The following is an 89313-nucleotide window of genomic DNA, read 5'->3' on the forward strand; positions in this document are numbered from 1 at the left end:
CCACGGCCTCGACGAGGAAGATCCCGAACTCTTCTACCTCTGCCCGAGCACTCGACTCCGCGACGTCACAGCCACCGGAGGTTAAACAACAAGCTGGGTGAGTGTTTTCATTCCTCAACGCAGGTCAGTGGGTGCCCATGATGGTCATGGTCACGCCCGCAGACATGCCGACCGCGACGCCGCCCGCGAAGTCCTGTGGCATCTTCGCCTGCCCCAACCGCAGTTGACTCACGTCTGGGCTGGCTCCGGCTACGGCGGGCGGCTCGTCGAATGGGCCGAGGGCTTCCTCGACCTGACCCTGGAGGCCGTCTCCCGCCCCAAGGGCGCCAAGGGCTCCGTGGTTCTCCCGTTGCGCTGGTGCGTCGAGCCTACCTTCGGGTGGGTGATGAAGGCCCGGCGCGATGTCCGGGCCTACGAAAGGCTTCCGCAGGTCAGCGAGGCGCACCTGACCTGGTCCCTGGTCACCTTGATGAGCCGGCGCATCGCCTAGTGTCAGGGCCAGGTCCGCTGGACTGACGCACGGCCAGCTGGTCATGGACGTGACTTCTGCGTCTCCGCCGAGAGCATCGCCAAGTTCCACCAGAGCTTCCCCACTGAAGGTCCGATCCGCGGGACCAGCCGCGTCGGGCTCAGGAAGACCGTCAAGTCGTCCGTTGCGGAGATCGAGTATCGGCTCGGCCGTCCCGAGGGCATAGCCACACTCGTCACCAGCATGGCTGGTACGCCTTGACACCTTGCAATTGTCAAGGCGTACTTGCCTCATGGCTCTTCCGGACCTGGACGATCTCATCGCGGAAGTCGATCGGAGATGTGACAACGCGCACCGCCCCGGCGGACAGGACCAGCCTGACTGGCTCGCCCTTCTCACAGTCGCTGCCCAACTCGCGGGCCAACTACAGGCCCTGGCAGACGATCTGGTTGAGGACTACGTCGAGCACTGCCGGATGCACGGCAACTCATGGACGGACATCGGCACAGCCCTGGGCGTGACCCGGCAAGCGGCCCAGCAACGCTTCCACGCCCCGCACAAGCGCTACAGCCCCGAGGTCATGACGGATGACCTCCGCGAGGCCATGGTCCACGTCAAGCAGGCGGCGGTGCACCACCGCAACAACTACATCGGCACCGAGCACCTGCTCTGGGGACTGACCGTGCAGAGCAACAGCGCCACCCGACTCCTGCAGACGGTCGGCGTCCCACCGGAAACGGTCCACCAATCCGTCGGCACCCGGCTGAGCATGGGCGCCTCCCAAGCGGCCGAACGGATCGCCTGGACACCCTACTCCCGCAAGGCCATCGCCATCGCCGAGGCACGTTCGGAGCAGAACGGCTTCGACCGCATCGACTGCGACGACCTGTTGATCGGACTCGTTCAGGTCGGCCGCGGGGTCGCCGCCGACGTCCTGACCGAGGCCGGCTTCGACCCGGCCGCCCTCGACGCCACACCTGTCGACGTCTGAACCCATCAGGCCCACGGTGCTCACCACTCTCCTTGAACTGCGAGGGCACGGCTCCCTGCCCGGACTTGATTGAGGCCCACCGACGAGTCCCGTCTCACTCGAGTCCGGGGGCACCGCAGGTCAGCGCAACACGATGCCCGGACTTATTCGAGTCGGGACACCCCGGGCGCATCACCTGTGGCACCCTTTCTACCGTGCCGGAATCACCCCTCGCCCCGAGCCCTGTTCCAAGAGACGCACATCGCACCCTAGGGCTGTGGCCTATTCGCCGAGCTTTGACAATTTCCGTAATAGCTGCGATCTTATTGCTGGCCTCCAGCTGGCTCTTTATAACTTGGTATCTCGGGTCCCCGCCCAGAGCAGACCCGAAGGCGCTGGATGTTGCAGCTCAGCTGGACCTTTTGAAACTTGTATTCGCTACGGTCGCTGGCGTAGGTGCTCTTGTCGCGTTGGTCACCGCCTATCGCCGTCAGCGACTTGACGAAATCGCCAGTGAGCGCGCAGAGCGAGTTCAGGCACATTCGAAGGAGGTGGCTGACGCAAATATTCATGACGCAACCGAACGCAGGGTCACAGAACTCTACAGTCACGCCGTGGAGCAACTGGGGCACGAGAAGGCAATGGTTCGACTGGGCGGGCTTTACGCTCTTGAGCGGCTGGCCCAGCAAAACCCGGAGCACCGCCAGGTCGTCACTGAAGTAATTTGCGCCTACCTTCGAATGCCGTATGCCCCGCTCTCCGAGGATGCCGTGGCATGCCCAGGAGCATCAGCCCAGGAGCATCAGCTCTTGATTCTGATGCTCTGCAGGAACGGCAGGTCCGTCGAGCGGCGCAGGAGATTTTAGCTAAGCACCTGCGTAAGGCGCCGCCCGGCAGTCGACTCCAGGAGGGCGCACCGGGCCCGTCCGAGGGATGGCCCGCTTACTGGCCGGGAGTCACGCTGAATCTGCGCACTGCCGTACCGCTCGAAGTGGACTTCTCTGAGTGTCATTTCACTGAATGTGAATTCAGTGGAGCCAGGTTTGTCGGGCAGGCGCGCTTTTCCGGGGCAGTCTTCCGTCGTACGGCGAGTTTCACCCATGTCGAGTTCGAAGGCGGAGCCGCATTTGACGGCGTAGAATTCTTCGGTCACCTGTTTTCTCATGATGCGAAGTATGGGGGTGTGGCAGATTTCAGGGGTAGTGAATTCCATCGGCAGTTCCAATTGGTGCGCGAGGAATTCACCGGCCAGGTATGGTTTACGGACTCCGTATTTCACGCGGACGCTCGATTCGTCAATCCAGCGCACCCAAGGAGCCATCCTAGATTTCACGCAGGAATAGACCTTTCCGGTGCCAGGGTTCTGAATACCTCAGAAGTTGTTATGCTGCCTCCCGGATGGGTCACCGAAGAGGACGGCGCGGGGCGCGCTATCGTGAGTGAAGGCGGTGATCAATTTCGAGATGCTGGAGGCAATTACCGCCCCCCGTACCCGAGGCAGGGGCAGAGGCCGGATCCTCGTTGGGCGGGTTAAGCCGGTGCCCTATGTGGTGATGGCTCATTGGTCCGCTCATGGGGCGGGTATGTTTGAGTTGGATTGTTCCGGACGGGCTGTGGGAGATCGCCGAGCCGTTGGCCCCATCGTCGAAGGGGAAGTACACCGCCCCGGCCGCCACGTCGGCCCGGGCGGTGATCTGCGAGATGGACGCGCCGCCGTAGCCGCTCGATGATCACCTCAGCGGCCGCGGTCAGGATGGTGCGCCGTGTGGCCACTGCCCGGCCCTGCACGACGCCCTCCTGGGTAAGGCGGCCGCTTCAGTTGAAAGCCAGAAAACACTCGTCTGCTCGGCCAGCAGCGACAGCTCCACCGGCGTCCGGGTCGGGGGCCGTCCGCACACAGCAGCGCGTCGCCCAGCTCGAAGAACGCATCCGCCCGCGCGGACAGACACCCGTAGAAAGCCGTCGGAAGCGCGACAGTTCCGCACTACGAGCGGCTTCCGCAGGTCAGTGAGGCCCACCTGACCTGGGCTCTGGTCACCTTGATGAGCCGGCGCCTGACCAGCAAAGGCCCCCCGCACGGACTGGACGAAGAAGCCGCAGCCCACCGTCTGACCTCCGGTGGGCCGCCACTGAACCTAATCCGTCACCGGCATCACCGGCGCCGAGCGGCGCATTCAGCTAAAACCCACAAAGCCGCTACAGAGCAGCCAAGACGGCGCGCCGGGGCGTGGAGGAGTCGCGGCGGCATGACGGTCCCTGGGAGTGCCCTGAACACGGAGTGGGAAGTCAGAGAGGGCGCCAAGGGCCGGTGCGCACACGTCGCTTGTCCCGGCCCCGAGACACCTTGCCGATAGGAGCACAATCATGGCCGTCATCGCCACGTTCTTCGCCCCCGGTACCGGGTCGGAACTCTACGACAGCTACATCGAGCGCCTCACCGACGGAAAGGGCTTTACCAACGTCGCTGACCTGCCTGTTCCCGGCCTCCTTTCGCACGCTGCGGGCCCAGCCGACGGCGGCTGGCGGATCACCGACGTCTGGGAGTCCGCCGAAGCCTACGAGGCGTTCGCGAAGGTGCTCGGCCCGATCCTCGCTGACCTCGGGTACGGCGACCTCCAACCGGAGGTCGGCCCGGCCCACAACGTCGTCACCCGCTGAGCCACTGTTCCTCAGCTCCGGTCGAGGCGGCACATCCTTGGGGCCCGCTCCCCAGGACCCGTTCGCCAGCGTCATCGAAAAGTCGCGGACGCGGTCGAATGGTAAAGCAAGGCTTGCCACAACTGGCTCACCAACACCAGGGCTTCCGTTCGGGGAGCGGTCGCAGTGACCGCTCCCCGAATGCGTTTACGCGGCCGGCTTTCCCGGATCAGCCCGCCGGCTGCGGCGATTGGGGTTTAGGGACGGGCACTCAGGACCACGAGAAGGACGGACCACCTGTCCGGCAATCACTCCGGAGAGTCACCGAACGACCAGACCCGTGGTGAAGGAACAAGCTGACCGGCGGTCGCCGTGCCGTCTGGCTACCGCAGGGGCCGTTCCGCCGGTCCGTGGACGGGTCAGCGCAGGGTGTAGCCGCCGTCGGGGTAGAGGGTGGAACCGGTCGTGAAGCCATTGGTGAACAGGAACATCACAGCGTGGGCGATGTCGTCCTCGGTGCCCAGCCGGTGCAGGACCGTATCCCTGCGGTACTGCGCGAAGGCGTTTTCACGGTCTGCGGCCGGACGCTGTGCCCAGAGGTTGCCGTCGACGGTGCCGGGCGAGACGACGTTGACGCGCACTGGTGCGAGTTCGAGGGCCAGCCCCCGTCCGAGCCCTTCGATCGCAGCGTTGCACGCGGCGTAGGCGGGTGCGGGTGCCGGGGGCCGCGCCCCTGCGGCACCGGACATCAGTACCACGGACCCATCCGCCGCCAGCTTGGGCGCGGCACGTCGCACGGCGTGGTACTGGCCCCAGAATTTAGAGACGAACGGGCTTGCCGCCTCCTCGTCGCTCAGCTCCAGCATCGGGCCCACCTGGTAGGAGGCGGCGGAGGTGAACAGGTGGTCCACGCGGTCGAGTTCCGCGAAGAACGCCGCGAGGGAGGCGCCGTCTGTGATGTCTACGGTCCGCCAGGTCGCCGAGTCACCCACCCGCTGCGCCGCGGCGGCCAGGCGCGGGGGTGCGGCCTCCCAGTACGACGCGGGCGCCGGCTGCGGCCGCACGATGCGCGACCCGCAGGCCGATACCCGAGCCACCGTCGATCAGGACGACCGTGCGCCCTGTGAGGCGCCCGTCGTGGTGGGTTTCAGCGTCAAGGGGCAGGGGGCTCATGGCGGTTCCTCATCGCGTCGCACATACATGATCAATATTCAGCAACCCGCCGACGAAGGGCGCTATTCCGCCCCACCGTCCTGGCGGCGAGCAGCGGTGCCACCCCGATGCCCCGGAGAACAGCTACCGGGACCTGAGCAGGGAGAAGACGGCCGCCCGGATCAGGCAGCGCTCGTCGCTCGAAGCCCCGGCCACGCGGAGCGCGCGCCGACGTCTTCGTGGGCGAGTTCGGTGTCCGGTCCGGGCCACAGTGTTGCTCCGACCGGGGCGCAACCTACGGTCCTGCCCAGTGAGGGCGCAGTCGTCCGGGGCGGCAGCCCGGCCCGCTCGGCACGGGCTCGACGCAGGGCCGCAGCCTCGGTCGCCGTGGCCTGGCGGTGTCGCTCGGCACGGATCTGCTCAATCGGGGCCGGCGCGTCGTCGGGGACGACGGCCGGCTCGGGGAACGCGCGGCGGCTCAGCTCACGCATCGCGGCAGTCTGCCGCTCCACCGTCTCCGCGATGCCCGGGTCTGCCCGACGCGGCGGCGCGACCGCCCGGTGCGCGGCGGTATCCGCTTGAGGCGGTGTCCCGGGTACGCGGCGGCCCGGCGGCCGCAGGCTACGGGTCGACGTCGGCCAGCAGCTCGGGCACCGGCACCGTGCCGGGCGCCAGGATCCGCAGGATGCGTACGACGGTCCGGCCCGCCGACTGGTTGGCGGCCGCGACGGCCGGCGGCGGTGGCGCCCCTCCGTCTGGCTGGGCGGGCTGCTGTACGGGACTGGTGTCAGGGGCGGTCCGGCATCGTCGGGCGCTGTCAGCTCCTCTCCAGCAGCGGCTCGCTTGGCGGGTGCCGGGGTTGTCAGGCGGTGGTGTGGTGCTGTCGCGCCACGGGACTGTGAGATCCGGTGCTGTGGACGGGTCGGGGGTGACGGTGATGGAGGGATCTGCTCGGTGGCGAAGCCGCGGTGCATGTCGTCGGTCTTGCTGTGGTGCCACTGGTGCGGGTGCGGGCGGCCGCCACACCGGATCGGTGCGGCGGCCGTGGGTGGGACCGGCTCGTGGTCCGCGTCAGTCAGCACAGTGGCGGATCGCCCCGGCGTCACTGCCCCTCTGGCACGGCGAACCACTCCTCCAGCGCCTCCGCCAGCCCGGCCGTCGACGTACGCGCCTGCGCCCCCGCGTCGGCCGCCCAGGCCGTGAAGCCGTCCGGACGGACGAGGACCGCCGCCAGTTCCGGGCGGGACGGGCAGCCGGCCGTCAGGGTGCCGACGCGGCCGGCATACCCCGCAGCCAGAGCCCGCAGCTCCGGATCGTCGGCGAGGTCCATACAGGAGCGCCCGGCCGCCGTGGAGGTGGTCCGCGAGGCGGCCACCGTCGGTGAGGGCGAGATCCGGGGCGCTGCGGCCGGTCAGCGGGTGCTCGCCCGGCAGCTCGTAGCGCACCCCGCCACCGTTGAGCCGCGCGGTGAGGTACGTGGTACCCGCGACCGCCCCCGCCAGGCCGCTGACGATCTCACGCAGGGCCCGGGACTGCGGATCCGGGCGCATGGCCGCGACCTGGGACCGGGTCCGGTCCAGGATCCCCGCGCCGGCCGGGCGCCGTTCGGCGGTGCAGGTCTCCAGCAGCCCTTCCGGCGCCCGGCCGCCGGTCACCGCGGCGAGCTTCCAGCCGAGGTTCATCGCGTCCCCGAGCCCCCGGCTCAGCCCCTGACTGCCGAACGCGCAGTGCACGTGCGCCGCGTCGCCCGCCAGCAGCACCCGGCCTCTGCGGTAGTCGGTGACCGGGCGGGCGTGGTCGGTCAAACGGGTCGCGGTCCGCACCCCGGTGATCGTGACGTCCACGCCAAAGACGCGGCGCAGCCGCGCCTGGAGGTCCTCGGCGGTGACCGGCGCGTCCCGGTCAGCCGGCGGACCGTCGAACTCCACGGTGACGACGCGGCCCGGCACCGGCCCGTAGGCGTACACCCCGGTGTCCGTGGCGGTCCAGCCGATCTTCAGGTCCTCGGCGCCGGTCATCTCCACGACCGCCTGATGACAGGTGACCTCCGGGTCCGTACCGGGAAATGCGAACCCCGCGAGCCTGCGGACCGTGCTGCGGCCGCCGTCGCAGCCCACGAGCCAGCCGGCCCGTACGGCCCCGTGACTGGTCCGCACCGTGACACCCCCGACGTCCGCATCGAAGCCGGCCAGCTCCACACCCCGGCGCACATCGACACCGAGCACGCCCGCCCGAGCAACCGCTCGATGTCCTGCTGCGCCACGAAAGGGCCCGCGCCCTGTTCTTCCGCCTGCGCCTGGCCCATCCGGAGGTGACGGTCGCCTGGCGAATTCCGCCTGCGCCGGCGAACTCGTCCGCTGGGCGGAGTCCTTCCTCGTCATTACCCCCCACCCCGTCCCGCGCCGCAATGACCAGGACAGCTTCGCCGTCCTCGCCAAGCGATGGCGGTGGAACGTGCCTTCTCCTGGGTCATGAGAGCCCGCAGAACCGTCCGGGACTACGAGCGCACGATCTCGCACAGCGAGGCCCACCTCACCTGGACCACGATCACCCTCATGGTCCGCCGCCTCACCCGGCCCCATGACCGCCCCGCACCACGTCTCATCCCGTCGAAGCCACGACGGCCACCGCACCCGAACGCATACGCCTCCGGCTGCAGCAGCCGCGCACCATCCGCTCGGCCTCCGCCGCCCTGAGCTAGAGGCCCGCTGACGCCTTCCCCATACGCGGAACAATGAGGCGGACCGAGCGTGCGCGTCACGACGATGCGGTCACAGGCGCAGGGCGTCGCAGCAAGCGGCCTTCGGCATCCGCAGGGTGCTATGGGCAGGAGGTCTCCGCGTCGTCCACGCAGTTCTCGACAGCCCTGGCGGCATGCAGGGTGACAACGGCCCCCTTCTCGCTGAACTCCTTGGCATGGTTTCACCGAGAGGAGTGGTTTTGCTGCTTATGCCTCTTGTGTCGTTGGGGTGCTGGGCAGGTTCACGGGAGAGCGACAGCTTCGACGGGGCGAACCACGTGGAACCGTCAGCGTGATCGGGCTCGGGAGGAGAGCTGCTGTGCAGAGACAACCGTCGGACGGATCTGGTCGCCATCCCCAACGCGATACCACCAGCAGCACGCCAGGGCCCGGGACGGTCGACACCCGGCTGGCCGGTGCCCGCTATGACCGAGACACCATGTGCGCCACGAGCGAGGGGACCTTCGCTCTGATGGACGAGACATGGGACATCCTCCCGGGGGTGTTCTTGCCCGCCCTGACCTACGGCACCGTCTTCTTCTCCCAGAAGCTGCCGTACCCGAGCGGCGGCAAGTTCCTCGAAGTGGGCTGCGGCGCGGGCGTGACGGCCGTGTCCGCGGCTCGGGCCGGCTGCGCCGACGTGCTCGCTGTGGACATCGATCCGCAGGCGGTAGCCACCACCTTGCGCAACGCGGCACGGCACCAGGTGTCTCAGGTCCGCGGCAGGGTCGGCGACGTCTTCACCCCGCTCGGTCCCGCGGACGGGCCTTTCGACCTCATCTTCTGGGCCCTGCCGTACGAGAACGTCTCGGCCGGTTCACCGGAGATCTCGGCCGGGACCCGGTGCGTGCTCGATGTCGACCACTACTGCTGCCGCACCTACCTCGCCGGCGCCCGCCAGCACCTGTCCGCCGACGGGCGCCTGTTCCTGGGGCTCGGCGACATCTCCGACACGGACACTCTCCACGCTCTCGCCGCCGAACACGGCTTCGCGGTGCGTCTTGCTGCCCACGGCCGGGGAAAGCCGGGTGAGGACATCGACGACGAAGTCGAGCACTGCCTGTACGAACTGCTGCCCAACGACACCGCGGCCTCGCCCCGCTGGTGAACGGACCTGTCAGACACCGCAGCCAGCCCCTGTTCAGCGGATATGACACAGCTTCTCAGCTTGTTCCTTAACCACGGAGCTGGTCGTTCGGTGACTCTCCGGAGTGATTGCCGGGTAGGTGGTTCGTCCTCCTCGTGGCCCTGGACCCTGTCTCCAGGTACGGGAGGTCGGGACGGAGGCCGTGGGGATGAGTGGGCTGGTGCGGGCTGGCGGACGGGTGGAGCTCGCGGAACTGTCGCGTTTCCGGACGGCTTTCTACGGATGTCTGTCCGCGCGGGCCGATGCGTTCTTCGAGCTGACCGACGCGCTGCTGTGTGCGGACGGCCCGACCCGGACGCCGGTGGAGCTGTCGCTGCTGGCCGAGCACCAGCGCGGTTACGGCTCGCTGTACGGCGCCCTCAATCACGGCCGGCTGGACACCGAGGCCCTGCGTGACCTGCTGGCATCGCTGCCGATGCCGCGCTTCGAGGGACGGATCGTGCTCGCCGTGGACGTCTCCGACTGGCTGCGTTCGGACGCGGTCTGTTCGCCGGAGCGGCTGTTCTGCCACGTCCACGGCCGCTCCCGGGAGACCGCGCAGATCATCCCGGGCTGGCCGTACTCGTTCGTCGCCGCGCTCACCCCGGACCGCACCTCGTGGACGCAGGTCCTGGACGCGGTCCGGCTGGGGCCCGCCGACGACGCCGCGGCCGTCACCGCCGGCCAGCTCCGGGCCGTGCTCACGCGGCTGACCGCGGCCGGCCAGTGGCAGCACGGCGACCGCAACATCCTGGTCGTGATGGATGTGGGCTACGACGTGATGCGCCTGGCCTGGGTGCTGCGCGACCTCCCCGTCGAGCTGGTCGGACGCCTGCGCTCGGACCGCGTCCTGCGGCTGCCCAAGCCGCCACGCGTCTACGACCCTCGCGGCGGCCGGCCGCCTCGGCACGGCAAGGAGTTCAGCCTGGCCAGGCCCGAGTCGTGGCCGGAGCCGTCCGTGACGACCCTCAACGACACGCCCCGCTACGGCAAGGCCGAAGCCCATGCCTGGGACCGCCTCCACCCCAGGCTCCAGCAGCGGTCCGCATGGATCGACCACTACAGCGAACTGCCCGTCATCGAGGGCACACTGATCCGGCTCAACGTCGACCACCTGCCCGGCGACCGCGCCGCCCCGCCGGTCTGGCTGTGGTCCTCCGCCACCGGTGCCACCCCGGACGACGTCGACTTCGCCTGGTCCTGCTACCTGCGCCGATTCGACCTGGAGCACACCTTCCGCCTGTTCAAGCAGTCTCTTGGTTGGGCTCGCCCACGGTTAGACGCTCCCGCCGGCCCGTGTCCGGCGCGGGTTCCGGCACCTCCGCCCCCAACCCGCCCCACCGGCCCGTGCGCCGAAACCCAGCCACCCCGGCCCCGGACGCCCGCCAGGCTCCAGTAACCGCCACCCCGCCACCCACTACGACGTCGGCAAGACCCTCAAGCGCCCCGCCAGCATCACAGAACGTGACGAAAGAGGATAAGGAACAAGATAAGAAGCTGTGTCAGAACCGCTGATCTGTGAGTCAACGCTTCGGGCGGGAATTTCTGGCCGCCGGCTCTCGGGCGCCGCCGGCGAAGCGGCGCCGGGCGCTGATTCTGGCAGCAGGGGCGGGAGGCGGGGCGGTGGCTGGTGCGGTCATCGAAATGCTGAGGCGGTGGACGCCGGGGAAGCCTGGAAGGAGGTACGGCTGAAGGCGGTGAGGGAGGCCGGCGTCGGCTGGTTGGGCCCGCAGGGGTTCGGGTGGCCGGCGGCCAGGACGTAGAGGGGAATGTTCCCGGCGTTGTCCAGGCCGCATTGCTCGGCGAGCAGGGCATCGTTGAAGGCGCCGGTCCGGGCGGGGACCGGGCCCAGTGCGGTGGCAGTCAGAGCGAAGGTCTGGCCCAAGTGGCCGACGTTGAGCAGGCAGACGCGGTAACAGCGGGGCGCGCGGTACTTCACGCTCATGCGTTCCAGCTGGGCGACGAGGACCAGCAGGAAGGCGGCCTGGCCGGCCCAGTCCTGTCGGCGCACAGATGCGCGGCCGTTTCGCGGGAGAGCCCTTCGGCGCGCAGTTCCAGGCAGGGTTCCAGACCGTTGTGGTGGTACCAGCCCGGGGCGGGTTTCCTCGGTCTCGCCACCATTCCGTCCTGCTGCAAGCGATTCGCCTGTCTCACCACGCAGGACGATGTCGTGAGGTACGGCTCCGCCGACGACGCCGTCTCATGACTCGTCCTGAGCGGCGAGTGCCTGGTCCACCCAGTGGTGGAAGTAGGCGATGACATGTTCGCGAGGGGGATACACCGGCGTGAAGTGCTTGGAGCGCGCTCCGAGTTGGCATCGCTCGCTGGCCTGGAAGTCTTGTTGGTTGGTGAGGTCCAGCAGTTTCACGGCGTCGCACGGGTCGAAGTCAGGGGCAGCGGTCGCGTCGGGATGGAACAGCCAGTCCGCGGTCACCTGGGTGCGATCGGCGGCTACGGGTTCCAGACGTAAGCAGACGACATGGTCCGGGAGCAGAATCAGGACAGCATTGGGCCACAGGTTCACGGAATGGAACGTCCGCTCGTTCTCGGTGCGCAGGGCCGGCAGGGCCGGCAGGGCCGGCAGGGCGGGGGCGGCGGCCCGGCCGGACATCGAGAATCCGGCCATGTGGCCGGCGAAACGTGCGCCTTGCCGGACGGGACCGCTGATGGTGCCGTAGCCCGTGCGGAAGGAAGGAAGTACGGCGCTCAGTTCCGGGTGCAGCGTGGGGCAGTGGTAGCACTCGCAGAAATTCTCCAGAATCAGTTTCCAGTTGGCGCGCACTTCGTAGGTCTTGGTCAAGGCGGTGGTCAGCTTGTCCATCGTGTACTGGGTGAGAAGGTCGGCGCGCCCGAAGCGCCGGTCCAGTTGGGGCTCCATCTGCTCGGTCAGCGGAGGTGAGGACGATGACAGGTTCAACCAGATGTACCCCAGCCACTCCGTGGTCCGGACGGGAAAGAGGTTCCGATTCTCGGCGGGGTCCTTCGGCAGGTCATGGGCGTAGGGAGCGCTGACGAAGTTCCCGTCGAGTCCGTAGGACCAGCCGTGATACATGCAGCGGATCGTCTTCCCCAGGGTGCCTCGCCGATCGGTGCACAACCGAGCTCCACGGTGGCGGCAGAGATTCAGCAGCCCGCGCAGTGTGCCGTACCGGTCCCGGACCAGCAATACGCTCTCCGTGCCGATTTCGGCGCGATGGAAGGACCCGGGAGCTTGGACCGTCTCGGCGCGCGCCACACACATCCAGCAACGCTCAAAAATTCTACTGGATTCCTGCGCGAAGATTTCGGGGCTGGTGTAACGGGTTCCGTCCCAGGAGGATGTCATCGTTGCACCTTCTTTTCGTACGGTCAGTGGGGAGGGTGCACGTTGCTTCCGGAACGCCTGGGTGATCTCCGTAGGCCCAGCGCGACGCCCGCGATGATGAGAGCCGCGCTGAGGGCCTGTTCGGGGGCGATCGGCTCACCCAGTATCCATGCGCTCAGAAGCGCTGTGAAGACGGGAAGAAAGTAGTAGAGGAGGCCGGCCCTGGTGGCTCCCACTCCTTCGACAGCGCGGTTCCAGCAGGAATACGCGGCAGCGGACGACAGGGCTCCGACGTAGCAGATCGAGGCGAGGACGGGGACGGTGACCTTGAAACCGCCGACGAGCGCGAGTTCCAACAGGTAGCAGGGCAGCAGCAGGACGAGCGCGATCAAGAAGGTGGTCAGCAGCACCGTGGCGCTGCTCATGGCGGGCGGTGCCCTGCGTACCAGCAGCGAGTAGTAGGCGAAGATCAGCGTCGCCCCCAGTATCCACAGGTCGCCCGGGCGCGGCTGGACAGCGCTCAACGTCCCTCGGGTGACAAGGGCTGCGACACCGGCGAGCGCCAAGACCGTCCCGGCTGAGCGGCACCAGCCCAACCGCTGCCCGTGCAGGGCCCGAGCGAGCAGCAAGATGAAGGCGGGTGCCGTCACGGCCAGCAATGACATGTTGGTCGCGGCAGTGGTGTGGGCGGCGATGTACACCATGATGGTGAAGACAGCGATCCCCGAAAGCCCGAGAAAAGCCAGCAATTTGAGGTGGGAACGGACGAGCTGAATCTCTGCGGATATTCTTCCCAGTCCCCACGGGGCCATGACGAGGGTGGCGACAAGGCAGCGCCAGAAGGCCAGCGAAACGGGTGGGACGTTATCCTTCAAACCGCGGGCCGCTATCAGGTTCCCGGACCAGATGAGCGTCGCGAGGAGCGCGAGAAGGTAACTGCCGTAACCGTGCGCGAGACGCCTCGGCGCCATCACCGGACCAGCATGAAACCGGGCCGACCTGCCTCCGTTCATCTGCTCACCTGGGGTGTGTGCAGGAGTGGAGAGATGCTGACGCCGTCTTGTCCTGGCGGTGCGCGGTCTTGTGCCGATGGTGCGAAGCCTTGCGCATTCCTGCTTCCCCTCGTGTTGAACCTCGCGACAGCACAGAGGGCTGCTGGCGCCCCGTGGGCCGGGGTGCGGGCGGCGCAGGTCAGATGGTGGAGCCCTCGGTCGGCCCGCACAAGATGATGCTTGTCCGAGACTTGTCCGGGGTTCAGCCGGGCAGGTCGGCCGGGACACACGGTACCGGGCCGGACGGACGCCGATCAGCAGACCCGTCGGTGGCCTGTCGAGGCCAGGCTTCCACCGGTGTTCGGGCGGTGCAGGAGGCAGTTGAGAGGTCTTCCGGCGCGGCGCGCGCCGTGCTGCAATGAGGCGGATGAGCGGGAACCACCCCAATACCGGATCACAGCCGAGGGGAGTGCTCAGCCGTGACATCCACCCTGGCGTCACCCCGTGTCACAAGCGTGCTGAACCGATTGTTCGACGCGGGGAGAAGGCAGGACGAGAAGGCCCCGGCAGCCTACCGCGATCATCTGGGCAGCCGATCTCTGGAAGAGCTCTTCGAGCACCGGGACCGTGCGGAGTTGACCGACGAGCTCAAAGACATCTATATGCCCGTCACCCGCGAAGCAGGCGAGGCACTCTACCTGCTGACGCGTATGCGGAGGGCGACCCGGGTCGTCGAGTTCGGGACCTCGTACGCCATCTCCACCATTTATCTTGCCGCTGCTGTGCGGGACAACGGTGGCGGCACGATCGTCACCACCGAAATGCAGGCGGACAAAGCTCGCGCGGCCGGCGAGAACCTCGCTGCTGCCGGGTTGGACGATCTGGTGGAGATACGGGTCGGTGACGCACTCGACACCCTTCGCGACCTGGACGGCCCGGTGGATCTCGTGCTGCTCGACGGCTGGGAAGACCTCTATCTTCCTGTCCTGCGCCTTGTCGAGTCCCGCCTGACAGCGGGGTCGGTCGTCATTGCTGATGATGTGAGCTTCTTCCCGGATACGTTCCGCCCCTACCTGGACCACCTCAGCACCGGATATTGCTCGCCCACGGTGCCAGTCGGCAACGGCCTCGAAATCTCCCTTCGGCTGTGAATCGCCGTGATGACCGGCAACTGCGAGAAATCGCCGTGCGGGTGCGGGTGCGTGGGTCCGTGACGCAGCCCGGCCCGCGGAGTACGGGCCGGGCCCCGTCCTACGGGAGACCTCTGTCGATGGCCTTCATCAAGGTGCCCGTCGGGGTGTCGCCGGACATCTCCCAGATCATGGCGCCCAGGAGCCCTTTGGACTTGACCCAGTCCGTCTTCTTTCCGATCGACCAGGTGTCGTCGAAGGACCACCACTGACCGCTCGCGCCGGTGTACCCGTACGTCGAGATGGACTGTTCGTCGTGGTGGACGGTCATGTTGGGGACGTTGCTGAGCATGTTCTGGTAGCCGCGGATGCCTGCCTCCTCGGGGAACTGGCCGGGAGCCGCGCCGTCCGCCGACTGCCACTCACCGTGCGCCCCGCCGTCCGCGACGGACTTCCAGCCACGGCCGTAGAACGGGAAACCGATGGTCAGCTTGCGTGGGCTGACCCCCGCGTCCGTGTACGCCTTGACGGCGCTCTCGACGCTGAAGTGGAAGGCGTACGGATCCTGCGTGTCGCGGTGGAGATTGGCCTGGTGGCCGGTGCGCTGGGGCTCCCAGGAGTTGTCGCTGCCCGAGCCGTGGAAGTCGTACCCCTGGACGTTGGCGTAGTCGAGCGAGGAGAAGATCGTGGACAGGTCCCAGCCCTGCTGGATCTTGACGGGGTCGGCGGGGGTGAAGGCGGTCAGCAGCTTGTGCGGGCCGCCCAGCGCGTCCAACTGCCGGCGGAACTCCTTGATCAGCAGCGCGAGGTTGGCCTTGTCGTCCGGACTGTAGTGATTGCCGGGGTGGCCTTCGGCGCCCGGCCACTCCCAGTCCAGGTCGATCCCGTCGAAGACGCCCGCTCCGGTCCCGGGGCCGCCCGCGCCGTTGTAGACGGGCAGATTGCCCTTGATCCACACGTCGATGCAGGAGGCGACGAACTTCTTGCGGGAAGCGTCGGTGGCCGCCGCGTCGGAGAAGAACTTCGAGTACGTCCAGCCGCCGAGGGACATCACCACCTTCAGGTGCGGGTGCTTGGCCTTCAGCTTCTTGAGCTGGTTGAGGTTGCCGCGCAGCTTGCCCCAGCCGTCGTCGGCCACCCCGTCCACCGACTGCGCGGCGGGGAAGGCGCGCCCGTAGTCGGCGTCCGCGTCACCCGCGCCGGTGCCCTCGTCAGGGTCCTGCGGATTGCCGGAGACGCCCTTGGTCACACCGGCCAGACAGGTGAGGTTCTTGGGGTCGATGTTGGCGAAGGCGTAGTTGATGACGTCCAGGTCGGCGGCGGCACCCGAGGTGTCCAGGTTCTTGACGAAGTACTGGCGGCCGTAGATGCCCCACTGCGCGAAGTAGCCGACCTTCAAGTACTTGCCGGGCCCGGCCACGTCGTCCGTGGTGACGGTCAGGGCGCCGGAGGCGGGCGAGGCGTTCTCGGCGGCGTCGCGCGCGGTGACGGAGAAGCGGTACGTGGTGGCGGGCGTCAGACCGTCGACCGTGGCGGCGGTGGTGCTGCCGGGAACCGTGGTGACCAGGTCTGCGTCCCGGTAGACGTCGTACGCGACCACGCCGACGTTGTCGGTGGCCCGGTCCCAGGCCAGGGAGACGCTGGAGGCGGTGACCGCGGTGCTGCGCAGAGCGCGGGGCGCGGTTGGCGGGACCGGGTCGCTCGCCGGGTCCACGGTGTCCGCGGTCACCGGCGCGCTCGACGGTCCGGTGTTGCCGCGCTTGTCCTTGGCCCGGACGGTGAAGGTGTACCGGGTGGCCGGGGTCAGGCCGGTGACGGTCGCGGTGGTACCGGTGACGGTGGCGACCGGGCGGCCCTCGGCGAGTACCTCGTAGGAGGTGACCGGGTGGTCGCCGGGGGAGGCGGCCGGCCAGCTCAGGGCGACGCTGCGCGTGGTGGTACCGGTCACCTGGGGTGTGCCGGGCGCGGATGGCGGCACGTCCGGGCTGCCGTCGCACTTGTCCCCGTTGACGGTGCAGGCCGTGGGGGTGCCGACGGGGCCGTTGGCGATGAACCAGTAGCTGAACGGTTCGGTGCTGCCGCCGGCCGGTACGGTCGCGTTGTAGTGGGCGTTCTTGACCGTCACATGGCGCCCGTCCACGGTGGCGTCGCCGTAGTAGTGCCCGCTGACGGTGACACCGGCCGGCAGGTCGAACTCCAGGGTCCAGCCGGTGACGGCGGCGGACCCGCTGTTGCGGACGACGTAGGTGCCCTTCCACCAGGAACCGTTGTCCTGGGTGGAGAAGGCCGCGGTGAGGGTTCCCGCGGCCTGGGCGGGGGCCGCCGGGCCGGTCAGCACGGCGGCCACGGACAGGACGATCGTGGTGAGCAGGGCCGCGGCTCTGCTGCGGAATCTGCGCCGGTCTTTCATGGGCACCCCTGTGAGTGTGGGTGGTACAGGGTGTGAGAGCCGAAAGTGCGCATACCCGGCCGCGCGCCAGGTGGCGGAACCGGTGCCGCCGGGTTCCGTATGGCAGTCGCACCATAAAAGGTCTGGACCAACCCGTCAACGGATGGGGCAGCGGCGGCCGTTGAGGGAGCGGGGGTGTACGGGGATCTTCGAGAGACGGCTGTCGGGGTGCCCGGGAGGCGAAGACGAGCCACTTTGCGTGACCGGTCCCGGCGGTCGGCTCCCGGTCGCGCCGGCAGTGCGCCGGTGGCTGGATTTCGCCGTCGGCGTGGTCCGGGCAGGGTCCTCGCACAGTCGGATCCTCCCCCTTTACCACGCATGAGGGTTCGGGGCTGCGGCCTTCGGAATCGTTGGCTGTGAAGCGTCGTCGGCTCCGATCTCCGTCGGCGAGAGTCGGCGGTTCGTACGGGGCGAACGGCTCGCCGGGGCGGCGGCCGGTGCCTCGACGGGGTGGGGGAGGGGGCGAGGGGCACGGTGTGCGCCTAACGGCTGCCGAGAGCGGTCGGCCACGTCGACGGGGCTGTCCGGTCATGCGGTGGCCCTCGACCTGATGGCCCGTCAAAGTGCTGGCTTCGGTGCCCGCAGCAGGTAGGGCCGTGTCGAGGTGGGCGGCTGTGCCCCGCGTTCAAGAGGGAGAACGCGCCGTCTGGAAGCCGGCCGCCATCGGAGTCCGCCTCGCTGGTGGCCGAGGCTGTGAGCAGGTAATCCAACGGGCTCAAGGCCAGGGGTCGCTTGGTGTGGCCGGCGGGCGGAGAGGCGTGTGGCCCCGCAGGAGGTCATGAGCTGCCCGGTCACCGGTCAGGGTGCGGAGCGTGCCGGCCGTCCCCCGCGAACACCCGCCACACGGTCGGTTGCGGGCCTCTCGGCGGAGCGCGTCCCGGTGACGGCCTCGACGGAGCCAGGCAGGGGCGGGGCGCGGACGGACCGGACGTACGTCACCGGGGCGCCGGAGTGCCCGGGCGGCGCGCGTGTCTCGGCGGCGGTGGATCCGCCCGGAGCGGGCACGTCGACGGGAAGCTGGCGCGGTCTGCCGCGTGCCGTTCGGGACGCCTCGCCGGGCCCCTGGGCACGTCATCGCCAAGGGCAGTTGTTTGAGGCATATTCGGTCAGCGGGTTGGCTCGAAATGCGCCAAACTGTGGCGTCCGGTTCAGCGACGCCGTACCGTGACTGTCGTCCGCTCCAGCGGAGGGAGCAATTCCCTGGCGGAGATCGAGAAGGGCGACGCATGAGCGACAGCGAGGTGGCGCGTTCCGAGGGCCGCCACCGGTTATCGCGGGAGCCCGCCTTGGCGGTCACTCCGCTTCCGGACGGGGCGCCGATGAGCGCCCCGCCGACGCACGCCCCTTCGCCGACGGATCTTTCCGGCGTACCGTTCCGCTTCGACGGACGCCGGGCCGCCTGGTGTCCGCCCGGCGCCCGGATGTCCGACGGACGCGGCGCCGCCCGTGGTCCGCACGGTCCCAGGATGCTCGGCCCGTCGTGCGGACCACGCTGCGAAGTAACGTTTACCCGCTCCCTGCTCCTCCCGCGCCGTGGGCTGTCCGGCGACACCGCCCCCGCGGCCGGCGCGCAAGCACCGGCAGCGGAGCTGCGACGCACGGTCTACTGGGGCAGCTCTCCGGACGCGCTGCGGGGACCTCCGCGCTGACGTCTCCCGGCCTCGCGCCACACACCCCCGCCGGACCTCGACCGGGCCGGGCGGGTCCGCATCGTGCTACCAGCCGTCGGAGCACGGGGCAGCGCGCGCAGGAACGCGCTGCCCCTCACAGAAGAAATGGCAGTTCTCCCACATGCTGTACGGGTACTCCACATTGCGCCGGCGGTGCCGGTCGAAACTGACCGACATCACGTTGCCGACCCCCTTTTCCGTCGAGGAATTCTGCCGGAACATTTCCGAGCAGCGACAGCGTCCGCTGCATCTGCACGCCCTGCCCACGCACATCGCGAGAATGGCGGCGTGCGGCCTGTGGCTGGCCACCGACACGGACGACCACATCTTCTTCGAGGCCCGTACCGCGCCGCTGCACCAGGAACACATCGTGCTGCACGAGATCGGGCACCTGCTCTTCGACCACCAGATGCTGGCGGACGGGAATCACGCCGGTATCAGTACGGTCCTGGCCGACCTCAGTCCCCGCCTCATCCAGCGGATGCTCGCCCGCACCAACTACTCGACGCGTCAGGAGCAGGAGGCGGAGATGCTGGCGAGCCTGATCAGGACGCATGCCACGGGCCCGGGCCGGGGGCCGCAACGGTGCGCCACCACGGACCGGGCCGACCGGGCCCTGGGCATCACCCATGACTGACCGGGGGCCGCACGGCCTGTTCGAACAACTGGAGTGGCTGGGCCTCGCGTTGATGTGGGTCGTCACCCTGCTGCGGGCGCCCGTCGCGGTCCGGACGCCGCAGCAGCGGCCCCTGTGGCTCGCGGTGGGCCTGGCCTCGGTGGCGATGACCCTCCAGTTGCCGCAGGTCTCGTCCCTCGCGATGGCGGCGCTGGACCCGCACACCGTGTTCCTGGCCAAGGAGATCGTCGGACTCCTGGCGGCCACCGCCGTGTTCGCGTTCATCTCGGCGATCGTCGGCCTGCGGCGGACCCAGCTGGCCATCCTGGCCGCCGCGGTCCTGACCCTGACCGCGCTCGTCACGCTGTGCGTCGTCTCGCCGCCGCACACCCGGCACGTGGTCCCCAGCGGACCCGGCCAGGAGGAGAGCCCGGACACGTACTACTGGGTCGTACTGCTCGGCTACCACCTGGTGGCGAACACGGCCTGCGTCGCCGCGTGCTGGGTGTGCGGGCGGCAGGTGAAGAACACGTCCACCCGGGCGGGACTGCTGCTGTTCGGAACCGGGATCGCCCTGTCCGCGGTGCTCATGGCGCTCTCACTGGTCCACGTGCTCAGCCGCGATGCCACGATTCCGCACCTGTTCCCCGCCATCTCCGGGGCGGAGGCGGCCTTCATGGGGGCGGGCGCGGCTCTGCCGCTGCTGCGCGGGCCGTGGCGCACCGCGCGGGACATGACGGTCATGTACCGGCTCCATCCACTGTGGCGGACGCTCGTGCGCGTCACCCCGGAAGTCACACTCACCGACCCGCGTTCGCGTGCCGTGGACCTGCTGAGCGCGGTCCGTCACTCGGACCTGCGGCTGTACCGGCGCGCCATCGAGATCCGGGACGGCCTGCTCGCGCTGGAGGACTACTCCCCGGAGGGCACCCTCGCCCGGGCCCGCGAGCACGTGCGCGCCGCGCGGATCGCGGATGCCTCGGTGGAGGCGGCGGTGACGGCGTGCTGGGCCGGCACGGCAGTGGCGAACAAACGCTCGGGTACCGCCGCTTCGGGGCGGCCGTCCGGGCTGCCGCAGAGCGGTGGCGGCGACATGGCCGAGGAACTGGATTTCCTCCTGCACCTGGCGCGCTTCTTCCGTTCCACCCTGGCCGCCTCGTTCCTGAGCGCCGAGGAGCAGCGGCACCGGGCGGCCCCTACCGGTCAGGCGTCATGACGGCGCCTCGTACAGACGGACGGTGACATGGAAACCGATGAGTGCCCTTCGCGCCGCGAGGGCTTCATGCCCCGCGAGAGCCTTTCGCGCCGCGCCGCCCTCGGCCTGACAGCGGCCGGAGTCCTCGGCGTGACGGCCACGGCATGCGGCGGGAGCGGCGCGGCGAAGGCCCCGGAACGGGCGGCGGCCACGAGCGGGGTGCCGGCCCCGAGCGGGGCGCCGGCCACGGCCGGTGCTCGCACCGAGCAGCCCGAGACGGCACGGCTGCTGGGCATGCGGGCGCATCCCGAGGGCGGCTGGTACAAGGAGACCTGGCGCAGCGGGACGTCCCTGCGGGTCGAGGAGTACGCCGGGAACCGGCCCACCGCCTCCGCGATCTACTTCCTGCTGTCGGCGGGGGAGGAGTCGAGCTGGCACACCGTGCGCTCTCCGGAGCTGTGGTTCTGGCACCGGGGCGGTCCGTTGCGCCTCCAGCTCGGGGGTACGGGCGAGCGGCCCGCCGCCCGCCCCACGGACGTGTTCCTGGGCCCCGACCTGGCGGGCGGGCAGCGGCCCCAGGTGTTGGTGCCGGCGGGCTCCTGGCAGCGCGCCCGCTCGGTCACCGACGAAGAAGTGCTGGTGAGTTGTGTGGTCTCACCGGGCTTCCAGTTCGAGGACTTCCACCTGCTGCCGGAGGCGGCGGCCCGCTGACGGCGCGACCGCGCGTCGCCGGCGGGCTCTTGAGGCAGGGCCGTGGCCCGCGTCCCGGCGAGAGGCGCGGGCCATCGGCTTCAGAAGAATTCGTCCAGCAGTTGGTAGTAGGCCGTCTTCCCGGCGTCGACGCGCTCGGCGCCGTACCGCTCGACGAAGCGCTCCACGCAGTGCGGCCCGAACCACGGGTCTTCCTCGCGGGACAGTTCGCGCATCGCGAGGGCCAGGTCGGCGTGCCGGTCGGCGCGGCCGAGGCGGCCCACGTCGATCACTCCGGTCAGCCGGCGGGTCTCCGGGTCGAGCAGCACGTTGTTGGGGCACAGGTCGCCGTGGCAGACGACCAGGTCCTCCCGGGGCGGGCGGGTGCCTTCGAGTTCGGCGCGAAGTCGACCTTCCGACCAGCCCGCCCGCTCCTCCTCCAGGTCGTCCATGTCGACCAGGCCCGCTTCGAGGTGGCGCAGGGCCTGCGGGATCATCACGTCCAGGCTCGCGTCGAACGGGCAGTCGGCGACGGGGAGCCCGTGCAGCCGCCGGGCGACGTCGGCCAGCACCTCCGCCACCTCGGCGCGTTGCGCCGACGGCCACTCCTCGGCCGCGGAGACACCCGGTACGGCCTCGGTGACCAGCCAGGACACGGTGTCCCCGGAGCCGAGGTCGACGACGCGGGACACCGGGACGCCCTGCTTGGCGAGCCATTCCAGGCGGTCGGCCTCGGCCTTGAGGTCGAGACCGGTGTCCGGCTGGGCGGGGACGAGTTTGGCGTACAGCTCGCTGGGGCCGGTGAGGTGGTGGACGAAGGCGCCGGAGTCGCCGTCGGTGACCGGAGTCCAGGTGTGGTGGGGGTAAAGCTTTTGTACTTCTTCGTTCATGGCCGACATCTTTGCCGACGTCCGGCCCCGGTCGTACGGGTCGCACGGTCCGGGGGCGGGAATGAGCCGTTCCCGTGCGGTCACGGCGCGGCGGCGGGCGGTTCTTCCGTGCCGTCGACGCCGGCTTCCGGGGGTGCCAGGTTCTGCACCTTGCGGGCCTCGTCGACAATGGTCAGCAGGGCGTCCAGCGCGGCCGGCGACAGCCCCTCGGCGCGTAGCGCCAGGTTGCGCACCCGGGTGTCGCGCAGGGCCACGGCCAGCCGGAGCTGGGAGTTGACCCGTTCGGCCACGTCCTCGCTGAGGAAGTATTCGGGGGGCACGCCGAAGTACTCGGCGAGCACGTCCAGTTGCTCCAGGGTCACGTTGCGCTTCTTGCCGGTGGCCAGCTCCCAGAGGTACGTACCGGAGATGGCGCCGCCCGTGGTCTCGCGGATCTCCTTGGCGAGCCGGGCGTATCCGGGGCGTTTGCGTTCGTCGGGGTGCAGAGCGGCGATCAGCTCGTTGAGGCGCTGCCCGAACGCGCGCAGCAGCGGGCGGCCCTCCTGGTCGGTTGCCGATGTGCGGTCACTCATGCGCCTTTTCCTGCCTGCGGTGATTCGGCCGGACGGGCGTCGTTGCCCGCCAGGGCGGACGACTCTATCGCGTTCGCGTGCGTACTTGTTCGCTCTTGTTGGCGCCTGGCCGATTAGTTGGCGTACGCTCGCTGCCTATTCTATCCGCTAGAGCTGATGAAGCTGGCGGGGCCGCGCGCGGTTCCGCGGGTTCGGAGGTCCAGCACGATGAGATCGACGTCATTGACCCCGCATGTCTTCCGCCGCCGGCTGACCTGGTCGGCCGGTGTCCTGGCCGTCGCCGTGACGGCCGCCACCGTCGTCTCCGCCACGGCCGACGCCGGTGCCGGCCACCGCCCCCGCACGGCGAAGAATGTCATCCTGCTGATCGGTGACGGCATGGGGGATGCGGAGATCACCCTGGCCCGCGACTACACGGTCGGCGCGGGCGGCCGGCTGCACATGGACGGCTTCCCGCAGACCGGTACGTACACCACCTACTCGGTCGACAGCCACGGACGGCCGGACTACGTCACCGACTCCGCCGCGAGCGCCACCGCCTGGTCCACCGGCCACAAGACCGTCAACTACCGCATATCCAAGACACCCGACACCGACCGTCCGATGCCCACCGTCCTCGAACTGGCCCGCCGCCAGGGCCTGGCCACCGGGTCGGTCACCACCGCGGAACTCACCGACGCCACCCCCGCCGCGATGGCCGCGCACGTCGGCGACCGCGACTGCCAGGGGCCGGCCGACATGGAAGGGTGCCCCCGCGACACGATCGGCCGGGGCGGTCTCGGGTCGATCGCCGAACAGTCCGTACGGCTGCGGCCCGACGTCCTGCTCGGCGGTGGCCGGCAGCGCTTCGACCAGAAGATCACCGAGGGGCCTCACCAGGGCCTCACCGTGGCCCAGCAGGCCGAGAAGCTGGGCTACCGCATCGTGAGCGACGCGCGCGGCCTGCGCGCGGCCGGTCCGGAGCGCCCGGTGCTCGGCCTGTTCGCGCCCGGGGCCGTACCCGTGGAGTGGACGGGCCGGCCCGCGGCCCGCGGCGGCACCGAGGCGCAGCGCTGCGTCACCGCCAACCCCCGCCGGCCGGCCGGAACTCCCACGCTGGAGGCGCAGACCCGCAAGGCCGTCGAGCTGCTGGAGGCCAGGGCGCGGGCCGGCCGGGGCTTCTTCCTCCAGGTGGAGGGCGCCTCGATCGACAAGCAGAACCACGAGGCGGACCCCTGCGGCCAGATCGGTGAGACCGCCGCGTTCGACCGCGCCGTCAAGGTGGCCCGCGACTACGCCGAGCGCCACCCCGACACCCTCGTGATCACCACCGCCGACCACGGGCACAGCAGCCAGATCGTGCCGGTCGACGCGGAACCGATGGGCCTGTCGGCCACGCTCGTCACCGACGAGGGCGGCCGGATCAAGGTCGGTTACGCCACGACCACCACGCCCGAGGACGGGCAGGAGCACACCGGCACCCAGGTCCGTATCGCGGCCCAGGGCCCGTTCGCCGAACGGGTCAGGGGCGTCACCGACCAGACCGAGCTGTTCACGACGATCACCCGCGCGCTCGGCCTGCGCTGAGCGCAGCGGCGCATCGGTGCGACGACAGGGCCTGAGGCGCTGGCCGCTGCCCCGGCATCCGGGACAGCGGCCCACGCCGCGCTGACGCCGTCCGTTACCGGACCGCTGTGGAGGGAACCACGGCCGACGGGCCGCCGAGGAACACCGGATGCGTCTCGTCGATCTTCGACCGGATGTCGGCGCGCAGCCGTCCGCCGACCGCCGCCACGGCCCGCTCCAGCGCCGCCTCCGCGGCGGAGTCGTACCCGTACGGCACCACTTCCAGATCCTCCACCAGCGGCCCGAGCAGGTCCGCCGCCTCCAGCACGACGGCGTGGCGGTGCGCCAGGTACTGCTTGCGGCGACGGTGGGCCTTGGGCGCGCGCAGTGCCGCCCGGGCGAGTTCCGCCGCGTCGGCCGCGGTGGCCACCAGGTGCGGTGCGTGCCGCAGTACCAGCGCGGTCAGTGCGCCGCCCGGCCCGTCCTGGCGCAGTGCGGCCCGCAGCGGTTCCCGCAGGTCGGCGCGGGGCAGTACGGCCGTGGCCAGGATGTTCGCCCACTTCGCCGTGGGGCGGGCGGCGAGGACGGCGAGGGCCTCCCGGGGGTGGTGCGCGGCCAGGAACAAGGCCGTCTGCTGCGTCCGGTGGACCAGCGTCGTCCAGGCGGCCGGAGCGGCCTCCTCCCGCAACCCCTCGATCAGCGCGTCGAGTTGAGAGACCGCCGCACCGGGGCTCTCGTCGGCCAGGCGCAGCACCGTCTCCCGGGTCCAGGTGTCGGTGCACAGCATGCCCATCGAGAGTGCCAGGGGCAGCGTCTCCAGGGTCTCGTACTGTGCCGAGTCGTCGTAGTGCGTGCGGTACTCCACCAGGGACGCGAAGACGGCCGCCCAGCGTGCGGAGGCGAAGGCGTCCGTCAGGTGGGCGACTTCCTTGACGGGTACGTACGAGAAGTCGTACGAGCCGTCGAACAGCGTCCGCAGCAGCCCCAGGACGAGCCGCATCCTGGGCAGGTCGAAGTGCTCCCGTCCGGTCGGGCGGGCCTCGATGCGCAGGGTCCACGTCCCGGCCGCCAGCAGCCGTTCGGAACGGAACTCCACACCGGGGAACCAGTCGCCGAACCGGGCGAGCAGCACCTCGAAGGCGGCGAGCCGGCCGGTCTCCTCCTCGGTGACGTCCGGCTGCTCGCTCCACTCGGCCTCGATCCTGCCGGGCGTGAACAGCAGGCTCGCCTTGTGCAGCGACAGGGGGACGTCCAGCTCGAAGGAGTCCCGGGTCAGCCGCAGCAGCTTGTTGCCGCCCCGGCAGAACCGGTCCGCTATCGCGTGCAGCCCGGCGACGCCGCTGGGGGCCCGCTCGGCCGGATAGCGTTCCGTCGTCGCCAGCAGCCACTGGTGGAGGGCGTTGTGCAGCCGGTGTGCGTTGGCCGGCGCCGGGGGCGGCGTGGCGGCGTCGGCGGCGCTCTCCAGCAGCCGCCGCCACGAGGCGCCCTCCTCGATGGTGTGGTCCTCGGCGGGCGGCCCGGCTCGCCACTGTTCGATCCACGCCCGGAACACTTCGACGGCCCGCGCCTCGCGGGCCGTGGGGCCGAAGGCCTCGGCCAGCTCCAGCCAGCCCAGCATGACGCCCAGATAGCCCTGGTGGAGCACCGGGCCGGGGCGGTCCACCAGCTTCAGGAGCAGGTCCTTGAGCGCCGCGTCGTAGGTCTCGATCAGATCGCAGCGGACCAGGTTCAGCAGGACCCGGCCGTCCCCCTCCAGCAGCGGACCGCGGGCGAACGCGCGGTAGGCGGCGGCCAGTTCGCGGGCGCGGCGGGGCGCGGCGGCGGGGTCGGAGGCGGACAGGGCCACCCGGCAGCGCTCCAGCGCCAGATGGCGCGCGGCGAAGTCCGGGTCGGCCGCGGCGGTGGCCACCAGGCGGGAGGTCTCGCCGGGCGGCAGGGACGAGCGCCGGGCCAGCCGGCACAGTTCCCCGGCTGCCGCCGGGTCCTCCAGCGGCAGGGCGTCGAGCAGGCGGACGAGAATGTCGTCGCGCTCGTGGTGCGCGTGGATGTCCAGGGCGTCCATGGCGTCGGCCAGGGACTCGACCGCCAGCAGCGGGTCCAGGGCCGCGTCCGCCCCGCCGTCGGCGTCCGCCAGGGCGAGGACCGGCGGCAGGAGGCGCCGCAGGACGGTGTCGGACAGTGCCTCGCGGCTGTCGAGCCGGGCCAGGGTGGCCGCCGGCCGTACGTCCGGCCCGCCGATGGCCGCCGCCAGGCGCTGCGGGCCCACGAGGCGGGCGCAGCGTGGCAGTACGGCCGCGACGTGGCCGGAGGCACGGGCGGCCACCAGGCCGCGTACGTATCCGGTGGCCTCGTGCGGCACGGCGTCCGGCAACCGCGCCGGATCGGCGCCCAGTCCGAGCGCGGCCGCGGCCGCCTGGGCCACGAAGGCGGGGGAGGCCACCGACCTGCCGTCCCGGTGGTGGCATTCGGGGTCGGGCAGGAAGCTGCGCGCGACCAGGCGTTCGCGCGCCGCGGGGGAGAGGTGGGCCGCGGTCCGCAGTTCCTCGTACCCCGGCATCGCCCCGGGTCCGGGCTGCCGCCCGTCCGCCAGGGTCTCGGCCGCCCGTCCGCAGGACCGCTCGTCGAACAGCAGCCGGCAGCCGGACGGGACGGCGGCGACCCGGCGCGGCACGGTACGGGCCCGGGGCGGGTGGCCGGTGCCGAAGTAACAGCGTTCCGCCCACGGGTCGGCCAGGACGTAGGACGCCGACTCCGGCACGTCCTCCGTCCGGCACCGCAGCACGGCCACGCCGTACTGGCGGAACATCACGGCGGCGTGTTCGGCCGGGCTGCCGCGCTCGACCAGGACGTGCCCGGTGGCGGCCCGCTGCTCAGGGTCCAGCCGCAGGTACTGCGTCCAGGCGTCGTCCAGCCGGGCGGCGGCCAGGAACGCGGTGGCGGCCACCTGCCGCGGGGGGACCAGCAGGTCCACCGGGCGCCCGGTATGGGCGTCCTCCCAGACCGCGCGGTCCTCGTCGGTCAGCACCTGCACCGTCGGCGCCGGGTCGAACGCGACGGCGGGCCGGACCTGGACCAGGTGCGCGGCCCGCACCTGCACGGACCGCAGGACCTCACCGCGCCACAGCGGCGTCCGGCCGTCGCCGGGCAGCCACACGACGCTGTTGTCGGTGCCGTCCAGCCGCTGCGCGGACGCGAAACCGAAACCGAGGGAGAGCTGCCCGACGACACCGCTGCCCTCATCGCACTCGGTGAGGCTGGTGACGGACACGGTGCCCGCGTCGGTCTCCAGGACCCACTCGCAGTCCAGGCGCGCCATGCCGAAGTGGTCGTGCAGGGCGGCCAGCAGGCGGGCGGTCCGGTCGGTCTCCGGGCGGCCGATCCGCGGGGTCTCGTGCGGCGCGGGCGGCGGCCCGGAGGCGGTGGAGGAGCCGCCTCCATAGATGAGCGGCTGTACGAACGCCGCGATCGGCGCGGGGCGGAAGTCCGGGTCGGCCAGGCGCTGCTGGGCCACGGCGTGTGCGCCGTAACCGCTGAAGACCACGGCCGCGACGACGGTGGGCAGCTCCTCGGGCCCGGCGCAGACCAGGCTGTCGTAGCCGCCCGCGTTGATGTTGTCCTCCTGGTCCTCGGCGCCCGAACTGCGCACGATCCAGGGGGCGGGGCCACAGGCACGGGCGATCTCGTCGGCCAGCCCGGGCCACTGCCGGCGCAGGAATTGCGTGTATCCGGTGACGAGTTGCCCGGCAGTGTCCTGCGAGGACGTTTCGCGGGTGTCCCCGGTGGTGTTCTGCGGGGGCGTCTCGCTGGTTTCTCCGGGAGCGTCCTGCGGAGGCACTCCGCCGGTTTCCCCGCCCGCGTCCCGGACGCTGTTCAGGAATTCCCGGGCCGTCTCGTCCGCCAGCGGGAAAACGGGCAGGGCGACGGAGGCGAACCGGGGATGGGTGGAAAGTTCCAGGAGGCGGGCACATTTGGCGCCGTACGCGCTTTCCGGGTCTGCCGGCCTGGGATTCGACGGTCTGTCCATGGGAATGGTGCTTGCCCTTTCGTGTCCGGGGGTGCGAGCGGCGCGTGCGGTCAGTCGTCCAGGAACCGGTCGACCCACTCCCGGGTCTCCCGCGCGTCGCGCTCGGCCTCGCGCAGCCCGTCCATGACGCTCCAGGCGGCCAGGTAACGGGCCTCCTCGCCGACCGGTCCGGCCGCGGCGAACGGGGCGAGCCGGTCGCAGACACGGCTGAACCGCGCCCGCGCGTCGTCCAGGACGCCGGGGCCGAAGGCCGCGGAGACGGCCTGGTTGTCGCCCCGGTAGAACAGCAGCCCCTCCTCCTCCGTCGCCTTGTAGAAGGCCTTCTTGACCTCGCGGGTGGCGGGCACGAACTGGAAGAAGGTGCCGTTGCCCGCCACTTCCAGGGGCAGTGACGCCGCGGCGAGCGCGGAGCGGGCGTGCTCCACGAAGAGGTCGCCCGTCTCCCGTACGGTGCGCTGCGGCTCGCCGGTGGCCACCCGGGCCAGGGTCCGCTCGGCGGCGGCCAGCACGGTGGGCTCGAAGAAGGAGGTGTACGACACCTCGCGCAGCGGCTTGAGCAGGGTCCGCGACCCGCCGACCGCGGCCGTCGGGAAGCCGTTGGCCACGCCCTTGGCCGTCACCCACACGTCCGCGTCCAGCAGCCCCGCGGTGGACAGGCCGGGACCGTAGCGCAGCCCGACCTTCACCTCGTCGACGATCAGCGGGACCGCCGCCTCGGCGAGCAGCGCGCGGGCCCGCTCGTACCAGCGCGGCGACAGGTGCATGTGGTCGGGGGAGACGACCACGGCGGCCACCCGGTCGCGGTCGTCGCGCAGCAGCCCGGCCAGGACGTCGAGGTCGAAGAAGAAGTCGACGACGCCGTCCGCGTTGGGCTCGAACGGCGCCTTCGCCGGGTACCACATCGGGTCGTAGCCGTGGTAGCCGGAGCTGAGCACCAGGGGGGCGCCGACCGCCTCCCGCACCGCGAGCACCGCCGCGCGCACGGCCGAGGTGCCGGTACGGAAGAGGCCGACGACCTCGCCGCCGCACAGCTCCAGCAGCCGGGAGGTGACCGTGTCCAGCAGCGGGCTCCAGCCGGTGGCGGTGCCCAGCGCCCCGGTGGCCGCGCGGCCGACGGCCTCGGCGACCTCCGGGTCACCGTGGCCCAGCAGGACCGATCCCCGGGTGTTGTCGAAGTCGATCCAGCGTTTTCCCGCATCGTCGGTCACATAGGCGCCCGCAGCCGAGACGAATACGCGAGGATTGCCCTCCGCATTCCGCGGGCAGGTGGGAATTTCGGCCAGGGCCGCAAAATTTTGAGTCATCGTCAGCCTTTTTCTCGATGAACTGTTGAACGTGGATCGACGACGCGTCCACAGTCATTCCCTGTCGGTCGTGGAAAAAGATCGGACCAGGGTCGGACAGGAAACCGGACGGCAGGAGGAAAAACGTGGAAACGGCGAATGCGCGGACGGCAGAGGTGATTTCCGGTGAAAACCCCGGAGCCCATACGGGACAGTCGGGCGAACGATCCGGCGGTGTCGCGACCCCGGGCCGGCCGCAGTCCCCGGCCACGGGAGCACCGGCCGGGCCGCCCCCGCTGCGCCGCGCCGCCGTGGCCTCCGCGGTCCGGCTCGGCAGCGCCGAGGCCCGCTACGCGTGCGCCTGCTCCATCGAGCAGCTCCTCGCCGACACCGCCGCGTGCCCCACCGCGCCCGCGTCCGCCCGCGCCCTGCTGGACGAGGTCAGGCAGGCGTGCCAGGACCTCGCGCGGGCCGTCGCCGCCGGTCCCGGGGGGCGGTTCGCGCCACCGGCGCCCGGACCGGGCTTCCTGGAACGCGCCATGGCACGGACCGCCGCGTACACCGCGGGCCTGTGGCAGGCCGGCGCGGCACGCGGCGACGCGGCGGCCGAGGCGCTGCTGCGGCACGCCACCGACTGGAAGACGCCGGAGTGCTACGCGTACGACCTCGCCGACGTGGCGCTGGTCCACGGCCAGGCCGCCGCGTGGCTGGCGGCCACCGAGGAGCGGACCCCGGTGTTCGTGGTGGGCGTCCGTACGGGTGGCTCCTACCTCGCGCCCCTGTGGGCGGCGGCCGTGGCGGCCGCCGGGCGCACGGCCGCCCCCTGGACCTCGCTGCGCCCGCTGCGCACCGCGGGCCGGATCTCGCTCGTCCCGGCCGAGACCGGCCGGCTGCCCGCCGCCCTGCCGCAGGGCACGGTCGTCGTCGCCGTCGACGACCAGCCGGACACCGGCGGCACCGCACGGGCGGTCCGCGACGCGCTGGCCCGGCGCTACCCCGGGGCGCGCGACATCGTGTGCGCCTCGCCGGGCCGGACGTACGCCGTGGACGCAACCGGGGTACGGCCGCTGACCAGGACCTCCGCCGTACGCGAGGACGCCGGGCGGCTGTGGCAACTGCTCGCCCCCGCCGACGCGGACCGCCTGACGGCCCGTGCCAGAGCCGGGGGAGCGGTTCCCGCCGGCACCACCGCGTACCGGGTGACGCCGTTCCGCGGCCCGTTCCTCGCTGCGTACGGGCCGCGCGCCACGGACACCGACACCTCCCCGGCCGGTGCGAGGCCGACCGGCCAGGTCGACGGCACCGGTCCCGCCACGACCACACCCCCGGAGACCGGGGTGCTCCGCATCAGCCCCCGCAACACCCCCTTCTCGCTCGTCGCGGACGGACCCGCCACCGGAACCCCCGGCGCGCCGGACCCCCGCCCCCGCGCCTATCACTTCCGCTTCGTCGGCACCGGACCGCACGGCGCACAGGGCGCCGAGGCCGTCGAGGCGCTGGGCGAGTTCCTGCCACCCGTCCGCCACCACCTGGACGGCTACCTGGTGACCGGGCACGAGGACGGTCTGCGCCCGCTGGGCGCCGAACTGCCCCGGATGACCGAGAAGCACCGCCGCCAGGCCCTCGAAGCCGTGGCCCGCTACTGGCACGCGCTCGACCACCTCGGCGGCCTGGGACCGGTGGACCCCACCGTCACCTACGCGCCGCGCGAACGGCTCGCCACGGCCCTGGAACGGCTGCGCGCCCGGCTGGCCTGCCCGCTCCCCGTGGACGGTGCCTGGCTCGACCGCCACCTGCCGCGCCGCGCCGCTTTCGGCGGCACCCGCGCCCGGGTCTTCCGCACCTCGCTGCCGTACTCGCACCAGAGCTGGCACTGGCAGGTCGGCGCGCCCCCGGCGCCGGACGCGCCGCCCGTCGTCCGCCGGTTCGGGCTCGACTGGATCTGGGGCGGGACCGGCCCCCTGGAGGCGGAGATCTCCTCCTTCGTCGTCGAACACCGCCTGGCCCCGGCGGACCTGGCCGTACTGCGGACGTCCGTCGGCGACGACCGCGCCTTCGACACCGCCCTGGAACTGGCGGGCGACGCCCTGTGGTGGAATGTCAAGAGCTGGCTGCGCCGCTGCCCCGCACCCGCCGCGGACACCGCCCGCAGGATCGCGGACGACCTCGGCGAACTGGCCCGGTACGTGACCGGGTTGCGCTGACCGGGCCGCCGCGCGGGACGGCCGGTAGCGGCTCATCCGGCCCGGCCGGCCGCGGACGGCGACGGCGCCCACACCCGCTCCACGTGGGTGCCGTCCCCGGGACCGGCCGCCGCACGGGCGTACCCGGTCACCTCCTGGACGCACTCGTCGTCGGTCTGGCAGCCGTAGATGTACATGCCGCGCACCTTGTCCTGGAGGACGGACCCGATGCCGGTGACGGCGTACAGGGACAGCCCCTCCGCGCCCAGCGCCTTCTCCGTGGCGGCGCGCGGATGGTGCGCGGCGTAGGGCAGGTCCTCGTAGTACAGCCGCCGCACGCCGTCACCGGCCGACCGCCGTACGGCCTCGTGCACCAGCCGGTGGTCCACGTGCCCGCCCACGGCCGCCGGGGCGAGCACCAGGGTGGGGCGCAGCTCGGCCACCGCCACCGCCACGGCCTCGGCGATCCGGTCGCGCAGCGGGTCGGCGGCCGGGTCCGCCGTCAGCTCCGTGTCGTCGTCGTAGCCGCGCAGGCTCGCGTCGTCGAAGTCCAGCGGTACGTATCGCGCCAGGCCGCGTGCCCGGCAGTAACGCCGCTCCTCCTCCGCACGGCGGGCGCTGATCACCCCGGGGCCCGCGGCCCGCAGCCGCTTGGGCAGCGCCCACGCGGACCGGGTGAAGACGGTCAGCAGCAGCCCCGGCGCGGAACCCGCGCACGCGGCCAGCACACCGCCGCAGGAGTAGGCCACGTCGTCGGGGTGGGGCGAGATCCACAGCGTGGTGTGGTCCCGGAGTTCCTCGATCAGACCGGTCACGGCCTCACACCCCCGACGCCGGCGCGCGGCGCGGTGCGGCGATGAGCGTCGCGTACCGGTGGGCGACCTCGCGCCAGCCGGTCCACGGACGCCGCGCCGGACGGACCGACTCGCCGCGCGCGACGACCGCGTCCATCAGCTCCGCCACCGTCTCCGCCCGCAGCGACGCGAAGCCGGCCAGGGCCCCGCAGTCGCCGAGTGTGGCGACCGGCAGGCCGAGCTGGAGCGCTTCCGCCGCCGCGAAGTTGAACGTCTCGTGGAAGACGGAGGGCAGCACGAACAGCCGCGCCCCCGCGTACACCCGCTTCCACTCGGTGCGGATGTCGTAGGAGTCCAGCACCTCGACCGTGCCGGACGCGGCGTACGGCGCGACCAGTTCGCGCGCGGCCCGCCCCTCCTTCGACCAGGTCGCGAACACCACGCGGACCGGCAGCCCGGCGCCGGTGAGCCGATCCAGGCACACCCGGGCCTGGTCCACGGAGGTCTTGCCGAGCTGGAGCAGCACCGGGCCGAACGGGTCGCGCAGATCCGCCGGCGGCAGATGGTCGACGGCCCACGGAATGTACGTACGGGAGCCGAAACAGCGGGTCCACGGCAGGTCGCGCAGGAACACCTCCCGCGCCGGGCCGTCGGGGAACACTCCCGCCGCCGTGCAGACCCCGCCGGACGGGGCGGCCGCGCCGGGCCTGTGCACCGGGCAGGGCGCCGGGGTGGCCAGGCCGGGCGACAGGCGGCTCACGTCGTGCCAGATGCGCACCACGCGACGCCGCAGCTCCCGCACGTCCGGCCGCTCCTCGTCCGCCGCCGCGCCGGCCCCGTCCCCGGTGCCCGCTCCGCCCGCGAACAACGGGCTCTCCACCAGCGGAAACACCGCGTCCACCCGTTCCCGCACCACCCGCCCGGCCAGCGCGCCGAGGTCGGCGCCCTCCGTGGAGCGGTAGAACTCCGCCTCGACACCGTGCTCCCGCAGCCCTTCGGCCAGGTGCCACAGGGCGGTCTCCACCCCGCCCCAGGTGTCGCAGGTGAAACCCTCGTCGTAGATCTCCAGCAGCGCGCGGAGCGGACCCGGCGGGTCCAGCGGCGCGTCCAGGGCTGCGGCCGGCGGCTCAGACATGGACCGCCTCCAAGGGCAGCAGGCCGAGCCGGGCGCACAGGTCGTCCACGACGAGCCGCCGGTTGCCGCCGGCCAGCAGGTCCAGCGAACAGTCGAAGTACGACTCCAGCCGGTTGACGATGTTGGCGTAGTCGCGGTCGCCCACGTCGAGGTGGCCACGGGCGACGATCGCGTCGGCGTCCTCACCGGTCTCGTCGCTGAGGCACTTGACCACCAGCAACCGGACGCGGTCCCCGGCCGCGCCGGCGAGCGGGGCGCCCGTCACGCCGTGCGGGCCAGGTGGCTCTTCGAGTTGGCCACCACCAGGGAACTGCATGGCTCCTCCGTTCCGTCCAGGGTTCGGTCCACGATGAAGACGCCGGTGTTGCTGACCTTGAAGCGGGCCGAGCGCAGCATCCCGTCGCCGAGGTCCAGCAGTTCCATCAGCAGCGCCTGGATCGTCTCGGCGTGCGAGACGAGCACGAAGCCCGCCGCCGGCGGGCCGGACAGGCACTCGCGCAGGAACTCCCGGGCGCGGGCGCGCTGCGCCGCCCAGCTCTCCACCCCGGCGAACTCCCGCTCCGGGTGCCGCAGCCGCTCCTCCAGCAGGGCGTCCCACTCCCGCACCGCCAGCGGGCGCGGGAACCTGCGCGGCGCCCGCACCTCGGCCAGCCGCGCGTCGCTGACGGCCGTCAGCCCCAGCGCACCGGCCAGCGCCTCCGCGGTGCGCACGGCCCGCCGCAGCGGGCTGGTGCGGAGCCGGTAACCGCCCGGCCCGGCCGGGCCCGGCCAGGACGCGCGGTCCCCGGCCAGGTGCCCGGCCAGCGCCCGCGCCTGTTCCCGCCCGAGCGGCGTGAGGTCCGCGTCGGGGTCGTACCCCGCCATCAGGTCGTCGTCCGCCAGGACGTTGACCTCGGCCTGGGCGTGCCGTACGAGCAGGAACCGCCGGGTGACGGGCGTACCGGTGCCGCCCGTCATACGAGGGGCAGCGGGATGCGGCCCTCGGGCGCCAGCATGCGCGGCCGGGAGCTGTTGAACTCCTGGTTGGCGATGCAGGTGCCGCACGGCCAGTTGTCGAACTCCCGGACGGGGCCGAAGTCGTGGTACAGGTGCTTTGGCACCGAGTAGCAGTCGCACTTGACCATCTGGATCTTGTCGTCGGCCACCGAGTAGTTGTAGCCGTTGGTGATCTGGTCGCAGACCGCGTCGCGCTTGCCCGTCTCGAAGATGTGGTTCCAGCGCCGGAAGTACTCCGGCGGGGCGAGGAACTCCGCCGGGTGCAGGTCCTCGTAGCGCAGGTTGACCTCCAGCGGCTGCCCCTTGAAGGCGAGCAGCGGCATGAAGTGCAGCAGGCCCTTGTAGCCGCGGGCGGACAGCAGGTCGATGAAGGCGTTCACCTCGTCGATGGTCTGGTCGTGGTAGACCGCCTGGAGTTCGGCGTCCAGCTCCACCGCCGTGTCGATGATGCGGTCCACCTGTTCCTGGCTCAGGCCGCGCTTGTCGTTCATCCGGGCGGTGTGGCCGTCGACGGAGAAGACCCACATCAGGTTCTCCCGGCCCGCCAGGCACCGCGGCAGGCGGGTGCCGTTGCTCAGCACCTCGATCTGCCAGCCCTCGGCGGCGCGCTGCTGGAGGTGGTCCAGGATCTTCGGGTAGAGGCAGATCTCACCGTTGGACTCCACCCGGAACAGCACGTTGTCCTGTTCGTACTCGGCGAAGATCCGGTCAAGCGAGGCGTTGGTGGCCGGCTGGTCGACCTTGATCGCCTTGACTTCGCAGTAGGTGCAGCGCAGGTTGCAGGCGCCGTCGATGACGATGTTGCGGTAGGCGCGGACGCGCCGGGTACGCGGCGGCCATTGCACGGTGGTCATGATCGGGGTGTCCTCTCGTACGGTTCACACATGGGCGGCGCGCGGTGCCGCCAGCTCGGAAGCGACGGCCTTGCTGGTGCGCAGGGCGTGGGCCTGGATGGTCAGAGTGGGGTTGAGGCCGCCGGGGTACGGCATGAAGCTGCCGTCGACGACGTAGACGTTGTCCGCCGAGTGCACCCGGCCCCAGCCGTCCACCACCGAACGGGCCGGGTCGTCACCGGCCCGGCAGGTGCCGTGCAGATGGGAGCTGCCCTGCGCGAAACCGGTGGCCTTGCGGCGGATGCCGCCCGCCCCGGCGGCGCGCAGCAGCCGCTCGCAGCGTCCGGTCATGTAGCGCAGCCGGGCCTGGTCGCGCGGGTCGGTGCGGTAGTCGAGGACGACGGCGGGCAGGCCGTCCTCGTCGACGTGGCGGGACAGTCCGACGCGGTTGTCCAGGTTGGGGTGGTCGGACAGGATCGTCTCGATCCGCAGTTCCAGCGCGTCCCGGACGAGCTTGGGCGCCCGGTCCCGCTTGGACTCGTAGATCAGGCCGCCCACCCCCGTGGGGCAGTCCTCGTCCAGGTAGTGGTCCAGGAACGCCACGGTGGAGAACGGGCCCTTGTGGACGTCCGGGTCCGCCAGGACCTCCGGCGCGGCCCGCACGACACCGCTGACGTACTCGCTCAGCTTGACGCACAGGCCCCGCCCCACCATGCCGGAGTGGTTGCCGACACCGGTGGGGGAGTACGTCGTACGGGACCGCAGCAGCAGGGCCGCCGTCTGGATCGCGTTGCACGCCAGGACGAACGCGCGGGCGCGCACCCCCCTCGACTGCCCGCTCACCCGGTCCAGGCAGCGCAGCGCGGAGACCTCCCCGGTGCGGTCCTGCTCCAGGCGCACGGCGCGGACGCCGGTGCGCAGCGTGAAGTTGGGGTGGGCGGCCAGCGGCGCCAGGAAGACCGCGACGACATCACCCTTGGCGCCGGTGGGGCACGCGTGGCTGACGCACAGCGAGACCCGGTCGCATCCGGCGCGGCCCTGGTACGGGTCACGGTTGATGGCCAGCGGCGTGGGGAAGGGCCGGTAGCCCAGCGACTCACCGGCCGTGTACAGCACCCGCGCGGCGGCGGACGGCTCGTGGGCGGGGCCGCGGCTGTGCCGCGCGCCGTTCGCGCCCTCGGCCGGCGGGCCGCCGCACACCCCCAGGCGCCGCTCCAGCACCTCGTAGTAGGGCGCCAGTTCCGCGAGGGTGTACGGCCAGCGCACTTCGGTGGTGCCGGTGTCGATGCGGGTGCCCGGGTCGAAGTCGAAGGGCTGGTAGCGGAACGAGGCACCGCCGTAGAAGACGGTGCCGCCGCCGAGGTTGGAGGTGGTCCACGGCCAGCCCTCGTCGGTCCAGTTGCCCTCGTCGTCACGGGCGACGGCCTGCCGGCACAGGGTCTCGGCCTCGTCGAGGTCCACGTGCTCGGCGAGCCGGAAGCCCTCCTCGACCATCAGGACGTCGAGCCCCTGACGGACCAGCCGGTCCGCGGCGACGGCCCCGCTCGCCCCGCTGCCGATGACGCAGACGTCCCACACGCGGTCCGCGGCCTCGTCGCCGAAACCGTCGCGGTGCGCGGGCCCCAGGAGTTCCGGGTGCCGGGCGCCGGGATTCGCCAGCGGCGAGGGTCCCCGTAGGTGCTCCATGGCGTGCTTGCCTTTCGGTCGGTGATGGGCGGCGGTCGGTGATCGGCGGCGGTCAGTGGTGCGCGGGGTGGTGGGTGCGCCCGTCGGTCGCGGACAGCCAGCCGCGGTACAGGCCCGCGAACGGCCCGTCGCCCGCCGCCAGTACGGCCGGCGGCCCGTCCTCCACGACCACGCCGTTCTCCAGGACCAGCACCCGGTCGGCGATGGCGGCCGTGGTCAGGCTGTGGGCGATGATCAGGGCGGTGCGGCCGGCCAGCACCCGGTGCAGGGCCGTGTGCACGGCCCGCTCGGTGGGGGCGTCCATGCTGGAGGTGGCCTCGTCGAGGATCAGGACGCGGGGCGCGGCCAGCATCACCCGGGCCAGCGCGACGAGTTGCCGCTGGCCGGCCGACAGACCGGCGCCGCGCTTGTGGACGTCGCTGTCGTACCCCTCCGGCAGCGCGCTGACGAAACCGTGCGCGCCGACGGCCTCGGCCGCCGCGACGATGTCCTCGCGGGTGGCGTCCGGCCGGCCCAGGGCGATGTTGTCCGCCACGGAACCGGAGAAGAGGAACGGTTCCTGGGTGACCATGCAGACGGCGGAGCGCAGTTCGGCGTCGGCCACCTCGCGCAGGTCGGCCCCGTCCAGGGTGATCCGGCCGCCCGTCGGGTCGTACAGCCGCGCCAGCAGCTTGGCCAGCGTCGACTTGCCCGCCCCGGTCGTGCCGACCAGGGCCACGGTCTCCGCGGGCGCGAGGTCCAGGTCCAGCCCGGCCAGTACGTGCGGGGAGGCGGCGCCGTAGCGGAAGCGCACGTCCTCGAAGCGGACGCGGCCGGGGGCGGACACCGCGGGCAGCGGCCTGGGGTCGGCGGGCTCGGGCAGCGCGTCGGGCGCGTGGAAGAGGACGCCGATCCGCTCCAGTCCGGCCGAGGCGGCGGAGAACGCGTTGGCGAACGAGGCGAGTTCGTCGATCGGGTCGTACAGCCGGTGCACGTAGAGCAGGAACGCGGTCAGCGCGCCCGCTTCGAGATGGCCGCTCGCGATACGGAACGCGCCGAGGGCCAGCAGCAGGGCCAGCGAGAGGTTGCCGATCAGCTTGACGCCGCCGCTGAAGCAGGCACTGACCCGTCCCGAGGCGGCCCGCGCCGTGGCGTAGGCGGCGTCCGTCTCCCGCAGCCGCGCGGTGTTCTCGTCCTCCTTGCGGAACGCCTGCACGGCGCGGATGCCGTTGTACGTCTCGCCGGTGTGCTGCACGATCCGCTCGGTGGCGCCCCGGGTGCGCCGGTAGGCGCGGCGCGAGCGGTCCCGGAACCAGCGGGTGAGCAGGTACAGCGGGACGAACAGGGCGAGCACGACGGCGGCCATCGGCAGGTCGAGCCAGAGCATCACGGCCACCGTCCCGACCATCGAGAACAGGGCGGAGAACAGGCCGTCCAGGCCCATCTCCAGCACCTCCTCGACCGACTCCACGTCGCTGGAGAGCCGGGCGACGACGCTGCCCGAGGGCGCGGACTCGTGGTAGGACAGCGGCAGCCGCACGGCGTGCGCGAAGGTGCGGCAGCGCAGCCGGAACAGCAGGGTCTGCGCGATGTTCCCGGAGTAGCGCAGGAAGCCGTACCGCAGGGTGGCGGTGGCCGTCCCGGCCGTCAGCGCGAGAGCCGCGTAGGCGGTCAGCGGACCCCAGCGGCCGTCCGCCGCCGCGGGCACGCCCCGGTCGATGGCGGCGGCGATCAGCAGCGGGGTGACGAGCGCGCAGACGTTCTCCAGCAGCGCCAGGGCGACGGCGCGGGTCAGCCGGCGTCGCTCGGGCGCGAGCAGGGTGCGCAGCAACTGGTTGCGGCGCTCCCGCAGCCGCCGGTCGTCCGGCCTGCCGTCGGCCTCGTCCGCCGCGCGGTCCACGTCCGGCCCGGGGGCGCCCGACAGCGGGGCGGCCGGGTCGTTCTCCTGCCGGTCCTCGGGCATCAGGCGCGTACCTTCCGTGCGGGGTCCGGGGACGGCGGGCCCTGCGGCCCGTCCGGCACCAGGTCGTTGACCGGGGACCGCAGCAGGTGGCGGTAGCGCCGGTCGGTGGCCATGAGTTCGTCGTGGGTGCCGGTCGCGGCCACCCGCCCGTCGGCGATCAGCGCGACCCGGTCCGCCGCGCGCAGGGTGGCCGGACGGTGGGCGACGAGGACGGTGGTGACGTTCGCCATCACGGTGCGCAACGCCGCCTCCACCTCCCGCTCGGTGTGCACGTCGAGCGCGGACAGCGCGTTGTCCAGGACCAGGACGGCGGGGCGGGGCAGTACGGCGCGGGCGAGCGCCAGCCGCTGCCGCTGCCCGCCGGACAGGCCCACCCCCTCCTCGCCGACCCGGGTGGCGAGCTGGTCGGGCAGGGCCGCGACGAAGTCGGCGGCGTGCGCCAGCCGCAGTGCCTCCCAGATCCGGGCGTCGTCGCGCTCCTCGGGGGGCAGGCCGAGGGCGACGTTGTCCCGTACGGTCCCCGAGAACAGCACGGGATCGTCGAACGCGCAGGTCACCACCGAACGCAGCGCGTCCAGGGAGAGATCGCGCAGATCGGTGCCGTCCAGCGTGATCCGGCCGTGGGTGGGGTCGTCCAGCCGGGACAGCAGCGAGACGAGGGTGGACTTGCCCGAGCCGGTGGCACCGACGAGGGCGAGGGTGGTGCCGGGGCGCACCGTGAGGTCGATGCCGCGCAGTACCGCTTCGCCGGCGTCCGGCAGCCGGTAGTGCACGTCCTCGACGCGCAGCTCGCCGCGCACCGGACTCGCCAGCGGGCGGGGGGCGGCCGGTTCGCGCACGGCGAGCGGGACGTCCCGTAGCTGCCAGTACCGGTCGGCGGCGGACGCCGCGGTGCTGGCGTCGGCGATCAGCCAGCCCAGTGTGTCGGCGGGCCAGCGCAGGTAGGTGGCGACGGTGATCGCCGCCATCAGGGTGCCCAGGGTCAGACTGCCGGTGGCGGTGCCGTAGCCGCCGAATCCCATCAGGGCGACGATGCCCACCTCGGGCAGGGCGGTGATCAGCCACCACAGGGCGGCGGTCAGGGAGATCTTGCGCAGTTCGGTACGGCGCAGCGCGCGGGCCTGCGCGGTGTAGCGGCGTACGGTCTCCGGGCCGCGGCCGAACGCCTTCAGCACGCGGATGCCCAGCACCGACTCCTCCACGGTGGTGGTGAGATCACCGCTCTGGTCCTGCGCGGAGCGGGCCGCCACGTGGAAGCGCTTCTCGAAGAGGATGGTGGCGAGCACCATCGGCAGATACGTCACCAGCACGATCAGCGCGAGGAACGGCGACAGATATGCCAGCACGGCCAGGCCCGCCACCAACGCCGCCGTGTTGACCAGCAGATACACCGCGGAGAACGCGAAGAACCGGCCCAGCTCGGCGATGTCGGAAACCGTTCGGGACAGCAACTGCCCCGAACTCCAACGGGTGTGGAACGAGGAGGGCAGCCGCTGCACATGGCGGAACAGGTCCGCCCGCAGCGTCGTCTCCAGCCGTGTCGACGGCCGGACGACCAGCAGCCGGCGGGCCCCCAGCAGTACGGCCTCCAGGCACCCCAGCACCGTGAAGCCGATGAGGGTCCACGGCAGCGCCGCCATGTCCTTGTGCGCGACGGGACCGTCCACCAGCCGCTGGAGGACCAGCGGCATGGACAGCCCGGCGAGCATCGAGCCGAGGGCGGCGGCGCAGGCCCCCGCCATCAGCCAGCGGTGCGGCCGGAGATGGCGGGCACAGCGCCACAGCGACCCGGTACGGGCGGGCGGGGCGCTCATCGCGCGCTTCCCGCGGCACGCAGCGCATGGGCGTAGTGCTCCAGCGCCCGGTCGGTGGCCGACCCGCTGCCGTACGCCGTACGCAGCCGCTCCCGGGCACCGGTCACCCGCCCCCGGGGGCCCGCGGGCTCCTCCACGACGCCGCGTACGGCGTCGGTGAGGGCGGCCACGTCCCCGCGCGGCACCAGGAGACCCGGCGTGACCGTGCCCACGGTCTCCCGCAGCCCGCCCACCGAGTAACCGGCGACCGGCGTGCCGCACATCATGGCCTCGATGGCGCTGCCGCCCAGCTCCTCGTGGGCCGACGGCATGACCAGCACGTCCAGCGCGGTCATCACCGCCGGGATGTCGGCGTGCGGCAGGAAGCCGGTGAAGCGGAACCGGTCGGTCAGCCCCGCGTCGGCGACGGCCTTGCCCATCCGCTCGCGCTGCGGCCCGTCCCCGACCACCAGGAATACCGCGGGCGGTGTCCCCGGCAGCGACTGCCAACGGCGGGCCAGGGCGACGAAGTCCCGCCACCCCTTCTCGTGCGCCACCCGCCCCACGTAACCGACCAGGGCGGTCCCGTCCGCGATCTCCAGCGAACGCCGCAGCCCGGCCACCTCCCCGGCGGGCCGGGGCGACAGGTCGCCTACCGAGTCGGGCACGATGTCGATGGACGCGGGGTCCATCGACAGGGCCCGGGCGACGACACCCGCGGTACGGGAGGTCAGGGCGGACACCCGGGCCGCGCGCCGCACCGCGTGACTTTCGACGGCGCGCACCAGCCGGTGCTGGAAGTGGTCGACCCGGGACATCGGCTCGTAGACCGACAGCCGTGAACAGTGCAGCGTCAGGCAGTACGGCACACCCATCACCCGGGCCGCCAGCGGCCCGGCCAGCAGTGCCCACAACTGCCCGTCGGCATGCACATGGATCAGGTCGGGACGCCACCGCCGGCGCAGCCGCACACAGGCGGCCAACGCCCCGGCCAGCCATGCCTGGTTGAGGCCGACGAGCCCGGTGAGCTGCGACCGGATCGGGGGCAGCGGCGCGCGGGTCACCCGCACCACCAGCCCCGGCCGGTCCAGACGCCGCTTCGGCAGGCCGGGGAAGCCGACGGTCAGCACCTGCTGCTCGACGCCGCGCGCCGCCAGCTCACGCGACAGCCGCAGGATCTGCACCTGCATCCCGCCGACGGCGTCGTACTCGGCGGGCCAGCTCTCGACCTGGTCGTGGTGGAAGAACGGGGTCAGCCGCAGCACACGCACTAGAACTCCACACGGGACGGAACGGACGGCGGGAACAGGGACGGGGGCGTTGGCCTGCCGCAGGTCAAGCCGGGGCGGGGGACAGGCGCTCCGCGCCGGCCGACTGCCCGGCGGGTGCCGCCAGCGCGTCGACGGCGCGGCCCAGCAGCTCCAGCGGCACGGGCACCAGCGGCAGCGGGCCGCTGCGCAGCACCTGGCCGGGAGCGGACAGCAGCACCATCGGGGTGGAGGCGGGCGGGCAGGGCAGATAGCCGCGCTTGTTGTCGTAGGTCAGCCAGTTCTTGACGTCCGCCGGGTCCACCAGTGCCGGGACGGACCCCTCCAGACCTGCCTTGGCGACCAGTTCGCGGTGCAGACCGACCAGGTCACCGGAGGCGTGCCCGAGCAGCCGGGACACCTCGGCGGCCACGATCATCCCGATGGCCACCCCCGCGCCGTGCGCGACCTCACCCCGCGCGGCGTGCTCGATGGCGTGCCCGGTGGTGTGCCCGTACTCCAGCACCAGACCGTCCCGGCGCTCGTGCTTGTCCGCACCGGTCACCTGCGCCTTGGCGGCCACGCTCTCCTCGATGATCCACCGCATCGCGCCGTCCTCGTAGTGCGCGTCCGGCCGCAGCTCCGCGGAGAGCCGCTCGATCATCGACGGGCGGATGGCCAGCGCGTTCTTGACCACCTCGCCCATGCCCGACCGCAGTTCCCGCGCCGGGAGCGTGCGCAGCATCGCCGTGTCGGCGAGCACCTCGGCCGGCTGGTAGAAGGTGCCGACGAGGTTCTTGCCGAAACTCGCGTTGACCGCCTGCTTCAGCGACAGCACCGAGTCCAGCATCGCCACCACGGTGGTGGGCACGTGCACCAGGGTGATGCCGCGGAACAGCAGGGAGGCCAGCAGCCCGGCGATGTTGCCGGTGATGCCGCCGCCCAGCGCCACCACGACGCTGCGCCGGTCGGCGCCCTCGGCCAGGGCCTGCTCGGCGAGGTCGCCGACGGTGCCGATGCGCTTGTGGACCTCGCCCGCCGGGTGGGTCAGCAGGACGGCGGGACCGGCGTCCTTCTCCAGCCGGGCGACCAGGTCGCGTCCGTAGAGCGCGGCCACCGTGGTGTCGCACACCACGAGGTAGCGGCTGGCCGCGCGGGCGCCGAGGCGCGCGACGATCTCCTCGGCGCACTCGGTACCGAGCCGGTAGGGAAAGCTGGTGTCTTCCATGGTGATGGCCGTGACGTGCATGGTCTCCCCGATTTCGTGGGCGGGTCGCGGGACGGTTGCTCGGGCGGGCCGGCTGCGGCCCGCCGCCTTCAGCCGGTCAGCAGGGCGCCGTGCCGCACGACCTTGCCGAAGGCCGTCGCGATGTCATGCATGTCGTTCTCGTCCCCGAGCAGGGCGGCGTGGTGCACGGTGACGGTGCGCCGGGCCGCTTCCTCGCACACGGGCAGCTCGAAGCGCTTGGGATCGATACGGCTCTCGTGCTGGACACCCAGCGCGAAGCGGCCACGGCTCCTGGGGTCGTACAGGCGGTTGCGGGTGATCGGCGCGTAGCACGGGGCGACGGGGAAGCCGAGTTCGGCGGTGAGCGCCTCGGCGACGGCCGCCGCGTCCACGTGGGTCAGCTCGCCCTCGGGCAGCCGGGCGGCGTAGGTGTAGTACGTACGGGTACTGGTGCCCTCGGACGTCGTCTGCGGCCGGTAACCGGCGTCGGCCAGCAGCTTGTCCAGGAGCGCGGCGTTGCGCCGCCGCCGCTCGTTCTGCTCGTCCAGCACCCCGAGCTGCTCGACGAGCAGTGCCGCCTGGAACTCCGACACACACCGGTTCGAACCCATCAGTTCACCGGTCTCCACCAGCTCCATCCGCCCGTCGCCGACGGGCTGCCCGGCCAGGCAGCGCCCGTCGGCGCGCAGGTGCTCCACCCGGCGCGCGAACTCCGCGTCCCGGGTGATGACGGCGCCGCCCTCACCGCTGGTGAGCACCTTGCTGTGCTGCATGCTGAAGGTCCCGGCGGTGGCCAGCGCGCCGACCTTGACGCCGCGGTACTCCGCGCCGTGCGCCTGCGCGCAGTCCTCCAGCAGCGGCAGCCCGTGCCGGTCGGCCAGGGCGCGCAGCGCGTCCATGGCGGCGACCGCCGAGTACAGGTGGACGACGACGATCGCCTTGGTGCGTTCGGTCAGCGCGCTCTCCACGGCGGCGGGGTCCAGGCACAGCGTGTCGGGGTCCACGTCGCAGAAGACCGGGACCGCGTTGATGCCGAGCACGGTCGAACCGGACGCCACCCAGGACAGCCCGGGGACGATGACCTCGTCGCCGGCGCCGATGCCGCACGCCTCCATGGCGAGCATCAGGCTGGCGGTGCCGCTGGCCGCGGGTACGCAGTGCTCGACCCCGTTGTACGCGGCGAACGCCTGCGCGAAGCGCCGCTCCTGGGACGCGGCGCCCCGGTAGGGGCCGCTGATCGACCAGCGGCCGGAGGTGAGCACCCCCTCCAGCGCCCGGACCGCGCCGGGAGCCGGCTGCGGCCACAGGGGCCAGGGGCGGGTACGTACCGGACTGCCGCCTTGCACGGCCAGGGACCGGGTCATCTGATCGTCCTTCCTGAGCACGGGGCTGGGGGAGTGGGGGAGAACGGCCGGGCGGTCAGGCGCGGAGGTTGAAGTACGAGCGGGTGTTGCCGTCGGCGCGGCGCAGCGCCACGTCCAGCGCCCGGGCGTGGTCGGCCAGGCCGAACTCGTGGCTCAGCAGCGCGTCCACGTCGACCGCCCCGGCGGCCAGCAGCTCGATGGCCTCGCCGAACCGGTCCCCCGGTCCCATCGATGCCTGGAGGGAGAGGACCTTCACCACGATGTGGTGGGGGGCCATCGGCGCGGCTTCCTCGATGCGGTAGCCGATCAGACCGATGCGTCCGCCAGAGCGGACAGCCTCCACCGCTTCCTGCACGGCGAGGGGGTAGCCGGACGCCTCCAGCACCACGTCCGGAGTCAGCTCGGGGTGCTTCTCGACGAACCCGACCAGCTCGCCGGGGTCGCCGCCGACGGTGTGCGGCACCCCCAGCGCGTGGGCCGCCTGGCGCCGCTCGGTCACCGGCTCGGCGAGGACGGTGACTTCGCCGCCGCGCAGCCGTACGGCCTGGGCGAGCAGCAGGCCGATGCCGCCGGCGCCGGTGATCGCCACCTTCTCGCCGGCCGTGACCGCGAGCCGGTCGACCGCGTTCAGCGCCACGGCGAGGGGTTCCACCTGGGAGGCCTCGCGCAGCGAGAGGCCCTCGGGCAGCCGGTGCAGGTTGCCCGTCGGCACGGTCATGTACTCGGCGCACGCGCCGTCCCGGGTGAACCCGAGTTCTTGCAGGTCGGCGCAGAGGGTGGGCTTGCCGACGGTGCAGTGCCGGCAGCTTCCGCAGGCGACGGTGAGGTCGCCGACCACGTTCTGGCCGACCAGGTCGGCGGCGGCCCCGCCGGCCTCGACCACGGTTCCGCTCCACTCGTGCCCCGGCACCACGGGGTAGGTGAAGCCGTGCCAGACCCCCTTGTAGAAGGAGAGGTCGCTGCCGCAGATCGAGTTGTAGGCGAGCCGTACGAGCGCCTCGCCGGGCGCGGGCTCCGGCACGTCGCGCTCGGTGAGCACGGCCTGCAGGGGAGCTTTGAACATCAAGGCTTTCATCGTGCAGACCTCCGTGTCACGGGACCGGGCGGATGCCGGGCGTCACGAGTAGCGTCCGCTCCAGCGAATGAAGTGCCCGGGGAGCGTACGCCAGGTTGTGGGGCGCTTGTCAACTAAAGCGGGCGATGGGGTGGGTGACGCCTGGTTCGGGCGGTGGGCGCCCGCTGACCGCCGGTCAACTCGCCGTGCCGACTGGGCGGAACGGTGCCGGCGCAGCTCCTCCTCCCGACCGGACGTCCCGGTGCCTCGCGCGCCCGCGGCCGCCCCGGAGCCGGACCGGCCGGATCCGTACGGCCCGGAGACGCTCCGAAGAAAACCGGGAGGAGAAGGAGGGGCCGTTCGGCCCTGGTCACCGGCCCGGCCGTTACCCCCGCCCGTCGGCCCGGTGCGTGACGGACCGGGCCCGTGCACCTGCAACAGCCGCCCCGAGCTGGGTATGTTGGACGCCGTACCGGCACGGTCACACCGTGAGACGGCCGGTCGTGGTGCCTCAGCGGGGTGCCTGAGCGACGGGAGAGCAGCGAATGAGCCAGGAAGTGCGACCACAGTCCGGCACCGTCGACGTCAGCGTTCCGAGCGTGGCGCGGATGTACGACTACTACCTCGGCGGCAAGGACAACTACGCCGTGGACCGCGAGGCGTGCGAGGAGCTGGACAAGGTCGTGCCGAGCACGCGGGTCCTGGCGGTCAACAACCGCCGGTTCCTTCGGCGGGTGGTCCACTGGCTGGCACAGGAGCAGGGCGTACGGCAGTTCATCGACCACGGGTCCGGTCTGCCGACCCAGGACAACGTCCACCAGGTCGCCCAGCGGGTCGCCCCGGAGTCGCGGGTGGTCTACGTGGACAACGACCCCATCGTGCTGGCCCACGGCCGTGCGCTGCTGGAGGAGAACCGCAACACCGCGGTCATCCAGGCCGACATGCGCGACACCGAAGGCATCCTGAGCCACCCCGAGGTGGAACGGCTGATCGACTTCGACCAGCCGGTGGCCGCGCTGTTCGTGTCCGTGCTGCACTGCATCCCCGACGACGACGACCCCGCCGGCCTGATCAGGCGGGTCGCGGAACGCCTGGTGCCGGGCAGCTTCCTGGTCGTGTGCCAGTTGGTCAGCGAGGACCAGGAAACCCGTGACTTCGTCACCGAGTTCATGCGGGTCAGCACCCAGGGCCAGTGGGGCCGGGTGCGCACGGCGGCCGAACTGGCCTCGTTCCTGGACGGGTTGGAGGTCCTCGAACCGGGCCTGGTGGAGGTGTCGACCTGGAAGCCGGACGCGGACATCGGGCCCAAGCAGCTCACCATGGAGTGGATCGAGTACGGCGGGGTCGCCCGCAAGCGGTAGGGGCGACGGTGTCTTCGCCCGGCCTTCCCGGCGGGGACGCTGCCCTCTTCCGCCCCGGCCCCCGCCCGGGGCACCGTCGACGCCCGGTGCCCCGTCCGGGTCAGTCCTCCTCCGAGCCCCCGATGAGCTCCTCCAGGATGGCCTGGGTTCCGCGAGGGGACTCGGCCTGGGCGCTGAGCCGGTCCATCACCGCGAGGTAGTGGTCCACGTCGTCGCGCTTGTCCAGGTAGAGCGCACTGGTCAGTTGCTCCAGATAGACGATGTCCGGCAGGTCCGGCTCCAGGAAGCGCAGAATCGTGATCGGCCCGCCCGCCGCCGCGTGCCCGCCGAGATGGAACGGGGCGACCTGCACGGTGACGTTGGGCAACTGCGACATGGCCAGCAGATGCCGCAACTGGCCCGCCATGATGTCCGGGCCGCCGAGCGGGCGTCGCAGGGACGCCTCGTCCAGCACCGCCCACACCCGGGGCGCGCCGGGCGCGGTGAGCAGCGCCTGCCGTCGCAGGCGCAGTTCCACCCGCCGTTCGATCTCCTTCCTGGACGCCTGCGGATTGCCGAGGCGGCAGACCGCATGGGCGTACTCCGGCGTCTGCAACAGCCCGGGCACGAACTGCACTTCGTAGGTGCGGATGACGGAGGCGGCCTCCTCCAGGCCGATGAGTGTCTCGAACCACGTGGGCAGTACGTCGTTGTAGCGGTGCCACCACCCGGGTGTGCTGGTCCCGCGGGCCAGCGCCAGGAACTCGGCGCGCTCCTGCTCGTCCGTGACCCGGTAGAGCGTCAGCAGGTCGGCCACGTCGCGTTCCTTGCAGCCGACGCGGCCCAGCTCCAGCCGGCTGATCTTGGCGTGTGACCCGCGGATGGCGTCGCCGGCCGCCTCACGGGTGACGCCCGCCGCCTCTCGCAGCCGGCGCAACTGCGTTCCCAGAATGATCCGCAGGACTGTCGGTCCGCCCCGGGGATGTTCGATGTGACGGCGCGGGGGCGGGATGCGCCCCGGCTGCGCGGCGACCATGGTGACTCCCCTGTTGGTCGGGTGAACGCTCAGTGTCCCATCGCCTCAACTGTTCGTACAGCGGAGGTGACTATCCAGCCGACATATGCGTCAGCCGGCCCCGGCCAGGTCGTCGAAATCGCCGTCCTTGGCTCCCTGGACGAAGGCCGCCATCTCGTCACGGGTGTAGACCAGTGCGGGCCCTCCCGTGTGCCGGGAGTTGCGTACCGCCACCCCGCCGTCGGCGAGAACGGCCAGCTCGACACAGTTCCCGTTGGGGTTGCTGCGGGAACTCTTGCGCCACACCGCACCCTCGATGGCACTGGCGCATATGCCGTTGGGCAATGACTCCATACCCTTGTCTCCTTACTGGACGATCTGGCTCCGCCCGGTACGGCCCCGTACGTACGGTGGCGTGAAACGGGCCCCCACGCGGCCGTACTTACCGCTGCAATTGCAGATGTACTTGCAGCGGAAGGCGGCCGACGAGGATATTAGCCCTCCTGAACTGCGCGGCCCAGCCCCCGAAATGCCCCATGGCGGAGATCGTGATGACTACACATCCGGCACCCACCGTGCACGACGTGCGCCACGAGGAAACGGGGGAGGGACAGCCGACGACCGGCCTCGACGCCTTCGCCGTGTGCGCGCTCAGCGGCGCCTACAGCGCCGTCGCGGAAGCCCGCCGTTTCACCGCCGCCACCCTCGAAGGGTGGGGCGTGTGCGCGCCGGTCGTCTCGGACGCGGTCCTGGTGGTCTCGGAACTTACCGGCAACGCCCTGCGCCACGCCGCCCCCAGGGGCCCGGACGCCGCAGAGTCCCGGCCGGACCTGGTGTGCGCGGCCTGGCTGGCACTGGCGCACCAGGAGGCCGGCGTCCTGTGCGCCGTCTCCGACTCCAGCCGTGCCGTCCCGGCCCTCGCGGCTCCGGACCTCATGGCGGAGGAGGGACGGGGCCTGTGGATCATCGACCGGCTCAGCGAGTCCTGGGGCTGGACCCGCCCGGACCACACGGGCAAGACGGTCTGGGCCCAGTTGCCGGTCCCGCGGCCCACGAGGTGAGCGACGGCCACGGCCCTGTTCGTTGACGCGAACCTGTCTCCCACGTTCACTTGGGGGGAACTGGCGTCCACGATCGAAGGCGGTCGAGCATGGCGGTGGCAGTGCGGACACCCGGCGTCCTGACGGCGGCGGGCGGCGACGCCCGCGCACGGGCCGTGGGCCACGCGAGGTGACGGCCCCCTCGGCCGCGGCGCCCGACACCGAGGAGAGCCCGGCTCCGCCGGTCAATTCCCACAACGAGTGGGACCCGTTGGAGGAGATCGTCGTAGGCCGCCTCGACGGCGCGACGATCCCGTCCCACCACCCGGTCGTGACCTGCAACATCCCGCCATGGGCGGCACGCCTCCAAGGGCTCGCCGCCGGCTACAAGTACCCCCGCGTGCTGGTCGAGCGGGCCCAGCGGGAACTCGACGGGTTCATCGCCCTCCTGGAGTCGCTCGACGTCACCGTCCGGCGCCCGGACGTGGTCGACCACCGGCAGCGCTTCGGCACCCCCGACTGGTCGTCCCGTGGATTCTGCAACACCTGCCCCCGCGACAGCCTGCTGGTGATCGGCGACGAGATCATCGAGACGCCGATGGCCTGGCCGTGCCGGTACTTCGAGTCGCACTCCTACCGCACGGTCGTCAAGGACTACTTCCGGCGGGGCGCGCGCTGGACGGCGGCGCCGAGACCGCAGCTCACGGACGAACTGTTCGACGCGGAGTTCCGCGTCCCCGAGGCGGGCGAGCCGATGCGCTACATCCTCACCGAGTTCGAGCCGGTGTTCGACGCGGCGGACTTCGTCCGCGCGGGACGCGACCTGTTCGTCACCCGGAGCAACGTCACCAACCGGATGGGCATCGACTGGCTGCGCCGCCACCTCGGCCCCGGCTACCGCATCCACGAGATCGAGAGCCGCTGCCGCACCCCGATGCACATCGACACCACCTTCGTGCTGCTCGCACCCGGCAAGGTGCTGGTCAACCCCGAATACGTCGATGTGGACCGGCTGCCCGACGTGCTGTCCTCGTGGGACGTCCTGGTCGCCCCGGAACCCACCCCGGTCGACGGCCGGCTGCTCAAACTCACCTCGCTGTGCGGCAAGTGGCTCAGCATGAACGTCCTCATGGTCGACGAGAAGCGGGTGATCGCGGAACGGCACCACACCGGGATGCTGCGCGCGCTGGAGAAGTGGGGATTCGAGCCCATCCCGTGCGACCTGCTGCACTACGCGCCGTTCGGCGGGTCGTTCCACTGCGCGACCCTCGACGTCCGGCGGCGCGGCACGCTCCAGTCGTACGTCTGACCCCGGCCGCACACCGCGAAGGAGGCAACCCCGGCCGTCCCGCCGGAGCCGCCTCCTGCATGGCCGGGCCCGGTCCTACCCGGCCTGGTGGTGGGCGCAGGCTTCGGCGGCGGCCTTCAGCTCGCGCAGCCACTTTTCGAGGCCTTCGCCAAGAATTCGGGTCGCGGCGGGGACGTTCGCCTCGACCTGGTCGCCGGTGTGCGTCTCTTCGGTGCTCACCCGGACGCCGCCGCGGACCTCGGTGAAGTTCCATACGTGGACACCGTCGATACGCAGCCCTTCGGCGGACGCCGGCCCGGTCCAGCGCAGGCAGGAGCCGCGCTTGATCTGCTCGACGGTGGAAGTGACCTCCAGGTCGGTGGCGGGGGTCGCGGGGTTGGGGGGAATCGGGGTCGTCCACCGGAACGCCGAGCCCTTGCGGAGCGGTCCGTGGTCGAGGCGTTCCGCGGTCTCGACGGAGGACTGCCAGGCGGGCCAGCGCGCCACATCGGTCTGCAACTCCCACAGGGTGTGCAGCGGCGCGTGGATCACGGTTTCGGTGCGGTGGCGGACGGCCGCGTCCGGGTCGACGCCTTCGCCGCGGCAGGTGAGGGACTTGGCGGGGTGCGAGGGGGTGGCCCCGGCGGGTACGGCGCCGGTTCCGAGGAGACCGAGGGCGAGCGGGACGGTGAGCAGGGCGGCTCGGACGCTGGTGCTGCGAATGGCGGGCATGGTGTTCCCCTTGGCGGTGGCGGTGGCGGTGGCGGTGGCGGTGGCGGTGGCGGTGGCGGTGGCGGTGGCGTCGGGTCGTTGGGGGCGTGGGGTGTCGGTCGACGGTCGGGCGGGTGCGCGGTCAGGTCCGGGCGGTGGGTGTCACCGTGCGGTCGGGCGCCGGGTGCGGGCCCGGTGGAGGGTGACGATGAGCGCGGCGGACGCGACGACCATCAGCACGGCGAACGCGGGGTGCATGTCCTTGGACAGGCTCTGCGCGGGGTCGGCCCGCGTCAGCCAGACGGTGAGCGGGACGGCGTACGTGACGGCGAGCAGGACCGCGGCCCAGCGCACCGTCCGGTCCCGCACCTGCCGGAAGACACCGGCCAGCGCGATCACGACCGGGATGCCCGACAGCAGGGCGAACTGACCGACGACCATGACGGGGACCGCCCAGGAGGAGAGGGTCGACGACAGCGGCACGCGTCGGGCTGAGCGGGCGCGGGGTGGCTCAAGTGTGGTGGTCATGCGGATCCCTCGGTTCGGTGGAGCGCGGCGCGGGGCGCGCAGCCGCGGCGTACGCCCGCTCCACTGGGCTAGAAGCTCTTGCGCTAGTTATAAGTTATAACCGTGAGGGGGTGAGGGGGCAAGGGTTTGGTGAGAGCTTCCAACTGGTTCTGGCTGGGGTGGGGTTCGGGGTGCGGGGCGCGGGCTTTCCCTCTGCGCGCCCGGTCCGAGGGGTGAACCGCCGGCCCGGCCGGTCGGTCGCCCTCCGGCTGTGCGGCCTCGCGGACATCCAGGGCGGCCCGTTGTGTTGATGCGTCGCCGCGCGTCAAGACCTTCCGTGCGGCTCGGGGTCGCTTCGGTGTGGTTCGGGCGGGGCCGGCTGGAAGTGGACAGGGCTCGCGCGCGGTCGCTGGCCTCGGCGGACCGTTTCCGCAGGCTGGGTGACGCGTCCCCTGTGGGGCGGCCGACGGCTCGGTATTCGTATTCACGGAGGCGGTAGGCGCTGCCCCGGGGGTTGCTGTGGAGCCCGTCGCCGCGCGCCGTGAAGCGCGTCTTCGCGCCTGGGTGTCCCTGCTGTTCGCCCGCGTCCCGTGCGTGCTGGCGAAGAAGTTCCGCTGCCCGTTCGCGATGGCGGGCTGCCGCGCGTGCATCTCCTTCAAGTCGGCCTGCCGGGGCGGCGCGGGCGTGAGGTGGTGCCGCATCGGCTCCGTACGGTGTTCGCGCGTTACGGTCGGTAAGCCGAGGTGTCGCGCGTGACGGGACGCCAAGCGGGCGCGGTGGCCGGGGTTTTCGGCGGGGGAGGCCCCCCAGGGGGCCCCCGCCGTGCCCTGCTGCAAGCGGCTCAAAACCGCCTAAAGGGTATGTTTGCCCGTCATTCGGCAGGGGAGTGATCTCCTCGTTCCCAAGATTGTTATCGCGGCGAGCTTGCCGCAACACCACCTCTTCAGCCGCAGTGCCGAGACAGGAGTCCGCCCATGCTGCCCACCATGTCGCGCCCCGACCGTGAACGCTTCCTCGCCGAGCCGCGGGTGGGGGTCCTGGGTGTGACGGACTCCAGAGGGGGCGACCGGGGGCCTCTGATCGTGCCGGTCTGGTACAGCTACGAGCCCGGGGGCGAGGTCGTCGTCGAGACCGGTCGGCAGACCGTCAAGGCCCAGCTCCTGCGCGCCGCCGGGCGGTTCAGCCTCTGCGCGCAGGACGAGGGACGGCCGTACCGCTACGTCAGCGTCGAAGGGCCCGTGACCGCGATCGACGACCCGCTGGACCCGGCCCTGCGCGAGGCCCTGGCCCACCGCTACCTGGACGCCGAGGAGGCCCGCGGATACCTGGCGGCGACCTCCGGCCAGCTCACGGAGGACATCGCCTTCCGGATGCGCCCGCAGCACTGGCGCAGCGCCGACTTCGCGGCCTTCGCGGCCGACTTCGCCGAAGGGGGTGCCGGGGAGGAAGCCCTCCCGCGCTGAGCGGACCCGCCCGCGCACCGCCGTACCGCACGCAAGCCGTTGGAGCGAGAGAGACCACATGACCGACACGTACGTTTCTTCACGCCCGTTAGCCAGGCGGCCCCAGGCCCCGGGCGCCCGCACACCGGCACCCGGCTACCCACGGGACAGCCGCATACCGGAGCTGTTCGAGGCGCAGGCAGCGGCGCTGCCGCACGCCCCGGCGGCCCGGCACGGGGAGCGCACCCTGACCTACGGCCAACTCGACGCCCATGCCGACGCGTTGGCGGCTCGGCTGGCCGCGGCCGGGGTCCGGCCAGGTGACCTGATCGGCGTGTGCGGCAGCCGCTCCCTGGAGGCGCTGGTGGCGCTGCTGGGCATCCTCAAGGCCGGCTGCGCGTACGTACCGCTCGACGAGGACCTTCCGCCGGCCCGGCTGCGGGCCATGGCCGAGGACGCGGGCATCGGCGCGGCGGTCGTCCTGCCGGGCAGCACGCGCCGGGTTCGCGGTCTACGCGTGTCGGTCGAGATCGGCTCCCTCGACGAGCCCGTCCCTGATCGCGCGACCGGCCCCGCCCCCGTCCGCGCGACCGGCCCCGCCACCGACCGGGCCACCGGCTCCGCCACCGACTGCGCCTACGTCGCCTTCACTTCCGGCACGACCGGCCGGCCCAAGCCCGTCGCGCTGTCCCACCGCGGCGTGGTCCGCCTCGTGCTGTCCGACCCCGGCCTCGCACCGCCCGCCCCGGGTGACGGAGTGCTGCACGCCTACGGCCTGTCCTCCGACGCCTCGACCATCGAGATCTGGGGCGCGCTGCTGACCGGCGCCTGCCTGGTCGTCGCCGACCGCGAGGAACTGCTCTCGCCCACCGCCCTGGAGCGGCTGGTGCACGCGGGCGGCGTCACCGTGGCGTACCTGACGACGAGCGTCTTCCACCTCGTCGCCCGGACCCGCCCCGAGGCGCTGGCCGGCCTGCGGTTCGTCTCCGCCGGCGGGGAGGCGATGGACCCGCGCCTCGCGAACGCCGTCCTGGCGGCCTGCCCCCGTACCACGGTGGTCAACTTCTACGGCCCGACCGAGAACGCCGTGGTCTCCACCGCCCATGTGCTCGCCCCCCTCCCCGAGAACGCCGCGCACGTCCCCCTGGGCCGCCCCTTCGGCGCTTCCACCTGCCACGTCCTGCGGGCCGACGGCTCTCCCGCGCGGCCGGGCGAGGAAGGGGAGCTGTACGTCGGCGGGGACGGGCTGGCGCTGGGCTACCTCGGCGACCCGCAGCTGACCGCCGAGCGGTTCGTGACGCTGCCCGCGATCGAGCCGGGCGGACCGCTGTACCGGACCGGCGACCGCGTCGTTCGGCACGCCGACGGGCTGCTGGAGTACCGCGGGCGGCTCGACCGCCAGGTCAAGCTGCGCGGCGCACGCATCGAGCTGGACGAGGTGGAGACGCGCTTACGAGCCCACCCCGAGGTCGGCGAAGCGGCCGTCGAGGTCGACGCGCACACCCTGACCGCCTACGTCACGGCCACCGCCCCCGGCCGCCCGCTGTCGCTGCCCGACCTGCGCGCGTACTGCGCCACGTGGCTGCCCCCGCAGGCCGTCCCGGCCCTGGTGCCCCTCGACCGCTTCCCGGTCACCAGCGGCGGCAAGATCGACCGCAGCCGTCTGAAGCCGACCGCGCCACCGCCCGGCCCCGCGGACGCCCCGCAGGCCGCGCGGCGCCCGGAGGCCACCGACGGTCTGCCCGGCCTCCTCACGGAAGTGTGGCACCAGGTGCTGCGCGTCCGGCCCACGCCCCAGGACGACTTCTTCCTCCTCGGCGGGGACTCCCTGCTCGCCTCGGAGGCCGTCACCCGCACGCTCGCCGCACTCGGCCTCGACGCGGCCCTGGGCTCCACCCTCATCAGGGCGCTGCTGGCCGCGCCCACCCTCGAAAGCTTCACCGCCGCCGTCCACAAGGTCCGCGGCGGCACCGGCGGGCCGGCCGGTGGCCAGGAGCCGGCCGTCGACTTCGCCGCGGAGACCGGACTCGGCTTCGCCCTCCCGTCGGCCGAAGGCCCGGTACCACGCCCGCACGACCCGCAGGACGTCCTGCTCACGGGCGCTTCCGGATTCGTCGGCGGATTCCTGCTGCACCGTCTGCTGCGAGCGACGGCCGCCCGCGTCCACTGCCCCGTACGGGCGACGAGCCCCGCCCACGCCCGGCAGCGGGTCCGCACCGCCCTCACCCGCTACGGGCTGCACCTCGACGAGGCCGACTGGCAGCGCGTGGAGTGCTTCCCCGGGGACCTGACCCAGCCGCGGCTGGGACTCGACGCCGAGCGCGCCGACGCGCTGGCCCAGCGCCTGGACCTGATCGTGCACAACGGTGCCCGGGTCAACTTCCTCTACCCCTACCAGCAGTTGCGCCCGGCGAACGTCGACGGGACCCGTGAGGTCGTCCGCATCGCCGCGCGGCGCCGGGTGCCGGTGCACTTCGTGTCCACCGTCGCGGTCGTCGCGGGCTTCGGCACCGCCGGGGTGCGCGAGGTGTCCGAAGACCTGCCGCCGGCCCACGCCGACGGGCTGACCATGGGCTACGCGGAGAGCAAGTGGGTCGCCGAAGGGGTGCTGCGGCGGGCGGCGGAGCAGGGCCTGCCGGTGGCCGTCTACCGGCCGTACGAGGTCACGGGCGACCGCACGCACGGCGCGTGCAACACCGAGACGGCCATCTGCTCGCTGTTCAAGATGATCGCCGACACGGGACTGGCCCCCGACATCGAGCTGCCGATGGACTTCGTGCCCGTCGACCATCTCGCCGAGTCCCTGGTGCACATCGCCACGCACCGGCCGGCCGACGGCCGGGTCTACCACCTGACCAACCCGCGCCCGGCGATGCTGTCGGACGTCCTCGACCGGATGCGCGCGGCGGGCTTCACCCTGCGCACCCTGCCGTACGACGCATGGGTCGGCGAACTCGTCCGGCACGTCGCCGAGAACCCGACGAGCGCCACGGCGCCGTTCGTGTCCCTGTGCGTGGACCGCAGCCGCGCCGCCGACATGTCCGTCAAGGAGATGTACCTCAAGGGAACCTTCCCGGTCCTGGGGCGGCGCAACGCCGAGGAGGCGCTGGCCGGCAGCGGGCTGCACTGCCCACCGGTCGACGCCGCGCTGCTGGACCGCTACCTGGAGTACTTCTTCACCTCCGGCTACCTCGTACGCCCGACAGCAGGCCCCGGGCCCGCATCCGGGACCGAGCCGATACCGGGGACCGAGCAGATATCCGCGGCCGAGCCGATATCCGGGACCGCCTCCGGATCCAGGACCGCCTCCGGATCCGGGACCGCCCCCGAACCCAGGACCGCCTCCGGATCCGGAACAGCACCCGCACCCGCGCCCGGACCCGCCCACCTCGTCCCACCGAGCACAGCCGCACCGCGTACGGAGGACAGTCGATGAGCCGCCCCGAAGCCGCCGCCTCGGGCACCGCCGCCCCCGAGGCCCTCATCCCCGTCCCGGAGACCGCCCCCGGCACCGCCGGGCCGCCGTGCGCCTACGCCCGCCTGCGCACCGAAGCCCCCGTCGTCAAGGCCCGGCTCCCGAACGGCGAGACGGGCTGGCTCATCAGCCGCTACGAGGACGCGCGCGCCGCGTTCGCCGACCCGCGACTGGTCCGGCCCCTGCTGTCGGCCTGGCCGCCCCGCGAAGGGGCCGACGCCCCGCCGCCGTGCCTGCCGACCTTCCTGGAGATGACGGGCGCGCACCACGAGCGCGTACGGCGTACCGTCCTGCCGATGTTCGGCCGGCGGCAGTTGTCCTTCATGGAACCCCGGATCCGCGCGATGGCCGGGGAACTCGTCGACACGATGGTGGCCGGGGCGGAGAACGGCACCGCGGACCTCGTCGCCTCCTACGCCGAGCCGCTGCCCCTGCGGGTGCTGTGCGAGACCGTCGGCCTGCCGTACGAGGACCGTGAGGTCTACCTGCCGCACACCCTCGCACTCCTGGGCGCCGCGGGACTGACGATGGAGGAGGTGCTCGCCGCCCTGTACGCCCTGCAGGACTACGCCGGCGACCTCATCGCCCGCAAGGAGCGGGACGGCGACGGCGAGGACTACATCCGGCTCCTGCTGGACCGGGCCCGCCGGCCGGACAGTGAGATCACCCGGGACGACGTGGTGAGCTTTGTCGTCACCATGCTCATGGCCGGCTACAAGACCAACATCCAGCACACGGGCAACGCCCTGCTCGCGTTGCTCACCCACCCCGATCAGTTGCGCACGCTGCGCGCGGCGCCCGAGCGGACCGCCACCGCGGTCGAGGAACTGCTGCGCTACGTCCCGCTGATGAACGCCATCAACATCCTCGTGGCGACCGAGGACTTCACCCTGCACGGGCAGCACATCCGTGCCGGTGACGCGGTGGTGCCCGTACCGGCGTCCGCCAACCGGGACCCGGCGGCGTTCGCCGAACCCGACCGCCTCGACCTGGCCCGGACCCCGAACGCGCACATCGCCTTCGGGCACGGCCCGCACGCGTGCACCGGCGGGAACCTGACCCGTATGCAACTGTCCCTCGCGATCCAGGTGCTGCTGGAACGGCTCCCGGACATCGAACTCGCCGTCCCGGCCGAGAGCATCGACTGGGACGAGTCCACCCCGCTGCGTGCGCCGGCCCGGCTCCCCGTGCGCTGGTGAGAACGGCCCCGCCCGGACCCCCACCGGGGCTCGGACGGGGCCGTGACCGCGACATCGCCACAGCAACGAGAAAGAGGCCCATCTCCCGTGTCCACACCACCGCAAGCGCCCGCGTCCGGACAGGCCGCCCACCACGAGCCCCTCCCGCACTACCCCTTCAGCACCCGCGGCGACCGGCTCGCCCCCGAACTCGACGAGCTGCGCGACCGCTGTCCCGTGGCGCGGGTGCACACCAACTCCGGTGAACAGGCGTGGCTGGTGACCGGTTACGAGCTGGCCCGGCACGTGCTGCGGGACCGCTCGTTCGCCCGCTCCGTGCTGGGCGAGGCGGGCAGCCCCACCCAGGACGCCCAGATCCTGGCGCCCGAGCTGCTCGACGCCATGAACCACCTCCAGCAGGCCGGACTGCGCGACGAAGTACTCAAGGCGCTCGGCCGCGACCAGCCCGACCTGCCCGCCGCCTGGGTCGCGGAGGTCACCGCCGAGGGTCTGGACACCATGGTCCGGGACGGCAGCCCCGGCGACCTCCAGCGGCACTTCGCGGAGTGGGTCGCCGCCCAGTGCATGTGCCGGCTGCTCGGACTGCCGTTCGCGGACCGCGACTGGCTCTCCGCACGGGCCGACCTGGACCTGACCATGGTCACTCCGACCCCCGAGGAACTCGCCCGCAACTGGGAGGAGATCCGCGCGTACATGGAAGCGCACGTGACCGCCCGGCGCCCCGGCGAGCCGCGCGGCCTCATCGACCGCCTCGCCGACCTCAACGCCGAGCACCAAGGGCTGACGCGGCGCCAGCTCTCCAACATCGTCTCCGTCCTGTTCGTCAGCGGGTACGAGGACTTCGCGAGCTTCCTCGGGGTCGCGGCGTTCAATCTGCTCCAGCGGCCCGAGGTCATGAGCGCGGTGCGGGCCGGGCCGGAGACGATGCCGCAGTGCGTGGAAGAACTGCTGCGGTGCAGCGTCGTCCTGGGCAACGCGATTCCCCGCTTCGTCACCAAGGACGCGGAACTCGGCCCGGCCCGGGTGAAGGAGGGCGAGATGATCCTGCTCTCCCTGGACGCGGTCAACTACGATTCCGCCGCCTTCCGCGACCCCAAGTCCTTCACCCCCACCCGCACCCCCAACCCGCATCTGCGCTTCGGTTACGGACGCCACCACTGCCCCGGGGCCCACCTGGTCCGCCGCCAGTCCGAGGTCGCCTTCCGCGTCCTGCTCGACCGGCTGCCCGGCATCCGTCTGGCCGTACCGCCGGCCGAGGTTCCCTGGCACCCGAACCGTATGGCCATCATGCCTGCCGAGGTCCCGGTGGCCTGGTGAGCCGGTGCCGCGGTGGCCCGGTGACGTGACGGCCCGTACGAGCGCGGGGTCAGGGAGCCCGGGTGTGGTGGTCCAGCAAACGGCTGAGCAACCGCACGAACTGTTCGCGCTCGGCCGGACTCAGCGGTGCGAGCAGTTCGTCGTGGAGGGCGTCCAGGACCGTGTCGAGACGGTGCAGACGGCGGCGGCCCCGGACGGAGATCGTGATGATGTTGCGGCGCCGGTCGTCGGGGTCCGGGGCCCGCTCGACGAGACCGCGCTCGGCCAGCTCGTTGAGCACGCCGACCATGTCACTGCGGTAGATGCCGGTGCGTCCGCTGAGGGCCGCCTGGCTGCCCGGACCGTGGTCCTGCAAGGAGGCGAGTACGGCGTAGTGCCACTTGCGGGCGTCGGTCCGGGCCAGCCCTTCGGTCAGCAGCCGGTCCGACCGCGCCGACAGCTTCGACAGCAGCCAGCCCGCCTGGCTGCGCAGTCGGCCGGGCGTCCGGACCGCGCCGTCGTCGGGCAGGTCCGCGGCTTCGGCTCCGGTCATGGCGCCCATCCTCCCCATTGCGTTAGGCAGACTAACGATATACGTTCGTTCGCGCCGGGAACGTCGGCACGCCCGACGTCGCCCGAGCGCACTCAGCGGAAGGAAGACCGTGCCCACCAAGACCCTGCAGATTCCCACCCCGGACGGCCGGGCCGACGCTTTCGCCGCCTTCCCCGACCACGGCGAGCGGCACCCGGGGGTGCTGCTGTACCCGGACGCCTTCGGCGTACGGCCCGAGCTGGAGCGGAAGGCCCGCGAACTGGCCGGGCACGGGTACTACGTGCTCGTCCCCAACCTCTACTACCGGCGTGGCCCGGCCCCGGTGATCGACCTCCCCGAGCACATCGGGGAGGAGGCGCGCCCCGCGGTCTTCGCCCAGGTGATGCCGCTGATCGAGGAACACACCACCGAGCGCGTCCTGCGCGACGCCGACGCCTACCTCCGGTTCCTCACCGCCCAGCCCGAGGTCGGTGCCGGGCCGGTCGCCGTGCTGGGCTACTGCCTGGGCGCCGTCCTGGCGATGCGCACCGCGACCGCCCACCCCGGCCGGGTGGCCGCCGTCGCCGGCTTCCACCCCGCCGCCCTGGTCACCGACGCGCCCGACAGCCCGCACCGCCTGGTGTCCGAACTCACCGCCGAGGTCCACATCGGTCTCGCCGAAGGCGACATGACGCCCGAGGCCCTCAGTGAGTTCACCCGGGCACTGGACACCGCCGGGGTCGTCCACACCACCGAGACCTACCCCGACACCGTCCACGGCTTCACCATGTCCGACACCGCGGCCTTCAGCCCCGCCGGACTCCAGCGCCACTGGGACCGCCTGCTTCCCCTGCTGGACCGCACCCTGAACAAGGGCTGAGACACCTGCCCCGGGGGCAGGTGGTGCGGTGCGGCACCACGCGAGGCCCACGGGCCGGCGTACGAGAGGTGGCGCGGGGAGGCGTGATGACCAGGGTCGAAGAACAACTGACCATCGGCTGCACGGCGGAAGCCTTTCTCGGCTTCGTCATGGACGTCGAACGGTACGCCGAGGTCGACGACAAGCTCCGCACGGTCTACTGGGTACGCCGGGACGGCGACCTGACCGAGTTCGCGTTCCGGCCCGCGCTGCCCGGGTTGCCCTTCCCGCAGCCGAAGGCGGTGGCCCGGATGCGGCTGACCCCGGGGGAACGGATCGACATCCGGCTGGCCCCCTTGCCCCTGAACAAGGTCAACCACCGTATGGCCCGCTTCGCCGCGTGCTTCACCTGCGATCCGGTGGACGGGGCAGTCCGCGTCACCCGCATGATCGAATTCCGGTTCCGTCCCGGGCCGGGCCGCCTGCTCGGCCCGCTTCTCGCCCGCACGCTGCCCGGTTCGGTCGCGCGCGAACTGCGGCTGGCCAAGGAGATCCTCGAACGTGGCGACAGCGGCACCTGACCGGTGCGCCCCCGGCTACGGGGCGGAGGTGGGAGCCGGGGAGAGGCGGGTGCGCAGGGTGGCGGCGAACTCCTCGGCCCGCGCCAGTTGGGTGCGGAGCTTTTCCACCTGCTCGGCCGCGTCCCGCTCGTATCCCCGGATCCGCTCCAGCAGAGCCTCCCGCTCGGATGCCGGAAGCGTCCCGGCGGCGTCGAGCCGGTCGGTGGCGTCCAGCAGGTCGCGCATCTGGTCGAGCGTGAAGCCGAGCGGTTTCATCCGGCGGACGACCGTCAGGCGGGCGACGTCGGCCTCGGTGTACAGGCGGAAGCCGCCCTGGGAGCGGGCCGAAGGAGCGACCAGGCCGGTCTCCTCGTAGTGCCGGATGGTACGCAGGGACAGCCCGGTCCGTGCGGCGACCTCGCCGATCTGCATGTGCTCGCTGCTCACGCGGCGCCCGTCCTCTCTGTGCGGCCGAGGCCACGTCGCGGGGCCATGGACGGCCCACGCCGATCTCTACCCTAACGTCAGGGTAGAGTAGGGAGGCGCCGGTACCGGCTCCCCGCCGTCTTCGACCCCGCGACGCGGGAACGGCCGCGCCCGTGACCGTCAGCCGTGTCGGGGCCGACGATGCCCTCGGCGAAGACCGTAACCTGCAGGAGAGAGCGTGCGCATGCCCATCCCGCCCAGCGCCGCCGCCTGCCCGCCGTGACCCCTCGCCGGGCCCGTTCGCGGCGTGACGTGAGCCGGGGCTGCTGAGGCGGACCCGGCTCCGCTGCCGCCGGCCGCCGATCACCGGCCGTCAGACTTCCCGGCTCTGCGCCCGCAGGGCCGCCCGCGGGGCGCCGACCGCCCTCCGCGTCCTTCCGCACACCCGGCCTGCCCCGCGGGGCGTGCCCGAGTACGACAGGTTCCTCCCCCTTGTCTTCTGCTGCCTCCCCACCGTCCCCGGCCGCGCGCCTGCGCGGTCTGAAGCCCGACTGGCTGTCCGACCCGAAGGTCTGGCGTACCGAGATCCTGGGCGGCCTGGTCGTGGCGCTGGCCCTGATCCCCGAGGCGATCTCCTTCTCGATCATCGCGGGGGTCGACCCGGCGATCGGCCTGTTCGCCTCCTTCACGATGGCCGTGACCATCTCGCTCGTCGGCGGGCGCCGGGCGATGATCTCGGCGGCGACCGGTGCCGTCGCCCTCGTGATCGCTCCCATGAACCGCGAACACGGCCTGGGGTACCTGGTCGCCACCGTCATCCTGGCCGGCGTCTTCCAGATCGCCCTCGGCGCTCTCGGCGTGGCCAGGCTCATGCGGTTCGTGCCGCGCTCGGTGATGACCGGCTTCGTGAACGCCCTCGCCATCCTGGTCTTCATGGCGCAGGTGCCCGAGATGCACGACGTGCCCTGGGCCGTCTATCCGCTGCTCGTCGGCGGGCTCGCGCTCATGGTGCTCTTCCCCAAGGTCACCAAGGTGGTCCCGGCCCCGCTGGTGTCCATCGCCGTCCTGACCGCCGTCACGGTCGCCGCCGGGATCGCGGTGCCGACCGTCGGTGGCAAGGGCGAACTGCCGTCCTCGCTGCCGGTGCCGGGCCTGCCGGACGTGCCCTTCACCATGGACACCCTGACCACCGTCGCCCCCTACGCGCTCGCCATGGCGCTGGTCGGCCTGATGGAGTCGCTGATGACCGCCAAGTTGGTCGACGACATCACCGACACCCGCTCTTCCAAGACCCGCGAGTCGATCGGCCAGGGCATCGCCAACATCGTCACCGGCTTCTTCGGCGGCATGGGCGGCTGCGCCATGATCGGCCAGACGATGATCAACGTGAAGGTCTCCGGCGCCCGCACCCGCCTGTCCACGTTCCTGGCCGGATCCTTCCTGATGGTGCTGTGCATCGCGTTCGGCCCGATCGTCTCGGACATCCCCATGGCCGCCCTCGTCGCCGTCATGGTGATGGTGTCGTTCGCGACGTTCGACTGGCATTCCGTCGCGCCCAGGACCCTCAAGCGGATGCCGGCCGGCGAGACCGCCGTCATGGTGATCACCGTCGCGGTCGTGGTCGCCAGTCACAACCTCGCCGTCGGCGTGGTCGTCGGCTGCCTCACCGCCATGGTCGTCTTCGCCCGGCGCGTCGCCCACCTCGCCGAGGTCACGCCGGTCACCGGACCGGACGACGGCACCGTCGTCTACCGCGTCACCGGCGAGCTGTTCTTCGCCTCCTCCAACGACCTCGTCGGCCGGTTCCGCTACACCACCGACCCCGACCGCGTCGTCATCGACCTGTCCGCCGCCCACATCTGGGACGCTTCCTCCGTCGCCGCCCTCGACGCCATCGAAACCAAGTACCGGCAGCGCGGCAAGGCCGTCGAAATCACCGGCCTGAACGTCCCGAGCGCCCACCTCCACGGCAAACTCACCGGCGAACTCACCGGCTGAGCAGCCCCGTCCGGGCCGGAGAACGCCCGCGCCGCACGAAGTCCTCGGCGTCCTTCGTGCGGTGCGGCCCCGGCCCCGGCCCGACCTCGGCCCCGCCCCTGGGCCTCAGCCCCTGGCAGCCTTCGCGTAAGCACGCTCCACCTCGTCACTCACGCCTGGTGCGGACGACCGAGCCCCGGATGTGCGGGACCCGTGAATGGCGCTCTCCGTGCGCCGCGCGGGCGCGGAGGCGACCGCGGGGATGCCGAGCCGGTCGGCGAGTTCCTGCCGCCGGTCCTGGGGCGGTCCGCCGCCGTCCGAACACCACGCGTACGGGGTTGCCGAACGCGCCGTCGTCGGCAAAGGCGTGTGCCAGTGAGCAATCCACCATGGCTGTCTCCTCAAGTGCCGTCGGGATCCGGTGCCGTGGCCGCGCATGCCGCATCACGATCACGCGTGCGCCCGCGTCGTGCCACCGCGCCACGGTGCGCCGGCTGTCCGGGCTCCCGTCCCCGTACCGCCCACGTCGTCCCTGGGAGACGAAAAGGGGCTTGTGGCGCGGCCGCGTGCGTGATCTTGTGTCGTGCGGTGGGGCGGGCGTCGGATCCCGTCCTGGAGGAGGGGCTGTGCGGACTGCGTGCATCGGATCGGGCCGGTACCCGGAGTGGTGTGACGGGGCGGCGGGGGTGGCTCGGGGATGAGTCTGTCCGTGAGTCGCCTGGAGACGGCCCGCAGCTTGCTGTTCGTGCCGGGTGACCGGCCGGAGCGGTTCGACAAGGCCGTGGCCAGTGGCGCGGACGTGGTCATCGTCGATCTTGAGGACGCGGTGGCGGCGGCGGACAAGGAGCGGGCCCGCGCCCATGTCGCCGCCTGGCTCGCCGCGGGCAACAGCGCCATGGTCCGGATCAACGCGCCCGGTACGCCCTGGAGCGACGACGACTGTGCGACGGTGGCCGCCTGCGGCGCGCCGGTGATGGTGCCCAAGGCCGCGGACCCCGGGGTGCTGGCGGACGTCACCCGTCGTACGGGCGGGAAGTGTCCGGTGGTGCCGCTGGTGGAGACGGCGGCGGGCATCGAGCGGGCGGTCGAGGTGTGCGCGGCACCCGGTGTGGTGCGGGTCGCCCTGGGCAATGTCGACCTCGCCGGCCAGCTCGGGGTCGCCCACGACGATCACGAGGCGCTCGCGTACGCCCGTTCCCGGCTGGTCTCGGCGTCGGCGGCGACGGGGCTGTGTGCCCCGGTCGACGGGGTCACGACCAGCGTGAAGGACGTCGACGTCCTCGCCGCGGACGTCGTCCGCGCGCGCCGGTTCGGCTTCGCCGGGAAGCTGTGCGTCCATCCCGCGCAGATCGCCGTCGTGGCGGAGCGGTTCGCGCCGACCGCGGCGGAGCGGGAGTGGGCCCGGTCCGTGGTCGCCGCGGGGGAGTCCGTGACCGTGGTGGACGGGCACATGGTCGACAAACCGGTGCTGGAACGCGCCCGCCGGATCCTGGCCGCCGAGGGCTGAGCCGCGCCTGCGGAAGGGCGCGGACCGTACCGGGTCCTGCCGGGCCCTGCCGGGACTCGCCTGGACGCGGGCTTCGTACCCCGGGAGGGGTTGTGGTATCGGGCGGCGGGGAGAACCTAGCCGGGTCGGGGACGGTCGGCCCATCGACAGATGGCACAAAACCGTCCATGATCTTTCAGACACGTGTATGACGTAAGAGGGGTGGGGGTCTGCGAGAGTGCCGTTCGCGGCAAGAAGGCGTGCCGCTCGGGGGTGAGGACCCGTCAGGTGCGGTACCGGCCCGCGCGCAGCGGCGCGGCCCCCGGCTCACCGCACGCCGCTGCTGCCGGCCAGGCGCAAGGCGTCCACCTGCGAAGAGGGGGACAACCGGGGCGGGGCGGCAGCTTTCTTGGAAATGTTTCCGGCCGGTCGGCCCTGACGGGTGTCGGCTGTCCGCGGTGGAGGAGGAACGTGCGTGAGCGATTCACTTCAGGAGGCTGTGGTGGCTGAAGAGTCAGACGAGAACAAGACCCGCAAGAATGGCCTGTATACGGGCGTGAGCAGCGAACTCGCCGAGAACATGTTGCAGGGCTGGGCCGACCCCGAGCCGCGCGACCCCGAGCCCATCGCGCAGGCCGCGCACACCGCCCGGCGCCGGGAAGCGCTCTCCGCGCTGTTCCCGGGCGAGCTGCTCGTCATCCCCTCCGGTACTCCGAAGGTTCGCGCCAACGACACCGACTACCCGTTCCGGCCGTCCTCCGACTACGTCTACCTGACGGGTGATCAGTCACCCAACGGCGTACTCGTCCTGGAGCCCGGCCAGGACGGCACGCACCAGGCGGCCGCCTACCTGCTGCCCGGCTCCGACCGCGCCTCCGGCGAGTTCTGGCTGGACTACCACGGCGAGCTGTGGGACGGCCGCCGCAACGGTCTCACCGAGAACGCCAAGCTGCTCGGCCTGGACTGCCGCGACGTACGGACGCTGGGCGAACGGCTGGCCGCGGCCACCGGGCCGATCCGCCTGCTGCGCGGCTACGACGCGCAGGTCGACACCGCGCTGCACGACAAGGTCACCGCCGAACGCGACATCGAGTTCCGCGTCGCGCTGTCCGAAATGCGCCTGGTCAAGGACGATTTCGAGATCGCCGACCTGCGCCACGCCTGCCAGGCCACCATCCGGGGCTTCGAGGACGTCGTACGCCTGCTCGGCACCGACACGCCCACCCTGGAGCGGGCCATCGAGGGCACGTTCTTCATGCGGGCGCGCATCGAGGGCAACGACGTCGGCTACTCGTCGGTCTGTGCCGCGGGAGCGCACTCCACGACCCTGCACTGGGTCCGCAACGACGGCGAGGCCCGCCCCGGCGACCTGCTGCTGCTCGACGCCGGAGTGGAGAGCCGCAACCTCTACACCGCCGACGTCACCCGCACCCTGCCCGTCGACGGCCGTTTCACCCCGGTCCAGCGCAAGGTCTACGACGCGGTGTACGCGGCGCAGTCGGCCGGTATCGCCGCGGTCCGGCCCGGTGCCAAGTACCGCGACTTCCACCACGCCGCCCAGCGGGTGCTGACCGAGCACCTGGCCGCCTGGGGCCTGTTCGGCGACCGGTCGGTGGACGAGGCGTACGAGCTCGGGCTGTACCGCCGCTGGACGCTGACCGGCACCGGCCACATGATCGGCCTGGACGTGCACGACTGCGCCAAGGCCCGTACCGAGCTGTACGTGGACGGCACCCTGGCGGCGGGCATGGTGCTCACCGTCGAGCCGGGCCTGTACTTCCAGTCGGACGACCTGACCGTTCCCGAGGAACTGCGCGGCATCGGCATCCGCATCGAGGACGACATCCTGGTCACCGAGGAGGGCAACGAGAACCTCTCGGCCGCCCTGCCCCGGGCCGCCGACGAGGTCGAAGCCTGGATGGCCCGCCTGCGGGGCTGACCGCGACCGCCGCGGCCGGCCGCCTCGCGCCGCCGGCCGCACCATCGGCCGGCCGACAGCGCCGTCGGCCGGCCGCGGCGTACAACAGGTCCGTTCCCGGTGAGGGCGGGCCATCACGCGAAGGGGGAACGTGCGATGGAACGATCAGACGGCTCGCGCGGAATGCAGAGCCACGACCGCCGGGTACCGGACGCGGTGGCCGAGGCCTTCCGGCACGGATGGGCCGACACGACCCGGCAACTGCCGCCCGTCTCGGGAGCCGCGTGCGCGGCCAAGCGGCGCGCGGCGCTCTCCGAGCGGTTTCCCGGCGAACGGATCGTCGTCCCGTCGGGCGGGTTCAAGGTCCGCAGCAACGACTTCGACTACCTCTTCCGCCCGCACTCCGCCTTCGTCCACCTCACCGCCGAGCAGGGCACCCAGGCGGTACCCGACAGCGTGCTGGTCTTTGAACCCACCGGGAGCGGGCACGAGGTCACCCTGTTCACCCGGCCGCGCTCGCCGCGCGACGCCGGGCCGGACGGCGCGCACTTCTACAGCGACCGGCGGCACGGCGAGTTCTGGGTCGGCCGCCGCCGTACGCTCGCCGAGACCGCCGACGCCCTCGGCCTCCGGACGGCCGCCCGCGACCGCCTCGAAAGCGCCCTGACCACCGGCGTACCGACCCGGACGATACGCGGCCAGGACGCCCTCGTCGACGCGCTGGTGGCACCGTCGGCGCCGGCCGACGCCGAACTGCTCGCCTTCCTCTCGGAGCTGCGGCTGGTCAAGGATGAGTGGGAGGTCGACCAGCTACGCGCTGCCGTGGGCCACACCGTCACCGCCTTCGGCGACGTCGTCGGCGAACTGCCGCACGCCACCCGCCTGGCGCGCGGCGAACGCTGGATCGAGGGCACCTTCAACCGGCGCGCCCGGCTGGAAGGCAACGGCCTGGGCTTCGAGACCATCGCCGCGGCCGGCGCCCACGCGTGTGTGCTGCACTGGATGCGGAACGACGGCCCGGTACGCGACGGGGACCTGCTCCTGCTGGACGCCGGCATTGAGGCCGACTCCTTCTACACCGCCGACATCACCCGTACCCTGCCGGTCGGCGGACGCTTCAGCGACGTCCAGCGCCGCGTCTACGACCTGGTACACGCCGCCCAGGCGGCGGGCATCGCCGCGCTGCGGCCCGGCGCACGCTACAGCGACTTCCACGAGGCCGCGACGCGTGTCATCGCCGAAGGTCTCGACTCCTGGGGCCTGCGGCCCGCGGGCCCGGGCATGGAGCACAGCGCCGACCTGTACCGCAGGTACACCGTCTGCGGTACGGGCCACATGCTCGGCCTGGACTGCCACGACTGCGCCGCCGCCCGCAACGAGCAGTACACCGACGGCATCCTCCGGCCCGGCCATGTGCTCACCGTCGAGCCCGGCCTGTACTTCCAGCCCGACGACCTGACGGTCCCGCGGGAACTGCGCGGCATCGGCGTGCGCATCGAGGACGACTTCGTCATCACCGCCGACGGCGCCGAGTGTCTGTCGTCCGGCCTGCCGCGCGGCGCCGACGAGGTCGAGGCGTGGATGGAAGCGTTGCTGTGAGAGCGCGCAGCCTGCTGGTCGACCAGGTCCACGGACAGCTCCGACAGGCCGGCGCGGTGGCGGTGGTCGGTCCCACCGGGTTCGGCAAGACCGCGGTGCTGGACGCGGTGTGCACGCAGTGGCAGTCCGGCGGGGACCCCGTGGTCAGACTCAGCTCGACACCCGCCGACGCCCATCTGCCCTACGTCCCGCTCGTGGACCTGTTCACGGTGTGCCCGGCGGACGTCAGCGGCGAACTCTCCGACATCCAGCGGGCGACGGTCGACTGGGTGCTGCGCCGCGTCACCGGACCCGAACCCGACCCCGCCCTCCTGCGCGTGACCGTCCTCTCCTGCCTTCAGGCGTGGGGGCGCCGGGCCCGGCTGCTGCTGGCCGCCGACGACATGCACTGGTGGGGGCCGGACAGCCTGGACGTCTTCGGCTTCGCCGCACGCCGCAGCCGCGGGAGTGTCTCGCTGCTGGCGGCGCTGCGGCCCGACGGCCCCCTGGCACACGACGTCCTGGGCGGCGACGCCGTGGAGATCGCGCTCCCCACGCTCAGCGCGCAGGAGTCGGCAGCCGTGGTGCGCACCTTCAACATCCCGCAGCGCACCGCCGCGCGCATCCACACGGCCACCGGCGGCAACCCCCGGCTGGTCTGGGACATCGCCGCCGCCCTGGCCCGTACCGGGCCGCCGGCGGTCCTGGACGCCCAGCCGCTGGCCCCGCATGCGCGCAAGGCCCTGCGCACCTGGCTGGCCGGACTGGCCGCACCGGTGCACTGGGTGCTGCTGCTGGCCGCGCTCACGGCCGACCCGTCGCTCGACGTCGTACGCCGCGCGGCGGGACCGTCCGCCGACGCGGCCCTGACCGACGCCGAGGCCGCCGGACTCGTCAAGGTGGCCGCCACCGTGGCCTTCGCGGCCCCGGTCATCCAGGAGGGCATCCTCGCCCAGGCAAGTGGCGAGGCGGTACGACAGGCCCATCTGACCCTGGCCACGGCGGCTCACGGGGCCGACGACCGCCTGTGGCACGAGGCGTGCGCCCTCGCCCCGGCCGAGCTGCCCGCACATCTCATCCCGGCGCTGGCCGACGCCGCCACCGCCGCGCGTGAGAGGGGCGAGCACACCCGGGCCGCCGAGTTCGCCCTGCTGGCCGGCGGCCGGACCGGCGGCCCCCGCCACGACCTGCTGGTCGCGGCGGCCCGGGACGCCGAGGCGGCCGGGCGCTTCGACCTGGCCTGCACGGCCCTGGACCAACTGGACCGCAGCCGGGCCGTGCCCGCCGCCCGCGCCCAGGCGCGGCTCGCCGTCGTCGACGCCGCCGGGCGCGGCGCCGCCTTGGTCGCGGACGTGGCGGCGCAGGCCCTGGCCGAGGCCACCGCCGCCGACGAGCCGGCCCTGATCTCGGCGGCGCATCTGCGGCTCGCCCACGGCCTGCGGGTCAGCCGGGGATGCCACGCCGAGGCCCTGGCCCACGCCCAGGCGGCCGAGGAGTGGGCCGAGCGCGCAGGTGACGCCACGACCCACGCGGCGGCGCTGGCCCTGACCGCGGAGATCGAGCAGGGCCGGGGCTCCCCGGGCCGCACCGCGCTGCTCCGGCGCGCTCTGGCGACGGGCACGGCCGACGACGCCGCCCGGATGCCCGGGCACCCGGGCCGTACCGCCGTCCACTTCGCGCTGCTGGAGGACGGCCTGGAGCAGGCCGAGCGGCTGCTGGACGAGCTGGGCCCGGCGTCCTGCCCCGCCGACCGGCTCTGGCTGCTCGCCGACTCCGTCCACCTCCACGCCCACCGCGGTGAGGGGGCGGTCGCCCGCGAAAAGGCCCACCTCCTGCTGGACCTCACCCGCGATCTGGGGGCCTCCCCAGGCCCACCGTGGTACGCGGCGGCGGCCGCCGAACTGGCCGGCGGCACCCTCGAACAGGCCCTGATGTACGCGGACCTGGGCCTGACGGCCTCGCAGGAGGACGCGGACACCGTCTACGCCGCCCACTGCCTGCACGTGTCGGGCATGACGCGCCTGCTGCTGCGCGACACCGGCGCGGCCCTGGCCGACCTGCTCAGGGTCCAGGACCTGGTGCAGGAGCTGGGCATCGCGGATCCCGCGCAGATCCGTTACGACGCCGACCTCGCCGAGGCGCTGGTCGCCGCCGGGGACCTGCCGGCCGCCCGGCACACGCTCGCCGGCGCGCGGCGCCGGGCCCAGGACCTGGGGCGGCGCGGCGTACTGGCCTCGCTCGACCGGGCCCAGGCGCTGTGCCACGCGGCAGCCGGCGAGTTCGGCCCGGCCGAGGAGCTGCTCAACCGGGCCGCGCGGACCTTCGAACGGCTCGGATTCCCGTTGCAGCGCGGCCGGGTGCTGCTGGCCCGCTCCTGCCTGGAACATCGCCGCAGGCGCCCGGCCCGCGCCAACGAGGCGCAGGCCGCGGCCGAGGCGGTCTTCCGCAAGTCGGGCGCGCCGCTGTGGGAGCCGGCCCGGCCGCAGGGGGACCAGGCACAGCCCTGGCTGGCCGGGCTGACCGACGCCGAGCAACTGGTCGCCGAACTGGTCACCCAGGGGCGCGGCAACCGCGACATCGCGGCCACCCTGTACGTCAGCGTCAAGACCGTGGAGGCGGCCCTGACCCGCATCTACCGCAAGCTCGAAGTGCGTTCCCGCGTCCAGCTGATGGCGCTCGTCCAGAAGGACGGGCACCTGGCGCGCCGGTGACGGCGGCCGCCCACCGTCCCGCCAGTCATCCGGCCACTCCGGCCCGGCCGCGCGGCCGGGCCTGGCCGACCGGTCAGTCCGTCTGCCAGCCGACGGTACCCAGGATGCTCGACCCGGGGGCCTGCCCGGCCGCGTCACCGGGCGCCGGAACGTCGTGACGCACCACACAGCCGGTCATCCGCCCGCCCATGAACAGCGGACCGAACACCCCACGCGTCGAGATGCCGCGGTACGCGCCCAGGTCGCGGTCGAAGACCTCGGCATCGAATTCGGCGCTGTGGGCGGCCTCCTGCGCTATCCAGGTTCCGGCCCGGCCCGCTTCGGCGATGACGTCCTCCCACGCCGACTCCTCGGTCCGGGCGCCGATGTGCACGTCGGCATTCTGGTCGCCGTCGGAACGCTTCACGACGAAATCCGCGCGCCGCTTCCTCAGCAGTTCCGGCAGCTTCCATTTCTCGCCCTGGAATTCGACGTCCTCCTCCCACGTCCCGCGCGACCAGGGGAGGTAGCGCGCCACGAAATCCCGGTCGTCCTCGGTCATCCAGTCCTGCCCGGCGGACAGCAGGGCGAAGAGCTGCTTGTTGGCCGCCTGGTAGGAACTCTGCGGCGTCAGCACGGCCGCACCGCATTTCCTGATGCGCAGCAGCGGCCCGATGTCCCGGCCCGCATCGAGCCACTCCTGCGGCACCGTCCGCTCCAGCACCATCGGAAAGGCGTTGCCTCGGGAGGCGAGCGTTTCGAGGAATTCGTCCGTGTCGAAGTACTGCGCCTCGATACCCGCCTTCCGCAGCGCCTCGACCTCGATCTCGTAATACCTGCGGCTGCCCCCGGAGTCGGACAGGAAGACGTCCGGGAGATAGCCGACGAGCGCCACCCGGGGATCCAGGCCGAGGTCGTCGAGGACGGTGCGCAGTACGTCGTTGCGGTCCCTGAGAGGGTCGGCGAGCGTGAGGGTGTCCAGGGTCGGGCCCGGCAGCAACTGCCGCCACACCTCGTTGAGCAGGTGGGCGTAGACCTGACCGCCGGTGGACGAGCAGAAGTTGAACTCGATGAACTTCCACCCGGACGCGGTCCAGATGACGTCCGGCCGGCCCATCAGCGTCGCGTAGGCGTTCTCGAACGCCTCGTCCCCGTAGAACTCCGACAGCCGTTCGTCGAGCCCCAGGGCGCGGTGCCGGCTCAGGCAGTCCCCGCCCAGGCCCTGCACCGCCCGCCGCAGCAGTCCGGCCAGGCGGACGCTCGCCTGTTCCAGGTCGGCGCCCTGGGCCGCGGGCCGTACGACGGGCCCGGCGGGGGCGATCCGGTCGAACCAGAAGGTCCGGAAGCCCCTGAACTGGTGGTCGAAGGCGTTGAGCAGGTGGCGGGAGTCCGTCGCGTACGGCCCGCGTGCGGCCGTCACCCGCGCCGCCGTCGAGGTCTGTTCCATGATCTTTCACTCCTGCTGGAGGCTGGTGCGGACGGCGGCCGCCGCCCGCTTGCTGCCGCGGCGCGAGGGCGCCGTGCACGGCCCCGGGCCGGCCGGATCCGACTCCGGCGGCCCAGGGCTTGTACGCCGTCTCACGGCAGTACGGGCCGCGTCTCCCGTCGGCCGAACGCGGCCTCCAGGGCCAGTCCGGCCCGGAACAGGCTCGCCTCGCCGAACTTGCGCCCCACGAGCTGCACCCCGATGGGCAGCCCGTTGCCGGCGAACCCCAGGGGCAGGGACATGGCCGGGTGCCCGGTGACCGCGAACGGGATGGTCTGCATGTCGTTGGCCAGCCGCGGCGGCGGCCAGTCCGCGCCGAAGGCGTCGACGCGGGCCGCGGTGGTCTGGCCGCACGCCGTGATCAGCACGTCGTGGCCGGCGAAGACCCGCCGGTCCAGCGCCGCGGCGAGCTCCGTACGCACCTGGTACGCACGCGTCAGGTCGTCCGGGGTGATCCCCGCGCCGGGCATCAGCTTCTGGTAGGTGTAGCGGCCGAACGACCGGGGCGCGCGGCGCAGGTTCTCCTCGTGCACGGCGAAGCCCTCCGCGATCAGGATGATCCGGCCGCAGGCGTCGAAGACCTCGTACGGCGGCAGCGCGCACTCCTCGACGACCGCACCGCGCTCCTCCAGATGGACCAGAGCCCGGTCGATGGCCTCGGTGATCTCCGGCAGGGTGCCCGGGTCCGAGGCGTACCAGGACCGCGAGTAGCCCACCCGCAGTCCCCGCACGTCCCCGGTCAGCGAGCCGAGGAAGTCGGGCGCCGGAGCCGCACGGGTGCGGGCGTCGCGGGGGTCGGGCCCCGCGACGACCTGGAGCGCGGCGGCGGCGTCGGCCACCGTCCAGGTCAGCGGCCCGAAGTGGTCCATGGTGGGCGCCAGCGGAGTGGCCCCGTGGCCGGAGACGCTGCCGTAGGTCGGCTTCAGCCCGACGGCCCCGCAGTGGAAGGCCGGACCGCGCAGCGAACCGGCGGTGTCGGAACCGAAGGCGACGCGCAGGAACCCGGCCGCCACCGCGGCCCCCGCTCCCGAGGAGGACCCGCTGGGAATGTGCTCACGGTGCCAGGGATTCCCGGCCGGCGGGAACGGCAGGTCCGTGCTCGGCCCGCCGAAGGCGAACTCGTAGGTGGCCAGCTTGCCCAGCAGCACCCCGCCACCCGCCCGCAGCCGGGCCTCGACAGCGCTGTCCTCCGTGGCGACGGCGTCCAGCGTCAGCCGCGAATGGTTGGTGGTGGGCAGGCCTTCGGCGTCCAGGATGTCCTTGAGCGCGTAGGGGATGCCGTGCAGCGGTCCGCGGTCGACGCCCTCGCGCAGCTCCTGGTCGGCCCGCGCGGCCCGCCGCAGCGCGTCCTCGCGGGTGACGAGCACGAACGCGTGCAGATCGGCGTCGTGGGCGTCGATCAGCCGCAGCGCGTGCTCCACCAGCTCCAGCGACGTCAGCGCTCCGGTGCGCAGCAGCGCTCCGGCCCGGGCGACGGACAGCTCGGTCAGGGCGCCGGGACCGGCGAGATCGATGTCAGTCATCGCTGAACTCCACCTCCCGCAGCAGCCGGCTCATCGTGCGCAGCGAGCGGTGCCCGGCCAGGACGCCGGGCGCCAGGTCCGGCGGCATCTCGATGCCCCGGGCCGCCAGGGCGGCGGCGAACTCCCGGTCCGCTTCCGCGTGGTGCGGGTCCCCGGTGTCCCGGGGCCCGGTTGTCTCCTCCGTGCCGGCGTGTGCCACGTACGGTCGTTCCTTCCCCTGCGGTCAGTGGTGCTCCTGTGCCACCAGATGGGCACAGGTGATGAGGTCCAGCGAGGCGTGCCCGGTGGAGCTGAAGACGGTCGGGCGGTCTTCGAGTCCGGTGTGCCGGCCGCTCTCCAGGGACTCCAGGCCGATCGCGGTGCGGTGGATGTCGCCCGCCTCGGCCACGGCGATCTCGATGTCCTCGACGACGAGTGTGGCGGCGGCCAGCAGCGAGCGGGACAGCTCCCGCGACTCGGTGGTGTGCGCCCCCATGCAGTTGATGTGCACGTGCTCCGGAAGCTCCGGCGCGATCGGCAGCGGCTGTACGGACGTGGTCGCCGTGGAGATCACGTCCGCCGCCTCGGTGGCCTCCCGGGCCGTAGCGCTGACCTCGGTCCGTACGGTTCCGTTCGCCCGCCGGATGCGTTCGCACAGCGCCTCGGCGTGCTCCCGGGAACGGGAGTGGACCCGTACCTCGGTGATGTCGCGCACCGCCGAGACCCCCAGGAACTGCTGCCACGCCTGGACACCCGAACCGACGATCGCCAGCACACCGGCGGCACGGGCCGCGCAGCGGTCGGTGACCAGCGCCGTGACGGCCGCGCACTTGAGATTGGTGACGGCCGCGCCGTCCAGCACCCCCACCAGGTCCCCGGTCCTGGCCGAGAACACCGTGACCACGGAGGTCACGGTCGGCCCGGGGCCGTCGGTGATGGTGGCGGTCTTGTTGACGCACAGCGCGAGATCGGTGCTGACGGCGGGCATGGACAGGAACCTGGTGCCGTGGCCCTCGTCGACGACCTGCCGCAGCGGCACACTCATCCGGCCCACCGCGCCGCTGCGCAGGCTCTTTCGCATCAGCGCGGCCACGGCCGTCAGGTCGGCCACCCCGTGCTCCTTGCCGATGACCGTCATCCGAGGTCCGCCAGCACGTCGAGCAGGTCCGCCGCGAAGCGTTCGGTCAGCTCCGTGGGCATGTCGCCGCGCAGCATCATCCGTACGCCCGCCTGACCCTGCGCCACGATCGGGAAGAACATCGCGGAGCAGTAGTAACCGCGCCGGTACAGCTCGGTCGACAGCCGCACCGCCCGGTCGTTGTCGCCGACCGTGACGAACTTGATGTGCGACCCGGCACCGCGCAGGCCGTGTCCGTCCAGCCGCTCGTCGAACAGCTCGATGTTGCGGGCGAGCTGTCGCTGACGCCGGCCCAGCTCCGGGCCGCGGTGGACCTCCAAGGCGCCCAGCGCGGTGCCGATGGCGGCCGTCCGCAGCCCCTGGGACCAGGCCAGCGGCCCGGACCGGTAGAGGAAGTCGAAGACGCCGCGGTCACCGACCATGGCGATGCCGCCGGTGGCGCCGAACGCCTTGGCGGTCGAGGCGACGACGATCGTCCGGGCGTCGAGGGAGTCGAAGACGGTGCGCGCGTAGCCCTCGCCGCGTGCGCCGACGGCCGACAGCGCGTGCGAGTCGTCGAGGTAGACGAACATCCCGTAACGGTCCTGGAGGGCCTTGATCCCCTCCAGGTCCGCCTGCCCGCCGGTGGAGTAGACGCCTTCACCGACGTAGGCCACCCGCGGATAGCGCTTGCAGAGGTCCTCCAGGTACTCCATGTCGTTGTGCGGACAGGTCAGCACCAGCGTCTCGTCGGCCAGGACGGGCTTGAGGAAGTTCATGGAGAAGTGCGCGAACCGGTCGAAGACCACGACCAGCGGCTCGCCGTCGGTCAGATGCCCGGAGGCCAGCAGCGGCAGGATCGCCGCGCTGAGCACCCCGCAGGACACCGACGGCAGCACATGGGCGCCGAAGTGGTCCGAGAGCTCCTGCTCCAGTTGCTCCATGATGCCCAGCCGGATGCGGAACTCGCCCATGGACAGCCCGGTGATCTGCTCCTGCTCCAGGGCGGCGCGCCCGGCCTCGACCACCGTGGGGTGGCTGTTGAGGCCCAGGTACGAGCAGGAGGAGAGGTTGGTGAACTCGTGCCCCGTCCGCACGTCGCGCAACCGGTTCTGGCCGTCGACGGCCTCGACCACCAGGCCGAGCATCCCGTGCTTGACGGACAGCCCCCAGGCCGCCTCGCTGGCCGGCACCATCTTGCGGTTGTTGCGGTAGCGGTGGGGCCCCGTGACGTCCTCGCTCATCGCGCACCCGCCGCCTGGTCGTTCAGCCAGCCCCCGAGCCGGGTCACGGCCTCGCGGGCCTTGGACAGCCGGGAGTGGTGCAGGTGCCACACGTGCACCATGCCGGGCCAGACCTCCAGCTCCCCGGTGCCCCCGGCGCTCCGTACGCCGTCGATGAACCGCTGGGCGTCGCTGAGCAGGATCTCGCGGCTGCCGACCTGCATGAACACCGGCGGCAGGCCCGCGAGGTCACCGAACAGCGGGGAGATGTAGGGGTCCCTCGCCGGGGTGCCCGCCCGGTAGGAGGCGGACACCAGCTCCACGACCGGCTTGGTGAGCATGGGGTCCTCGTGCTCCAGGGTGCGGTAGGTCTCCCCGCTGCCCGTCAGGTCGGTCCACGGCGAGATGCAGGCCGCGGCGGCCGGGAGCGCCGTCCCCGCGTTCCGCAGCTTCAGCAGCGTCGCGAGCACCAGGCCGCCGCCCGCCGAGTCGCCGACGAGAACCACCTCACGGGCGGACCGGTCCTCGGCGAGCAGGCTGTGGTAAGCGGCCACCGCGTCGTCGAGTGCCGCGGGGTAGGGGTGCTCGGGGGCCCGCCGGTAGTCGGCGAAGAACATCCGGCAGCGGGCCGCCCGGGCGATCTCCCCGACCATGTGGCCGTGGCTGCGCAGCGAGCCGTAGACGTAGCCGCCGCCGTGCAGGTAGAGCCCGGTCAGCGAGCCGTCGGTCTCCGGCGGCGTCAGCAGGTGGCCGCCGGGCCGCTCCTCGACCGTGATGTCGTCGGCGACCGGCACGCCCCACGCGTCGTAGAACTTCCGGGCCTCACCGATGTCCTCCGGCCACTCGTCCGCGGCGAGGGCCGTGAGCAGCCGGTCGAGCTCCTCACGGTCGCCGTCGGACATCAGCGGCACGTCGTACTGCGCGGAGGTCGTCACTGGCCCGCCCCGACCGGGTCGATGCCGCGGTGGTAGCGCTCGCGCGCGGCCTCGTCCGGCACCTGCAGGCTGGGCTGGGGGATCGCCAGCTCGTAGTGCCGGTACCACTTGGCCAGCTCGACGTCCTCGGCGAACTGGTACTCCAGGTGCCGGATCGGGCGCCGCGCGGGCCGCGCCGGGTCGGCCGGACGGGGCTCGGAACCGGCGTGCGCGAGCCCGCCGTCCACCTCGTTGAGCAGGACGACCATGACCAGGTCGGCGGACAGGTCGGCGTCGACCGCGGCCGCGTAACCGGTCAGCACCGGCTCGGCGTGCTCCTCCTTGACCGCGACGTTGAAGCTGTGCGGCATCAGTTCGAGCAGGTCGGCCGGGGCGACGCCCCGCTCCTGGCAGTAGGCGCGGGTGTCGCAGACCATCGGGGTGCCGCCGGCGATGTTGGTGTTCGGACCGTAGATGTTGCCGATGAACGGCGTGGCGGCGTCGAAGTGCACGCACTTGGTCGTCAGGAACTCGCGCTCGGTGGTGTGGTCCCCGTTCGGGGTGAAGTGCGTGTTCTTGTTGTAGCCGTCGACGTCCATGCCGGCGATACGGTCGTAGTCCATCGCCACCGGGCTGAACCGGTCGACGTCCACCCGCTCGCCGAAGCCGCGGAACAGCGATTCGAGGTAGTCGCGGGCGATCGCGGCGTCCTGCTCCTTGCCCACGTCCAGGCCGTGGCGCGTCAGCGTCCTGGCGACACCGTGGCAGACGGCGACACCGTCGCCTCCGGTCACCAGACGTACCAGTTCGGACACCAGGCGGTCGTCGGCGGCCTGGAGCCGGCCGTCGACCAGCTCGCTGTCGTAGGCGGAGACATCGATCATCACGTGCTGCGGAAGGGTCTTCACGGGACAAACTCCTGGTTACTCGGTGGCGGTGGCGTGGACAACGGCGGCCGCGGCCGCTGCCGCGGCTTCGGGCGCGTGGAGCTGGAGCATGCGCTGGGCCCGCAGCACGAACGGCGGGGCGAGCACCCGGCCTTCCTCGACCGCGAAGCCGTACGGCGTGGAGTGGTAGTCCTCGACCACGCTGCGGTAGTCGGCGATCTCTTCCGGACCGACGGTGAACGTCTCGGCGATGACCTCCACCTGGCGCGGGTGGATGGCCGCCTTGCCGGTGAACCCGGCGTCCCGGGCCGCCCGGCACTGCGCCGCGACCACGTCGAGGTCGTGCAGCTCGAAGGAGTTGGTGTCGATGGCGGGCACCCGGTACTTGGCCGCCGCGGCGCACAGCCGGGCCCGCGCGTGATCGAGGTAGAACGCGTTCTCGGCGTACAGCTCGGCCGTCAGATCGGCCTGTCCGAAGCACAGGCCGTCGCTGACCGCGGCGATGCCGGCGGCGTTCTCCACCGAGTCGACGGTCTCGATGAAGCTGCAGATCTGCGGCGGCCTGGAGGTGTGCGACAGCAGCGACCGGTAGACCGCCACGTCGCCGGGGCCGGAGATCTTGGGGATGAAGATCACGTCGAGCGGGACGCCGCCGATCGTGGCGTCCATCTCGATCAGCGCCTGGAGGTCCTTCAGACCGTCGGGTGTGGCGATCGTGTTCACCCGCAGGCCCAGGGCGGGCAGGCCGGCCCCGGTGAGGTCGGCCTGCGCCAGCAGGGCGCGGGCCTCGGCCTTCTTGGCCGGATGTGTGGAGTCCTCCAGGTCCAGGACCAGCATGTCGGCCTTGACCCGGCCCGGCCGGGCGACCGACGCCAGCAGCAGCGCCGGGGTGTAGAGCAGGCTCGCGTAGGCTTTCATCGCGCCTCTTCCCTCCCGAACAGCAGGTTCATCTTCTGGAGCGAGAAGTCCTCGTAGCGGATCGGTGCGTACTTCGCGGGGCGGTCGGCGGCGAACTTGGGGAAGCACTCGATGACGGTGTCGTCGTTCGCCAGCTTGAAGAAGACGATGGACTGGCGCTGCCGGTCGGCGAGCCGCACCCGGTGCGGCGTCGAGACGTACTCGTCGTTCGACCAGCGGGCCATCAAGTCACCGATGTTGACGATGAAGCTGTCGCGCTCCTGCACGTCGATGTCCAGCCAGCGCCCGGAGCGGTCCTGCAACTGCAACCCGGGGCCGTCCTGGGTGAGCAGCGTGATCAGCGTGCCGTCGGTGTGCTGCCCCATGCCCTGGTCGTTGAGGAACTGCGGATCGACGCCGGGGTACAGGTGCGAGCGCAGCGAGTCGTTGGAGGTGTCCGTGCGGGTGGCGAAGAAGTCCCGGGGCAGGTCCAGGGCCAACGCCAGCAGTTCGGCGATCTGGCCCGCCACCGTCTCGCAGGCCGCGAAGTACCGTTTCAGCGCCGCGCGCAGCCGCGCCCCCAGCTCGTCCGCCGGGAAAGGCAGCTCCTCGTCGTCGTGCAGGATCAGCCGCCCGACGCTGAACTTCTCGACGTAGTCCGAGGGCATGCCCGGCTTGCCGGTGTAGGCGAAGGCGTTCTCGGACAGCAGGGCGCTGTAGCCGTACGGGCTGTAGTCGCTCTCGCCCCGCGCGTTGGAGGTGCGCATCGCGAACGTGTCCTTGGTCTCCGGCGTGAGGGCGAAGAACCGCAGCGAGGCGGCGTAGGCGTCGTCGAAGACCTCGGAGGCGATGCCGTGTCCGCGTACGACGAAGAAACCGGTGTTCCGGCACGCCTCGGAGATCTCCTCGGCGATCTTGCGCTCCAGGTCGGGGCGGCCCGGCTCCAGGTCGATGACCGGAATCATTGCTCTGCTCCCTGCTTGGGGACGAGAATCGTCCGCTCGAATGCGATGACCGGCACGTCGTCCTGATTGCGGCCGGTGGTGTGGACGGTCACGATGCCCTGCTCGGGCCGCGTCTCGGACTCCCGCCGGGAGACGATCCGGGTCTGCGCGTAGAGCGTGTCGCCCACGAACACCGGAGCGGTCAGACGCACCTTGTCCCAGCCGAGGTTGGCGACGCATTTGGCGCTGATGGTGGAGACGGTCATCCCGTTGACGATCCCGAAGGTGACCAGGCTGGAGACGACGATCTTGCCGAACGAGGTCTGCTCGGCGTAGACCGCGTCGATGTGCAGCGGATGCTGGTTCAGGCAGAGCAGCGAGCTCCACACGTTGTCGGTCATGGTGATGGTGCGGCCCGGACGGTGCTCGACGACCTCGCCGGGGACGTAGTCCTCGTAGACCATGCCGCTGTCCTCCCGGTAGATACCGGGACTGACCGCGAGAAATGAGTTGTTCTTCACCGTGCTCCTTCGTGCAGGCCCGCCCTGCGCAGGGCGGAACGGGCCGATCGGTGTGCCGCGTCGGCGGTGGTGGCCGCCTGGCCGAGTCCCCAGAGCGTCCGGCCGCCCGCCTCCAGTGCCACCAGGCAGGTCGCCGGCGCGCCGGTCGCAGCGGGCGTGCCCGTGAAGTGCACCCGGGTGAACGCCACGCCGTGCGCGGCGCCGAGCTGCCCGAGGACCGCGTTCTCGTCGGAGCCGGCGGGCAGCGCCGGCGAGTCGTCGAGGCCGTAGGTCTCCCGCAGCAGCCGCCAGATCTCCGGCGGCTCCAGCTCCCGCCCCAGGGCGTCGGCGGCCGCCTGGACCACTGCCGCGAAGTCCCGCCGCAGCTCGACCGGCAGGTCGACGCCCCAGCCGGCCTTGAGCACATAGTTGATGCCGCCCTTGCCGGACTGGCCGTTGACCCGGATGATCGCCTGGTAGTCGCGGCCCACGTCCTTCGGGTCGATGGGCAGGTACGGAACCTGCCAGGGCAGTTCGCCGACGTCCTTGCCCTCGCGTTCGGCCCGGTCGGCCAGCGCCGCCAGGCCCTTGGCGATGGCGTCCTGGTGCGTGCCGGAGAAGGCGGTGTACACCAGGTCACCGGCGTACGGGTGGCGGGGGTGCACCGGCAGCCGGTTGCAGTCCTCGACGATCTCGCGGACGGTGTCGATGTCGGACAGGTCCAGTTGGGGATCGACGCCGCTGCTGAACATGTTCAGCGCCAGCGTCACCAGGCAGACATTGCCGGTGCGTTCACCGTTGCCGAACAAGGTGCCCTCGACCCGGTCGGCCCCGGCCAGCAGGGCCAGCTCCGCCGACGCGACGGCGGTGCCCCGGTCGTTGTGCGGGTGCACGGACAGCACGATGGCCTCACGCCGGTCCAGGTTGCGGTGCATCCACTCCACCTGGTCGGCGAAGACGTGCGGCGAGTGGGTCTCCACGGTCGTCGGCAGGTTCAGCACCAGCGGCCGCTCGGCCGTGGCGCCGACGACCTCCGTCACCCGGTTGGCGATCTCCAGCGCGAGTTCCGGTTCGGTCAGGTTGAAGGTCTCCGGCGAGTACTCGAACCGGATGTCGCTCCCGGGTTCGCGCTCCGCCAGCCGCACCAGGTGCCGGGCACCCTCGACGGCCATGCCCACCACCTCACGCGCCGACATGCCGAACACGACCTCGCGCCACAGGCACGCCGTCGCGTGACACAAATGCACCACGGCGCGTTCGGCTCCGCGAATCGCCTCGAAGGTCCGCTCGATGAGATCAGCGCGGGCCGGCGTGAAAACCGACACCGTCACATCGTCCGGAATTCCTTCCTTGACGACCAGTTTCCGTACGAAATCGAAGTCGTGCGCGCTGGCCGCCGGATAGCCGATTTCTATGTCTTTGAAACCGGTGGCCACCAGCAGATCGAACATCCGCTGCTTGCGGCGCGTGTCCATGGGATCGGCCAGCGCCTGGTTGCCGTCGCGCAGATCAACCGAGGCCCAGATCGGACTGCGATCGAGCGTACTGTCCGGCCACCGCCGTGACCAGCCTGAAGTGGGAGCCGCAGCGTCCCGCGCATAACGGTGGAACGGCATGGACGACGGACGTTGCAATGTTTCCCAAGACTCTCGGGAAAAAGTCAATGGTAATCCCCCTTGCACTTCCAGGCTGCGCTCTATCGCGTTTCTCAGCGCCCCGAAGACTACGGAGCGTCAGGACCCGCAGGGAAGTAGACCGTCCTCTATACCTGACCCTGGAATCGGATAATTCGGACACCGAGGCTGCCCGGTGTGCTCACCTGTTGACGCTGCGCGTTTCGGCACTAGAATTCCGCTGTATTGCCCGGAAACAATTCTCCGCCTCATGCGAAATGGCAGGCCATGGCCGAATCCACCAGTCTCGACCACCGCACGTCGGACGGGGGCAGGGCGACCCTGCGGCCCGGCCGCGTTCTGACGCTGGCCTGCCTGGCACACGGCATGATCGTCATCGACACCAGCATCGTCCACGTCGCCATCCCGGCGATCCGGGACAGCCTCCGCGCGAGCCTGCCGACGATGCAGTTCGTCGTCACGTCCTACGTGGTCGTCATCGCCGGCCTGATGCTGGCCGGCGCCGCGGCGGTCAAACGGTACGGCGCGGTGCCGATGTTCCGGCTCGGCGTGGTGCTGTTCGGGGCGACGTCCGCGCTGTGCGGCCTGGCCCCCAACGGCGCCGTGCTCGTCGCCATGCGGGCCGCGCAAGGACTGGGAGCGGTGCTGGTCATGCCCGCCACCCTGGTGATGCTCACCGACACCTACCGCGACCCCGGCCAACGCGCCAAAGCGGTCTCCATATGGTCGATGGTCGCGGGCAGCCCGGTCGCCTTCGGGCCCACCCTCGGCGGCGCCCTCGTGGAGACGGTGGGCTGGCGCAGCATCTTCCTGATCAACGTGCCCGTCGCCCTGACCGTCCTGTGGCTCTCGGCACGGCACATGCCCCGGCACGAACAGCCCGCGCACAGGGAGCCGCAGGACATCCCGGGCCAGTTGCTGTCCGTCGTCTTCCTCGGCGGCCTGGCACTGGCGCTCGCCGAAGGCCAGGACCTGGGCTGGACCCGGCCGCTGCCCGTGGCGGCCGCGGTGACCGCCCTGATCGCTTTCGCCGTCTTCGTCGCCCGGCAGCGCAGTTACGCCTACCCCATGATCCCGGGAGACCTGTTCCGCGCCCCCGGCTTCCGCAGCTATGTGGCGGTCGGCCTGCTGCTCTTCGTCGGCTACAACGGGCTGATGTTCACCCTGAGCGTCTTCCTCCAGCAGGTACGCGGCTACGACCCGGTGACCGTGGGGCTGTGCTTCCTGGCCTCCGCCCTGCCCATCACCTTCATGCCCCTGCTCGCCGGACGCTTCGGCACCAAGCTCGGCCCCCGGACGGTCCTGGGCGCCGGAATCGCCCTGTCCCTGCTCGGCGGGGTGCTGCTGGCCGTCATCGGCAGCCACGCCCCCCTCGGCACGTGCGTCGGACTGGTCTTCATCGGCCTGGGCTTCGGCCTGATGACCGTGCCGCAGATCACCCTGACCATGGCGGCGGCGCCGGCGCACCACTCGGCCATCGCCTCCGGACTGATGTCGGCGGGCCGCTCCACCGGCTCCCTGATCGGCGTCGCCCTGCTCGCCGGCCTCCCGGCCGCGACTGGCATCACCGCCCCGGCGATCGCGCTGGTCGCCGTCTACGTACTGATGGCCCTGGCCGCGGTCCTCGGCGGCCGGGCCCTGCCCGCCGGGACCGGGTGACGGGTGCGGCGGCCGGGCGAAGGCCGCTGACGCCGGCTGACGGGTACGCCGGCCGGTCCGGGCCCGCAGACATCGGCTGACGGGCGCGGCAGTCCGGCCCGGCCCACCGGCGCCGCCTGACGGGCAGAGCCGCCGGCCTGCGGCCACCAGCGCTGTCTGACGGGCCCTCGCCGCCAGTCAGCGCTGCACCGTTTCCCCGTGCCTCAACTTCCCCCTTGCTCGACTTCCCCGCGCCTCAGCCGCCCCGTTCCTTCCTTCCCTCCTTCTCCCGCTCCTCCGCTTTCCCGCTTCTGCGCACTCTTCCCACATCGGAGTACTCATGCCGGAGCCTCAGGCAGACCACGACGTCGCGTCCAGGATCGCGGCACTGTACGCGAACGACCCCCAGTTCGCCCGGGCCGCCCCCGACCCTGACGTCGCCGACGCCATCAGCCGACACGACAGCCTCACCGGCGCCATCGCGGCCGCCATGCACGGATACGCGGACCGCCCGGCCCTCGCCCGCCGGGCCGGACACCTCGTCCGTGACCCCGCCACCGGCCGCCGCACCCGCGAACTCCTGCCCGCCTTCGAGACGGTGTCCTACGCCGAACTGTGGCAGCGGGTCGGCCACATCGCGACGGCCTGGACCGACGGCACCGGCGGCACCAGCGCCTCGGGCACCAGCGGTACCGGTCCCTCCGCCCGCCCCGGCACCCTGCGCCCCGGAGACTTCGTCGCCACCCTGGGCTTCACCGGCATGGACTACACCACCATCGACCTGGCCTGCATGCACCTGGGAGCGGTGTCGGTGCCGCTGCCCACCGGCGCGTCCGCCGTACGGCTGGCACCGGTCCTCGACGAGACACTGCCGCGCGTCCTCGCCGCCGACATCGGCTCGATCGAGGCCGCCGTCGGCGCCGTCCTTGCCTGCGACTCCATCGAGCGGCTGGTGGTCTTCGACTGCGACGTACGCGAGGACGGCCACCGGGAGGCTTTCGAGGCGGCCGGTGCCGCGCTGACCGGCCGGGCCGAAGTGGCCCTGCTCCAGGACGACGTGGACCGGGGCGCCGAGCTGCCGCCCGCGCGGCCGTACGAGGACGACGACCCGGACCGGCTGGTCAGCCTGATCTACACCTCCGGCAGCACCGGCACGCCCAAGGGCGCGATCTACACCGCCGCCATGCTCACGAGGATGTGGCACAACGCGCGCGGCGGTCTCAACGCCGGTGGCGCCGCCGGCACTCCGGTGTTCGTGGTGCACTACATGCCGATGAGCCACGTCAACGGCCGCGCCTGGCTGATCAACGGCCTCTCCTGCGGCGGCACCGGCTACTTCACCGCCCGCAGCGACATGTCGACCCTGTTCGACGACATCCGCCTGGCACGGCCCACGGCCCTGAGCCTCGTACCGAGGATCTGCGACATGGTCCACCAGCGCCATCTGCTCGAAGCCGACCGCATCGGCCGGACCGGCGTCCCGCGCCCCGAGGCGGAGGCAGCCGCGTCCGTCCAGGTCCGCGACGGCATGCTCGGCGGCCGGATCGTCACCGCACTGTGCGGCAGCGCCCCGCTGTCCGAGGCGATGCGCACCTTCACCGCCGCCCTCCTCGGCACCCCGATCGTCGACTGCTACGGGTCGACGGAGACGACCCGGGCCATCGTCGTCGACCAGCACGTCCGCCGCCCGCCGGTGACCGACTACCGGCTGGCCGACGTACCCGAACTGGGGTACTTCACCACCGACAAGCCGCACCCCCGCGGCGAGCTGCGGGTCAAGTCGATCGGGCTCTTCCCCGGGTACTACAGACAGCCCGAGGTCACCGCCCGCGCCTTCGACGAGGACGGCTACTACCGCACCGGTGACGTCTTCGCCGAGACCGCCCCCGGCCGCCTGGTCTACGTCGACCGCATCAACAACGTCGTCAAGCTCTCCCAGGGCGAGTTCGTCACCGTCGCCGCGCTGGAGGCGTTGTACGCGACCAGCCCGGACATCGCGCAGATCTATGTGTACGGCAGCAGCGAGCAGGCGTTCCTGCTGGCCGTGGTGGTCCCGGACGCCGAGCGCCTGCACCAGGCCGACGAGGCCACCGTACGCGGCCGCGTCCTGGACTCGATGCGCGAACTCGCACACGGCGCGGGCCTGCACGCCTGGGAGATCCCGCACGACGTCATCGTCGAACGGGAGCCGTTCACCGTCGCCAACGGCCTGCTGTCGGGAGCCGGCAAACACCTGCGCCCCGCCCTCAAGGAACACTACGGGCCCCGGCTGGAACAGCTCTACACGGACATCGCGACCGGACGGGCCGGCCAGGTCGCGGCACTCAGAGCGGCCGGCTCACAGGTCACGCCCCTCCAGGCGGTGCTCACCGCGGCCCAGATCACCCTCGGTTGCCCCTCCTCGCTGATCCGGGCCGAGACCGCCTTCACCGACCTGGGAGGTGACTCCCTGTCGGCCCACACCTTCTCGACCGTCCTGGAACAGATGACCGACGTGGAGGTGCCCATCCAGGTCGTCCTCCAGCCCTCCTCGACGCTGGCGCGCATCGCCGACCACCTCGGTCCGGCGCACATCGCCCAGGAATCGCGCCCCACCTTCGCCTCCGTGCACGGCCGCGACGCCCGCGAGGTCGCGGCCCGCGACCTGGCACTCGACCACTTCGTGGACCGGCGGCTCCTGACCCGGGCGGCACCGCAGGCAGCGCCCGGCAGCACCACTGCCACCGCCCCCGCCCACAACGTCCTGCTCACCGGAGCGACCGGCTACCTGGGACGCTTCCTGGCCGTCGAATGGCTGCGGCGCGTCGCCGCGACGGGCGGGCGGCTGATCTGCCTCGTCCGGGCCGCCGACGACGACGCCGCACACCAGCGCGTACTGGAGTGCCTGCGCGCCGCGGCGGCCGACCAGCCCGACTGGTTCGACGACGTCGCCCCACGGCACCTGACGGTCCTGGCCGCTGACGTGTCGGCGCCGCGACTGGGCCTGAGGGAGCCGGTCTGGCAGACACTGGCTGACGAGACCGACCAGATCGTGCACGCCGCCGCACTGGTCAACCATGTCCTGCCGTACCACCGGCTGTTCACCCCCAACGTCACCGCCACGGCGCAGCTCATCGAGCTGGCGCTCACCCGCCGTGTCAAACGGTTCGCCTACGTCTCGACGGTGGCCGCGGCGATGCTGCCCGACGGCTCGTTCCTCGACGAGACCGCCGATGTCCGTACGGTGTGCCCCGTCCGGCCACTGGACGACTCCGACGCGAACGGGTACGCCACGAGCAAGTGGGCCGGCGAAGTCCTGCTGCGCCAGGCACACGAGGCGACGGGCCTGCCGGTCACCGTCCTGCGGCCGGACATGATCCTGGCCCACAGCCGTCTGCCCGGCCAGCTGAACCTGACCGACCGCTTCACCCGGCTGCTGCTCAGCGTCCTCACCACCGGCATGGCGCCGTACTCCTTCTACCGGCTCGACCCGGACGGCCGCCGCGGACGGGCGCACTACAGCGGCCTGCCGGTGGACTTCACCGCCGCGGCGATCACCTCCCTCGCCGCCGACAACGCGCACGACCACCTCACCTACAACACGGTCAACACCCACGACGACGGCGTCTCCCTGGACGAGTTCGTGGACTGGCTGATCGCCGCGGGGCACCCGATCACCCGGTTCGACGACCACCGCCAGTGGCACCTGCGCACCGAGGCGGCCCTGCGCGGCCTGCCCGACCACCAACGGCGCCTGTCCCTCCTCCCGTTGATGCAGGCGTACGCCCGGCCGGGGGAGCCGCGGCCGGGCTCGGCGGTACCGGCCGAGCGGTTCACCGCGGCGGTCGGCAGGCTGGGCGTGGGCCGGGGAACCGTACCGTCGCTCTCACCCGAATTCCTCACCAAGTGCGTCGCCGACCTGAAGCTGCACGACCTTCTCTGAACCCGCGGAACCTGCCACAGACGGCCCCGTCCACAGCCAACTGCGGACGGGGCCGAACAGTGCCGAGGGCAGCGTCGAGGCAGCCGGCCCTCAGCTCCGCGCGGGCGCGATCTCCTCGATGACATGCCGCCCGGTGGCGAAGAACCCGGACTCACGCGGGTAATGCACCACGACCTCGGTGAAGCCCAGCTCCGCGCACCGGCCCGCGACCTCTTCGAAAGCCTGCGCCGACTCCATCGTCGGAAGCAGCGAGAACCCGGTCAGCAGCGTCCGCCCCAGGGTCTTGGGGTCACGCCCCTCACGCGCGCACGCCGCATCGAGCTGCTCCATCCGACGGGCGAGCACCGACCACGTCCAGGCCGCGGTCCGCTCCTGCCGCGGCACGTCCCCCTGGTCGGTGACGACCCACGACGCGCCGTGGCGCGCAACGGTCCGCATCCCCAGCGGACCGTTCGCCGCCAGCGCGAAAGGCACCCGGGGCCGCTGTACGCACCCCGGCTCCAGCCGCGCGTCGACCGCCTCGTAGTAGCGGCCGAGATAGGTGGTGTGCTTGCGCCCGTCGGGAGCCCCCGTCAGCAGCCGGTCCAGCAACTCCACCGACTCGCGGTATCGGCCCCCGCGCTCCTGCACCGACCAGCCCTTGCCCCGCTCACCCTGGCCGAGCACAGAGGCATCGGCATCGGGCGAACCCGCACCGAAACCGAGCACGAACCGGCCCTCACTGATGGCGTCCAGCGTGATGACGTCGTGCGCGAGCGGCACCGGGTGCCGGTAGTTCGGCGACGTCACCAACGTGCCGAGCCTGATCCGCGAAGTGACTCCGGCCGCGGCCGCCAACGTGGGCATCGCGCCGTACCAGGCACTGTCCGGCAACCCCGCCCAGGTGATGTGGTCGTAACTGTAGGCGGCGTGAAAGCCCAGCTCCTCGGCGCGCCTCCAGGTCGCGGCCGCCTCCCGGAACGGACGGTCGGGCAGGATACAGACGCTGATGCGCACAACTGACTCCAGATTCATCGGTGCCGCTCCGCCCCGGCATCCACCGGCCGACGAAGCCCTCCAGCCCGAACCGCACCGGACGGCCACAGCGACGCCACCCACCACGCGCCCCCCCCGCTCGCCCACCACTGCCCCAGGCCCGGACCCGACAGTACTGATCACCCACCCTGGCGCGCAGTCAGGAGACCTCTAGACCCCACCCTCGAATACGGCCAATGCGACACACGAGAGCCCGGGCGCCCGGGGCGGGCGAACTGTGGGAAGGCCTGGACGAAACCCTCTGGGAATCCCTCAAACGCACGCAGGAACACGATCCGTTGCGCGACGCGCGATGTCTGCGCTGCCCGCACCTGGCCGTCTTCGGCGCGGCAGACCCGGTTGTGCCCTGGCCACCGTATCCAGCAGGCAAGCAGCCACAGGCATCGGCTGAGCCGACCCCGAAGTGAGGCCGACGGCAGGACAGGCGGTCCGACGAAGACGGGGACGCGGAGTAGTCGCCCGCGTATGCCGCTAGGCGGTGTCTTCAAATGATCTTGCGTGTTGGATCATGGTCGGGTGATACGTCGACATGAGCTGTCGGATGCCGAGTGGGAGTTTGTCCGGCC

Annotated in this window: 67 protein-coding genes and 3 pseudogenes; 29 read left to right on the plus strand and 41 right to left on the minus strand. The window is 71.9% G+C overall.

Annotation, left to right across the window (positions count from 1 at the left end; all coding sequences use genetic code 11):
- The first annotated feature begins 223 nt into the window (after positions 1–223).
- From ACZ4QV_RS37950 to ACZ4QV_RS37970, 5 genes and pseudogenes are all read left to right on the plus strand, one after another.
- Positions 224–490, plus strand: coding sequence for a hypothetical protein (locus ACZ4QV_RS37950; protein ID WP_361592920.1), 267 nt, complete (start codon positions 224–226; stop codon positions 488–490).
- A gap of 271 nt (positions 491–761) precedes the next feature.
- Positions 762–1460: a Clp protease N-terminal domain-containing protein gene (locus ACZ4QV_RS37955; RefSeq protein WP_361592922.1), complete on the plus strand. Its 699-nt coding sequence runs from the start codon at positions 762–764 to the stop codon at positions 1458–1460.
- Positions 1461–2214: 754 nt separating this feature from the next.
- Positions 2215–2973, plus strand: coding sequence for a pentapeptide repeat-containing protein (locus ACZ4QV_RS37960; RefSeq protein WP_467764079.1), 759 nt, complete (start codon positions 2215–2217; stop codon positions 2971–2973).
- Positions 2974–3011: 38 nt separating this feature from the next.
- A pseudogene (locus tag ACZ4QV_RS37965) lies at positions 3012–3134 on the plus strand (IS5/IS1182 family transposase); the annotation flags it as partial.
- A 669-nt stretch (positions 3135–3803) separates the two neighbouring features.
- The gene (locus ACZ4QV_RS37970) at positions 3804–4097 is read left to right on the plus strand and encodes a hypothetical protein (protein ID WP_467764080.1); all 294 of its coding nucleotides are present in this window, start codon (positions 3804–3806) and stop codon (positions 4095–4097) included.
- Positions 4098–4495: 398 nt separating this feature from the next.
- On the opposite strand, the gene ACZ4QV_RS37975 is transcribed toward ACZ4QV_RS37970, so the two are convergent.
- From ACZ4QV_RS37975 to ACZ4QV_RS37985, 3 genes and pseudogenes are all read right to left on the minus strand, one after another.
- Entirely contained in the window at positions 4496–5140 is a 645-nt protein-coding gene (locus tag ACZ4QV_RS37975) for an SDR family oxidoreductase (RefSeq protein ID WP_467764081.1), read from the minus strand.
- A 1190-nt stretch (positions 5141–6330) separates the two neighbouring features.
- Positions 6331–6603 carry an aromatic-ring hydroxylase C-terminal domain-containing protein gene (locus ACZ4QV_RS37980; RefSeq protein ID WP_467764082.1) on the minus strand — a complete coding sequence of 91 codons (273 nt, stop codon included), beginning with the start codon at positions 6601–6603 and terminating at the stop codon, positions 6331–6333.
- A gap of 253 nt (positions 6604–6856) precedes the next feature.
- Positions 6857–7810, minus strand: a pseudogene (locus tag ACZ4QV_RS37985) (FAD-dependent monooxygenase); the annotation flags it as partial.
- Between the two features lie 630 nt (positions 7811–8440).
- On the opposite strand from ACZ4QV_RS37985, the gene ACZ4QV_RS37990 reads away from it, so the two are divergent.
- Both ACZ4QV_RS37990 and ACZ4QV_RS37995 read left to right on the plus strand, forming a co-directional pair.
- Positions 8441–9076: a methyltransferase domain-containing protein gene (locus ACZ4QV_RS37990; RefSeq protein ID WP_361159251.1), complete on the plus strand. Its 636-nt coding sequence runs from the start codon at positions 8441–8443 to the stop codon at positions 9074–9076.
- A gap of 187 nt (positions 9077–9263) precedes the next feature.
- A pseudogene (locus ACZ4QV_RS37995) lies at positions 9264–10575 on the plus strand (transposase).
- 155 nt (positions 10576–10730) lie between these two features.
- Here ACZ4QV_RS37995 and ACZ4QV_RS38000 read toward each other — a convergent pair.
- From ACZ4QV_RS38000 to ACZ4QV_RS38010, 3 genes are all read right to left on the minus strand, one after another.
- Entirely contained in the window at positions 10731–11105 is a 375-nt protein-coding gene (locus ACZ4QV_RS38000) for a nitroreductase family protein (protein WP_361640240.1), read from the minus strand.
- A 189-nt stretch (positions 11106–11294) separates the two neighbouring features.
- Complete coding sequence (locus tag ACZ4QV_RS38005; RefSeq protein ID WP_467764083.1) at positions 11295–12419, minus strand: aromatic ring-hydroxylating oxygenase subunit alpha; 1125 nt, start codon at positions 12417–12419, stop codon at positions 11295–11297.
- Between the two features lie 23 nt (positions 12420–12442).
- A complete protein-coding gene (locus ACZ4QV_RS38010) occupies positions 12443–13411 on the minus strand; it encodes a DMT family transporter (protein ID WP_467764084.1) in 969 nt (322 codons plus the stop codon).
- A gap of 458 nt (positions 13412–13869) precedes the next feature.
- On the opposite strand from ACZ4QV_RS38010, the gene ACZ4QV_RS38015 reads away from it, so the two are divergent.
- Complete coding sequence (locus tag ACZ4QV_RS38015) at positions 13870–14541, plus strand: O-methyltransferase (protein WP_467764085.1); 672 nt, start codon at positions 13870–13872, stop codon at positions 14539–14541.
- Between the two features lie 100 nt (positions 14542–14641).
- Here ACZ4QV_RS38015 and ACZ4QV_RS38020 read toward each other — a convergent pair whose 3' ends face one another.
- Complete coding sequence (locus ACZ4QV_RS38020; RefSeq protein ID WP_467764097.1) at positions 14642–16930, minus strand: glycosyl hydrolase family 18 protein; 2289 nt, start codon at positions 16928–16930, stop codon at positions 14642–14644.
- A 1890-nt stretch (positions 16931–18820) separates the two neighbouring features.
- Between ACZ4QV_RS38020 and ACZ4QV_RS38025 the strand changes: the two genes are divergently transcribed.
- From ACZ4QV_RS38025 to ACZ4QV_RS38035, 3 genes are read left to right on the plus strand one after another with little or no spacing between them, the layout of a single operon-like run.
- Positions 18821–19276 (plus strand): hypothetical protein, encoded by a 456-nt coding sequence (locus ACZ4QV_RS38025; protein ID WP_361159233.1) that lies wholly within the window; start codon positions 18821–18823, stop codon positions 19274–19276.
- Entirely contained in the window at positions 19269–20471 is a 1203-nt protein-coding gene (locus tag ACZ4QV_RS38030) for an MAB_1171c family putative transporter (protein WP_361159230.1), read from the plus strand. The genes ACZ4QV_RS38025 and ACZ4QV_RS38030 overlap by 8 nt, the downstream gene beginning before the upstream one ends.
- A 27-nt stretch (positions 20472–20498) precedes the next feature.
- Positions 20499–21161, plus strand: a complete 663-nt coding sequence (locus tag ACZ4QV_RS38035) for a cupin domain-containing protein (RefSeq protein WP_361159227.1) — start codon at positions 20499–20501, stop codon at positions 21159–21161.
- An 80-nt stretch (positions 21162–21241) separates the two neighbouring features.
- Here the strand turns inward: ACZ4QV_RS38035 and ACZ4QV_RS38040 are convergent, their stop codons facing one another.
- Together ACZ4QV_RS38040 and ACZ4QV_RS38045 are read right to left on the minus strand one after the other, a co-directional pair.
- Positions 21242–22030 (minus strand): APH(3') family aminoglycoside O-phosphotransferase, encoded by a 789-nt coding sequence (locus ACZ4QV_RS38040; RefSeq protein ID WP_361591040.1) that lies wholly within the window; start codon positions 22028–22030, stop codon positions 21242–21244.
- A gap of 80 nt (positions 22031–22110) precedes the next feature.
- The gene (locus tag ACZ4QV_RS38045) at positions 22111–22602 is read right to left on the minus strand and encodes a hypothetical protein (protein WP_361159222.1); all 492 of its coding nucleotides are present in this window, start codon (positions 22600–22602) and stop codon (positions 22111–22113) included.
- A 207-nt stretch (positions 22603–22809) separates the two neighbouring features.
- Here ACZ4QV_RS38045 and ACZ4QV_RS38050 point away from each other — a divergent pair, with 207 nt between their 5' ends.
- A complete protein-coding gene (locus ACZ4QV_RS38050) occupies positions 22810–24168 on the plus strand; it encodes an alkaline phosphatase (RefSeq protein ID WP_361591038.1) in 1359 nt (452 codons plus the stop codon).
- A gap of 94 nt (positions 24169–24262) precedes the next feature.
- Here ACZ4QV_RS38050 and ACZ4QV_RS38055 read toward each other — a convergent pair whose 3' ends face one another.
- Together ACZ4QV_RS38055 and ACZ4QV_RS38060 are read right to left on the minus strand one after the other, a co-directional pair.
- Positions 24263–28171, minus strand: a complete 3909-nt coding sequence (locus tag ACZ4QV_RS38055; protein ID WP_467764086.1) for a hypothetical protein — start codon at positions 28169–28171, stop codon at positions 24263–24265.
- A 50-nt stretch (positions 28172–28221) separates the two neighbouring features.
- A complete protein-coding gene (locus ACZ4QV_RS38060; RefSeq protein ID WP_361159214.1) occupies positions 28222–29475 on the minus strand; it encodes an aminotransferase class III-fold pyridoxal phosphate-dependent enzyme in 1254 nt (417 codons plus the stop codon).
- Positions 29476–29600: 125 nt separating this feature from the next.
- On the opposite strand from ACZ4QV_RS38060, the gene ACZ4QV_RS38065 reads away from it, so the two are divergent.
- The gene (locus ACZ4QV_RS38065; RefSeq protein WP_467764087.1) at positions 29601–31658 is read left to right on the plus strand and encodes a hypothetical protein; all 2058 of its coding nucleotides are present in this window, start codon (positions 29601–29603) and stop codon (positions 31656–31658) included.
- A 32-nt stretch (positions 31659–31690) separates the two neighbouring features.
- On the opposite strand, the gene ACZ4QV_RS38070 is transcribed toward ACZ4QV_RS38065, so the two are convergent.
- The 12 genes from ACZ4QV_RS38070 to ACZ4QV_RS38125 form a co-directional block, all read right to left on the minus strand.
- Positions 31691–32452, minus strand: a complete 762-nt coding sequence (locus ACZ4QV_RS38070) for a PIG-L deacetylase family protein (protein WP_467764088.1) — start codon at positions 32450–32452, stop codon at positions 31691–31693.
- Positions 32453–32456: 4 nt separating this feature from the next.
- A complete protein-coding gene (locus tag ACZ4QV_RS38075; RefSeq protein ID WP_467764089.1) occupies positions 32457–33566 on the minus strand; it encodes a hypothetical protein in 1110 nt (369 codons plus the stop codon).
- Positions 33559–33831: a DUF6137 domain-containing protein gene (locus ACZ4QV_RS38080; protein ID WP_361159203.1), complete on the minus strand. Its 273-nt coding sequence runs from the start codon at positions 33829–33831 to the stop codon at positions 33559–33561. The genes ACZ4QV_RS38075 and ACZ4QV_RS38080 overlap by 8 nt, the downstream gene beginning before the upstream one ends.
- Positions 33828–34523 (minus strand): histidine phosphatase family protein, encoded by a 696-nt coding sequence (locus ACZ4QV_RS38085; RefSeq protein WP_361591026.1) that lies wholly within the window; start codon positions 34521–34523, stop codon positions 33828–33830. Before ACZ4QV_RS38085 ends, ACZ4QV_RS38080 begins: the two co-directional genes overlap by 4 nt.
- A complete protein-coding gene (locus ACZ4QV_RS38090) occupies positions 34520–35416 on the minus strand; it encodes a radical SAM family protein (protein ID WP_361159198.1) in 897 nt (298 codons plus the stop codon). The genes ACZ4QV_RS38085 and ACZ4QV_RS38090 overlap by 4 nt, the downstream gene beginning before the upstream one ends.
- A 24-nt stretch (positions 35417–35440) precedes the next feature.
- Positions 35441–37081, minus strand: a complete 1641-nt coding sequence (locus ACZ4QV_RS38095; protein WP_361159195.1) for a GMC family oxidoreductase — start codon at positions 37079–37081, stop codon at positions 35441–35443.
- A 52-nt stretch (positions 37082–37133) separates the two neighbouring features.
- Positions 37134–39023, minus strand: a complete 1890-nt coding sequence (locus tag ACZ4QV_RS38100) for an ABC transporter ATP-binding protein (protein ID WP_361882341.1) — start codon at positions 39021–39023, stop codon at positions 37134–37136.
- Positions 39023–40837, minus strand: a complete 1815-nt coding sequence (locus tag ACZ4QV_RS38105; RefSeq protein WP_361159189.1) for an ABC transporter ATP-binding protein — start codon at positions 40835–40837, stop codon at positions 39023–39025. Before ACZ4QV_RS38105 ends, ACZ4QV_RS38100 begins: the two co-directional genes overlap by 1 nt.
- Positions 40834–42081, minus strand: a complete 1248-nt coding sequence (locus tag ACZ4QV_RS38110) for a glycosyltransferase family 4 protein (protein ID WP_361159187.1) — start codon at positions 42079–42081, stop codon at positions 40834–40836. Before ACZ4QV_RS38110 ends, ACZ4QV_RS38105 begins: the two co-directional genes overlap by 4 nt.
- Before the next feature lie 70 nt (positions 42082–42151).
- The gene (locus tag ACZ4QV_RS38115; protein WP_361159184.1) at positions 42152–43312 is read right to left on the minus strand and encodes a 2-deoxy-scyllo-inosose synthase; all 1161 of its coding nucleotides are present in this window, start codon (positions 43310–43312) and stop codon (positions 42152–42154) included.
- A 68-nt stretch (positions 43313–43380) separates the two neighbouring features.
- The gene (locus ACZ4QV_RS38120; protein WP_361638243.1) at positions 43381–44655 is read right to left on the minus strand and encodes a DegT/DnrJ/EryC1/StrS aminotransferase family protein; all 1275 of its coding nucleotides are present in this window, start codon (positions 44653–44655) and stop codon (positions 43381–43383) included.
- Positions 44656–44710: 55 nt separating this feature from the next.
- On the minus strand, positions 44711–45718 hold the full coding sequence (locus ACZ4QV_RS38125; RefSeq protein ID WP_361159179.1) for a zinc-dependent alcohol dehydrogenase: 1008 nt from the start codon (positions 45716–45718) through the stop codon (positions 44711–44713).
- A gap of 536 nt (positions 45719–46254) precedes the next feature.
- Between ACZ4QV_RS38125 and ACZ4QV_RS38130 the strand changes: the two genes are divergently transcribed.
- Positions 46255–47070, plus strand: coding sequence for an SAM-dependent methyltransferase (locus tag ACZ4QV_RS38130; protein ID WP_361159176.1), 816 nt, complete (start codon positions 46255–46257; stop codon positions 47068–47070).
- A gap of 100 nt (positions 47071–47170) precedes the next feature.
- Here ACZ4QV_RS38130 and ACZ4QV_RS38135 read toward each other — a convergent pair whose 3' ends face one another.
- Together ACZ4QV_RS38135 and ACZ4QV_RS38140 are read right to left on the minus strand one after the other, a co-directional pair.
- A complete protein-coding gene (locus tag ACZ4QV_RS38135; RefSeq protein ID WP_361159174.1) occupies positions 47171–48085 on the minus strand; it encodes a helix-turn-helix domain-containing protein in 915 nt (304 codons plus the stop codon).
- Between the two features lie 90 nt (positions 48086–48175).
- Positions 48176–48418, minus strand: a complete 243-nt coding sequence (locus ACZ4QV_RS38140) for a DUF397 domain-containing protein (protein ID WP_361159171.1) — start codon at positions 48416–48418, stop codon at positions 48176–48178.
- Positions 48419–48615: 197 nt separating this feature from the next.
- On the opposite strand from ACZ4QV_RS38140, the gene ACZ4QV_RS38145 reads away from it, so the two are divergent.
- Together ACZ4QV_RS38145 and ACZ4QV_RS38150 are read left to right on the plus strand one after the other, a co-directional pair.
- The gene (locus ACZ4QV_RS38145) at positions 48616–49125 is read left to right on the plus strand and encodes an ATP-binding protein (RefSeq protein ID WP_361159168.1); all 510 of its coding nucleotides are present in this window, start codon (positions 48616–48618) and stop codon (positions 49123–49125) included.
- Between the two features lie 169 nt (positions 49126–49294).
- Entirely contained in the window at positions 49295–50413 is a 1119-nt protein-coding gene (locus ACZ4QV_RS38150) for an amidinotransferase (protein ID WP_467764090.1), read from the plus strand.
- A gap of 75 nt (positions 50414–50488) precedes the next feature.
- Here ACZ4QV_RS38150 and ACZ4QV_RS38155 read toward each other — a convergent pair whose 3' ends face one another.
- A complete protein-coding gene (locus ACZ4QV_RS38155; RefSeq protein WP_467764091.1) occupies positions 50489–51124 on the minus strand; it encodes an SRPBCC family protein in 636 nt (211 codons plus the stop codon).
- A 141-nt stretch (positions 51125–51265) separates the two neighbouring features.
- Positions 51266–51631, minus strand: a complete 366-nt coding sequence (locus ACZ4QV_RS38160) for a hypothetical protein (RefSeq protein ID WP_361591014.1) — start codon at positions 51629–51631, stop codon at positions 51266–51268.
- Between the two features lie 953 nt (positions 51632–52584).
- On the opposite strand from ACZ4QV_RS38160, the gene ACZ4QV_RS38165 reads away from it, so the two are divergent.
- The 4 genes from ACZ4QV_RS38165 (at position 52585) to ACZ4QV_RS38180 (ending at position 59043) form a co-directional block, all read left to right on the plus strand.
- Positions 52585–53073 carry a pyridoxamine 5'-phosphate oxidase family protein gene (locus tag ACZ4QV_RS38165; RefSeq protein ID WP_361159157.1) on the plus strand — a complete coding sequence of 163 codons (489 nt, stop codon included), beginning with the start codon at positions 52585–52587 and terminating at the stop codon, positions 53071–53073.
- 58 nt (positions 53074–53131) lie between these two features.
- The gene (locus ACZ4QV_RS38170) at positions 53132–56488 is read left to right on the plus strand and encodes an amino acid adenylation domain-containing protein (RefSeq protein ID WP_467764092.1); all 3357 of its coding nucleotides are present in this window, start codon (positions 53132–53134) and stop codon (positions 56486–56488) included.
- Positions 56485–57726 (plus strand): cytochrome P450 family protein, encoded by a 1242-nt coding sequence (locus ACZ4QV_RS38175; protein ID WP_361638249.1) that lies wholly within the window; start codon positions 56485–56487, stop codon positions 57724–57726. The genes ACZ4QV_RS38170 and ACZ4QV_RS38175 overlap by 4 nt, the downstream gene beginning before the upstream one ends.
- Before the next feature lie 87 nt (positions 57727–57813).
- Positions 57814–59043, plus strand: a complete 1230-nt coding sequence (locus ACZ4QV_RS38180) for a cytochrome P450 (RefSeq protein ID WP_361159150.1) — start codon at positions 57814–57816, stop codon at positions 59041–59043.
- Positions 59044–59092: 49 nt separating this feature from the next.
- On the opposite strand, the gene ACZ4QV_RS38185 is transcribed toward ACZ4QV_RS38180, so the two are convergent.
- Positions 59093–59575, minus strand: a complete 483-nt coding sequence (locus ACZ4QV_RS38185) for a MarR family winged helix-turn-helix transcriptional regulator (RefSeq protein ID WP_361159148.1) — start codon at positions 59573–59575, stop codon at positions 59093–59095.
- Positions 59576–59684: 109 nt separating this feature from the next.
- Here ACZ4QV_RS38185 and ACZ4QV_RS38190 point away from each other — a divergent pair, with 109 nt between their 5' ends.
- Both ACZ4QV_RS38190 and ACZ4QV_RS38195 read left to right on the plus strand, forming a co-directional pair.
- Entirely contained in the window at positions 59685–60434 is a 750-nt protein-coding gene (locus tag ACZ4QV_RS38190; protein ID WP_361159145.1) for a dienelactone hydrolase family protein, read from the plus strand.
- 86 nt (positions 60435–60520) lie between these two features.
- The gene (locus tag ACZ4QV_RS38195; RefSeq protein WP_361159143.1) at positions 60521–60994 is read left to right on the plus strand and encodes an SRPBCC family protein; all 474 of its coding nucleotides are present in this window, start codon (positions 60521–60523) and stop codon (positions 60992–60994) included.
- 15 nt (positions 60995–61009) lie between these two features.
- On the opposite strand, the gene ACZ4QV_RS38200 is transcribed toward ACZ4QV_RS38195, so the two are convergent.
- Entirely contained in the window at positions 61010–61420 is a 411-nt protein-coding gene (locus ACZ4QV_RS38200) for a MerR family transcriptional regulator (protein ID WP_361159140.1), read from the minus strand.
- A 471-nt stretch (positions 61421–61891) separates the two neighbouring features.
- Here ACZ4QV_RS38200 and ACZ4QV_RS38205 point away from each other — a divergent pair, with 471 nt between their 5' ends.
- The 5 genes from ACZ4QV_RS38205 to ACZ4QV_RS38225 all read left to right on the plus strand — a co-directional run bounded on the left by ACZ4QV_RS38205 (position 61892) and on the right by ACZ4QV_RS38225 (position 71069).
- Positions 61892–63397: a SulP family inorganic anion transporter gene (locus tag ACZ4QV_RS38205; RefSeq protein WP_361591009.1), complete on the plus strand. Its 1506-nt coding sequence runs from the start codon at positions 61892–61894 to the stop codon at positions 63395–63397.
- 676 nt (positions 63398–64073) lie between these two features.
- Entirely contained in the window at positions 64074–64883 is an 810-nt protein-coding gene (locus tag ACZ4QV_RS38210; RefSeq protein ID WP_361159134.1) for an HpcH/HpaI aldolase/citrate lyase family protein, read from the plus strand.
- A 481-nt stretch (positions 64884–65364) separates the two neighbouring features.
- A complete protein-coding gene (locus tag ACZ4QV_RS38215; RefSeq protein WP_361159131.1) occupies positions 65365–66801 on the plus strand; it encodes an aminopeptidase P family protein in 1437 nt (478 codons plus the stop codon).
- A gap of 135 nt (positions 66802–66936) precedes the next feature.
- Positions 66937–68379, plus strand: a complete 1443-nt coding sequence (locus ACZ4QV_RS38220) for an aminopeptidase P family protein (protein ID WP_467764093.1) — start codon at positions 66937–66939, stop codon at positions 68377–68379.
- Entirely contained in the window at positions 68376–71069 is a 2694-nt protein-coding gene (locus ACZ4QV_RS38225) for a helix-turn-helix transcriptional regulator (RefSeq protein WP_361159124.1), read from the plus strand. Before ACZ4QV_RS38220 ends, ACZ4QV_RS38225 begins: the two co-directional genes overlap by 4 nt.
- Before the next feature lie 73 nt (positions 71070–71142).
- On the opposite strand, the gene ACZ4QV_RS38230 is transcribed toward ACZ4QV_RS38225, so the two are convergent.
- The 11 genes from ACZ4QV_RS38230 to ACZ4QV_RS38280 form a co-directional block, all read right to left on the minus strand.
- Positions 71143–72495 carry a hypothetical protein gene (locus ACZ4QV_RS38230; protein WP_467764094.1) on the minus strand — a complete coding sequence of 451 codons (1353 nt, stop codon included), beginning with the start codon at positions 72493–72495 and terminating at the stop codon, positions 71143–71145.
- Positions 72496–72626: 131 nt separating this feature from the next.
- Positions 72627–74057, minus strand: coding sequence for an amidase (locus tag ACZ4QV_RS38235; RefSeq protein WP_361638256.1), 1431 nt, complete (start codon positions 74055–74057; stop codon positions 72627–72629).
- Positions 74050–74256, minus strand: coding sequence for a hypothetical protein (locus tag ACZ4QV_RS38240; RefSeq protein ID WP_361159117.1), 207 nt, complete (start codon positions 74254–74256; stop codon positions 74050–74052). Before ACZ4QV_RS38240 ends, ACZ4QV_RS38235 begins: the two co-directional genes overlap by 8 nt.
- A 24-nt stretch (positions 74257–74280) precedes the next feature.
- Positions 74281–75174: an ornithine cyclodeaminase family protein gene (locus tag ACZ4QV_RS38245; protein WP_467764095.1), complete on the minus strand. Its 894-nt coding sequence runs from the start codon at positions 75172–75174 to the stop codon at positions 74281–74283.
- Entirely contained in the window at positions 75171–76397 is a 1227-nt protein-coding gene (locus ACZ4QV_RS38250; RefSeq protein ID WP_361159111.1) for an aminotransferase class I/II-fold pyridoxal phosphate-dependent enzyme, read from the minus strand. The genes ACZ4QV_RS38245 and ACZ4QV_RS38250 overlap by 4 nt, the downstream gene beginning before the upstream one ends.
- Positions 76394–77311: an alpha/beta hydrolase gene (locus tag ACZ4QV_RS38255; RefSeq protein WP_467764096.1), complete on the minus strand. Its 918-nt coding sequence runs from the start codon at positions 77309–77311 to the stop codon at positions 76394–76396. Before ACZ4QV_RS38255 ends, ACZ4QV_RS38250 begins: the two co-directional genes overlap by 4 nt.
- Positions 77308–78198 (minus strand): hypothetical protein, encoded by an 891-nt coding sequence (locus ACZ4QV_RS38260; protein WP_361159105.1) that lies wholly within the window; start codon positions 78196–78198, stop codon positions 77308–77310. The genes ACZ4QV_RS38255 and ACZ4QV_RS38260 overlap by 4 nt, the downstream gene beginning before the upstream one ends.
- 15 nt (positions 78199–78213) lie before the next feature.
- Entirely contained in the window at positions 78214–79095 is an 882-nt protein-coding gene (locus ACZ4QV_RS38265) for an HpcH/HpaI aldolase/citrate lyase family protein (RefSeq protein ID WP_361159102.1), read from the minus strand.
- Positions 79092–80039 (minus strand): isopenicillin N synthase family dioxygenase, encoded by a 948-nt coding sequence (locus tag ACZ4QV_RS38270; RefSeq protein ID WP_361159099.1) that lies wholly within the window; start codon positions 80037–80039, stop codon positions 79092–79094. The genes ACZ4QV_RS38265 and ACZ4QV_RS38270 overlap by 4 nt, the downstream gene beginning before the upstream one ends.
- The gene (locus ACZ4QV_RS38275) at positions 80036–80482 is read right to left on the minus strand and encodes a MaoC family dehydratase (RefSeq protein ID WP_467764098.1); all 447 of its coding nucleotides are present in this window, start codon (positions 80480–80482) and stop codon (positions 80036–80038) included. Before ACZ4QV_RS38275 ends, ACZ4QV_RS38270 begins: the two co-directional genes overlap by 4 nt.
- A gap of 53 nt (positions 80483–80535) precedes the next feature.
- Complete coding sequence (locus tag ACZ4QV_RS38280; protein WP_361159094.1) at positions 80536–82134, minus strand: 2-isopropylmalate synthase; 1599 nt, start codon at positions 82132–82134, stop codon at positions 80536–80538.
- A 285-nt stretch (positions 82135–82419) separates the two neighbouring features.
- Here ACZ4QV_RS38280 and ACZ4QV_RS38285 point away from each other — a divergent pair, with 285 nt between their 5' ends.
- Positions 82420–83811, plus strand: coding sequence for an MFS transporter (locus ACZ4QV_RS38285; RefSeq protein ID WP_361159091.1), 1392 nt, complete (start codon positions 82420–82422; stop codon positions 83809–83811).
- 319 nt (positions 83812–84130) lie between these two features.
- A complete protein-coding gene (gene car, locus ACZ4QV_RS38290) occupies positions 84131–87712 on the plus strand; it encodes a carboxylic acid reductase (RefSeq protein WP_361638267.1) in 3582 nt (1193 codons plus the stop codon).
- A gap of 90 nt (positions 87713–87802) precedes the next feature.
- Here the strand turns inward: car and ACZ4QV_RS38295 are convergent, their stop codons facing one another.
- Entirely contained in the window at positions 87803–88726 is a 924-nt protein-coding gene (locus ACZ4QV_RS38295) for an LLM class flavin-dependent oxidoreductase (protein WP_361159085.1), read from the minus strand.
- Positions 88727–89313: the final 587 nt, after the last annotated feature.

Source organism: Streptomyces sp. NPDC026394 (assembly GCF_055567735.1).

Coding starts and splice junctions, on each gene's coding strand:
- ACZ4QV_RS38220 (WP_467764093.1), top strand. CDS start 66,937: ATGGAACGATCAGACGGCTCGCGCGGAATGCAGAGCCACGACCGCCGG.
- ACZ4QV_RS38165 (WP_361159157.1), top strand. CDS start 52,585: ATGCTGCCCACCATGTCGCGCCCCGACCGTGAACGCTTCCTCGCCGAG.
- ACZ4QV_RS37955 (WP_361592922.1), top strand. CDS start 762: ATGGCTCTTCCGGACCTGGACGATCTCATCGCGGAAGTCGATCGGAGA.
- ACZ4QV_RS38045 (WP_361159222.1), bottom strand. CDS start 22,602: ATGAGTGACCGCACATCGGCAACCGACCAGGAGGGCCGCCCGCTGCTG.
- ACZ4QV_RS38265 (WP_361159102.1), bottom strand. CDS start 79,095: ATGAAAGCCTACGCGAGCCTGCTCTACACCCCGGCGCTGCTGCTGGCG.
- ACZ4QV_RS38195 (WP_361159143.1), top strand. CDS start 60,521: ATGACCAGGGTCGAAGAACAACTGACCATCGGCTGCACGGCGGAAGCC.
- ACZ4QV_RS38100 (WP_361882341.1), bottom strand. CDS start 39,023: ATGCCCGAGGACCGGCAGGAGAACGACCCGGCCGCCCCGCTGTCGGGC.
- ACZ4QV_RS38090 (WP_361159198.1), bottom strand. CDS start 35,416: ATGACCACCGTGCAATGGCCGCCGCGTACCCGGCGCGTCCGCGCCTAC.
- ACZ4QV_RS38010 (WP_467764084.1), bottom strand. CDS start 13,411: ATGAACGGAGGCAGGTCGGCCCGGTTTCATGCTGGTCCGGTGATGGCG.
- ACZ4QV_RS38160 (WP_361591014.1), bottom strand. CDS start 51,631: ATGACCACCACACTTGAGCCACCCCGCGCCCGCTCAGCCCGACGCGTG.
- ACZ4QV_RS38085 (WP_361591026.1), bottom strand. CDS start 34,523: ATGACGGGCGGCACCGGTACGCCCGTCACCCGGCGGTTCCTGCTCGTA.
- ACZ4QV_RS38020 (WP_467764097.1), bottom strand. CDS start 16,930: ATGAAAGACCGGCGCAGATTCCGCAGCAGAGCCGCGGCCCTGCTCACC.
- ACZ4QV_RS38275 (WP_467764098.1), bottom strand. CDS start 80,482: ATGGTCTACGAGGACTACGTCCCCGGCGAGGTCGTCGAGCACCGTCCG.
- ACZ4QV_RS38095 (WP_361159195.1), bottom strand. CDS start 37,081: ATGGAGCACCTACGGGGACCCTCGCCGCTGGCGAATCCCGGCGCCCGG.
- ACZ4QV_RS38210 (WP_361159134.1), top strand. CDS start 64,074: ATGAGTCTGTCCGTGAGTCGCCTGGAGACGGCCCGCAGCTTGCTGTTC.
- ACZ4QV_RS38115 (WP_361159184.1), bottom strand. CDS start 43,312: ATGCACGTCACGGCCATCACCATGGAAGACACCAGCTTTCCCTACCGG.
- ACZ4QV_RS38050 (WP_361591038.1), top strand. CDS start 22,810: ATGAGATCGACGTCATTGACCCCGCATGTCTTCCGCCGCCGGCTGACC.
- ACZ4QV_RS38060 (WP_361159214.1), bottom strand. CDS start 29,475: ATGACTCAAAATTTTGCGGCCCTGGCCGAAATTCCCACCTGCCCGCGG.
- ACZ4QV_RS38035 (WP_361159227.1), top strand. CDS start 20,499: ATGGAAACCGATGAGTGCCCTTCGCGCCGCGAGGGCTTCATGCCCCGC.
- ACZ4QV_RS37960 (WP_467764079.1), top strand. CDS start 2,215: ATGCCCAGGAGCATCAGCCCAGGAGCATCAGCTCTTGATTCTGATGCT.
- ACZ4QV_RS38040 (WP_361591040.1), bottom strand. CDS start 22,030: ATGAACGAAGAAGTACAAAAGCTTTACCCCCACCACACCTGGACTCCG.
- ACZ4QV_RS37990 (WP_361159251.1), top strand. CDS start 8,441: ATGGACGAGACATGGGACATCCTCCCGGGGGTGTTCTTGCCCGCCCTG.
- ACZ4QV_RS38235 (WP_361638256.1), bottom strand. CDS start 74,057: ATGACTGACATCGATCTCGCCGGTCCCGGCGCCCTGACCGAGCTGTCC.
- ACZ4QV_RS38250 (WP_361159111.1), bottom strand. CDS start 76,397: ATGAGCGAGGACGTCACGGGGCCCCACCGCTACCGCAACAACCGCAAG.
- ACZ4QV_RS38185 (WP_361159148.1), bottom strand. CDS start 59,575: ATGACCGGAGCCGAAGCCGCGGACCTGCCCGACGACGGCGCGGTCCGG.
- ACZ4QV_RS38140 (WP_361159171.1), bottom strand. CDS start 48,418: ATGGAGTCATTGCCCAACGGCATATGCGCCAGTGCCATCGAGGGTGCG.
- ACZ4QV_RS38285 (WP_361159091.1), top strand. CDS start 82,420: ATGGCCGAATCCACCAGTCTCGACCACCGCACGTCGGACGGGGGCAGG.
- ACZ4QV_RS38120 (WP_361638243.1), bottom strand. CDS start 44,655: ATGACCCGGTCCCTGGCCGTGCAAGGCGGCAGTCCGGTACGTACCCGC.
- ACZ4QV_RS38130 (WP_361159176.1), top strand. CDS start 46,255: ATGAGCCAGGAAGTGCGACCACAGTCCGGCACCGTCGACGTCAGCGTT.
- ACZ4QV_RS38170 (WP_467764092.1), top strand. CDS start 53,132: ATGACCGACACGTACGTTTCTTCACGCCCGTTAGCCAGGCGGCCCCAG.
- ACZ4QV_RS38270 (WP_361159099.1), bottom strand. CDS start 80,039: ATGATTCCGGTCATCGACCTGGAGCCGGGCCGCCCCGACCTGGAGCGC.
- ACZ4QV_RS38295 (WP_361159085.1), bottom strand. CDS start 88,726: ATGAATCTGGAGTCAGTTGTGCGCATCAGCGTCTGTATCCTGCCCGAC.
- ACZ4QV_RS38245 (WP_467764095.1), bottom strand. CDS start 75,174: ATGACGGTCATCGGCAAGGAGCACGGGGTGGCCGACCTGACGGCCGTG.
- ACZ4QV_RS37970 (WP_467764080.1), top strand. CDS start 3,804: ATGGCCGTCATCGCCACGTTCTTCGCCCCCGGTACCGGGTCGGAACTC.
- ACZ4QV_RS38125 (WP_361159179.1), bottom strand. CDS start 45,718: ATGTTCAAAGCTCCCCTGCAGGCCGTGCTCACCGAGCGCGACGTGCCG.
- ACZ4QV_RS38005 (WP_467764083.1), bottom strand. CDS start 12,419: ATGACATCCTCCTGGGACGGAACCCGTTACACCAGCCCCGAAATCTTC.
- ACZ4QV_RS38030 (WP_361159230.1), top strand. CDS start 19,269: ATGACTGACCGGGGGCCGCACGGCCTGTTCGAACAACTGGAGTGGCTG.
- ACZ4QV_RS38075 (WP_467764089.1), bottom strand. CDS start 33,566: ATGTCTGAGCCGCCGGCCGCAGCCCTGGACGCGCCGCTGGACCCGCCG.
- ACZ4QV_RS38280 (WP_361159094.1), bottom strand. CDS start 82,134: ATGCCGTTCCACCGTTATGCGCGGGACGCTGCGGCTCCCACTTCAGGC.
- ACZ4QV_RS38230 (WP_467764094.1), bottom strand. CDS start 72,495: ATGGAACAGACCTCGACGGCGGCGCGGGTGACGGCCGCACGCGGGCCG.
- ACZ4QV_RS38105 (WP_361159189.1), bottom strand. CDS start 40,837: ATGAGCGCCCCGCCCGCCCGTACCGGGTCGCTGTGGCGCTGTGCCCGC.
- ACZ4QV_RS38145 (WP_361159168.1), top strand. CDS start 48,616: ATGACTACACATCCGGCACCCACCGTGCACGACGTGCGCCACGAGGAA.
- car (WP_361638267.1), top strand. CDS start 84,131: ATGCCGGAGCCTCAGGCAGACCACGACGTCGCGTCCAGGATCGCGGCA.
- ACZ4QV_RS38175 (WP_361638249.1), top strand. CDS start 56,485: ATGAGCCGCCCCGAAGCCGCCGCCTCGGGCACCGCCGCCCCCGAGGCC.
- ACZ4QV_RS38155 (WP_467764091.1), bottom strand. CDS start 51,124: ATGCCCGCCATTCGCAGCACCAGCGTCCGAGCCGCCCTGCTCACCGTC.
- ACZ4QV_RS38135 (WP_361159174.1), bottom strand. CDS start 48,085: ATGGTCGCCGCGCAGCCGGGGCGCATCCCGCCCCCGCGCCGTCACATC.
- ACZ4QV_RS38055 (WP_467764086.1), bottom strand. CDS start 28,171: ATGGACAGACCGTCGAATCCCAGGCCGGCAGACCCGGAAAGCGCGTAC.